The following is a 115343-nucleotide window of genomic DNA, read 5'->3' as shown; positions in this document are numbered from 1 at the left end:
AGGTTCTCATGGCCGTGGCACCGCCCCTCGTCCGCGCACGACTCACGATCGATGGACTCAAGACCTCGCTCGAGGTGAAGGAGCTCTCAGGCGCGGAGGCGATGTCGCAGCTCTACGCCTTCGACATCACCGTCGAGTGCGCCGACACCGACCTCGACCTCGACGCGCTCGTCGCCGAGTCGGCCGTGCTGACGCTCGATCACGGCGCCAGCGCCCGCCACCTGCACGGGATCGTCAGCGGGTTCGAGCAGGTCCACACCTCGGAGCACCGCGCCGCCTACCGCGCCACCCTGGTGCCGGAGGTCTGGCTCCTCGACCAGCGGTACGATTGCCGCATCTTCCAGGGCGTCACCACGGCCGAGGTCATCGAGCGCGTGCTCAAGCTCGGCGGCGTACGGCGTTACGAGATCGTGCTCCAGCGCAGCTACGAGGCGCGCGACGTCTGCGTCCAGTACCGCGAGTCGGACTGGGCGTTCCTCAGCCGCCTCATGGAGGAAGAGGGCATCTTCTATTACTTCGAGCACACCGACGCTGGCGCGACCCTGATGATCTCCGACACGGCGCAGGTCCACTCGCCCATCTCCCCGAAGGAGCTCCGGTATCGGCTGGTGACGGGGGCGCTCCATACCGGAGAAGGCGTCGATTCGTTCCGCTTCGCGCAGCGGGTCTGGCCGGGGAAGGTCACCACGCGCGACGTGCCGTTCGAGAACCCCGCCTCGGTCGTGGACACGGCGGCCGAGAAGGGGCGTCACACGGACCTCGCCGTGTTCGCGTATCCGGCCAGCCCCGCGGCGGAGGTCCGCCTCGACGCGCTCCAGGCGACCGCCGCCGTGGGACAGGGCGAGGCCTGCTCCGTGCGGCTCGCGCCCGGCGCGCGGTTCCGGCTCGAGGATCATCCGAGGGAGAGCTTCAACGCGGAGTACCTCGTCACCCGGCTCGAGCACGCGGCCCGGTTCGACAGCAAGGAGGGGTACCGCTGCACGTTCGAGTGCGTCCCTGCCGGCGTCGCCTTCCGGCCCCCGTGCAGGACGCCGAAGCCGCGCATCGCCGGCCCGCAGGCCGCGACCGTCGTCGGGACGCAGGGGGCCGAGATCGAGACGGACGGCGACCGGCGCGTGAGGGTCAGGCTGCACTGGGATCGCAACGGCAGCGCCTCGGAGAACGCGTGCTGGGTCCACGTCGCCCAGATGGCGTCGGGGGCCGGCTACGGGGCGATGCACATCCCGCGCGTCGGGAGCGCGGTGCTCGTCGAGTTCCTCGACGGCGATCCGGACCGGCCGATCGTGACCGGGCGGGTGTACACGGTCGTGAGCCCCTACCCGTACGCGCTCCCCGCCGAGAAGACCCGATCGGCCTTGCGGACGCAGAGCACCCCGGGAGGCGGCGGGTACAACGAGCTCCGCTTCGAGGACCAGTCAGGCCGGGAGGAGGTCTATCTCCGCGCCCAGCGCGACCTGAAGCTCGAGGCGCTGAACGACGCGCGCCGCAACGTCGGCGGCGACGATGCGCTCGCGGTGACGGGCGACCGCACGAAGACCGTCGGCGGCGCGGAGACGGTGACGGTCGCGGGCGCGCGCACCGTGACCGTGGGCGCGGCCGAGACCAGGACGGTGGCCGCGGATCAGACCACCTCGGTCGGCGCCGACAGCTGGCTCTCGGTCGCGGGCGATCACACGGCGAGCGTCGGCGGGGACCGCCGCGACATCGTCGCCGGGGACCGCAGCGCGTGCGTCGGCGGGGACGAGTCGGTCAAGGTGAGCGGCGATCGGACGGTCGTCGTCACCGGGGCGCACGCGATCTCGTCCCTGGACGACGAGTCGAGGCGTGTCACGGGCAACCTCACCCTCTCGGTCGGCGGCACGATGCAGCAGGTCGTCGACGGGCACTGCACGCTCAGCGCGGGCTCGCTCGAGTGGGCGGTGACCGACGGCGCGCTGGAGATGACGTGCGCCGGAGACGTGCGCGTCGAGTCGGAGCAGGAGGTCCAGATCGGCGGACCCGATCTCGCCCTGTTCGCCGACTCGACGATCCGGATCCGGGCCCAGAAGAAGATCGTCCTCGAGATCGGCAATTCGACAGACGCCGAGGGCAAGTCCGCGAAGATCGAGATCACCTCGGACGGGATCTACGTGACCAACGGGAGCGCCACGGAGAAGCTCGACGGCGGCACCGTGCGCCTGAACTGCTGAGCGCGGCGCCGCGGCGGAGAGGGCTCGATCCGTGAAGCTTCGCAACGAGACAAGGCACCCGGCGCAGCTCCTCAGGACGGCGTCGGCGCGCAGCGACGACCACATGCTGGGCTGCGCGATCGCGCGGCCCACCTTCCGGGTCGCCGGCGGCGCGCTCGTCGCCACGCCCGACGAGCCGTGGCCGATCTCGGGCGAGCCCGTCGCGACGGCGCTCGGCAAGATGCCCGGGGACAAGCCGTTCTACATGGGCGGGATCGACGTGCTGCTCGGCGGGAAGGTGCGCCAGCCCGGCGGCGCGGCGAGGCAGCGCCTCGACGTCGAGCTCGAGGTGGGCCGGACCTTCCGGCGGCGGATCGCCGTCTTCGGCGACCGCTCCTGGGTGCCCGGGGCCGGCGGCGCCCTGGTCCCGAGCGAGCCGGAGTCGTTCGTCTCGATGGAGCTCGACTACGGGCGCGCCTTCGGCGGGACGTGTCCAACCGACTACGGGCTCGACATGCCCTTCACGCCCAACCCGGCGGGGCGAGGGTTCTACCTCGACGCGAAGAGCGCGCTCGGGAAGCCGCTGCCCAACCTCGAGGACCCGAACCGGCTGCTCCGCTCGTTCGGCGACTCCCCCGATCCCGTCGGCCTGGGCTATTACCCCGCCGAGGGCGCGCTCCGCTTGAAGGCCGCGACGAGCGCCGCCGCGCCGGACCCGAGCCGGCTCACGCCTGACAGGGCGCCCGAATTCGAGGTGGGGCACAGGGACATCCTCCCCACGTTCTTCAACATGGGGCACCCGGGCATGATGATCGAGCCAGGCGGCGAGCCGAGGCCGGGCGACGGGATCCGGCTCACGCACGGCCTGCGCGGCGGGGACCTCGCCTTCGCGATGCCCGACCTGCGGATGCACATCCATGTGCAGCTCGAGGGGCGGGAGTATGTCTTTCCCATGCACCTCGATCAGATAGGGATCGTCGCGGGGGAAGGGCGGGTGTTCTTCTCCCTCCGCTGCGTGTTCGAGTACCACGTCCGCAAGGAGGAGCGGCGCACGGCGACGCTGTACGGCGGGCCGGCGCCGGCGCTGATCCCGGGGAGTTACCGGATCGCGCACGACCCGTGAGGCCGGCGCGCGCTCCCCTGCCGCCTAACCCCTGTCCAGGGCGAGAGGATGTTAACGTGAGATTGACGTTCTCGCGCCGAGGACCGGGCCCGTTCGGCACGCTGCGCGGTCGCGAGGGGCGCGGGCGCAGGCGCCAGGCCCCCGCTCAGTTCACGGCGGGCCATCGCAGGGTCCGGGGCCGAGGTGCACGGCGATCGCGGACATGGGCCATTTCGCCCCCATGCAACTTCGTTATTCGCCGGCTGCCTGCGGTCGGCGGCAGGGTCAGCGACGGAAGACGGAACGGCCCGCTTGCGGACGACGATGCACCGGGCTAGGATGCCCTCCTCACGACCGTCCCTGGCCCTCGATAACGACGCTTTCCCTCTTCCCTCACCCGTGAGGGAGATTGCAGCTCGCTCGGACGACTGGACGACGCACCGTGTGATCGCGCGGGAGTTCCGCGTCGCACGTCTCCGTTCGATCCGTCACGGCTTCGTCGGATGGCAGGCCGAGAGCGCCGCAGAGCGCACCAGGAAGCCGTAAAAGAGCAGGATGGCATGGGAAATCGTCTCTACGTAGGAAATCTTTCGTTCAACACCACCCGCGAGACCCTCGAGTCCGCGTTCGCCGCGGCCGGCGAGGTCCGTGAGATCGCGATGCCGACCGACCGCGAGACGGGGCAGCCGCGCGGCTTCGCGTTCGTGACCATGGGCACGGCCCAGGCCGCGAACAGCGCCATCTCGCAGCTGAACGGCGCCATGCTCGATGGCCGCGCGCTGAAGGTCAACGAAGCGCAGGAGCGTCCGGCGCGCGGCTTCGGCGGCGGCGGCGGTCGCGACCGGTACTGATCACGGGCGCGGCGTGGCGGCGCTCGTGCGCCGCCACGCCTGCGCTTTTAGGACGCACCATGAGGTGCTGAAGAACGCGCCCGGAGGCGCCGAAAGGCCGATTCCGCATGCAAAAGCAGGGAGCATTGAAGCGGCAAAAGGAACGCGAACGGCAAGAGAAGCAGCGCGAGAAAGACGCAAACCGTCTCGCGCGCCGCACGGGAAAGGGCTCCGCCGTCAGCGGGACCCCGGGAGAGGATCCGGACATCGCAGGGATCGTCCCGGGGCCTCAGCCTGCGGTCATCGAGTGAAGCCCGCAGCGCCGAGCCAGGGCGCCGAGCGCGCCCCGTCAGAGCCAGCAACCGACCAGGACGGCTCGGCGCAGGCGACCGTGCGGCAACGATTCATCGAGCAGAGCGCAAACGCGCTGGGCCAGGCGTGGGCCAGGCGTTGGCGTCAAGACCTCCATCGAGAAGGCCGCCCCGCCGCCGGCGGATGGCCCGGCACGCTGCGTGAAGCACGAACTCAGGTGGAGATCACCCTTCCCGGGGAGCTGTGCCATCGCAAGATGCCCGCCATCACCGGCGTGGAGCGCGAGCTCGCCGCCCGGACCGCCTACTCAAGCGCGCGGAACGAGTGGCGAAGGCACACCGACCCCGAAATCCCCTAGTCGGGGTAGCTGAGCCAGCGACGACGCCCTGCGAGGCCGGAAGAGTCCGCGATGGCGAGCGACAAGCCCGCTCCGAAACGCAAGCGGGACGGCAATCGCGCCATCGACAAACCGCGCCGAGCGGCTTCGTCGCACGTTGGCCATCGAGGTACCCCTCGTAATACTGCCGCTGGAGGTGCGTGGCCTTGATGTGACCCTGGCGCAACTACTCGACGGTCTTGAGCTCGAAGTCGAAGCCGACGATGGAGCTCGAGCGCACCTGGTCGAGCCCGAGATCCAGCCGGATTGAAAGACAAATGCGCGTGAGTAGAATTTGTTAGGCTGGTCGCATGATTCCAACGAAGAACAGTTGGCCAGTTTTCAGTCTCGTTGCGATCGTCGCGAGCTCGACGTTGGCGTGCACAATCGAGACCGCGTCGTCCACCGGTTCATCGGGCACCGCCGGCGGCGCGGGCACGTCCGGCAGCGCGGGCACCTCCGGCGGCGGGGGCGCTGGTCCGAGCGGCTCCTCACGACGGCGAGCTGGCTCGGCAACGGCAGCGGCTTTGTCTTCGTCGGAACCATCGATGTTCCGGCCAACGACACCACGGTAGCGACAAGCGCCCTCTTGGTCTACGACATGGCCACAGCCATGATATCCCCCCTCGTGCTCGCCGAGCCCGGCACCTACATAGATAGCGCGACGATCGCTCCCGACGCGACGTCCCTCGTCTACTGCCTGCGCCATGACGACGTGACGGATCTCCACGCCATCGACCTCACGCAGGCCGAGCCCGAGGACAGACCGATCACCACCGACGGCAAGAGCTGCTACCCGGCCTTCTGAATTTGCTTACGCGCCGGGATGCGGAAGGCGAATCCGCTCGTGCTCGGCGACGCGACGGGACCCGAGCCGACGTCGATGGAACCGTAGAAGGTGCCGGCGACCCAGAGCGTGCCGCCGGAGGTGAGCTTCAGGAGGAACGGGGACTCGCCATCCACCGCCCGTCTTCTAGCGATCTCCGGCGCTGTGGGTCACGTCGACGCCTCGCAGCGCCTGCTGAGCGATGCTCAGGAAATCGGTCTCGGTGATGATCCCGATGAGCTGCTCCTCGTCGCCGACCACGGGCAGACAGCCGATCTTGTGATCGAGGAGCATCTGGGCTGCGTCGGCGGCCGGGGTCGTCGCTCGCACGGTGCGGACACGCCGGGTCATGATCGACTCGATCGGGATGGGCTTGGCGTCGAGGCGGCTCACGTGGCGGAGCAAATCGCGATCGGAGACGATCCCGACGACGTGCCCCTTCGCGTCGACGACGGGAATATGCCGGATTTCCGCGAGCTTCATCTCGAGATTCGCGGCGCTGATCGTGTCGGCCTCCTTCAGCGTGATGACCGCGGTGCTCATGTAATCCTCGACCCTGCGATTCTTCTTGAGCTTCATCGAACAGACTCCTTGCGCTCTCGGCACGCATGAGCACGCCTGCCGTCGTTGCGAGCTCCGCTCTCCTGCGCCCGCTCGACGAGCATGCAAGAGGCCGACCAGTGCGCGCCCGCGCCCGGAGCCGGTGCGCCGCTACGCCGCCGCGACGCGGGCGCAAGGCCTGCGGACGCGATGAAATTGCTGCGCGTCGCGCCGCACCGGGCGACCGTCCGCCGAGGAGAAGGCGTAGGAGCCGCGCAGACGAGCGAGCTCGTCGTCGAACCCCTGGAAGCAGAGAGCGACGTCGAGCGAGGCCTGGTACTCGAGAAACAGCGCGCGGATCTGCTCTATCTGCTGGGCGCTGGTCGTATACCCGATCTCGATCATCGTCTCTCCCGCTGCCCAGGTGGAGGGGGCGCGGTGCCGCTCGAGGGACGAGAGATCGAAGCTCGTCGTGAGCGCGAGTTGAGCGAGCTGGTCGACGGGTCGCGTCTCGCTCGGCGCTGGGCTGGTCGGGGGCGCTCCTTGGAAAGGACTGTCAACACCGTCTGCTCGTCGAGCGCGGCCAGCGCGTGGTGGATCGGCAACTTCCTCGGTGACGATGTCGAGCCCCTCGCCGCGCGCGGTGGCGATGGCGATGACCGACATGAGCGCGCTCCCGAGCTCCGGGTGAACGCGCCACCACACGCCCGGCGCGGAGCTCTCCCGGTGAGGCCAGACGAGCCCGGCGTGCCCGTGGTGAGCGAGAGGACGCGACGCCTTCCTATACGTCTGACGTTCTAGCCATAGGTCGCGACGCCATTGGTGTAGGTGATCGTCCCTGTTTGCCCGAATTTGCGGCCATGGTTCGCGGCGTAGCCGGCGTGATCGTCCGTGATGGTCACCGTGATCGTGCGGCCGGCGGACTCGGCAAGAAAGCGCTTGTGGCAATTGTGGTGCCGTTCGCCCGTGCACGGCCAACCGTTCATTTCCACGACGAGGTTCGCTGAACGGCTGACGGAAGCGAGCATGATTTCTTCCGCATGGTAATGACCGTCGCTCTCGTACGTCTTCCCTTTGACTGTCACTGAGATCGGCATGGTACCCCTCCAAGATGCTTTCGCCCCGGAAACGATGCCCTTGTCCTGCGCCGTTTCGTGGCAGCGCAAAGCATCTCAGGCTGCTTTGCGAGCGTAAAGAGAATTCGACCCCTGGTCTGTGCGGTGCAAGACCCGTGCTCCGCCCCCCGGCGCCCGCTCGCCGCCCGGGCGGCTGCGCGACCCGGCCTATGCCGCGTCCACGATGCGAAGTCCGGCCGCGCTCGGGCGCTGGTTCCGGCCCGCTCGGTGTTGCCGACCACCGCCGTCGATGCCGACGGCGCAGCTGGATCCAGCTCTTTGAGGGTGGGGCCGCCGGCTTGCCGCAGAGCGGCATTGGCTATGTGTATCATGCCGCAAGGCGACGGTGTCCGGGCGGAAAAATCTGCTGCGGTGGAGCCGGGGGACCCAGGTCCATCCGGTCGTGCCCTCCGCTGCCGTCCATGAACCCGGCGCAGGGTCGGCGCTGCCGGGGACGGCGACGACGACAGCCACGCTGCCCTGAGGTGGCCTCAATGAGAGATATTGACGAAGACGTTCACGCTCCCGTCCTGCTGGACTGGGGTGGAGACGACGAGCACGTCCGGCCTCCGGTCGGCGTTCACGTCTCCGATAGCGACCGCCCTGGTGAAGAGGCTTTGGTACACGAGCGCTGCGTCGAACGTGCCGTCGCCCTTGCCGCGAAACACACCCACCGTGCCACCTCCGCCTTGCGCAAGGAAGATATCGGGCCGAGTATCGGAGTCGAAATCCGCCGTCGTGAGCGCTGTCTCGAGGGGCAAGTAGACCGGCGTGGTGATGGGCGCCGCGAACGTGCCCCCTGGCTGGCCAGGTACCACGCCGATGACGCTCGCGCTCCCCACCGTCGCGAACGCCATATCGAGCACGCCGTCGCCCGTGAAATCGGCGGGCGCGACGGTCCACGCGGAGTTCCCCACCGGGAGGCTCGTGGCCGCCGCGAACGTGCCGTCTCCGTTGCCGATCAAGACCCGAATATCGTCGCTGTCGTAGTTCGCCGTCGCCAGATCGATGTTTCCATCTCCATTGAAGTCGCGAGCCGTCACGTCCAGGATGTTCGCGCCCGCGGGATACGCGTTCGGCGGCAGGAACCCGCCGGCCTTGTCGTTGAGGAGCACCCGCAGCTCGCCGAAGGTGGTCGCGGCGATATCGACGGCGCCGTCTCCGTTCATGTCAGCGAGCGCGATCCTCCTCCCGCCCTCGTGGAGCGCCACGGGGTCGAACGAGCCTGCGCCGTCGCCGAGCAGCACACCGACCTTTCCCGCCTCGACGGTGCCGAACACGACGTCGAGGTGCCCATCACGATTCACGTCCCACGCGACGACCTGCTCCGGATCCACGCCGCCGGCAGGCATGGCCACGGACAACTCGAATGCGCCGCTGCCTCTTCCGACGAAGAGCGACAGCGACCGGCCGCCGGTATACGCGACGACCACATCGGCCTTGCCGTCTTCATTCCAATCGCCGAGCGCCGCGCCTCTCGCGCCCTTGCCCCCGAGGAGCGCCGGAGCTGCGTGGAACGTCCCATCTCCGCGACCTCGCGCGACCACGAGGCCGCTCATCGACATGACGAGATCTGCTTTGCCGTCCCCGTCGAGATCCCCCGACCGGACGCGTGAGCCACGGTCTCCAGTAGAGTACGTCACCCGGGGCTCGAGCCCCCCGAGCCCGTCACCCCGAAAAACGCTGAGGATCGAGTCGTCCATGCTTTGCACCGCGATGTCTTGCCTCCCGTCGCTGTCCCAGTCGCCGATGACGACGCCGCTCGGCGCGAGGCCCGCCGGGACGCGCCTGGTCGTCGAGAGCGCGCCCGACGGGCTACCCATCAAGAGGGTCATTCCCTTCGCATCGACGGCAGCGATATCGGGGTTGCCGTCGGCGTCGAGATCGCCGACCGCCAGATCAGCCGCGCTGCCGACCGGCACGCCGTCTCGCGCGGAGATCGTGTATTTCGTCACGGGGCCGAACACGCCGCCGGCCTGACCGAAGCGCACGCTGACGACCGGTGCGGAGAGCTCCGTGTCATAACCGACGATGTCCCGCACGCCGTCGCTGTCGAGGTCGGCCAGCGTGATGAATCGACAATTCGTGGTCCCGGTGATCGTCCTCGACGTCGTGAACGCGCCCGCGCCATCCCCCGCGAGGATCGTGATGTTCGTGCCATTGCTGCTCGCCACGACGTCGAGCTTCCCATCGCCGTTCACGTCCGCGAGGACGGGCGACATATAGTCCGCTCCCGGGCTCGAAATCGGGGCCTGGAACGTGCCGTCGCCGTTGCCGAGCAGGACGCGGACGCCGCCGCCGGCGCTCAGGAGCGTGACGACCAGATCCTGTTTCATGTCGCCGTTCACGTCGCCCACGGCGACGTCGTGCGCACCATTCACGACGTGTTCGGTCGAAGGAAGAAACCCACCCTTGCCGTCGGCGAGGAGCACCGACACTCTATTCGCGCTGCGTAGCGCCAGCGCGCCGTCGACCAGCCCATCGCCATTGAGGTCGGCGAGCGCGAATGGGGTGCCGACATAGCTCGAGCCGGTCGCATAAAATCTGACGACATCAAAATCGATCGTCTCCGCAGCCTGAGGCCCCTCCCCACCTGCGCCACCTTGGCCGCCGCTCCCGCCCGTGCCGCCTGCGCCGCCGCTCCCGCCCGTGCCGCCTGCGCCGCCGCCCCCGCCCGTGCCGCCTGCACCGCCGCTTCCGCCCGTGCCGCCTGCGCCGCCAGAGCCGCCGCCCCCGCCCATGCCGCCTGCGCCGTCCACACCGCCGCTCCCGCCCATGCCGCCTGCGCCGCCGCCCCCCACGCCGCCCGCGCCACCTTGACCGCCGAGCCCCCCGCCGCCCTGACCAACGGGGTGACCGGATGGAGCGTCACCGCAGGCACAGCTGAAGAAAATGACGAACGCCGACGGCAAAACTCCGCGATGTTTACGCATTTGAATATCACCTTACAATGAGCCTGGATGGGGAGGATAATCCGCGCAAAGCCAATCCGGAAGGTGGTCGGGTCGGCGCAGTCCGCCGCGAGCTCGCCAGGCCCCAAGCTCACCGGTTGGGCCTGGGTTGGGACCATGCCGTCCGAGCGGCTGCGGTCCGCCGCCACGCCTCCTCGAAACCCGGGGCGAACCGAGCGCGTCGCTCGGCGCGGAGCCCTCCTCCGCAGGCCATCCCTGCCCGCGCTGGTTCTCCGGGGGGAACAGGTGTCTCCTTCCGAGAGACAGGGTGCTCGGCAGCCCCGTGCTCTTCTCCCGGGATCAGGCGAGCGATGAGCCTCGTTTTCGGCGCGAACGCCGGGGCCCGTCGGCGGACGCGCGGCCCTCTCGCCGTGGCATGACGATTGCGAAACCTGCCGCCGTACGCCGCGCTTCTCGGCGGCAACGCCCCTTCGACCACCGAGCCATGCACGTCGTGCGTGGGCCGCTTCAACACAACGGAGATGAACATGACGTTCAATCGAACGATCGAGTCTGCTCGCGCCAAAGATCATGGGACCGGCAAATCGCTCCTCGTTTCTCGGCGCACGATCCTGGGTCTGCCGCTGCTGGCCGCGCCGGCGCTGCTCACAGGCTGCACGGCCGAGACGATCCTCAGCGCCGGCTTCAACCAGGACGCCGCATCCCAGCTGCCGAGCTCGCAGCAAACGGTCGGCACCGTCGCGACGGCGCTCGGCAACGGCAACGTGATGGTGGCCGCTTCGCCGGCTGGCGAGGCCAACGAGCAGTGGGTGCTCATTCAGCACCCGAGCTTCAACGACGTGACGTCGATCCAGGGTCGCTTCAGCGCCTTCCGCGGAGATGGTCAATACGTGGCGACCGCCAGGCTCTACATTCCAGGCGCGGACGGCGGCGTCCCGACGCTGCAGTTCGAGGGCTTCAACCAGCCGCTGAGCGACCTGAAGAGCTTCTTGCACCTCGACTTTCTCACGAACGGAACGGTGCGCGTCAACGACGACAGCAACCTGGTCTTTGGAACGTATCAACGCGGGCAGGTGTTCAGCGTACAGGTGACGTTCAACATCAGCGCGACCGCGGCGACGGCGAGCATCTCCCTCCTGGGAATGGCGTCGGGTAGCCTCGACGTCGCGATCCCGAGCTACTTCCTCAACCAGGCGCGGAACTTCGGCGCGGTCAGAGCCTGGATGGGCGCGAACTCCACGGGCTCCTTCTACGTGGATGATCTCTCGGTCATCTTCGTGACGCCGTAGGCGTGCTGTGACGCGCACGACAGCAGGACGAGGCGGTCAGGCTACCTGGACTCCTGGTGGGTGGAGCTATGCGCCGGACGTGGCGGCGTCGCTCACGATCCAGGCAAAGCGGTCGTCCACACCCGCGCTCCCGCCGCTCTCGTCGCTCTGATCGGACCACGAGAATCGCTCGCTCACGCGCGCCTTCGCGCTCGCGCTCGCGTCGCCCCTCCAGGCGAACCGATCGCCAACCACGGTCTTGCTGGTCTCGTCATCATCGTCGTCATCGCCCGTGCCCCCCACGGGGTCCCCGAGGTCGTCGTAGACGCCGCTCCTGCTCCCGAGCGCGAACGGCCCGAAGCTGTACCCGTCCGAGGCCGCGTCGAGATCCCCGGGGTCGTGGTACTGCGCGTCGATGGAGCTGGTGAGCTTCCCGCCGATCTTCTTCGAGTATTTGAACCCGTTCGCCAGGGCCGTGTACTTGAGGATGCTGCTCACCTTCCGCGACTTCAGGAGGTTCTCCTCGGTCACCTTCTTCCACGTCTTCACGGCGATGATCGTGTCCTTCGCCGACTTCGCCGCCGCGCCAAGGCTCTTCCCGAGCTTCTTCATGCGATCGGCGGCGCCCTCGCCGAGCTCCGCGGCGCCCTGCTTGAACGACTTCCACAGGCTGCCGTCCGCGGCCTCCGCGAGCTCCTCGAGCAGCTCGTCGCTCTGCGATCGCAGCCGGCTGAGCGAGTCCGAGAAGCTCTCGGCCGCCTGCTTGCCCACCTTCGACGCGACGTCGTCGGCCGCCTCCTCGGCGGACTCCTTGAGGATCTTCGTGAGCGTCTCCTCGGCGCTCTCCCGCGCGAGGGCCTTGCCGGCCCGCTTGAAGAACGGCTGCGCGAGATCCGCGCTCTTGGCGGCGGCCATCTTCGCGCCCTTCATCAGCCCCTTCCCGGCGGCCTTCGCGCCCTTCCACAGCTTGCCCGCGATCTGGCCGCCGGCCCTCGGCATCGCGCCGCGTCTGCTCCGCGATCCGCTCGATCAGCGCCGGCAGCCGGTCCACCTGCTCGGGCTCCGTCACGATCTCTGGTGCACGAGCTTCGTACGAGGGCTTCATCGCGGCGCGCTCGCGGGAGAGTCTCCCGCTTCCTGGATCGAAGAAGAGCGCACCCGGGCGCGCCGGGCAATCGCAATCTGAACGTCCCGGGTTGCGACCGCGGACACTACGGCGCAGGACTCTTCCACCGCCTTGCGGCTCCCGGCATGGTCAAACATTGACACGCAGCACATGGAGGATGGCGAAGGGTCGTTCGGCGCGGCGCATGTCCACGAGCCTGAAGAGCCCCTGCTGACGCCACGCTGTCAGCAGGCGCAAACTACATGGGATGCGCGTCAACTCCGCAGCCGCGGCTGCGCAAGGAGGCCGTCATGGATTTCGTCTCGATTCGCATCATCACCGACGCGACCAAACGTCTGGTCGCGTTCTACGAGCACGTCACGGGCGTCGCGGCGACCTGGTACACCGAAGACTTCGCCGAGCTGAAGACGCCTTCGTGCACCCTCGCCATCGCGCACCGGCGCACCATGGATCTCTTCGCGGCGGGAGCAGCGCACCCCGCCGACAACCACTCCGTCATCGTCGAGTTTCGCGTGAGCGACGTCGACGCGGAATATCGACGGCTGGCTCCTGTCATCGGTAAGGTCGTGCAGGAGCCGACGACCATGCCCTGGGGCAACCGTTCGCTCCTCTTCCGCGACCCGGACGGCAACCTCGTGAACTATTTCACCCCCGTCAGCCCGGAAGCGATCAAAAAGTTCGACAGGCAGCGCTGATCGCCCCGGCGCGAGCGCGCGAGGTGGGCCAGCGAAGCGCTCGTCACCCCGACGTCCGGCGGCTCCTTGGCGATCGGGGTCGCGACGCCTTCGTGGGACACGACGTCGAAGACCAGGTGCCCGTGCCCGCGATGACGGCCCGGACCGCCGCGGCTTCCAATTTGTCCAATACGGCGGCGCGCGCGGGCGACAGAATCCGCGCATGAAGATCATCCTCAAGATCATCCTCATGCTGGTCATCCTCTCCCTCGGAGGTTGCATCTCCCACAGCACGGAGTCGACTTCGCCCATGCAAAGCCCCAATGCCACCTCGGCCGTCGTCCGCTACCAGGTCACGGACGTCGATCGCGCCGTTCGCTTCTACACAGAGCGGCTCGGCTTCACGCTCGACCTGCAGGCCGGCACCGCGTTCGCAACGGTCTCCCGCGGTGACTTGCGCTTGCTCCTGAGCGGCCCCGGCAGCTCCGGCGCGCGCCCCATGCCCGATGGCCGCGCTCAGGTCGCCGGCGGCTGGAACCGCATCGTCCTCTACGTCGACGACCTCGCCGCGATCATCGAGCGACTCCGCGCGGCCGGCACGCCCTTCCGGAACGACATCGAAAGCGGCGTGGGGGGCGCGCAGATTCAACTCGAAGATCCCGACGGCAACCCGGTCGAGCTTCACGAGGCGCCGGAGGAATCGACCTCGGCAGCAGGAAACCCCGATGCCACCTCGGCAGTCGTCCGCTACCAGAACACGGACGTCGATCGCGCCGCTCGCTTCTACACCGAGCAACTGGGCTTCACGCTCGACCTGCGGTCCGGTACGGCGTTCGCGACGGTCTCCCGCGGTGACCTGCGCTTGCTCCTGAGCGGCCCCGGCAGCTCCGGCGCGCGCCCCATGCCCGACGGCCGCGCTCAGACAGCGGGCGGCTGGAACCGCATCGTCCTCTACGTCGACGACTTCGCCGCGATCATCGAGCGACTCCGCGCGGCCGGCACACCCTTCCGAAACGACATCGAGCGCGGCATGGGGGGCGCGCAGATTCAACTCGAAGATCCCGACGGCAACCCGATCGAGCTCCACGAGGCATCGGCGGGTTAGCTATGCGCCGGCCGCGCCGCGGCGCATCCCGACGCCGCGCCGCTCCTTCGCGGTCATCCAGTCAGGACGCCTCGGGTTCGCGCGTGTCGCCGGTCCCTTCCGCGCGCCCCATCCGGCGCGGCGATGGCGATGTGATGCAACTTGACGCGTTCGCGGGAGGACTGGGCGACGAGCGCGGTCGGCGAATTGCCGGAGAGGGCCACGAACTCGCGGATCAGGTGCGACTGATCGCAGAACCCTGACGTGGCAGCGAGCCGGGCCCAGTCCGGCTCGCGCTCCCCCTCGGCCCGCGAGAGCGCCTTCCGAAAGCGTGTGATCCGGGCGAAGGCCTTCGGCGCGAGGCCTGTCTCGGCGGTGAACACGTCGACAAGCCGACGGTGGCTGATGCCGAGCGTGGCCGCGACGTCCGCGACGCGCCTTTCGCCTCCATCGAGCGCCGCGATCGCGTGCGGCACCAGGGGATGACCGGGGCGCGCATCCGAAAGGCGGTCGAGCAGCGCGCGCTCGAGCAGCGCGAAGCGAGCGCGCGGCTCCGGCGCCGAGCACAGGCGTTCGCGGAGCTCCGCCGCTCGCAGCCCCCAGAGGTCCGCGAGGTCGACGTGCGTGTCGGTCAGCGCGCCGGGCGGAGCGCCGAGGAACGGCCACGCGCCACCGGGGCGGAAGTGGACCCCGACCATCGACGCGTGCTCGCGTGTATCGACGCCGAAGGAGGACTGGTACGCACCCGACACGACGGCACCGGAGTGGCGACGGAGGGTGGGGCCGTCGTAGATGCGAACCTCGTCCTCGTCGAGGTTGACGACCAGCTGGAGGGTACCGGAGGGCAGGATGCGCTCGGCGGCGTGAGGCGGAGCAGCCGAAAGGTACCAGAGCTCGGCGACGTGCGCCGAAAGCGGCGGACCCGGCACGTGGCGGACATACAACACGTGGACACTATGGCCGACGATGACCTCGCCGGCCACATCGCTGCGCGGCGCTCGCGAAGCCCGAGTGCTCCCGTCGCACCTTCCCCTAGGCTGGCGTGAAGCTCGCGAGGTCGGCAATCCCGAGCGCCGCCTCGAGCGCGGCGACCTCGGCGACCGCCTTCTCGAAGCCCTCGTCGCCGAGCATGCGGTGCTCCTTTTCCTCGAACTGCTCGCCGAGTTCGGCATACGCCTTGGCGCCGACGAGCGCCCGGAGCGCGGGAAAGAGCACCGTGTCCTCGCGCGCCGCGTGCGGCCGGTACATCCGATTGAACGCGCGCAGCCTGTCGGCGAGCTTGCGGCGGGCGGCTTGCTCGCGAAGCGGCTCCCTCGCGAGCGTGAGCACGTCGGCGGTCACGAGGCGCCCCGCCTGGTGCTGCCGCCGGAGCACCGCGACGAGATCGGTGTGCTTACCGGCCCTCTCGAAGCGGGGGAACAGGAAGTCTTCTTCGAGCTTCTCGTGATAGTCCTCGATCACCCGGCGCACGACGCCCGCAGCCGAGAGGAGCACGTCGCCCGGGACATCTTCGGGCCCATCCAGGCGCCGGATTGCCTCGTCGTACAGGAACATGACCCGGCGCAGGACCCCGTGCTCTCGCATCAGATCTTCGCCGGGGGTGACCTCGTCGCCTTCCCCGGCGCCGCCTTCCTGTTTCGGTTCGCGGGCCACCGCGTCGCGCGGACGCGCGCAGGCGCCGAGGACGGCGCTCATGCCGATGCCGCTGGTCGCGAGCACCAGCGTCCGCCGCAACAATCCGTCGTTGTTCATGGGCGTTACCTCCCTTCCGCACCGCGCCCCAGCTTGCTACCCGTGCTTCAGCCCCTCCACGCGCGTTGTGCGATCGAGCAGCCCATTCCCCTGGAGGCGCCGGTCACGAGCGCAGCGGCCGGCTCCATCCCGTGACCTGCGATGCGGGCGGTTTGAGCCATGGATCACGATACCAAGGAGCTCCCAGCCGGCCGATGCGGAGGCGCCGGGTTCGATTGTACGACCGAGCCGGAAGGCCGCAGGCCGCGTCCGTACGGCAGCGCGTCCAGGTTGACGAGATTACCAGGATGGTCTACGCGCTTCGAACCATGATCTCGACGGCGCATCGAGAGATCCGGGTGAGCCTCTGGAAGATCCACATCCACACTCCCTCGAGAAGGGCTGGAACGAAATGAGGAAACTCCTGCGCAAGATGCTCGATTCCGATGCGCCTGCGGCGACGCTCCTTGTCCGCCTCTCGGTCGGGGCCGTCTTCTTGTCCGAAGGGCTCCAGAAGTTCATCTATCCAGCGGAGCTCGGCGCCGGAAGGTTCGTCAAGATCGGCATCCCCTGGCCGGAGGCCATGGGACCTTTCGTAGGGGTGGTCGAGATCGTCTGCGGGGCGCTCGTGCTCGCGGGGCTCCTGACCCGGGTCGCCGCCGCTCTGCTCGTCATCGACATGGTCGTGGCGCTGGTCTCGACCAAGCTTCCGATCCTGCTCGGCCAAGACATCCTGGGCTTCCACGTGCGCAAGATGCCGCAATACGGCTTCTGGAGCATGGCCCACGAGGCGAGGACGGACTGGGCGATGCTGCTGGGCGCGCTCTTTCTCCTCGTCGTCGGCGCGGGGCGCCTGTCCGTCGACGCGCGCCTGGCGCGGCGCCGGAGCGCGCCGTGAATGAATCGACCACCTCTCCCACGTCGGTCCGGCGCTGGACGGGGGCCGATCTGCGCGAGCTCGCGTGGCTGTTCCTGCGCCTCGGCGTGACGGCGTTCGGGGGGCCTGCCGCGCACGTCGCGATGATGCAGGACGAGGTCGTGCGCCGGCGCAAGTGGCTCTCGGAGGAGCGCTTCCTCGACCTGCTCGGCGCGACGAACCTCATCCCCGGCCCCAACTCGACGGAGATGGCGATCCACATCGGCTACGACCGAGCGCGAGGACCAGGCCTCGCGGTGGCCGGCATCTGCTTCATCCTGCCCGCGATGCTCATCACGGGCGCCCTCGGCTGGGCCTACGTGCGCTTCGGAACGTTGCCGGCAGCCACGTGGCTGCTCTACGGCATCAAGCCAGTGATGATCGCGGTCGTGGTGCAGGCGATCGGCGCGCTCGCGCCGAAGGCCGCCCGCACCAGGTCGCTCAGGCTCCTCGGCGTGCTGGCAGCCGTCCTCGCGTGGCTCGGCGTGAACGAGCTCGCCGTGCTGTTCGGCGCGGGCGCTGCCAGCGTGGCGCTCGCCCGCCTCGGCAGGGGCCGCGGGGCGCCCTCCGCCCGCCCTCCGGCGCCGAGCGATGAAGATACAGGCGCCGGCAACAGAGCGGCGGCGCTGGCGCCGTGGCTACCCGGGTTTGCCGTCGCAGGGTCGGTCACGCTGCCAGGGCTCTTCTGGGTGTTCTTCAAGACCGGCGCGGTCCTCTTCGGCAGCGGCTATGTCTTGCTCGCGTTCCTGCGTGCGGATCTCGTGGAGCGGCTCGGCTGGATGACCGAGGCGCAGCTCCTGGACGCGATCGCGGTGGGGCAGGTCACGCCGGGGCCTGTGTTCACGACCGCGACGTTCGTGGGGTACGTGCTGGCCGGCCCTGCGGGCGCGCTCGTCGCGACCGTCGGCATCTTCTTGCCCGCGTTCTTCTTCGTCGCCGTGAGCGGCCCCTTGGTGCCGCGGCTGCGCCGCTCGCCGGTCGCGGGGGCGGTCCTCGATGGGGTGAACGTCGCTTCTCTCGCCCTCATGCTCGTCGTGACGTTGCAGCTCGGTCGCGCTTCGCTCATCGATCTGCCCACCGTGCTGCTGGCGGCCGCGAGCGCGCTCTTGCTCTTTCGCTTCAAGGTCAATTCGACCTGGCTCGTCGTCGGCGGCGGCGCGCTGGGCTGGGCCATCCACAGCGCAGGATTCGCGGGGTGAGGTAGGCGCCCGGCACGCGCGCCACCGGCAACGCCAGCGACGAGCCGCGCGATACGGCCCACGGCGCCGCACACCCCGGGGCGGCTCGGCGCCCATGGGTGGCCGCGGAGCGGAACGTCCCCGCCTCCAAATTGGTTGCGCACCGCAACCATCTGTGTTCTCCTCGGAGGGTGACCACGAGAGAGCTCCGCTCGGAGGTCCGCGCCTTCGTTCGCGGCTTCGGTCTCCTGGACGAGGAGCGGACACCGTGCGGTGTCCGGGTGGCGCCGCGCGAGGCCCACGCCCTGACGGTACTGGCGGACGCCGAGCGGGCGGGCGAGCATCTCTCCCAGAGCGACCTGCGGCGGGCGCTCGGCATCGACAAGAGCAATGTCACCCGGCTGATACAGCGCCTTCGTGACGATGGCCGGGTGGAGCAGGACGTCAGTGAGGAAGACGGACGGGTCCGCCGCCTGCGGCTCACCTCGGCCGGGCGCCGCATGGCGGGGCGGCTCGAGGAGCAAAGCCTGCTGCGGTTCCAGGCGATCGTGGACGCCATCCCCTGCGAGGAGCGCGCCGCCGTGGTGCGCGCGCTGTACGCCCTGAATCGTGCGCTCTCGCGCGTGACGCGCGCGACAGAGGAGCAACCCGATGCGAGCGATGCGAGCGACTCTCCATGACCTTCTTCTCGGGCTCCTCGGAGCTCTCCTGATGTCCCCGATCGCCTCCTGCACGCCTTCCAGCGAGACCGCTGCGGGACCCGCGCCGGGCGCTCCGGCGGTGGTGCAGGTCCGCTCGTTCGGCGCCCTGCGCGCGATCATGCACGAGGGGCAGACGGGGCCCGCCGTGCGCATCGGCGATGTGGTGCCGGGCCCGCGCGCGTTCGGGGTCGGGGCGCTCAGCGGGTTGCGCGGGGAGGTCACCGTCGTCGACGACGCGATCTGGACCTCCTATGCGCGCGACGACGGGACCCTCGACGTCCGCCCCGCCGGGGCGGAGGAGCAGGCGACGCTCTTCGTGGTGGCGAACGTCGCGCGGTGGCAGGAGGCGACGCTCGACGCCGACGTGCCTGACGGGCAAATCGACGCGCACATCGAGGCATTGCTGCGGGAGCGCGGCCTCGATACGGAGGGCGCCGTCCCGGTCCAGGTGCGCGGCGGCTTCCGCGATCTCCGGTGGCACGTCATCGACGGGAAAAAGCTCACCCCCGGCGGAGGCCACGCCGACCACGTCCGGGCGTCGGTGAGCGGAGCGCTCCCCGCCGTCGAGGGGGTGCTGGTGGGCTTCTTCTCGAAGCACCACCACGGCGTCTTCACGCACATGGGGTCAAACACGCACTTTCACGTCGTCCTGCCGGAGCGACCGCTGATGGGCCACGTGGACGGCGTGACGCTCGCTCGCGGCGCGCGGATCCTCCTGCCGGCGCCCTGAGGCTCGTTCCGGCAGGGCAGACGCCCTATCCCCGATGACGGGAGGCGTGCATCGCGACGGCGATCCCGTCCTGGAGCGTGCCCTTCGTGACGACCCCCTGCAGGGGTGCGTCGAGGTGTACGAGCGTCCGGGCCACCTCCGAGCCTATCCCGGTGATCACCGTGCGCGTCCCCAGGAGCCGCAGGCCGCTGGCCGCGGCGAGGAGCATGGTGGCGACGCTCTCGTCCACGCGTTTGAGGCCCGTGATATCCAGAATGACGAACTCTGCGCCTCGGCTGCTGGCGCCGTGGAGCATCGCATGGATGGCCTGCTGAGCCCGGTCGCTGTCCATCGTACCGATGAGCGGCATGACGAGGATGCGATCCGTGATGGGAATGAGCGGCGTGGAGAGCTCGAGGAGCCGGCTGCGCTGCACTGCGATGACCTGCTCGTGCAGCGCGGTTTTCTCCGCGTTCGCGCGGCCCTTCTCGACGAGCTCGCGCTCGAGCCCCTCCTTGGCCTCGCGCAGCTCGTCGGTGCGGGTCATGAGCTCGACGAGGAGCGCCTCGCGCGCGGCCTCGACGGCGACGCGCTGCCGAACCTCCGACTCCAGGCTCGCATTCTTCTCCTGCAACGCCCGCGTCATGCGCCGGACGGCGATGTGCGGGCGTATCCGCGCAAGGAGCTCCTCGGTATCGAAGGGCTTGCTTATGTAGTCGACGGCGCCCGCCTTCAACCCTTGCAGCCGGTGCTCCCGATTGTTCAAGGCGGTCATGAAGACGATCTGCGTGTCGGCGGTCTGCGGGTTGGCCTTCAGGCGCTTGCACACCCCGAAGCCATCGATATCTGGCAACATCACGTCGAGGAGGACGAGATCCGGCTGCTCGCGCTCGATCAAGCTGATCGCCATGTTGCCATCCGTGGCGACGGCGAGGTCCAGATGCTCGCTCGACAATGCGTCGAGGAGCGTGTCGAGGTTGGCGGGATTGTCGTCGACCGCGACCACGAAGCCATTGAATTGCGTCAAAATCGTCCCCCCAGCGCCTGAAAAACGCAGCTGGACGCTATCAAGGAGCGTGACGACTGTAAAGGGTCAAGCATGCAGCGTCGCCCCGGCAGCGCGGTTCCGAAGATCCCTGCGAAGCGCTCACACGACGCATCTGTAACATCCTTCACGTCGAGAACACCAGGACACATCAAACTGTGTGTGTGCCGACGTGTACGACTTTGCGCAACGTTGGTCACGATCTGGAAACGGCGCACGCGGGTGTGCCCCAGCACGTGCGTAGGGTGCGCGAATGTGGCAGTCGCGAAGCGTCTTTCAAATTTGCATTGACTTGTGTTGCCCTGCCCAGGCTAGTTTAGCGCACACTCGGCTATCGGGCCGGGGCGCAGATGGATGGGAGGGGCTCGGGCATGGAACTGACTGAGTATGCGCTGGGGGATATCGCGTACGAGGGAAGCGAGACGCGCGTCTGTCGCGCGGTGCATCTCCCCTCGGGCGCGCAGGTGGCGATCAAGTTTCCGCTCGCCGACGTACCCAACCCGCGCGTCATGGGGCGGCTGGTCCACGAGCATCAGGTGCTTCAGCAGCTCGCGGCGGTGCCAGGCGTGGCGCGCGTGCATGCGTTCGAGCAGCGGAACGGCACCGCGGCGCTGGTGCTCGAGAACCCTGGAGCGAGCTCGCTGGATCAGGTGCTCGCCAAGCACGGTCGTTTGCCGGTGGTGGCCGGGCTGCGGTTCGGGCAACGCCTTGCTCAGGTGCTCGAGGGCGTGCATGCCGCCGGCGTGATGCACAAGGACGTCAAACCGCAGAACCTGCTGGTGGACGACACGTACGAGCAGATCACCCTGCTCGACTTCGGCATCGCCTCGCTGCTGTCGCAGGAAGCGACCGAGGCGAGCATCCCCGAAGCGCTGGAAGGGACTTTGGCGTACATCTCGCCAGAGCAGACGGGGCGCACGGCGCGCGCGCTCGATACGCGCACGGATCTCTATTCGCTGGGCGTGACGCTCTTCGAGGTGCTCTCGGGGCGGCGGCCCTTCACGGACCGCGATCCGCTCTCGCTGGTGCACGCGCATCTGGCCAAGAGCCCGCCTCCGCTCGACACGATCGCGCCGGAGGTGCCGAGCGGCGTGTCGGCGATCATATCGAAGCTCCTGGCGAAGGATCCCGAGCGGCGGTACCAGACAGCCAGAGGCGCGGCCGAGGATCTCGAGGAGGCGCTCCGCGCGCTCCACCAGCGCGGTACGGCGGCGCCCTTCTCGCTTGGAAAGAAGGACTTCTCGCGGAAGCTGCGGTTGCCGCAGGTGCTCGTGGGGCGGGAGCGGGACGTCGAGCGGGTAGGCGAATCGTTCGCCCGCGCCGAGCGAGGCGCGGCGGAGCTCTTGCTCGTCGGCGGACCGTCGGGCATCGGCAAGACGGCCCTGGTGCGCACTGTCTACCACGACATCGCGAAGGCGGGGCGCGGCCTCCTGATCGCAGGCAAGCACGACCAGCTCGCGCGGTCGACGCCGTTCGCCGCGATAGCGCAGGCATTCGGGGGCCTGATGCGCCAATGGATTTCGAGCCCGAAGGCGGTCCTGGAGACCTGGCGAGATCGGATCCGGAACGAGGTCGGGGACAACGCGCGGCTCATCGCAGACGTGGTCCCGGAGCTCGACCTCGTCATGGGCAAGCTGCCGCCGGTGCCGCCGGCGGAGGGCGAGCAGGTGCTCAATCGGCAGAAGCTGACGTGGTTGAACTTCGTTCGAACCGTCACGGCGCCGAACCCGCCGCTCGTCATGTTCCTGGACGACATGCAGTGGGCAGACAGCGCCACGCTGATCATCCTGCAGACGCTGCTGACGGACGTGGAGCGAAGGTCGCTGCTGGTGATCGCGGCCTACCGTGACAACGAGACGCCGCCCGAGCATCCGCTGTGGAAGCTCGTCGAGGCAGTGGAGGCGAGCGAGGCCAAGGTATCGAGGCTGACGGTGGGCCCCCTGTCGGAAGAGCAGGTGCAAAAGTGGCTCTCGCGCACGCTCGAGAGCGAGCCGAAGCGCGTCGAGCCGCTCGCGCGTGTGCAGTGGCAAAAGACGCGCGGAAACCCGTTCTTCCTGGAGCAGCTGCTGTTCTCCCTGCACCGGCAGAAGCTCCTGGCGAGGGACGCCGAGAGCGGGGAATGGCGCTGGAATCAAGCGGACCTGGAGCGAGCGCAGATCACCGACAACGTCGTGTCGTTGCTGACAGACAAAGTGCGAGAAATGCCGGACGCGACACAGCAGCTCATGGGGCTCGCGGCGTGCGCGGGGCACACGTTCCACCTCCACGATCTGGAGCGATTGAGCGGGTGGGAGCCCGCCCGGGTGACAGGAGCGTTATGGCCGGCGCTGCAGGAGGAGCTGGTCGTGCCGGTCGACGGGGCGTATCGCCCCGCGCAGGCGCTCGGAGGGGTGGGCGACGGAGCGCTGGACGCTTCGTACCGGTTCTTGCACGACCGCGTGCAGCAGGCGAGCTACGAGCGGATCTCGCCGGAGCAGCGCGTCCTCGCGCACCTCGAGATCGGCCGGCGGCTCTGGGCGCGGTATCGCGCGGAAGGAGGCACGCCTCAGCAGCTCCTCGAGCTCGCGCGGCACATGAACCAGGGTTCGGCGCGGCTCACGTCCGTGGAGGAGCTCAATGACGTCGCGCGGATGAACCTGGAGGCCGCTCGCGTCGCGAAGGCCGCGAGCTCCCACCGCCTGATGGCCACCCTGCTGGAGAACGCGCAGGCGCTCCTCGGCGAGCGAGCCGCCAAGGAACAGCTGGCGCTGTCGGTGGAGATAGCGCTGGAGCAGCTGGAGGCGGCGTATCTGTTGCGAGATTTCGAGGACGTCGAGCGGCGTGCGCTCGACTTGCTCGCGAGGCCTGTCGGGGCGGCGGCCTGGCTGTCGGCGCAGGAGATCCGCGTCCGCTGCTGCCTGGCGACGGGCCGGTATGCGCGGGGGATCGGGCTTGGTATCGCGGCGCTCGCGGAGCGGGGCTTCGCCTTCCCCGAGACGGACGAAGCGTGTCAGCCGGCGCTCCTCGAGGAGTCCGCCGCGCTGGATCGATGGCTGGAGCAGGACCTCGGCGCGTTCGACCGAATGCCGCCCGAGCAGTCCCCGGAACACCGGCTCATCGACGCCCTGATGACGCAGACGCAGCTCTGCTCCATCTACGGCGGCCGGCCGATGCTCTACACGCTCATCATCGTTCGCCTGGTCTCCGAGGCGGTGCGACGGGGGGCCCTCACGCCAGCTGCCACCCTCATGCTCTGCAGCTTCGCCAATGTCTGGTCGGTGGCCACGGGCATGTACCGCCGCGTCTTGCGGTGGGTCGAGCCCGGGGTGCGCGCTGCAGAGCGCGTCGGGTCCCCGATGCTCCCCGAGTGCCTGGTGCTCCATGGTATCTACATGGTCTATTCCAGGCCTGTCGACGAGACGGCTGCCCTCTATGAGCGAGGCATGGCGGCCGGCCTGAAGCTCGGTTCGTTCCAGGGCACGAGCTGGGGCCTCCTCGCCGATCTGTTCTATTACCGCGTCTGGCGTGGCCTGCCGCTCGTCCAGGTCGACGCGCAGGTCAAGGCTCGCTGGGATCTCGTGCAGCGCGCGGGCGACGCGGTGGGAAGGCACCACTTCGAGGCGATCGCGTCCTATTGTGACGTGCTGATGACCGCCGAAGGCGCCCCGAAGCTCCTGAAGGACGAGCCGCTGTCGCGAGGCTCGCACTCCCTCCTGGCCGACGGGGACGGGTTCACGGGAGGGCTCGCTCGCACCCTGGAAGTCTATCTGTTCGGCGTCACCGGCAGGTGGGAGCGAGCGCTGTCGCGGGCGCGGGAGGCAGACCAGTCTCGAGCCGACATCCTCGGCATGCCGCCGGTCACGGATATCCCGTTCTTCCTCGCCCTCTCGGCGGCGAAGTGCTGGCAGGACGCCGCCGGCGCCGAGGAGCAGGCGCGGCTGCGGGAGCACATCGAGCACGGCCTCGAGCGGCTGCGGTACTTCGCGGAAGGTTGCGCGCCGAACTTCGTCCACAAGCTGCGCCTCGCCGAGGCCGAATACGCCCGCGTCCGCGGCGAGACCGAGGAGGCCATCGCCAGGTACGACGAGGCCATCGAGCTCGCGCGCGAGCACCGCTTCCTCCACATCGAGGCGCTCTCGATCCAGCTCGCCGCCGAGTTCCGGCTGCAAACGGGCAAGAGGCACATCGGGGCGATGTACCTGCGCGAGGCTCGCGACGCCTATGCGCGCTGGGGCGCGGTCAACGTGGTCGCCCACCTGAACGCAAAATACCCTGCCTTGCTCAAGGCGGCCATGCAGGGGGCGCCTGTCGAGCGCGCGATGACGGCGGCGGCGACCACGGCGACAACGGGCGCCTCCACGGGCGCGAGCCTCGACGCGAACACGGCAGTGCGCGCGGCGCAGGCGCTCTCGAGCGAGCTCGACCCGGAGCGCGTCGTGGGCCGGCTGATGGAGCTGCTGCTGGCGAACGCGGGGGCGCAGCGCGGCGCCCTCGTGCTCCGCGAAGGGGAGGCGCTCTCCGTCGTGGCGCGGCTGTCGGTGGAGGGGGCCCGCATCGAGACGGGGCTGTCGGAGCCGCTCGGGCAAAGCCACGACGTTCCGGCGACGATCGTGCAGTACGCGGCCCGCGCGGGCGAGCCGGTGGTGACAGGCGATGCGACGAGCGACGCGCGCTTCGCCATCGACCCTTACCTCGCGTCGCGCGTGGTGCTCTCGCTGCTGGCCCTGCCCTTGACACACAGGGGCCATCTCGTGGGCGTGCTGTACCTCGAGCACCGCGACGTGCCGTCGGCGTTCCCTCCTGCGCGCGTGGAGTTCCTGTCGGTGCTGGCCTCGCAGGCGGCCATTGCCGTCGAGAATGCCGTCCTGTACCGGGACCTGGAGTCCAAGATCAAGGAGCGCACGGCCGAGCTCCAGATCGCCAAGGAGGCGGCCGATCGGGCGAACCGGGCGAAGAGCGATTTCCTCTCGAGCATGAGCCACGAGCTGCGCACGCCGCTCAACGGCATCCTCGGTTATGCCCAGGTCCTCGCTCGCGCGCCCGAGCTCTCCCCGAAGAGCCGTGACGGGGTGCAAGTCATCAAGAAATCGGGCGAGCACCTCCTTTCCTTGCTGGAAGACGTGCTGGACCTCGCGAAGATCGAGGCCGGCAAGATGGATCTCGTCTCGAAGAAGTTCGATTTGCAGGCCCTGGTGCGCACGGTGGTCGATCTGTGTCGCGTGCGCGCGGACCAGAAGAGCATCGCGTTCACCCATGAGATACGCGGTGGGGCGACGTCCGCGTTCTACGGCGACGAGAAGCGCCTGACTCAGGTGCTGTTGAACCTTCTGAGCAACGCCATCAAGTTCACCGAGCGAGGGAGCATCGCCCTCGTCATCGACGAGCTGAAGCGCGGCCCCGATGAAGCAAGCACGTTGCGGCTCCGGGTCGAGGACACGGGCCCCGGGATCGCCGCGGAGCATGTCGCGCGCATCTTCGATCCCTTCGAGCAGCTCGGCGATCACAAGGCGAAGAGCGCCGGGACGGGGCTCGGCCTCGCCATCACGAAGAAGATCGTCGACCAGATGGGCGGCACGATCGAGGTCGAGAGCGAGCTCGGCCGAGGAAGCGCCTTCACGGTGACGCTCACGCTCGCGGCGGGGCCTGCCTCCGCGAGCGCCGACAGGGCCCTCGGATGGCATACGATCACCGGGTATCGCGGAGAGCGCCGCACGATCCTCGTCGTGGACGACAACCCGCACAACCGTGCCTTGATGAGCGATCTGCTGGCCCCGATCGGCTTCGAGGTCGTGGAGGCCGAGGACGGTGAGGCGGCGCTCCGGCTGGCCCTGGAGCGGAGGCCGGCGCTCATCTTGATGGACCTGGTCATGCCAGGCATGGACGGCCGTGAAGCCACGCGCCGCCTGCGGCAGATGCCCGAGCTCGGCGAGGTCGTCATCCTGATCTCGTCGGCGAACGTCTCCGGAGCCGAGCGGGAGGAGGGCATCAGCGCCGGTTGGAACGACGCCGTGCACAAGCCGGTGCAAGCGGGCGCGCTCTTCGACAAGATCCACCGCTTCCTCGGCGTGGAATGGATTCATGCGGAGGAGAAGGCCCCTGCCACGGCGGCGCGGCAGAGCGGCCCGCTGGTGCCGCCTTCGGCCGAGGAGCTTGCGTTCCTGTCGCGGCTGGTGGCGTCAGGGCGCGTCCGGAACGTGGTGGCAGAGGCGGCGCGGATGGAGGAAGCCGACCCGCGGCTCGGCCCGTGGCTCGAGCAGCTCAGGGGGCTCGTGCGGACGTACCAGATGCGAAAGCTGCAAGAGTTCGTCGATGGGTATGCCGCAGGCACGGCGCTGCCCAGCAAGAGCGCCTAGCGAGCTCCGACGCGCTCGAGCAGGAGGACGCCCGCCGCATCGACGCGCACGGTCGAAGAAGGTTCTGTCACCTGCGACGAGCGGCGCTCCTCCATTGCTATCGACTCGGCGCCACGTCAGGCGCTGGGCCGGGAGGACGCCGCCGCCCCTGCCGTAATGGACGCTGAAGCATCTGAAGACGGCCGGTTGGGCCTGGAATGCTCGCGCCGGCCGGACCGTCGCCTTGGGCCGCCGTGGTTGCCTCGCTCGCCGACATCCTGAGCCGCGTCGTCGTCCGCGGAGACGACATGGCAGCCCGGGTCGTTCACGAGGCGATCGGTCGGCAGCTCGGGATGCCGGTGGCACCGTAGGAGCGGCCAAGTTTGAGCTGATCATCGAGCCCGGCAACTGGTGGATTGTCTCCTGCGGACGTCTAAGCGATCCTCAGGGTATGGCACGCACTGCCCCGGTCCCGAACATCCCGGCCATTCCCGGCATGAACCCCGGCGTCTTCGTGATGGGCGGCGGCGGCGGCGGCGGGGGATCGGGAGGGCCCGGCGGCGGCGCCGGATCCGGCCGGCAGGGCGCAGGCGGCGGGAGCGGCGGGAACCAGGCGCGGGGCGGCGGCAAGGGCGCCCCGGATCCGCAGCGCTATCCGCTCTGCGGCACGAAGTCGCACCCGGTCGACGTCGCCACGGGGCGCGCGTTCACCCACCCCATCCTCATCGTCGAGCTACCCGGACCGTTGCCGCTCCAGCTGACGCGCAGCTACAGCGCCCACGCGCACTGCCGCGACATCGGATTGGGGTGGGGATGGGCCCACAGCCTCGGCTGGCGCGTCGAGGAGCGCCGCCGCTCCGTCGACGTCTGGACGGACCAGGGCACGCGTGTCTCCTTCCCGAAGTCGCTGCGCGTGGGCGACGACGTGGTCTCCTCGTTCGGCTTCCGCCTCCGCCGCGAGCCGTGGGGCTATGTCGTCGACCCGAACGACGGGCGACTCTACGCCTTCTCGGAGAAGCTCGGCGAGCACCTCTACCTGCTCACGGCGATCGAGGACAGGAACAAGAACCGCATCGCGCTCGTGTACGAGGAGGGCCAGCTCGCCGAGGTGACGGACAGCGCGGGCCGGAAGCTCCGCGTGCGCAGGGACGGCACCGGGCACATCGCCTCGATCGAGGTGAAGAACGCGCTGGAGCAGGGGCGGTGGGTCGCCCTGGAAAGATACGATTACGACGCGCGCGGACGGCTCGTCGGGGCAACCGACGCCGACGGATTCTCCGCGCGCTACGAGTACGACGACGAGGCGAGGCTCACTGCCGACGTCGATCGGACCGGCCTCTGCTTCCATTTCGTGTACGACGCCCAGGGGCGTTGCATCGAGTCCTGGGGCGACTACCTGTCCAGCCTCGATCCGAGCCTGGACCCGGACGTACCCTCGGTGCTTGCCTCGGGCCGCCACCCCGCCAGGGGCGTCCACCACTGCGTCTTCGAGTACCTCGACGAGGACTACACGCACGTCATCGACTCGACCCACGTCGGACATTTCGCCCACAACGCGCTCGGACTGATTACCATGGCGCACGACGCCGGGCCGTCGCCCGTGCGCGCCGTGTACGACGCGCGCGGGTTCCTCGCCGTCCTCGAGCATCCGGCCGGCGGCTTCGAGCGCTTCGAGCGCGACGGGCGCGGGAACGTGCTCGGCTACACGAACCAGCTCGGTGCCCGCACGTCGATCGTCCGGGATGAGGCGGGCTCCCCCGTCGAGATCACCGATCCGTTCGGCGGGAGGACCCAGATCTTCCGCGACTCGCGGGGCAACCCGGAGCATATCGCAAATCCGCTAAGGCAAACCACCACCTACCGCCACGACGAGCGGGGCTTGCTGCGCGAGCGGATCGATCCGAACGGCGCCAGGACATCGTACCAGTACGACGCGCAGGGGAACCTGACCGCGGTCGCGTCGCCGAACGGCGCGGTATGGCGCTTCCGGTACGACGCGCTCGGCCGGGTCACGGGACGCACCGATCCGGCGGGCGCAGAGACGCGCTTCGTCTACTCCGATCGCGGCGACCTGATCTCGGTGATCGATGCGCAAGGAGGCGTCTCGCGGTATCAGTATGATGGGGAGCGTCACCTCGTACGAGCCCAGAACCCGAGTGGGCATGTCACCGAGTGGGGATGGGGCGGGTATCACCGGCTCTGCTGGCGCAAGGACGCCAACGGCCATGTGGCCCGCCTGCTGTACAACCGCGAGGGCGAGCTCACCACGGTCGTGAACGAGCTCGGGGAGAAACACCAGTTCCTTTATGATATCTATGGTCGGTTGATCGAGGAGCGCACGTTCGACGGGCGCGTGCTACGTTATCGTCTCGACGCGGCGGGGCGCCCGACACGGATCACGACGGGCGAGTCGATCGCGGCCGAGGCGGCGGGGCCGGCGGTGCATACCGATCTCGCGTACGACCTGGCGGGGCGCCTCGTCCAGCGGACGACCACGGCGGGCGACGAGCATTTCGAGTACGATCCGCTCGGCAACCTGGTCGAGGCGCGTTGGCCCGGCGGATACATCGAGCTCGCTAGGGACCCGCTCGGCCAGATCGTCAAGGAGACCCAGGTCTTGGGGCGCGAGGCGCACGCAGTCGAGGCGCAATACGACGCGCTGGGTAACCGGATCTCGCGGCGCACGACGCTCGGGCACAGCGAGGCGATCGCCCGCGACGCGATGGGCTCGCGCGTGCGCACGGTGCTGGACAATGCGGCGCCGATCGAGCACGGGCTGGATCCGCTCGGACGCGAGGTCCTCCGGCGCCTCCCGGGCGGCGGCGCGATCGGGACCTCATACGACCCGCTGGGCCGCCTATCACAGCAGCGCGTCACGCGCCCCGCGGAGCGCCCGCCGACCGCGCCGGGCCACCCGGCGTGGGTGGGCGAGCTGCCCGACGCCGTCGTGGCGCTGATGAATTACCACCACGATCCGACCGGCGAGCTGGTGGCACGGAGCGGCGGCGCGCGCGGGGCGACGGAGTTCCGTTACGACCGCGTGGGCCAGCTGCTCGCGATGACGCCCGAGGTTGGGCGGCGCGAGGTGTTCCGCTACGATCCCGCGGGCAACCTGCACGAGGGCGATGGCGCTCCGGAGCGCAGGTACGGCAGGGGTGGGAAACTCCTCCGGAAGGGAAACACGGAGTACCGCTGGGACGCCGAGGGGCGGCTTGTCGAGCGGCGCGAGGACGCAGGAGGGGACAAGCCGCGCGTCTACCGCTACGGCTGGAGCGGGGCGGGGCTGCTCGAGCACGTTGAGGCGTCGGACGGCATTCGCGTCGAGTTCGAATACGATCCGCTGGCGAGGCGTGTCCGGAAGCGCGTTCTCGCGTGGGACGAGACGGCAAGCGCGCTGCGGCTCGCGCGCGAGACCCGGTTCGTGTGGGATGGAGACGTCCTGGTGCACGAGATCACGCGCTCTCCGGGGCAGAGCGCGGCCACGCCCGGGGGCGCCGCAGCCTCGGTGCGGACCTATTGCTTCATGGACGACTCGTTTGTCCCGGTGGCGCACCGCGAGGCCGACGGGCGATGGGTTCATTACGTCAACGATCCTGTCGGCACGCCGGAGCAGCTCCTCGACGACGCGGGTGCGATCGTGGGTTCGCTGGAGCGGCAGGCCTTCGGGCTCGAGTCGCCGCGCGACGGCGGCGCCAGCACTCCGCTGCGGTTCCCGGGCCAGTACGAAGACGCCGAGACCGGCCTCTACTACAACCGCTATCGCTACTACGACCCGGCCGATGGCATGTTCGTCTCCCCGGATCCGCTCGGCGTGGCCGGGGGGTCGGGGTACTACGGTTACGCGGTCAACCCGTTTGCGTGGATCGATCCTTTCGGCCTCGCGTCGCTTCGCGAGGCCGAGCGGCTGCTGGAGGACTCCGAGAACCGCAGCTTCGGGAACAACGTGGGGCACGCGCGTGCACACGTGCCGGGCCCGGGGCAGGATCCGTCCGCGCTCGCGACCTCGCGGCCGAGCAAGCAGACGAACACGGTCTTTCGCTCGCGCAACCAGGCGCTACGCTCGCTGCGGGACATCATGACCCGCGACGACGCGGCCCTCCGCTCCCTCGCGCCGGGCCAGGTGCACTCCGGCTCCTTCACGCCCAGGGAGACGCTCGAAGGACTGGAGTCCAATTCAGGGCAGCCGGCGCAGCGCGCGTGCGTGAATCGCGTCACCTACTCGATCGGCCGCCTTCCAAATGGTCAGCTCCACCTGCTACATTTCGCCCCCCGCCAGTCATGAACTCATCCAGCCATCGAACCCTCGTCATTCTCGACGAGCGCGGCGCCGCCGCGCGCCTCTCGTCGCAGATCGCGTCGCTCGTACAGGGGTACCGGATCATCCACCTCTCCGACACGCGCCACGCCCCCTACAGCACGCTGTCGCGGGTGTCGGCGGCCCGCCTCGTGCTCCTGTGCCTCGACCTGGTGCGGGGATACGGCATCTCCGCGGTGCTCCTGGCCAGCGCGGCGGCGTCCCGCGCGGCGCTCCCGGCCGTGCGGGTCGGGTGTGCGCGGGCGGGGATCGGGCTGCATGAGGGCGCCTCGCTGACCGCAAGGGAGGTGGTCCGCCGGCACCGCTTCGGCGATGTCGCGGTGCTTGGAGGCGAGATCGTGGACGAGCGCGCCGTTGCCGAGGCGCTCGCCGAGGCGGGGCTCTCGGCCCGCACACGGGCGGTTCCGCTCGAACTTGCTGCGTTGGGCGCGGTGGGCAAGGACGCACTGGGTCGGCTCGTGGAAGCGCAGCGCGCGCAGGTGGGGACGTACGTGCTCGGCTCGTCGGAGGCCGCGCGCGTCGCGGATCTGATCCGCCGGTCCGATCCGGACGCCGAGATTGTCGAGGCGGACGCGGCGCTCGCGGCGGAGGTCGCCGTGGCGCTGGAGGCCGAGCCGGCGGGGGGCGAGACGGCGTCCACGGTGATTCGCTGCGCGACCGAGGCGTCCGAGCACTGGCAAGAGCGCATCGCGGAGCTCGCCGGCGTCGCGCCCGACGCCGTGGCCGGCCGGTGGGTGATGCCGGCGGGGCCAAGCGCGGGGCCCTTCGCCGTCGCAATCGACGAGGACGGGGATCCGCTCGACTGAGCCGGCCACCCGACCCGGCCCGGGCTCAGCGACCTGAGATCGCGGAGCGGGACACGAGACGGCGCCTTCTGCGAAAGCGAACTCGTGCCCGCCGAAGAAGAAGCTTTCGAAGGCGACCGGCTGGGCCCGAGTTGGGCCGCAGCGGAGGAGAACCGAGCCGTACCTATCCCGTGAAACTGTTGAGCTCGTTGCGCTTTGCGTCTTCCGCTCCTCCGCACCAGCGACGAGGCCCAAGGTCGTCCCTGGTTCCGCGCCCACCGCCGACCCGGCGCTACCCGGCGCACACACGCAACCAACGAGGACCTTGCCCTCCGCAATCCTAGCACTCCGGCAAATTGACCCCCACCTCCACCGGCACCTCGAGCACGTTGACGGCGAGCCCCCCGCGCGCCGTCTCCTTGTACTTCGACTCCATGTCTGCCCCGGTGTCGCGCATCGTCTTGATCACCTTGTCGAGGCTCACGAAGTGCGCCCCGTCCCCGTGCAGCGCCATGCGCGCCGCGCTGATCGCCTTGATCGCGGCCATCGCGTTGCGCTCGATGCACGGCACCTGGACGAGCCCGCCCACCGGATCGCACGTCAATCCGAGGTTGTGCTCCATCGCGATCTCGGCCGCGTTCTCCGCCTGCGCGGGCGTGCCGCCCAGCCCCTCGGCCAGCGCGCCCGCGGCCATCGAGCACGCCGAGCCCACCTCGCCCTGACACCCCACCTCCGCGCCGCTGATCGACGCGTTCTCCTTGTAGAGGATGCCTATCGCGCCCGCCGTCAGCAGGAACCGGATGACCCCCTCGTCCGTCGACGTCGGCACGAAGCGCCGGTAATAGTGCAGGACCGCAGGGATGATCCCCGCCGCGCCGTTCGTCGGCGCCGTCACAACGCGGCCCCCGGCGGCGTTCTCCTCGCTCACAGCGAGCGCGTAGAGGCTCACCCAGTCCATCGCCGTCAGCGGATCCCGGAGCCCCGCCTCGGGGCTCTCGATGAGCTTGCGGTATAAGGCCGGCGCGCGGCGCACCACCTTGAGGCCGCCGGGCAACACGCCCTCCGCCCGGAAGCCGCGCCGCACGCACTCCTGCATCACCCCCCAGATCCGCAGGAGACCCGCCCGGGTCTCCGCCTCCGGGCGGAAGACCTTCTCGTTCTCCAGCATGACCTGGCTTACCGACAGGCCGCTCGCCGCGCACGCCGCGAGCAGCTCCGCGGCGCTGTGAAACGGGTACGGGAGCGGCGTCGTGTCCGCTTCGATCGGGTTCTCCCCCTTCGCCGCCGCCTCGTTCACCACGAAGCCGCCGCCCACCGAGTAATACACGCGCGCGCGCAGCGGCGCGCCCCCCTCGTCCAGCGCCGTGAAGCGCATGCCGTTCGGATGGAACGGCAGGCTCCGGTGCAGGAAGGCCAGGTGTCCTTTCACCTGGAAACCGATCTCGTGGCGCGAGAGCAGCGACAGCCGGCCGCTCTGCCGCACGCCCTCGACGATCGCGCCCGCCCGCTCGACGTCCACCCCGTCCGGCGTCTCGCCCATGAGCCCGAGGATCACGGCCTTGTCGCTGCCATGGCCGCGGCCGGTGGCGCCGAGCGACCCGAACAGCTCCACCGACACCGCCGCGGTGCGGGCGAGCAGGCCCGCCTCTTCGAGATCCACCGCGAACATGCGCGCCGCGCGCATCGGCCCGACCGTGTGCGAGCTGCTCGGCCCAATACCGATCTTGAAGAGGTCGAAAATGGTGACTGCCATGTGCCCTGGAACGCCGTTCAGCAGGATCTCCGGCGCCTTTGCCGGAGCGCGCTCGACGCTCCACGGTACACCCTACACCGGTGCAGGCCGGCGCGCAGGGCGGCTCGCACCGCGAACACACAGCGCGTCACCCCGCCGCTCCACCACGCGCGCCTTTTGGTATGCTCGGTGACGTCTTCCCGCATTTCCCTCACCCGCCAGAGATGGGGATCCCCATGCGCCATGCCTCGGCCGTGCTCCTCGCCGCCTCCCTGCTCATCCCCACCGCCGCGCGCGCCGACGGCCCCTCGCCCGCGCCCTCACCACCACGAAGCGCCCAGGCGAGGCCGCCCGCGCTCGAGGTGACGATCGACAGGTCCAAGGTGGACGTCAAGGGCCGCCAGATCGAGGTGAAGCTGTCGCGCGCCGCCGGCAAGGTGCGCATCAAGGTCCTCGGGCAGTCGGGCGCGGTCCTGGCCGAAGAGGAGAAGCCGTTCGGCGGGGCCGCCGCCGGCTCGCCGCTCGCCGTGACCTGGTCGCCCTCGAGCGACGAGCCCGTCGCGCGCATCGAGGTGTACGGCTACGACACCGAGGGTTACTGGGCGGGGATCGCGATCATCCCCTGGAACGTGAGCATCCCCCACGAAGAGGTGCAGTTCGAGACCAACTCCGACGTCATCCGCGCCCCCGAGGTGCCCAAGCTGGAGGCGAGCCTCCAGAAGATCTCGGAGGTCGTGGCGAAGACCAGCGAGCTCGGCAAGATCACGCTGTTCATCGTCGGCCACACGGACACGGTCGGCAGCGTGGAGCACAACCTCGCCCTGTCGCGGAAGCGCGCCCGCGCGATCGCCGCCTGGTTCAAGGGCCGCGGCGTGAAGCTCCCCATCGCCTTCGAGGGGCTCGGCGAGTCGGCGCCGCTCGTGAAGACCGCAGACCAGGTGGACGAGCCGCGCAACCGCCGGGTCGACTACATCCTGTCCGTCGAGCCGCCGCGGCTGCCTTCGGGCGACGCGTCCTGGAAGGCGCTCTGAGGCGAGGCGGCTCGTGAAGACCACCGTCCTCGCCCTGGGCAGCCGCGGCGACGTGCAGCCGGCGATCGCGCTCGGCAAGGCGCTCGCGGCCCGCGGCCACGCTGTCCGCGTCCTCGCCGGCAAGAGCTTCCTGCCCTGGATCGAGGCGCACGGGCTCGCCACCCTCCCGGCGAGCGTCGACTCCGTCGACATCATGGAGAGCGACCTCGGCAAAGAGTGGGTCTCGCGCGGCACGAACCCCATGGCCCAGTCGGGGATCCTGCAGCGGATCATCGACCGCTTCGGCGCGGAGATGGCCGACGACGCCCTGCGCGCCTGCGAGGGCGCCGAGCTCATCCTGAGCAGCTTCACCTCGGACACGTACGCGGCCTCCATCGCCGAGGCCTCCGGCGCAGTGCAGGTCAGCATGCCGCTCCAGCCCTCCATCCTGGCGACGCGCCACGGGCCGACCGCGCTCGCCGCCCCCGTCCCGCGCCGCGACAGCCTGCTCAACCTCCTGTTCGGAAAGCTCCTGATCGAGCCGACGGTGTGGCGCTGGTACCGCGGCGTGACGGCCCGCGTGCGGCAGAGGCTCGGCCTGCCGCCGCAGGATCGGCGGGCGTACATGGCCGCGCTGCGCCGCATGCTGGTCGTCCACGGCTACAGCGCCCACGTCGTCCCGCACCCGCCGGACTGGCCGCCCAGCTACCACACGACGGGCTACTGGTTCCTCGACGAGGGAGAAGAGTACCGGCCGCCCGAGGCCCTCGAGCGGTTCCTCGCGGCGGGCGAGCCGCCGATCGCCCTCGGCTTCGGCAGCATGACGTCCCACGATCCCGGCGCCACGACGAGGCTCCTCGTCGACGCTGTCGCGCGGAGCGGCCAGCGCGCCGTGCTGCTCTCCGGCTGGGCCGGGCTCGGCGACATGGCGCTTCCCGACACCATCCTCCGGATCGACGCCGCGCCGCACGACTGGCTCTATCCGCGGGTCGCCGCGGCCGTGATCCACGGGGGCGCCGGCACCGTGGCCGCGTGCCTGCGCGCCGGGCGGCCCGCGGTGGTCGTCCCGCACCTCGCGGACCAGCTCTTCTGGGGGCGCCGCGTCGAGGAGCTCCGCGTCGGCCCGCGCGCCATCCCGCGGCCGCGCCTCACCGCCGACGCGCTCGCGGCCGCGATCCGGACCGCCGCGACCGACGCCGGCATGAAAGAGCGCGCCGAGGAGCTCGGGCGCCGGATCCGCGGCGAGGACGGCGTGGCCACGGCGATAGGCCACATCGAGCGGCACCTCACGGCGCGCGCGATGAGGTGACAGCGCAGAAGGCCAGCATCGAGGACACTGGCCATCCGCCGCCCGTCCTCGTCATGACGCAGCCCTCGATCCATGGAACGTCTTCGAGCTCTCGTCCCGGATCAGCCCGAAGAGATCTTGATACAACGCCTGGTAGGTCGGATCGAGCCGCGCGCGCGGGCTGCGCGGCCGCGGCACGTCGACGTCCACGATCCGCCTGAGGCCGTTGGGCTTGACCCCCAGCACCACCACGCGATCGGCGAGGAAGATCGCTTCGTCGATGTCGTGGGTCACGAACACGACGGTGTGACGCCAACGCTCCCAGAGGCCGAGCAGCTGCTCCTGCATCAACGCGCGTGTTTGCGCGTCCAGCGCGCCGAACGGCTCGTCCATCAACAAGACGGCGGGCTCCACGGCGAGCGCCCGCGCGATACCCACGCGCTGCTGCATGCCACCCGACAGCTGCTCCGGGTAATGCTCGGCGAAATCCGACAAGCCCACGAGCGCCAGGTAGTGCCGCGCGCGCTCGCGCGCCGCCGCGTCGCCAGCCATCTTGAGGCCAAAGGCGACGTTGTCGAGCGCCGTCATCCACGGAAACAGCGAGTGCTGCTGGAACACCACCGGGCGGCGAGGGCTGGGCTCGGTCACGAGCTCGCCGTCGACCCGCACGGAGCCCGCCCGCGGTCGTTCGAACCCGGCGATCACGTTCAGCAGCGTCGATTTGCCGCAGCCGGACGGCCCGAGCACGGCCACGAACTGCCCCGGCTCGATCGTGAGGCTCACGCGCTGGAGCGCGGTGACCTCGCGCCCGGCCTTGCCGAACTGCACCGATATCTCCGCAAGCTCGATGGCGCCGCCCGCGCGCTTCGCCAGGGTGGCGCGCTCGCCCGCGGCTGCCAGAGCCCCATCGACCGCCGCCTGCGTCACAGCACGATGCCTGTGCCGTTGTAGCGACGCTTCACGGCGAAGTAGTCCTTCCACTTTCGAGGCGCGCGCTGGCCTGCGACGAACTCCTCGTCCCAGTCGAAGATGGGTTCCTCCGCGCCGAACGGGCGCGGCGCGGCATCGCGCGTCCACAGGCCGCGCCGGCGGCGCTCCTCGCGCTGATCCGCCAGCCAGTCGTTATAGCTCTCGTACACGATATGGCCCTCGGGCGCGTCGAGGGTCGCGGCGCGGATGCGGGCGTCGAGCTCCAGGAAGAGCGCCGCCTCCTCGTCCGAGACTGGCCGCGGGCTCACCCCGACCTCGTACCCCGCGCGCCCGAGCGCGTCGCCGGCGACCGCGGCGAACACGCCTTGCTCCTCCAGGCTCAAGTACTGCCGGTAGATGCCGACGTATTGCGTCGAGACCGGACCACCGAGGGCCCTGTGATCGCGCGTCTGCGCGCGCCGGCGCGCGATCTCCCCCCGGTGAAACTCGAAGACCTCGGGCTCGTGGTCCTCACCCAAGAACTCCGTCACCCGTTCGAGCACGCGCTCGGGCTCACGGGTGAGCTCCTCGTAGCGCACGTCCAGCCACTGCGATTTCGGAAGCGTGCGCGCCCAGTGCTCGGCGATGGCCTGCGAGCGGCGCCAGATCAGCGCGGCGGCGTAGACGTTGCGGGGGCCGAACGCCGAGCGGAGCTGTTCCACCGCGACATCGCGCCCGTCTCGCACGAGGTTCAAGAACTTCGCCTCGGGGAAGTCCTCGAGGATCTCGCGCACGTAGAACAAATTGTGCGGTGTCTTCTCGCCCCAGCGCGGCTTCTGCGCCGCGTCTGCGTAGCGCTCCAGGATGACACGATACGCTTCCCCGAACGTGTTTCGCCGGGTGCGAGCGATGAGCTCCTGCACGATCGTGCTCGGGTTCAGGTCCAGCCCGAAGAACGGCGTCTTCAGCCCGAAGATCATCTCGGAGACGAGCGTGCGAAAGCTCTCCGCCTGCTTCAGATCGCCGTACGTGTGCAGGTAGGGACGGAAGCGCGGGTAGTACCAGGCGACCTCGGGCACGGCGAGGCGGCTATGGTGCCCCAGGATCGCCATGAGCAGCGTTGTGCCGGAGCGCTCGTTACCTACGATGAAGAACGGGGCGTTGGAGCGGGCCATATGGACGCTCAGAGCATACCGGAGGACGCGCGCAACCGTCTATCTGGATCGTCTCGTGTTGTGTCGTTCTCCGGCTCGCGGCGACAGCGCGACCTCACCCGGCCTTGGATGATCCGGTGACCGGCGCTCGGCCCACGCCGCCTGTCTCTGGGTCTCCGTACTGCTGCCAGAGCAGCAATGCTGCTGATCCGCTGCTGCTATGGCAGCAGCGTCTCCCCACGGCGGCGGCAAAATCGCCGGTCGCATGCGATTTTTTGCCATTGGCACGTCCTGTGCAATCACCCGTCGATGCAGTGTTCGCGCGGCCGACGTTCGCGCCTGGCCGAGCGCGCGTGAGCGGCGCCGGTGGTGTGGGATTGCGTTGTCGGACTTCGTCTCACGATCGAAAACCACTTGATGTCCCTCGTCCTCATCTCAGCGCGCGCCCCGGCCGATCATGCCATGGATGTGCGCCCCCGCACTCCCATCCTCGTCAGGCTGATCCGGGACGCGAGATCGAAGACGCTCGATGACCCGAGGGTCGTGTCGTGACGAGCGACGCCGAGCCCAGCCCGCTCGCCGTGCCCGTTCCCAGGCGCCCGTTCCGCTGGGACGTGGCGCGCGCTTCGGGTCTTGCGCTGGCCGGCGTGGCCCTGCTGTTCGGCGGCTGGGGCGCCGCGTCGCTGTGGCTCGACAACGCGATCCTGCTGCCCTCGCCCTGGGCCATGCTGCGCGGCTTTCACGAGGTCGTGCAGGACGGCACGCTGCTCGTCGACGTCGCCGCCAGCTTGAAGCGGGTGCTGAGCGGCTTTTCGCTGGCGGCGTTCACGGCGGTGCCTCTGGCCTTGCTCGTGGTGTCGTTTCCCTCGCTGAGCCAGCTGCTCCTGCCGGTGCTCTCCCTTCTGCGCCCCATCCCGCCCATCGCCTGGGTCCCCATCGCCATCCTGTGGTTCGGCCTCGGCGATCATCCCAGCTATTTCGTCACCGCCGTCGCGGCCTTCTTCCCGATCTTCCTCAACGCCCTCGGCGGCGCTCGCGCGGTCGACTCGCAGCACCTGCGCGCGGCGCGCTGCCTGGGGGCGCGCCGGCTGTCGCTCCTGCGCTTCGTGTACCTGCCGTCGTCGCTGCCCCACGTGTGGACGGGCCTCAAGATCGGCCTCGGTCAGTCGTGGATGGCCGTGGTGACCGCGGAGCTGGTCGCCGCTCGCTCCGGGCTGGGGCACATGATCGAGCTGAACCGGCTCCAGCTCGAGACGCCGCGCGTGTTCGTCGGCATGTCGATGATCGCCATCATCGGAGCGTTGATGACGTTCGTGCTCGGCAGCCTGGAAGCCTGGATCTTCCCTTGGAAGAAGGCGGACTGAAGGTCCTTCGAACGAAGCGAGACGAAGAGAACATCATGAGTCGAGGAGTGAGGAGGTTCGGCTGGATCGCCGCGCTGACGGCGCTGACGGCCATCGCGCTGGCGGTCGCGTGGCCCCGGGTCCCGAGCGCCCAGCCGCTGGCCGTGCGCGTCGGTTATGCCACCGCGCTGCACGGCGAGATCGCGAAGGTCCTGGGCAAGACGGACATCGGCAAAGGGCACGGCATCGCGGTGCAGGCCGCCTTCTTCCAGTACGGGCCGCCGCAGATCGAGGCCCTGGTCTCCAGGAGCCTCGACGTCGCGTTCACGTCGCTCGTGCCCACGGCCACGTACCTGTCCAAGCAACCGGGCGCGGTGACGGTGATCGCCGCCGTGGGCGAGTCCGGCCACGGCCTGGTCGTGCCCGCCGACAGCCCGGCGCGTTCGCTCGCGGATCTGAGGGGAAAGACCATAGCCGTCGCCTTCGGCACGGACTCACAGGTCGATTTGCTCGCGGCGCTGCGGGAGGCCGGGCTGAACCCGGCGGCAGACGTCACGCTCGTCAACGTGCCGCCGAACGCGCAGCCCGCCACGCTCGAGCAGAGGCAGGCGGACGCGGTGCTGCTGCGCCAGCCTCAGCTGCTCAAGTTCAGCCAGAAGGGCGCGCGGGTGATCCAGCGCTGGCCGCATCACCTCTGGGCCATCGCACGCACGGAGTTCCTCGCGGAGCATCCCGGCGTGCGCGAGCGACTGGTGGCGGCGATCCAGGAAGCAGCGCAGTTCGTGGCGGCGAACCCCCAGCAGACGGCGGAGTGGTTCGCCGAGGATCTGCGCCTCGAGCCCTCGCTCGTGCAGCAGATCTCGGCCGAGAACCCGCTGTACGCCGCGGGCAAGCAGCTGTCGGTCGCTGTCTCGCCCGAGCTCAGGGCCTTCGCCGAGCGGCGCGCGCAGGAGCTCGTCGACTTCGGGCTGACGAAGAACCGCGCCGTGTTCGTGTACTGAGCCGTGGCGACCACCGTGATCGCCCCGGAGGGGCTCGAAGCGTATCTCGCGGGATTGCCGTTCCTCGGCTCGCTCAGCGCCTCGCACGTCGAAGTGCGCGCAGGGGCCGTCGAAGAGATCCTCCTTGTGTACGAGGTCGGCGCTTCGGGCATCGCCGACAGCGGCCGGCTGAAGATCACGTTCAAGTTCTACTCGGACTGGGGCGACCTGCAGACGCACGAGCCACGAGCGCGCGACTACGTGAGCGCGCGCTTCGTTCCGAGGGCGAGCTTCCCCGGCGAGAGCCCGGCGACGCTCCGGCGTCTCGCGGTCAAGTACGACACCAAGGGGCACGAGCGCCCGTACCAGAAGGCGGTCATCGTGGACCTCGTCGACGGCTTCGCGCGCCCCGGTGATCGCATCGAGGTGCGCCTCGGTGATCGCTCGCACGGCGGAGCCGGCACGCGCGTGCAGACGTTCGTGGAGGACGCATTCAGGTTCCGCGCGTACGTTGACGTGACAGGCACGTCGCGGCTGGCGGCGGTCCCCGGCGACATCGTGCTCCGCGTCGCTGCCGGGCCCCCGCACGCGCTGCGGGTGCTCACGCCGCGCGCGGCTCGGCCCGGCGTGAGCGTGCCTGTGGTGGTGCGGCTCGACGACGCCTGGGGCAACCCGTGCGCCCTCGCGGATGCCCGGGTGAGCTTCTCGCTCCGGGGCGGCGCGGCGGTGCGCGAGACGGTGAGCGAGTCGGCGACATGGCTGGCCGGCGCGCGCTCGCTTCGGCACGAGCTCCGGCCTTCGGAGGCGGGCGACCACCGGCTCGAGGTGCGCGTCGACAGCGGAGAGGAGACATGGGCTTCGTCCGTTCCGCTCTCGATTGGCGAGCTGCCCAGCGAGCGCCCGTACTTCGCCGACCTGCACGTGCACGCGCACGACACCGTCGGCACCAACTCCACCGCCTCCAACCTGAGCTTTGCGCGTGACCTCGCCGGGCTGGACGTGCTCGGCTACACGGTGAACGACTTCCAGATCACGGATCGCGACTGGAGCTCGGCGCTGGCGGACATCGCGCGCTTCCACGCGGACGGCCGCTTCGTGTGCTTCCCGGGCACCGAGTGGTGCGGCAACAGCGCCGTGGGAGGAGACCACAACGTCGTCTTCCTCTCCGACGAGGTGCGTTTCCCGAACGACGCGACCGGCAGGTCGTTGCGCTCGTTCGAGTGGCACGAGCACATGCGCGGGGCAGCGCCGGAGCCCGGCCGCTGGCCGCTCACAGCGCTTTACGCGGCGTATCAGGACGCGCCAGAGCGCTTTCTCTTGATCCCTCACGTGGGCGGTCGCCGCGCGAGCCTCGACTACCATCACACGGAGCTCGAGCGGCTGTGCGAGGTGGCGTCGTCCTGGGGGCACTTCGAGTGGCTGTTCTCGGAAGCGCTCGCGCGCGGCTACCGGCTCGGCGCCAGCGCCTCCGGCGACGAGCACCGCGGGCGACCGGGCGGGGGCGCCCCCGGCGCCTCGATCTTCGGCGTGCGCGGCGGCCTCACCGGCGTGCTCAGCCCGGCGCTCGATCGCGCCGCCATCGGCCTGGCCCTGCGCCAGCGCCGAACGTGGGCAACGACCGGCGAGCGCAACGTCGCGCTCTTGGGGTCGGGAGCGCACGTGCAGGGCGACGAGCTCGAGCACGGGGGGCCGCTGCCCGTGCGTTACCGGGTGCTCGGGCACTCGGGCTGGGAGTACGTCGCGCTCAAAGATCACCGAGGCGTGGTCTGGGAGCGCGACCTGCACAGCGAGCTCGGCTACGCCGCGAACCGGTTGCGCGTGCGCTGGGGCGGCGCGCGCGTGCGCGATCGCTATCGTTGGGCCAACTACGCGCTGTCGCTGCGAGTGAGCGGCACGGCCGTCGAAGACTGGACGGCGCGCGGCTTCGAGCACCCCGAGGAGAGCGTGCGTGCGCTGTCCGACGGGCGCTTCGAGGTTCGGAGCACCACCCACGGCGACGCGGACGAGCTCGATCTCCGGCTGGTCTCGCTGCGGGACGCCCGGCTCACGCTGGACGTGCGCGTGAGCGGCTTCGATGGCCAGCCCTGGGGAGAGGCGGCGCAGCTCGAAGTGCATGGAGGAGCGTTGCTCGACAACGGTCGGGTTCATTTCGATCTCGGCGGCGAGGGCCTCTTCGTCGCGGTCGAGCGCGTGACGGACGCGGTGCTGCCGCTGGAGCTCACGGGCGAGCTGACGCTGCCCTGGAGCGCTGCGCCGCCGGCGCGCGATGGGCGAGCGCCCGCTTATCCCGTGTACCTCTTCGGGCGCGAGATCGGTGACGCCAAGGTCTGGACGAGCCCGCTCTTCGTGCGCTGGGCTCGCTAGCTCCGCGCTCGCGAGGACGCTTTTCACAGGGTGTGAGGCTCCAGGCTGAGATAAGACGCATCGGAGCCGGAGCTCACCGGAGAGAGCGTGTCGAGGATCGACCATATGTCGTTATCGGACGCCGACGCATCCGGGATTCCGCCGCAGGAGCCCTCGGACGAGTACGCCCAGAAGGAGAATGGGAGCCACACCACGGCGGCCTCGAGCAGCGCCTCCACGCCGAACAGGTCGTAGGTCACGCCCAGCGCGTTCGCCTCCGTCTCCGCGCGATCGAGCATGGCGGGACGCCGGAGCAGCACTTCGCGCTGGAGCGCGGCGATGCGCTCGCGACAGCCCGCATCGCCGACCTGATTCAGGAAATCGACGTAACGCGGATCTTCTACGCCGTAGCTGAGCGGAGCCACGTAGGCGACCTTGTGGACCCGCCGTGTCCCGCGGGGGGATAGTCAGCCGTCCATCGAGCAAGATGTCGCAAAATGTTCCGTATCATCGTCTGTTTTTGTCGACCAGGAGATACGCTGCGAGCCGCCTCTGCTCGCGCGCTCGCGCCTGGGCCTCAGGGCGCCAGCCTGACGACAAAGCCGCTGCGGTTGGTCGGATTGGAGAGCGGGCCGTGGCCGAAGTCGATCGTGCCATCCACGAAGCCGGCGACGACCACATGCCCGGTCGCGTCGACAGCGACGCCCCCCGCCACCTGCGTCTGGCTCCTGTTCCCGTACGTCCGCTCCCATAGCAGCCCGCCCGCCGGGTCGAACTTCGCGATCAGCGCGTCACCAAAGTAATCGTACGGCGAGTCGCGCGGGTTCTTGACCTGGCCGGCGAGCAGCACGTTCCCGCTGGCGTCCACGGCCATGCTGCTCATCAGCCAATCGTACGGACCCACATAGCCCCGGCTCCACAGGTGCGCGCCCGCGAGGTCGAGCTTCGCGACGAAGCTGCTGGTCACGCCCGGGCTGCTGGACGGCGAGAGCGGACCGCCGCCGAGCTCGATGCTCCCCTTGAAGGAGCCCGAGATCACGACGTCGCCGGCCGCGTCGAGGGCGACGCCGATCAGGCTCTGCGCTCCGGCGTCGCCGTAGCGCGCGCCCCAGACCGGGTTGCCCGCCGCGTCGAGGCGGACGAGGAGAGCGTCTGCGTCCCCGGCGCTGGTCAGCGCGGTGGATCCGACCTCGATCGTGCCCAACAGGCTGCCCGCGACCAGGATCGAGCCTGCGTCGTCGACGGCCACCGCGGAGGCCCGCAGATCGTCGTAGCTGCCCAGGTCGCGGCTCCACAGCGCGACCCCGGCCGGGTCGAGCCTGGCCACGAAGACGTGTGGGTCATCGCGGCCGGTCGTGGTCATCGGACCGGCGCCGAGATCGACGGCCTCCCGGAACACGCCGGCGATGACCAGGTCCCCCGCCGGATCGAGGGCCAAAGCCGTGACGGTCGCGTACCCGGGGAAGACCTTCTGCCACTGCACGGTCCCCGCAGGATCGAGCCCGATCACCCGCGGACCGAGGCCGGCAAAGACGATGTTTCCCTCGCCATCGACGGCCACCACGGAGCAGTCATAGAAGCCTACAGGATCGTCGAAGCGGTGGGTCCAGAGATGCTCGCCGGCCGCGTCGAGCTTGGTGATGAAGCAATTCAGGTCGTACTCCGAGGTGGCGGAAACCTGCTCGCCGCAGACCTGGAAGGCGCCGGAGAAAACCCCGACGACGACGGTATTGCCGGCGGCGTCCACCACGACGGCATTGGGCACGAGGGCGGCAGGCATGACGCCCTCGCCCGAGTCCCACTCTCCCTGGCTGAGCAACAGACGGCTCCAACTCCCATCGCTCCCGTCTCCGCCCAGGCAAACCCCTTGCCCGCCGCCCTGCCCTCCGGCGCCGCCCTGCCCTCCGGCGCCGCCCTGCCCTCCGGCGCCGCCCTGCCCTCCGGCGCCGCCCTGCCCTCCGGCGCCCCCCGGCGATCCACCGGCCGCCTGTTCGCCGTTGCTGGAGCCTATCGAGAGGGAGGTGCACGCGGCGGGCATCAGCGAGGCGGCGATGCAAGCGAGGAAGAAGGCGTGGCGCATGTGGCTCAAGATAGCAGCGAAGGCGGCTGGCGAAAGAAGGCGCCGCGCCGTCGTGCTCCCGGGCGAAGGCCACCGTGCGGCCAGGATCGAGGACCCGTTCGATCACCCGTGGATCCTGTCGACGGTCATCGAGGATATCTCCGTGGAGGAGATGCAGCCACGAGACCGCCGTCCCCTCCGCGCTCGATGGCCGACGTCGTTCTCGTGGTCGGGCAGGCCCAGCTTGCCGGAGCGGCTCCCCTTGTAGGTCGTCGTGCCGTTCAGGGCGGCGGCGCGGCCAGCTCGGCACGCCGCCCGGCGCCGTCGCCCGCACCTCCTCGCAGGCTTGCTGCAGGCAGACAGCCACAGCGAGGCGCCCCGAGGGCCCGCATCAAAGCCGACCGAGCGGCGCGTGCGGAGCGCGTCCTTGCTCAGCCCATGGGAAACGCGATCTTGCCCAGCCGAGGAGCGACGTCGAGCAAGCTCGCCCGGCAGGCTCCGCCCTGATCGAGCGGCGCGCCGGCCAGGCCTGCGCGTCGGAGTTCCCTCTCCGCTCGCTCCGGAGGTCATGTACCCTGCCCTCCAGGAGGTCTGCAGCGATGGCCAAGGTGACCGCGCTGGGAATGGACACGATCACGGTGAAGTCGGGCCATCAGACGTAGCTCATGGCAGTGTGGCCCACAGTGCCTTCTCCGCCGCCGAACCAGGCTGACCTCGATCGCGTGCTCGATGAGGCCACGGCGGCGTGGCTCGTCTGCGACAAGCAGCGCTGGATCCGCGTCAGTCGCTCCGAGCTCGGCTCGCTCCGCCAGTTGCTCCGCCTCCGCAAGAGCGCGCGCGCTGGCCTCGCGGCCCGCGCACGCCGGGTGACCCTCACCTTCGAACGTGCCTGTCGGCCGTCTGGCACGCTCTGGATCGAAGGGAATTGCACCGTGCGGCTGCTCTCGTGGAGTGAGTTCGCCGATGTGGAGGAGCCTGCGATGCTCGCGGCGTGGCTCGCGGCGCACGGCGTCGACGCGCCGATGCGAGCGCTGGAGCGGAGCTGCGCTCCCGAGATCGCCTCTGTGCTGGGCACCTGGCGTGCCGCCGCGCCGCCGGAGCTCCGCCGGTACGTGGATGCGTTCTGGCAGGAGGGGCGCGCCGTGCTCGACGCCGAGGCGTATGGCGCGGCCCTGGAAGCTTTACGCGCAGCCCGAGGCGAGCCGGCGGAGATGGCCTGGGCGCTCGGTGCCTGGTACGGCGCGCGCCGGGGTCGCTGGGACGAGGCGTATGCCTTCGAGGCGGTGCCCGAGGCGATGCTCCGCAGCATCGATGCCCACGTGGTGTTCGAGGCAGCGCTCGCGGGTGTGCCCGCCGCGGCGCGCACAGGGATCACGAGGTTCTTGGTCGAACAGATCACCTGGCGCGCGCGATGGGGGATCGAGCAGCGTATGCCGCTGGAGGTGCGCGAGGCGCTCCTGGCCGCGGCTCGAGACTCCGGCGCTCAGGAGAACATCGTTCGCGCCAGGCGCCTGCTGTTCGGCGAGGGCGACCTCGCCCCGCCGGGAACCGAGCTCGTCGCGGCGTCGTCGGGGGGGCGATTCAATCGCCTTTGCACGGATGGCGCCGGCGCGTTCGGCATCGATGGTCATGAGCTCGCGCGGCTGGAGAGAGGCCATGGCACCGCCGAGCTGGCCAGGCTCCTCGCCCCCGGGAGCCCGCTCGCCGCTCGCGAGGGCAGCCTGTTCTTTCTCCGGCGCAGCGGCGTACACAGCATCTCGGTGGAAGGCGGAGAGATCCGCTCCCGCATCGGCCCACTCTTCAATTGGCCATCCGGCCGCCTGCGCCGCGTCCTCCGGCGCTTCACGGAGGCGCGCGACGCGGCGCTCGCCCGCCTCGTCCCGAACGACGCCGACCTGCTCCCGCTCGACCCCGGCCACGACGCCTGCGACGCCTACGAGGCGTTCGGCGGCCGGCTGCCGGCCGCCCTGCGGCTGCGCTCGTTCTGGGGCTGCGACGTTCCGCGCGGGCTCCTGCACGAGGTGCCGAAGCGCGGCTCTCCCCGGAACGTCGCGCTCGGCGGCCGCCCTGTCTGGCTGGGCGCGACCGAACCGGGTGTGCTCGTCGTCGTGGCGCGCGCTGACGACGAGGCGGCCGTGCTCGCGGTCGACGAGGGCGGCCCGGCCCGCTCGCTGGGCGCGTTCCGCGGCCGGGCGGACGACGTGCTCGCCGTGCTGCGCGTGGGCGGCGAGGCGTGGCTCCACCTCGCTGCGCCGCTCGGCGACATCGTCGTGGCGCTGGAGGGTGCCGCCGGCGCATGACACCACTGCAGGGGCACCTCTACCGCGGCACGGTCAGCGCCCCGCGCGCCGGCGACGATCGATGAGCGCGGTCACGATCGGGAACAGCGGCAGCGCCATCAGCACGTAGAACCCCGGCTCGTCGAACGCGGGCCCGCGCGGCCGGTAGATGCCGCCGCTGAGCAGACACGTCGCGAGGTACGCCACCAGGATGGCCGCCCCGCACAGGCTCCACAGCCGCAGATCGATCGGCGCTGGTGACGAGGCACGCGCGGCCCGCGGCGTGGCGTCCGGCGCGTCGAGGACGCCGCGCCACCGCTCGACGTCCCACAGCGCCAGCCCGACCAGGCCCGCGAACATCAGCGTGACGACCGTCGCCGTCGGGACGACCGCCGTGCTCCAGCACAACGCCAGGATCGCGCCCGTCACCGGCAGCGCCATGAATGCGCCGGCCGCCGCGAACCGCTGCGTCATGAGCAGCGTCGCGGCCACCAGCTGGACCACGCCCACGAACGTGTAGAAGTGCCCGGTCGCGTGGAACACGTGCAAGAACTCGTGGAACGGGCCGCGATTCCCCGGATCCGTGAACGGCTCGCCGAGGATCTTCTTCAGCCCCGCCGGCAGGAACGCGAAGCCGATCAGGATGCGCAGGTTCACCACGGCGAGGTGCGCCCACCGGCGCTGCCGGAACCAGGCGACCATCGCCTCGATGCGGTCCATCACGGAGTCCACGGGCCGCGCAGTGTAGCCGCCCCGCCGCGCAGTGCACGCCGCGGATCTGCTATCTCTGCCGAGCTGTCCTCGCGGTGGCCTCACCGCGCCTGCATGACGTTCTATCTGTGCCGATCGACATGACAAAAAGCCTTCCTTCGGACAGAAGAAAATCAAACGATTCGAAAATGTCAATTCGCAACTGGGCGCCAGGTTCGGGCGCGTCGCTGGTCGTGCCCGCGAGTCGGCTGGTCGAGAGCGAGCGGATCGAATCGTAGCGCGCGAGAGCCCCCGGCCGGGGCGAGGGATTGACGCGGGCCTGCGAACGACATCTCCTGAGAGCTCCGCTCTCCGTTGCCCCTGGAGGACCGTTCATGAACGGACGCCATCATGTACTCTCGCCATTCGTCGCTCTCCCGAGCGCGGCGCTGATCGCCGCCGGGCTCGCCGCCTGCTCCGAAGCGCCGGAGCCCCCGAGCCTGCTGGTGGGGACCGCTTCTGATCCCGCTTCAAGAGGCCAGGCCCACGCCGGCCAGCGCTTCTTCGATGAGCCACTCTCCGGGACCAACGGTCGCGCCTGCGCCACGTGTCACCCAGAGAGCGAGCACACCGCCCTGATCCCCGCGAGCGTCGCCGCGCGTCTCGCGCAAAACCCCGGCGATCCCCTGTTCGACGCGCTCGAAGCCGACGATCCCGGCGCCCCCACCCTCACGTTCGAGCACTTGAAGAGGGGGCTCGTCCGGATCACCCTCCCGCTGGCCGACAACATGGACCTCCTCGACAGCGCGGGGAATGTGATCACGCCGCCCGAGCGCACCGTCTCCGTGTGGCGGGGCGTGCCCTCCGTAGCAAACACGTCCTATACGGCCCCCTACCAGCTCGACGGGCGCGCTGCGACGCTGCAGGACCAGGCCATCGACGCACTCGAGGCCCACAGCCAGATCTCGCACGCCGTGGGCAACGGCAAGCTCGATCTGATGGCCGCTTTCGAGAGCTCGATCTTCACCTCCGAGCGCGCCGCCCAGGTGGCCGCCCAGATCGCGGCCGGCGTCCCCATCGCCAGCATCTCCAGCCCCGAGGACGGCATGCCCCTGACGGCCGAGCAAGCGCGCGGCCGGGCGGTCTTCCAGGCAGCTTGCACAGGGTGCCACGGCGAGGCGACCGGCAATGTCATCACCAACCCCGCGGCTCGGGACTCATTCTTCTTCGAGCTCGATCACAACGGCAATGTCGTCTACGAGGTCATCCCCGGCGTCGGCCCTGTGCCGGTCTCCAACACTCCGCCCGACAACGACTTCCTGGCCCTCGGCTTGACCGCCCTCACCTACCTTGGGCAGATCGGCGCCTTCCCGGGGCTGCTCACCAACGAGGTGGAGATGCCCCGCATCCGCCTGCGCTTCTACACGGACGGGACCCGGACCACCCAGGTCACCGACCTTCCGCCCATCCCGGTAACCGCCAGCGGCGAGCCGTTCGACCTCAACCCCGCCATCGATCCGGTGACCGGCGCGCCCATCACCGGCCCCGACTTCATTCCCCAGTGGTGGTCGACCGACCCGGGACGCTGCCTCAGCTCCGGCAGCCCCAGCGACTTCGAGTCGTTCGACATCCCCCAGCTCCGCGGCGTCGCCCACACCGCGCCTTATTTCCACGACAACAGCCATACCACCCTGGATCAGGTCGTCGACACCTACAGCCGCTTCGTCCTTCCCCTCGTCCCCGCGCTTGGCATGCCTCCCGTCCACCCGCCGGAGGCCTTGGGGCTGCCCGCCGAGGCCCTCTCTCCACGGCAGAAGGCCGACCTTCTGGCCTTCCTCGCCGTCTATTGAACTGCGAAGCGAACCGGTGATATTAGGCCCAGCGTTCGGCGGAAAGTAGACGAAAACTGGACTCTGCCTCGGCCGCGCCCACCTGCCGTACGTGCTTGCCGCCGTGAAAGCGCATGGATTGCGACGTTAGACCGAGCAGCCGCCTGCTACTATGGATGGGCCCATGACGATGGTGAACGTGTTCTTCTACCGTGAACAGCCCGATGCTCACGCGCGGCTACAAGGCTGGCGCAGCGAGAACCCGGATGGCTTCCTGCTGAACTGCCTCACGACGACATCGGGCAAGCTGCATCGCACAGAGTGTCAGCACCTCGGGGACTCCACCTGGGAGAGCGATGGCACCGGCGGCGACCTCGTTCGGAAGAGGAAGGCGTGCGCGCTCAACATCGACGCGCTTCGAGCGTGGGCCGTCAACCATGGAGTCACTGTGAACATCTGCCGTGACTGCCGCCCGGCGCAGGGCGAGGACCTGGTCGCCGCCGAGGCCACAGCAGTCGACGCGATCGGTGAGTTCGATCCCGCGGGAGTACAGGACGCCCGCGCGAAGACCATAAGCGCGATTGTTCGAAGACGGGGGCAGCCAGCATTTCGGCGGAAGCTGATTGAAGCGTACGACGGCTGCTGTGCCGTCACCGGATGTGCTCTCCTGGCGTTACTGGACGCGGCCCACATCATCGCCTACCAGGGCCCAGACACGAATCACCCTCAGAACGGACTCCTGTTGCGCACGGACATCCACAGTCTCTTTGACCTTGGCCTGCTTGCAGTCGACACGGAGAGCATGAGCGTGATCACAGCAAAGGCACTTACCGGCTCCAATTATGCATCTCTTGCTGGCACGCCACTCCGCCAGCCACGGGATCGAGCGCTTTCCCCAAGTAAGCCTGCGCTGGATCGTCATCGAGAGAAAACTGGTCTAATGAGGCAATGAACCCGACGCTCGTCCTCCCTCGCCTTCGACACGGTCGGTCGCACGCGGATTATCGCCAATCCGTTGGGCGGAGGAGTTAGAGAAGGCCGAAGTCCGCACGGAACCTGGATTTCAGCATCCCCGGTGCGGCGCTGCCCCTTGGTGAGAGCCTCGCTGCTCGCCCCGCCAGCCCCGGCCCCGGCTGGCTGGTTCGCGCCGGTCCTGATGGCTGCGGGAGCGTAGGCCAGGGCGCACGGCTCGCCGTACCGGCGTGCCGTGTGGTAGGCTCCGGGCATGCCGAGCGACCTCGAAGACGTGCTGGCTGCTGCGCTACGCCTGCCTGGCCACGCGCGGGCTGCTCTGGCAGCCGAACTGCTCCAGAGCCTGGACGAAGTCGACGCAGACGGCGATGATGTGGAGGAAGCCTGGACGGACGAGATCAAGCGCCGCCTGGACGAGGTCGATGCGGGAACGGTGACGCCTATCCCATGGCCAGAGGCCCGTCGCCGCCTCCTCGCGGCAGCGGGTGGCCGTGGCCAAGGCCGTTGAACTCCAGCCAGCCGCCCTCGCCGAAGCCGAGGAGGCCGCCGTGTGGTACGCTGACCGGGATCCGCGTGTGGCAGCCGCGTTCGTGGCGGAGCTCGAGGAGGCGCTGGAGCGGATCGCCGAGGCCCCGGGTCGCTGGCCCGCTCACCTGCACGGCACGCGGCGCGTACGCTTGACGCGGTTTCCGTACCTCGTCGTATTTCGCGATGAGCCACAGCGTGTTCTCGTCGTGGCTGTGGCGCACGCCAAGAGGAGACCAGGCTACTGGAGGAAGCGATGACTGGGCTCCTCGTGGCGCTGTATCACCCCAGGCGTCACTCTTGGCGTGAGCACTTCACGGTCGCGATTGAGGGTGTCATTCAAGGGCTGATGGCCGAGGGGCGCGCCACAGTCCAGCTTCTGGACATGAACGGTGAGGGCCGAGCTCGCCTGCGTACGTTACTATTGCGCCGAAAACGGTACCCGTGAGTCGTCGCGGCGGCGCATACTGAACACGCCGCGGGTGCCGACGGCGCTCCGCGCTGCGGCACACCGGCAAGACGTTGGGCGGAAAGAAGACAAACAGCTGGACACTGTCCCAGCAGTGGAGCCGGAGATTCTCATGACGACGCTGCAAAAGCTCCTTGGAATCGATTTCCCCATCATCCAGGCACCCATGGCCGGCGTGCAGGGCAGCGCGCTCGCGGTCGCCGTCTCCAACGCTGGTGGGCTCGGTTCGCTGCCCGGCGCCGTGCTGGGCCCGGACGCCCTGCGCAAGGAGCTGTCAGCCATCCGAGCGCAGACAACGAAGCCGTTCAACGTGAACTTCTTCTGTCACACGCGGCCCGAGCCCGATGCCGAGCGAGAAGCGAGCTGGCGTGCCCGGCTCTCGCCGTACTTCGCTGAGCTCGGCGTCGATGCGAGCGCCATCCCGACCGGCCCCGGCCGATTGCCCTTCAGCGATGAGGCCGCTGACGTGCTCGACGAGTTCAGGCCTGCTGTTGTGAGCTTTCACTTCGGCCTGCCCTCGGAGGCTCTGCTCTCGCGCGTGCGCCGCTGGAGCGCGAAGATCCTGTCCTCTGCGACGACGGTCGACGAGGCGCGCTGGCTGGAGGCCCGCGGCGTCGACGCGGTCATCGCCCAGGGCATCGAGGCGGGCGGTCATCGCGGCAGCTTCCTGTCCGACGATCTCAGCGTCCAGCTCGGCACCTTCGCGCTGGTGCCGCAGATCGTGGACGCAGTGAAGATCCCCGTCATCGCCGCGGGCGGCATCGCGGACGCGAGGGGTGTCGCGGCCGCCATGGCGCTCGGTGCGGCCGGCGTACAGATCGGGACGGCGTACCTGTTGTGCCCCGAGGCCACCACGAGCAGGGTGCATCGCGCGGCCCTCGAGAGCGACGCAGCCCGCACCACGGCGCTCACCAACCTGTTCACCGGGCGACCCGCTCGGGGCATCGTGAACCGCGTCATCAGGGAGCTTGGGCCGATGAGCGGCGCCGTGCCAGCTTTTCCCTTGGCGACGTCGGCCATCGCGCCCCTGCGCGCCAAGGCCGAAAGCCAGGGCAACGGCGACTTCTCGCCGCTCTGGGCGGGGCAAAACGCCAGCGGGTGTAAGGCAGTGCCAGCGGCCGATCTCACGCGACGACTCGCGGGTGCACTCCCGGGTGCACGCTGACGCCGCCCAACCTGCCGGTAGATCCGACGGGTGCCTGCGGCGCCGGCGGCTCATCGGCCGACGTTCGACAAATGGGCTCGGCGCTTGACGAGCTCTGCTCGATGACGCTGACAGGCATAAGCAACGGCTCCCCTAAGCCAGGGCTCCGCACCGCCGGCGCACGGGGTGGATCTGCTACGGGTCGTGCGCCGGGCCGTGCGGCCCTCGGGCGTGGAGCGGCTTCAGCCGCCCGAGGCGTGCGGAGCTTGAGGCGACGGCGGAGGGATGGCATGCTCTCCGTGCCGACGTCGGACGGAGAACCTCATGGAAAGGCGAACCCTCGAACAGCTTGAGGCGGCGCTCGATGCCGTCAGCAGAGACCTCGCCCCACGCGTCGAGGAGCTCGCTCGGAAGAGCACCGAAGGCGCGCTCACCCCGGAGGAGCAAACGGAGTACGCAGAGATCGTCCGCTTGAACGACAGGCTTAGCCTCCTCAAGCTCGAGGCCGAGGAGTTCTGGACGATGCGCGCGGCTTCGTGAAGCTCTCGAACGATGTGCGGGAGACGGTGCAGCGACGCGCCCAGGGCGCATGTGAGTACTGCCGGCTTCCTCAAGAAGCTTCAATCCTGCCCCATCAAGTCGACCACATCATCGGGAGGCAGCATCGTGGCTCCGACGATGTTGCCAATCTGTGCCTCTGCCGCATCCATTGCAATCTGAAGAAGGGGCCTAATTTCTACCCACCGAGGGGCCACCGTAACTCCACAGCCTGCGGGGCGCGGCGATGACCGGTGAACGTCGTCCGGCCGGAGAATGCCAACAGGTTCGAGACAGGCCGGACGAGAAGCCTATGCGTGGATCGCTCTGAGAGGCTCGTTCCGGCGCTGGGACGTGAGCGGCTGAGGCCGCGCCGCGGCTGTGGGCGTGGCGCCAGGTTCGGGCGCGCCGCTGGTCGTGCCCGTGAGCGGCGGCGCCGCGGCCTCGCGCCGCTCGCACCTCTCAGCGGAACTGCTCGAAGATCGGCCCGCAGCAGCGAAGGGCGAGGTCGCACGCCGGGCCGACGTCCTGACAGGCGCCCACCGTCGTGTAGTTGACGAGGCAATCGCAGCTGATGTCGGGGCCGCCTCTGACCGGCCCGCAGCTGACGGAGAGGTCCATGCCTGGGCACGAGCCCTGGCAACCGCAGCCCCTGTCGCCGCTGACTGGGCACTCGAGCACCCCCGCCCCGCAGGGAGGAGCGGACGCACACTCCAGGTACGGTTCCAGGACCAGCTCGCACGCGGGCGGGGGGAAATCGCAGCTCAATGTGAGCACCGCGCAATCGAAGAACTGGTCGAGCAGGTCGTTGCACGCGGACGCCGCGGAACGGTGCGCCTCACAGAAATCGCGGCAGCCGCGCGGTGCCACCCCGCACGTCAACTCGAAGAGCTCGCAGTGCTCAAAGCACGTCGACCTCAAGTCGCCGCCGCCCACCCCGGTGGAGCCCACCGCCGCCGAGATGGCCGTCGAGCCCGCGCTGGTCACGCCGACGCCGACCGCGCTGGTGCTGGTGCTTGTGCTTGTCGCGCCGGCGCCTCCTGACCCGTCGGGCATCTCGTCGACGACGACGTTTCCACCGCAGGCGCTCCCCCAGGCCGGGGCCGCGAGCACAGCGATGCGCATTCTAAGCAGCGTCATTCCCATGGCGCGAGACTAGCCCGACGCGGGCACGGGCACGAGCGCCGCGAGTGTCGACTCCCTCACGGGTCCGCCTCCGAGCTGAACATCGCGCGGTCCGCGCGGTCATTGCCCGATCTGCACCCTCGTGACGACCTTCGCGCCGTCGGTTAGAGTCGGCGCAATGCTCCCAGCCCCGCTCGTCCTGTTCCCGAGCAACCCGGTGCACCCGACCGCGCCGGACAGCGCCTTCGAGGAGGAAGCGCGGCATGCCGCCAGCGCAGGATTCGACATCGGCCTCATCGACATCGAGGTGTTCCTCGGCGGCGACGCGAAGCTCCGCCGGGTGCCGGAAGGCCCGGGCGAGGTGATCTACCGCGGCTGGCTCCTGGGCCTCGATGCTTATCGATGCATGAGCGAGGTCGTCGCCGCGCGTGGCCGACGGTTGATCACGGAGCCGGCGGCGTACCAGCACTGCTATCACCTGCCGGAGTGGTACGAGGCGATCGGCGGCGCCGAGCACACCGCACGATCGATCTGGATCCCGGGCTCCACGTTCGACCTCGAAGCCGTCGGCGTTCACGTGCGAGAGGCGTTCGGATCGGGCGCCGTGATCCTCAAGGACTATGTGAAGTCCCGAAAGCACGAGTGGTTCGACGCCTGCTTCATCCCGGCGGCGGACGACGAGGCCAACGTGCGGCGCGTCGTGGGGAACTTCCTTCGCCTCCAGGACGACCACGTCGTCGGTGGGCTCGTCTTCCGGGAGTTCGTCGAGCTGCGGCGCATCGGGCTGCACCCGAAGAGCAGGCTGCCGCTGGTCAACGAGCATCGCTTCTTCGTGCTCGACGGCCGGCCGTTCTACGCGGCACCGTACTGGGCCGACGGTGACTATCCGGGCGAACCGCCGAGCGCCGATGTCCTCGCGCCCATTCTCGGCCGCGTGCGCAGTCGTTTTTACGCGGCCGATGTCGCCGAGAAGGAAGGCGGCGGCTGGATGCTGGTGGAGCTGAACGATGGCGGGTCGGCGGGCATCCCCGAGGGTGGGGCCGCAAACGCGTTCTACCGGAGCCTGCACGCGGCGCTCGGCTGAGGAGCGTCTCATCGCTCGATCCGAGCAGTCCGCCGCGAGCTGCCGCCCAGCTCACGCCCTGAGCGGGCCGTAGCCAGAGGGGGCGCTCACGCGAGCTCCGGCGCGCGGCGGCTTGCCCGCGGGGCGCGGCGGCGCAATGGGTGTCGGCCATGGCGCGAGAGACAGCGTTCGCTCTGTGGCTCCTCCCCGGCGGAGCGCCGGCCGCGCGGCTCGAGGAGCTCATCGAGGCGCTCGCCCGGGAGACCGGGGGCCCGGCGTTCGCGCCTCACCTCACCCTGCTCGGCGGGCTGCGCGGCGACGCCGGTGCGCTGGCCGCGAAGCTCGGCAGGCTGCGCGGCGACGGCGGCGCGCTCCGCCCCGTCGCGCTCGAGGCGCGGGGCCCCGCCACCGGCAGCACCCGCCACCAGTGCGTGTTCCTCGACGTGGCGCCGTCCGAGCCGCTCACGGCGCTGCGCCGCGCGGCCGAGGCCGCGCTCGGCGGGAACGAGGCCCTCTTTCGGCCGCACGTGAGCCTCGTGTACGGCGAGCTGCCGGCGGCGCGCCGCCAGGAGCTCGCCGCGGATCCTCGGGTGCGTGCGCTCGCCCACGACACGTGGTGGGCCGACCGGCTGGAGCTGTGGACCGTGGAGGGGCAGACCGAGCGCTGGCGCTGCGTCGAGGGCGTCGCGCTGGAACGCCGGTGAGATCTCGCGGGCGCAGGTGTCATGCCTGCCCACAACGCGCCCGGACGCACGGTTCCGCCGCAGCGGAAGCCTCCGCGATGGTTTTCCGCCCTCCACGCAGAGCGCGGCTCGCCGAAGTATGTGATCTCGTGGATCTCGGCTAGCCTGGGGCGCATGGCGATGGCTCCCGTTGCTGTGGGCGACGTTCTCGCGGGCAAGTACCGCGTGGAGCAGATCGTTGGCGCCGGTGCGATGGGCACGATCGTCGCCGCGTGGCACCTGGAGCTCGAGCAGCGGGTCGCGATGAAGTTCCTGCACTCGGTGCGGCCGGACGGCGGCGACCCGACGGAGCGGTTCCGGCGCGAGGCGCGCGCGCTGGCCAGGATCAAGAGCGAGCACGTGGCGCGCGTCCTGGATGTCGGCTCGCTGGAGGGCGGGATGCCCTACATGGTGATGGAGTTCCTGGAGGGGAACGACCTCGCCCACGAGATACGCGCGCGCGGTCCGCTGCCCGTGGTGGAGGCCGTCGCGTACATGCTCCAGGCCCTCGACGCGATGGCCGAGGCGCACGCCGCGGGGATCGTTCACCGCGATCTCAAGCCGGCCAACCTGTTCCTCTCGCTGCGGCCCGACGGCGACCGGGTCATCAAGGTCCTCGACTTCGGTATCTCGAAGTCGCTGCTCGGCATATCGCGCGATCAGGTGGCGCTGACCCAGACAGCGTCGCTCCTCGGGTCGCCGCTCTACATGTCTCCCGAGCAGGTGCGCTCCGCGCGCGACGTCGATATGCGCGCGGATATCTGGTCTCTCGGCGTCATCCTGTACGAGATGCTGACCGGGCGGACTCCGTACGACGGCGACTCCGTCGCTCAGCTCTTCCACGCGCTGCTCTACGAGAACGCTGCCCCGGTCGCCCAGCTGCGCCCCGACGTCCCGCGCGAGCTGGACGCGGTGGTGATGCACTGCCTCGCCAAGGACCGCGACCAGCGGTGGAGGAACGTCGGCGATCTGGCCGCCGCGCTGCTCCCGTTCGGCCCCGCCACGGGCCACATGCACGTCGACAGGGCGCGCCGCGTGCTCGGCAGCTCGTCGGACATCGCACGGCCGTCGATCCTCCAGGCGGGCGTGCCGAGCGGGGGCGCTCAGGGCACCGGATCGCGCCCGTCGATACCGCACGGGGGCCCGCCGTTCGCGCCGGCCTCGCCGTCTTCGCCGTCCTTCGCGCCCGGCACGCCGTCCTCGCCGTCCTTCGCGCCCGGCACGCCGTCCTTCGCGCCCGGCACGCCGTCCTTCGCGCCCGGCACGCCGTCCTTCGTGCCGGCCTCCCCGACCGCGCCCAACGCGGAGACGGGGCCCACGGTCAACTCGTGGAGCAACTCCGGCCATCCGGTGCGAACGGTCCGCAACGGGGCGCGCGTCGCCCTGGCCATCGCCGCCGGCGCCTTGCTGGTGGGGGCCTCGCTCGGCGCCCTGTTCTTCCTGCGCTCCGGGCTCGCCACCGACCCGGGACAGCCCCCCGCAGCCGCGGCGCCCACCGCCGAGGCCACGGCAGCGCACACCTCCGAGGCCGCGGCGGCGCCCGCGCACGAGGCCACGGCGGCGCCGAGCGCCGAGGCCACGGCGAAGGGCGACGCGCACGAGGCTCCCGGCGCCGCCGGCGCCGCGCACGAGGCGGCCGGCGGTTCGCCAGCCCCGACCGCGCCGGCGGCCTCCTCCAGCGCGCCCGCGCCGCCGCCGGCGGCGTCCTCCAGCCCAGCGGCGCACCTTGCCTCACCGCCCGCGCAGCCGGGCGCTCCGCGGGCGACCGCCACGGCCCGGCCCGTCGAGCGCTCGCATCCGGGCGCGGGGGCGCGCCCGGAGCCGACGCAGGGCAACTCGATCAGCGACTTCGGCGGGCGGCGCTGAGCGTGGCGCTCGCGTCGATCCGGCGACGGCCCCCGGGGCCGCCGTGGCCAGCTTGGAGGAGAACACGGGACGTATGAGGCGGTTGAAACGTCGTCAGCGAAGCATCGCACACTGCGTCGGCCTGGGCCTGTGCGCGGCGTTGATCTCCGGGGGCCTCCCCGCGCGGGCGGAGCCGAGCGCCGCCGACAAGGCGGCGGCGGAGGCGCTCTTCGACGCGGCGCTCGACCTGATGAAGCAGGGGCGCAGCGCGGAGGCGTGCCCGAGGCTGGAGCAGAGCCAGCGCATCGATCCGGGCATCGGCACGCTCCTCTACCTGGCCGAGTGTTACGAGAACACCGGCCGCACGGCGAGCGCCTGGGCCACGTTCCGGCAGGCCATGTCGGAGTCGCAGGCCGCGGGGCAAGCCGATCGCGCCCGCAAGGCGCAGGCGAGGGCGGCCCGGCTGGAGCCGGGCCTGTCGAAGCTGAGCATCGGCGTCGCGGCCGAGAACCTCGCGATCGAGGGGTTCAAGGTGCGCTCCGCCGGAAAGGCCGTCGATCCTGCGGTCTTCGGCGTCGCGCTCCCCGTGGATCCGGGCGAGATCGCGATCGAGGCGAGCGCCCCGGGCCACGAGACCTGGACGACGACCGTGAAGCTCGGGGGCGACAACAAGGGCCCTGCGAGCGTCGATGTTCCGGCGCTCAAGCGGCTCGAGGGACCGCCGCCTGCGCCCCTCGCGTCGCCGCCCGCCCAGGGGACAGGCCCCGCGCCGGCCCGCGGCGCCCCTGCGCCGGCGCCGGCGCCGGCGGCGTCCGGGGGCAACACGACGCGCTTGATCGGCCTCGTCGTGGGCGGCGCGGGCGTCGTGGGGCTCGGCGTCGGGACGTTCTTCGGCGTGAAGGCCATCTCGAAGAACAGCGACGCGGAGGGCTACTGCAAGGGCGGCAGCACGTGCGAGGACGAGCGCGGCGTCACGCTGACCGAGGAGGCCAAGAGCGCCGCCACCGTGTCGAACGTCGCGTTCGGGCTCGGCGCGGCGGCGGCGATCGGCGGCGCCGTCCTCGTGTTCGTCGTCGCGCCGAGGCAGACCCCGCCCGTCCAGGTGGGGGCGTTCGTGGACGCGCGCAACGTCGGGTTGCGCGTGGGAGGTACGTTCGAATGAGACGCATGACAGGGCTCCTGTCGCTCGCCCTGCTCGCCCCGCTCTCGAGCCTCGCGTGGCTCGGCTGCCAGGCCATCGCCGGCATCGAGGACCGCACCTTCGACCCGGGCGGCGCGGACACGGGGGGCGGGCAGGCGCCCGTGAGCGAGCAGTGCGCGTCGTACTGCGCCGACGTGATGGCGAACTGCACGGGAGAGCACCAGGTCTATGCCACGCTGGCGACATGCCAGGGCGTGTGCGCGCTGCTCCCGGAGGGCGATCCCCTGGAGCCCGTGGACAACACGGTCGCGTGCCGCGCCCGCCAGGCGGAGCTGGCGGGGGCCACGGGCGAGGTCGAGGTGCACTGTCCAGCGGCCGGCCCGGGCGGCGGCGGCGAGTGCGGGAGCAACTGCGAGAGCTACTGCGCGCTGCGGGCCGCGGCGTGCACGCTCGAGGTCCCCACGGAGGAAGACTGCGTCGCCATGTGCGCGGGGCTCAAGGACGTGGACATGTTCGACGTCATCGAGAACCACGAAGGCGACACGCTGCAGTGCCGCCTCGTGCACGTGAGCTCCGCGACGGTGGATCCCGAGGAGCACTGCCCGCACGCGAGCCTGACGCCCGTGCAGCCCTGCGCCGATCCGGACGGGACCGAGCCGAGCTGCGAGGACTTCTGCCAGGTGGTCATGACGTCGTGCACGGGAGAATTGGCCGTCTACGAGTCGAGAGCTCAGTGCCTCGCGGTCTGCGCGGCGCTCCCTCCCGGCGGGGCGGAGGATCGGACCGAGAACACCGTGGGCTGCCGCAAGTACCACGCTTACAGCGCCATGCTGGCGCCGACGACCCACTGCCCGCACACGGGACCGGGCGGAGACGGCCATTGCGGGGTCGAGGAGCCGGGCTCGGGCGTGACAGGCAACTGCGTGTCGTACTGCACGCTGTTCGAGGCGGCCTGCAAGGAGGCCCTCGGCGAGGCGTACGAGGGCTGGGGCGCGGCGTGCCAGAGCGAGTGCAGCACGATGGCGGGAGCCGCCCATGACTCCCACTACTCCGTGGCGAGCGCCGAGGGCGGCGACACGGTCTCTTGCCGGTTGCTCCACGTGAGCCGCGCGTTCGAGAACCCGGACGAGTGCGCGGCGCTGGCCGACGGGAGTGCCTGCCCGTGATAGGGCGCGGTGGCCCCCTGCGTTCGGGAGGGAGTGCCGGCGGTTCCGGGGTATAAGGGTTAACCAAGCTCGTTCGGTCACGCTCAGGGCACGAAGCCCGCCCCTTCTCCTCGGCACCAACGATCACCAACGTGAACGTTTACGTGGTCGTGGTCGTGGTCGTTCACGGCTTACCGTTGACGACCACGACCACGACCACGACCACGACCACGACCACGTAAACGTTCGGATGTAGAAGAACGCGGCGCGAAGGCTGGTTAACGCAAATGGGGGTTCCGGGGGCGGGTCGAGCCACTCGATACGCCCCCGATGAGGCGACAGGGCAAGCCCCCGCGCCCCGCCGTGAGAACGTGCCGTGATCCTGCTACCCAGGACGAGCCCCCGCCACGCGTGCGCGCGATGGATTAGTGATCCCGACGGCAGGGGGCCATGGACGAAGGAGGGGCTGTCAGGCCATGAAGAGAGCGGAAGCGAGACGGTGGCTTGCCCTTGTCGTGCTCGTGCTGGCGGCGGCGGGGATCCTGGGCCTCTTCTTGTGGCTCCGCGCCGGAGAGGCGCCGGCGGAAGGCCCCGCACCTCCGGCGAGCGCCGCTTCGACGCGGGGAGCGCGGCGCCTCCGCGCGAGGGACGCGCCGCCCCCGCAGCTCGGGAGCATCGCGGGGCGGGTCGCGGATGCGGCCGGCTCGCCCGTCGCCGGAGCGTTGGTGTGCGCCAGCGCGAGCGGCGGCGCGGGCGGCCTGACACCGTTCGATCTGGGCGAGCCGACGTGCGCGCCCGCAGGAGAGGACGGCCGCTACCAGATCGCGGATCTCTCCCCCGCGCGCTGGACGATCTTCGCCTCGGCGCCGGGCCACCGCCCCGCGAGCTACACCTCCCCTGCCCCGGACCGCGCCGGCTGGCTCGATCTCCGCCAGGGAGAGGCGCGCACCGGCGTCGATCTGACGCTCGTCCGCGGCGGCGTCGAGGTCCGGGGCCACGTCAAGGACGTCAGCGGCGGGCCCATCGCCGGGGCGCTCGTCATGATTCATGGTTTCCTGGGGTCGCACCAGGGCGCCGCGGTGACCCGCTCCGACGCAGAGGGCTCCTTCTCCGCGTGGACCGAGGAGGGCTACTGCCTGGCGCGCGCCACCGCCGACGGGTACGCCGAGGGGTCGCAGCACGGCATGGCGCCGGGGCCGCCGCTCGAGATCTTGCTGACGCCCGGCTCGGTCATCGAGGGGCGGGTCGTCGAGGCAGGGTCGGGCGCGCCGATCGCCGGCGCGAAGATCAGTCCCGGCATGGAGCAGCGGTGGGGGCCCGGGGAGGTGAAACCCGCGTCGAGCGACGCGGAGGGGCGCTTCCGCATCCCAGGCCTGGCGCCCGGGCGGTACAAGCCCACGGCGCGCGCCGCGGGCGGCTATGGCCAGGCGCGCGCGAGCGTGGTGCTCGGGATCGGTCAGACCTCGAGCGAGGTGGTGATCGAGCTGCACCCCGCCAGCAGCGTGGCTGGCCGCGTGGAGGTCGCGCCCGGGGGCGGGCCCTGCACGAGCGGCTCCGTCACCCTGTTTCACGAAGGGAGCGGCTGGCTCCCCGCTGTCCTCGAGGCCGACGGTTCAGCGCGCTTCGAGGGGGTGCTGCCCGGCTCGTACCAGGTGATGGTGCTCTGCCAGGATCACGCGTCGGAGCCGACCTACCCCGCCGTGGAGGTCGGCGAGGCGGACGTCGAGGGCCTCGTGTGGACCGTCCGCGCCGGGCTGTCGCTCCGCGGCCGGGTGGTGGACCGCGAGGACAAGCCCGTGCGCGCCATGGTCCACGCGAGCCCGACCGACATGAGGGCGATGGTGCCCGGCGCCGTCGGGCAGAGCGATGACGACGGCCGCTTCGTGCTCCGGGGGCTCCTCCCCGGCAAGCACAGGGTCATGGCGCACTCGAACGATCACATTCCGCCCGAGCCGGTCGAGGTCGAGATCGTCGATGAGCGCGCTCCCGAGATCACCCTCGTGATGGATAACGGCGGCAGCGTCGAGGGCACCGTGACCGACGAGGACCGCCGCCCCGTTGCGGGCGCGGACGTCATGCTGAGCGCGCAGCAGCCCGGGTGGAACGGCCCTCCGAGAAAGTCCCTCGCGGACGGGACATTCGTGATCAAGGGGGTCGCGCCGGGCGCGTATCGGATCTGGGCCATGCAGGGGGGTATGCCCATGAGGGCGCCAGGTCAGGTCGGCGACGGCGACCCCGGGGTCGCCGTGAACGTGAAGGCAGGAGCGGCCGCGCGCGTGAGCCTGGTCGTGGAGCGCCAGAACGGCGAGATCCACGGGCGCGTCATCGACGGGAGCGGCAGGCCGGTGGCGGACGCGTTCGTCAATGTTCAGCGGGAGCCCGAGGGCGCGGGAGAGCGGGGCGCCCCGGCCCCTCCGCCCCCGCCGCTGGAGAGCATGGGGCCCTACGCGCCGGTGCTCACCGATCCCGACGGGGAGTTCGTGATCGGGAACCTGGGCCGGGGCACGTACACGGTCCAGGCGCAGCGCCGCGGAGGAGGCCGCGCCGCCGTCGAGCACGTCCATATCGGCGATACCGTGACGCTCACGATCCAGGAGACAGGCACCGTCTCCGGCGCCGTCTCCCGCCCCGGCGGCGCGCCGCCCGATCAGTTCACGATCCGCGTCACGGGCCGCGAAGCGCCGTTCTTCCGGAGCGAGTCCTTCTCGTTCACGGACGGGGCCTGGACGATAAGCGATCTGCAGGCGGGCAAGTACGATATCGCCGTCGACGCCCCGGAGGGGACGGCCACGGGCGAGGTGACGCTCGGGCAGGGGGAGCAGCGGAGCGGGGTGGTGCTGACCCTCGCCGGGCGCGTCGCAATCCGGGGTCAGGTGGTGTCCCTGGAGGACGGCGCGCCCATGGCCGGGGTGACCGTGCACGCGTACCCGCGCGCCGGCGGAATCGCGCCCTCTCCGGTGCAGCAACGCGAGGTCACGGACGGTGCGGGTCATTTTCACCTCGACCGTGTCCCCAGAGGTCCCCTCGTGCTCATGCTCATGCCCGCGGATCCGATGAGCTCGGCGTTCGACGCGGCGATGATCCCTGTCGATGTCGAGCCGGGCGCGGAGACCGACGTCGGGCGGTTGCTTATGGCGAAGCGCCGGGTGAAGCAGGACGAGCCTCCCGGCGATCTCGGGTTCACGGTCGAGCCGCCCCAGTCGCCGATGGAGATGGCCATGCGGCCGCACAAGGTCGTCGAGGTGCGCCGCGGCGGTCCGGCCGCGGCGGCGGGCCTGCAGGTGGGAGACGTGATCGTCTCGGTGGACGGCCACGATGTCACAGGCAAGCTGGGGTATCTGGTTGGGACGCTGATCCGCGTGCCCACGGGGACCCGGGTGACCCTCGGGCTCTCGCGCGGGGCGAGCGTGGCCCTCGTGGCCGCGGCGATGCCGCCACCCCCGGGCGTCGGGCCAGGCGGCATCGAAGCCGCGCCCGCGCCACCGTAGGCGCCGGCCGCTACCTCTTGACGGCAGGCGCATGGAAGAGCTCGCCGCTCGGGCTCTCGGCGGCGGGCGTCGGGGCGGCGCTGCCCTTCTTGCATGAACGCACCGCCGCTGCCGCGCCTGCGCGCCGTGGACCTGAACCTGCTCACGGTGCTGGACGTCGTGCTCACCGAGCGCAACGTGACGCGAGCGGCCGAGCGACTCGGCATGACGCAGCCGGCCGTGAGCAGCGCCCTCGGCCGGCTGCGGCTCCTGTTCAACGACGATCTCTTCGTGCGTCGCGGCAAGGAGATGGCCCCGACGCCGCGCGCCCTCGCGCTCGCCGGCCCGATCCGCAAGGCGCTCGACCTGATCCATGCCTCATTCGCCCACACGGGCGCCTTCGATTGCACGGCGAGCCACACCTTCAGGCTGGGGATCAGCGACCTCGGAGAGGCCATCCTCTTGCCTCGTTTTCTGCAGTGGCTCGAGCAGCTCGGCGCCCGCGTCCGGCTCGATATCTGCCGCGAGCCCGGGGCCTCGCTGCAGAACGAGATGCGGCTCGGCAAGGTCGAGCTCGTCCTGGATCACATCGTCATCCCGGGCGAGGAGTTCCGGCGAACGCGCGTGCTCGACGTCGAGCTCGTCTCGCTGGTGCGCCAGGATCATCCGACCGTGGGACACTCGCTGACCCTCGACGAGTACATGGCGCTCGAGCACCTCATCATCGAGCCGCGCGAGGGCCAGACCAACCTGGCAGAGCAAATTCAGGCCCTCGTCGGGCGATCGCGGTGCGTGCGGGCGCAGGTCCCCCGCTATCTCTCGATGCCGTTCATCCTCTCGCAGTCGAACCTCGTCTGCACGTTGCCGCTCCCCCTGGCGCGGCTGTTCGAGCAGCACTTCCCCGTGCGGGTGGTGAGCTGTCCGCTCCCGATCCAGCCGATCCCGCTGTTCATGATGTGGCATGCCTGTCAGGACGGCGACCCGGCCCACGAGTGGCTGCGGCGATCCCTCATCGAGCTCTGCAGCCGCATCTGACGCGTCCCAGGCGGGCGAGCTCGACCCGAAGGGAGACGGGCGGCCGTGGATTCGGCGGAATATTCACGCCGGCAATCTGCCTCATACCATTTCTTGATTGGGCTTTTCGGGGGGGCTGCCCCCATGAAGCCGCGTACGAGAGGGAAATATAACATCGTGAAGGCTATCTCATTCGGCGGTCGGGCGCGCGGTCGAGCCGGCACACTCCATGTCCTGGGCAGCGATCGCGCGGCCCGTATCGAGGCCGGGGAAACGCTGCTCAGCGCAGCCGTACGCGGGAACATTTCGTTTCCACACATGTGCAACGTGGGCGAGTGCGGCACCTGCAAGTGCCGCCTCATCAGAGGCCATATCCGCCTCAAGAGCGATATCTCGCGCCACGTCGCGCCCGAGGAGCTCTCTGCCGGCTTCGTCCTCGCCTGCCAGAGCCTGGCCGTGTCGGAGGACGTGGCGGTCGAGGTCTCGGGAATGGGCCGCGGGCGCTCGACGGGTCCAGCGCCGGTGCAGATCGACGCGAGCGTCGCGCGCGTGACGCCGCTCGCGCCCAGCGTCCTCGCGCTCGAGGTCGACCTCGCCGCGGAGGTCCGCTACGTGGCCGGGCAGGTTGCACAGCTCACGGTGCCCGGCGTCCCGGGGCTCGACGAGCCGCGCTGTTACTCGTTCGCCGAGGCGCCGGATCGGGCCTCGCCGCGCAGGGCGCTCTTTCATGTCCGCCACGTGCCGGGCGGGGCCTTCACCGAGTGGCTCTTCGGGGCGGATCGCACGGGCGCGCGCCTGTGCTTCTCGGGGCCACACGGCAGCTTCCGCTACCACGAGGCCGGGCGGCCGCTCCTCTGCGTGGCAGGAGGCACCGGGCTCGCGCCGATCAAGGCGATCCTCGAGCAAGCGATCTCGGACGGGCTTGGCCGCGACGTGACGCTGGTCGTCGGCGCGCGCACCCAGAAGGACCTTTACGCGCTCGACGCCATCGCCTCGATCAGGGAGCGATGGCGAGGGCGGTTTGCCTTCGTGCCTGTCCTCTCGCGAGAGCCCGAAGGCTCCCGTTGGACGGGGCGGGCGGGGCACGTCACCGACTACCTCCGCGAGGTCGCCGCGACCCTCGACGAGTGCGCGGCCTACCTGTGCGGCTCGCCCGGGATGATCGACGCCGCGCTCGACCTGCTGCGCGGCAGGATCCCTCCGGAGCACCTGCATTACGACAAATTTTTAAACCGTGGCTCGGTCGCTCTCGCCGCCTCTCGGGCGGTCTGAGCCGGGCCACGACGCACGAAAGGGGTTTTTACCATGCTCAAAAGCACGTTGATCATACTCGGCTTCATGGCCCTCTTTGCCGCCATGGAGTTCGCGTTCGGCCTGTACCGGCGCCCCGGCGTGCTCACCATGCCGGAGCTCGGCGCGAATCTCCTCTCCCTCGCCTCCTCCCTCCTGATACGCGGCGTATCCTCCGGCGCCGTGATCTGGGCGCTCGGCGCTCTTTGGCCGCGCTCCGAGGGCGCGCTCGCGGGCGTGAGCTTCTGGCTCGCCTTACCGCTCTACGTGCTCCTCGACGAATACGGGTCCTACTGGCTGCACCGCAAGAGCCATGAATGGCCGTGGCTCTGGCGTCTCCACAAGCCGCATCACGTGCCGCGCAACCTGAACATCTCCGTCACGTACCGGGAGAACTGGTTATTGTTTCTGCTGTTGCCGACCGCGTGGCTGGCCCCGGCCGTCGTCTGGCTCGGCCATCCTGCTGCCTTTGCGGCAGGATCGGCCTTCAGGACCCTGATCGGTATGATAGAGCACTGCGATCTCCGCTGGGATCTACCTCTCCAGCAGAACCGCTTCACGCGCCCTGTCATGCGGGTGCTCGAGCGCATCGTCTCGCTTCCCGACACGCACCAGGTCCACCACGGGGTCGGCCGCTACGGCAATGCCATGAAGAACTATGGCGCCGCCCTCGTCTGCTTCGATTGGCTCCATGGCACGCTGATGACCCCGCACGCGCGCCAGGAGGGCTTCGGGCTGCCCGAGGGCGCGCCGGTCGAGCCGTGGGCCGAGCAGATCTTCTGGCCGTTCGTGCGCTCGACGAAGAAGAAGGACGAGAGGGCGGATCGCCGCCGCCCGATCGAACAGACATCGCCGACAGCCGACCTCGCCATGGCGGAGGCGGTGATCACCACGGTCGATGGCCGCGCTGTCGTCGTGCGATGAGCCCTGCCAGGCCGCTCGCCCGCCGCGCGCCGCCTCACGGCAGCGCAGCGAGCGCCCTCACGGCGGCGTGACGAACGACGCCGGCCCCGCCACGGCGGGAGACGGGTCCTTCCTGTAGCGCTCCAGCGACTCGCGCCGGTCCGCCGTCCAGCCGTTCTTCGGCGACGCCGCCTGCACGAGCGCCTCCAGCGCGAGCCGGCGCAGCCGCGGATCGGGGCTCCCCCGCAGCTCCTGCTCGAGCTGCGACGGGTGGACGCAGCCGTGCACCGCGGACATCGCCGCGACCATCGCGTCGTGGTGCAAGAGGTCCCGCCGGCCGAGCTCCGCGAGCGCCTGCCCGAGCGCCTTCCACGGGAGCAGGCGCGCCGCGAGCCCGAGGTACTGGGGCACGGCCAGGGCGTCCGCCTTGAGCGCGGCGAGCAGCCCCTCGCCGACGGCGACGTGGTGCTTCGCGGCGTACGGGCCGAGCCGCGCCGTGAGCGCGGGCAGGAACGCCACGAGGTGCCGGCGCCTCGGCAAGAGCTCCGCGAGCCGCTGGACGACGGTCGCGACCTCCCCCGACTGCATCCTCGCGAGCGCCGCGGACAGCGCCTCCGCCGCCTCCTCGGGCGCGGGCGCGGCCATGTGATCGAGCAGCCGGCGAAAGAGCGACCGCGCGTCGTCCCGGAGCGGCAGGTGCGCGGCGCGCCGCAGCAGATCGAGCCGCGCCTCCGGCTCTGCCCGCCCGAGGATCGCGGCGAGCAGGTCCACCACGCGCCGCTCGGCCTCGGTCGACAGCCTGCCGAGCGGGATGTCCGCGAGCTTCGAGGCCACGATCCAGTCGGGATCCCGGGCTGCGCGGCCGAAGACGTCCCAGGTCTCGGGCTTGTCCAGGTGGTCCCAGAGCGCCCGGAGCAGCGCGATCCGCACGTCGCGGTGGGTCTTCGGGCCGTCCAGCCGGAGCAGGTCCCGGTAGGCGTCGTCGCCGCCCAGCTCGCCGAGCAGGCGCACGACCTCCTTGGCCACGGTCACCTTCGTTGTCGGCACCGCCCGGAGCTCGGCGAGCACCCGCTCCCGGGACATCTCCGCGAACGCCTTCCGGAGCGCGTAGATCGCCCAGCGCGCGCGATCGTCGCCCAGGCACTCGATCAGGACGGGGACGCCCTGGCCTGCGTCGAGCCACGGCAGTCCCCGGATGGCCATCTCGCGCAGGGGCGGCCTCGGATCCGACGCGAACGGGGTGACCGCCGAGGCGTCGACGTACGCGAGCCGGACCAGCGCGGAGATCGCGAACCGCAGCGTGGGGACGTCGCTGGTCTCGTCGCCGAGCAGCGCGCGGAGGCCGGCGGCGTAGCTCTCCTGCTGCCTCGCCGTCCAGCGGCCGTGGCCCCCGCCGAAATCGAGCACCCAGCGCGTCTTGCCCGTCGCGAACCTGCCGGTCATGGGCTGCGTCCGGTCGAGCAGGGGGCCGAGGAGATCCTGGCGCCTCTGGCTCACGTGCCGGGCGACGGCGCCGATCAGCACGAAGCTCCTGTCCTCGCCCAGCAGCGCGGGAACGAGCCGCGCGAACCGCGGCCTGTCGTGGGCGCGCAGGAGGCCGAGCGCGCCCGCGGCGACGCCGACGAACGGGAGCTCGCGGGACAGCCGCTCGAGCGCCTCGAGCAGCGGCGTGACCACCTTGAGGCGGATGCCGAGGCTCTGCGCGAGCGACAGCACCGCCCCTGCCCGCTCGCCGGTGCACCACGCGCCCGCGAGCTGCGCGAGCGCCGGGCTGAGCCGCTCGGCCTCCGCCCGGGTCAGCCCCTCTCCGAGCCCCGCCGTCGAGACCGAGCCGCGCACCGCGAGGATCTTCGCGATCCAGCGCGCCCCCCACGCGCCATCGATGCGGAACAGGCGGACCACGAGCCGCTCCACGGCCGAGGCCGTGGCGTGGGACAGGTCCGCGGCGTCGAGCGCGTCCTGCGCCACGGCGCCCGCGGCCTCCAGGTGCTCCTGCGCGAACCTGCCGATGGGCAGCGCGGCGAGGGCGCCGAGCATCGCCCGCCGCACCGGATCCTGCTCGAACTTGCGGGCGCGCACGTTCGCGAGGGCGTCCGCGAGCGCGCCCCGGTCGTGCAGGACGCTCGCGACGAGCAGCGCCTGCGCCTTGGCCCGCTCTTCGCCCTCCGGGTGTCCGAGGAGCGGCGCGAGCACCTCCTTGGCCTCGGCGAAGGAGAGGAGGCGCGCGTAGCTCATCCGCCGCTCCGGCTTCGAGACGAGCGACGGGCAGCTGGACAGGTGCCGCCTCGCCTCGCGCTCGCGCAGGTCGCGGGGCAGCGCGTCGAGCACCTCGGGCGCGATCGATCCGTCGGCGGCCTGCGCCGCGCAGGACCAGCGCTCGAAGGCCCGCTCCCGGAGCGCCTGCTCCTCGGCCGACTCGGCCTTCACGTAGCGGAAAAGGAAGGCGCCGAAGCCCCCTCGCCCTCCGAGCAGGAAGGCCCGCAGGACCGCCTTCTGGTCGTCGGGACGCAGCCGCAGGAACCACCGCGGGCCCCGCTTGCCGTCGCTCAGCGCGCCCCAGGCGTGGCGGATGAGGTACTCGAGGCGCTCGGCGCCGAGGGCGGGCGCGCCCTTGTCGAAGCGCACGACCTCGAAGGCGCCGGGCGGCCGCGCGGGCCGTCCGCTCTCGTGGCGCGCCTTGAGGAGGTCGAATGTGGCGGCCGGGCGCGATCGGGCCAGCAAGCGCAGCGGTCCCGCGAGGAACGAGGGCTCCTCACCGCGCTCGAAGAGGGCCTGGATCAGCGGGAGCGCCGCGTCGGGCGCGCGCCTGGCGAGCGGGACGAGCAGCGGCGCGAGGCGGTAGCGCTGGCGGACGTCGAGGGACGGGGAGCGGGCGATCGCCTCCCCGAACCAGCGCGCCGCGGCCGCGGGGTGCCTCACGCCGAGCCGATCGAGGCAGCTCGGGCCGCCCGCCTCGTCGATGGCGCGCCGGTGCGCCGACACGAGCGCCTCGGAGCCGAACGGGAGCAGATCCACGATCAGGGGATCGCGCCCCGCCTGCATGCGCGCGCCGAGGAAGGCGTCCACCGCGGCCTGGCGCTTCCGCCGCGCGAGCTGGGCGACGGTGCGCCGGAGGGTGCGCCGCTCGAGGAGGGCGCCGAGCGCCGCGAGCGCCTGCGCGTCGTCGCAGAAGCGGGCGATCATGCGGCTTGCGCGCCGCCGCACGGAGCGGGACGGGTCGGAGACGGCCGCGACGACGCGCGCGCCGTCGCCCGAGCCGTAGACGCTCATCAGCGCGAGGAGGCGCTCGTAGGGCTGAGCGCTCTTCCAGAGCGCGCCGAGGAGCGCGCTTGCGCCGGCGTCGCCGCGCGCGGCGGCGCGGCCCAGCTCCACCACGCGGCGGACACGGTCGTGGTGCGTTTGCGGCTCGAGATCGGCGAGAAAGGAAGCGACGTCCATGGAGGGCGATCATAGCGCCCCAGGGCCGGAGGCTCGCAAGGCCGAGCGCGGCGAAGCTCCGGAGCGTCGACACCCTCCGGTTTGAGTTTCACCTCTGCCGGGAGGCTGTCGACACCCTCCGGTTTGAGTTTCACCTCTCCCGGGAGGCTGTCGACACCCTCCGGTTTAAGCTTCACCTCTGCCGGGAGACTGTCGACACCCTCCGGTTTGAGATTCACGGTAGTGGCTAAGGTTGTGTGATTCTGGCCAAGTTTGGCCAGATGCGCGGACGTCGTCGCTAAGCTTCGGTCCCGAAGTAGGTGCGGCCCGCGGGTGTTACGAGCACCCCGGGCCGCGTGGCCGACACCTCACACGTAGCGCGAGGTCCCGACGATGCTGACCGTAGTCCCTCCCCCGTCCGGGGGACAAGGCGGAGGTGCGCCCGCGCGCCGCCGCCCCTGCGTTACCCGTTCCCTCTCCGACGTGGAGCGCATGCGGCTCCGCGCCGCCCTCCGCAACTTGCGCGCCTTGTACGGCACCTGGGCATGCCTTGCCGAGGTCATGGGCATGCCGACCCGCACGATCCGCGCGATCGCGTCGGGCCAGTTCGCCGGGTCGCCCGGCACCGCCATGCGCGCCGCACGCGCCGCTGGAACCACCATCGAGCGCCTCCTAGGCCGCCCCGTCGCAGCCGATAGATGCCCAGCATGCGGCGCGCGCCGAGGCGCCCCATGAGCCCCTGGGGCCATCAAGCCGGCCCCGCGCGCGTCCTGAGCATCGCCGAGATCGCCGAGCAGGCTCCGTTCATCCAGAGCGTCCTGCGTGGCCTCGGTGTGCCCGTCATCGACATCGACGATGTACTCCAGGACGTGATGCTCGGGGCATGGACGAGCTCGCAGGCCGGGCGCTACCGGCCCAGCTCCGCGCGCGAACCTCTGGACGCGCTGAGGCGGTGGCTCTTCGGAGTCTGCGCCTTCACCTGCACGCACTACCACGAGCGCGCCTTCCGACGCCGGGAGGTGCCGGTCGACGACCCATGGGCCGCCACGGGTGAAGAGCGCATGGACCCCGGGCACGTCGGCGAGCGCATCGACGCAGCCGAGGCGCTCATGGCGATCGCCGCGCTGCCAACCTGGGCTCGCGAGGTGCTGGTGCTCGCTGCGCTCGGGCACGGCGGCACCGAGATCGCTGAGCTGCTCCGCATCCCGCTCGGCACCGCGGGCAGCCGCCTGCGGCTCGCGCGGGCCCGTCTCGCTCGCAAGCTCCGAAGGCGGCGATGAGCCACCCCCTGACGAAGCAGTACGCCTAGCGAGCCGCTGCGCGAGGATGCCGTCATGGGGCGACGGCCGACGGCGACCGTAGCCCAAAGCGCCGACAAGCCCCTCGCGTTCGCGCGCCACAGAAACTCACATCTCCACACGGAGGCGCCATCGTGACCGACGACGCCTCCGCCTCGTTGTGCACTGCTCGCCTGTTCCAGATTGGACGTAAGTCCTCGCCCTGGCCCGTCCCCCGAGCGCATGAAATTCGTGTAATCGCGCGCGCGTGAGTGCCGCCCGCACATCGCTCACCCACGAGTACGCGTCCCCCTGTGGACGGGGGCACGTCACGTCGGTCATGAGCAGGCGCCGCACCGCCGCGTCGCGCGCGGATCCGCGCTGGGACGGCAACTCAACGACCCGTCAGATCTGCGACGTCCGATTTCTCCGCCGCCGCGGCGGCGAGCGCAGCATCGACGATCCCTTCGGTGTGATCGTCGAAGTCGTTCAGATCGAGCGTCCCCGCCGCGAGCATCGCCTTGACCTCGTGTGGCAGCGGCACGGTCTCGTGTCGAAGCCCCGCGCGTGTCGCGACGCGCAGGTAGAAGCGCGGCTCCAGGCCATTGAGCTTCGCACTCTCCACCAGGCTGTAGAACGTCGCCGCGACCTCGGTACCGCGCAGCGAATGTGAGCCGTAGTGATTCTTCCTGCCAACGACCGGCCCCCTCGCGGCGCGCTCCGTCCCGTTGTTGTCCAGCGGGATCGTGGGATCATTGAGAAACAGCACCAAGCCCGGCCACATGTTGACCATGTAGCCGATCGCCTTATGGAGCCCGCTCTCGGGCAGGCACTTCGGCGTGGTTCGGTAGACCCACGCCACGATCTCATCGATGAGCTGGCGCGACTCCGTGTCGCGCAGCACCTTGCGCTCCTCGTCGCCTTCGGGGCCCTGCGGACATCGACGCTCGACGAGGTAGAGCTTGCCGATGAGGTCGAGGGCCTCGCCGCACGGCTTCGGGAACGATTTTTCGATCTCGACAAACTCCCGTCGCACGTGCGCCCAGCAGTGCGCGAGCACCACGCGCGGATACGCGCGCGACAGCGACAAATACGCGGCGTAGCCGTCGCACATCAACACGCCCGCGAAGGTCATCAGCAGCGACTCCGCCGTCTTGAAGCTCCGGCCGCCTCGGATCGCGTAGTAGACGCCGCGCTCGACGCGCAGCACCCAGACGAACCAGCTCTTGCTCTGGCCGGGCTTCTTGCCGAACAGCTCCCAGCTCGTCTCATCCGCACCGACGACCGAGTGCTCGAGAACGAAGGCACGCAGCCGCGGCATCACCGACTCGACGAGCCACGCGAGCTGCTCGATCTGATCCCAGAGCGTCTGGCTCGTCACCACGAGCCCGTCGCGCGCCATCATCCGCACCTGCCGCTCGAGGGGCAGGTGATCGCAATACTTACTGATGGCCACGTAGATCGCGAAGGCGATCGAGTAGCGCCCTCTGGGGCAGAGCTTGTCCGGTCCCGGCGCGGTCTCGATGCACGCGCCGCAGCGGCACGTGTACTTCTGCCGACGGTGCCGCTTCCGGACGAAGCGCAGCGGGAGGACGTCGATCTCCTCGTGGTCCTCGTACTGGCCCTCCATCTCCTTGAGACCGCCGCCGCACTTCGGGCACGTCTTGTCGGCGTCGTCGAGCTTGTGCTTGACCTCGACGACGGGCAGCTTCGGTTGCTCCGTCGGGCCGTGCCCGGTCCTCTTCTTCTCGTTCTCGCCCTCGCTGCTCGCGTCCGCGGGCGCGTCGTCCGTGGTCCGCTGCTCCGAGCTCGGCCCGAACACCTGCTTCGTCAGCTTCGCGAGCTGCTTCTCCAGCGCCGCGAGACGAAGCTGCTGATAGGTGGAGTCGCCCTTGGCCTTGGTGAGCTCCGCCAGCAGCTCTTTGATCTTCTCGGTGAGCGCGCGGTTATGATTTTCGAGCAGCTCGATCGCCTTGTGGAGGACTTCCGGGTCCTTCTCTTGGGCGAGCCTCGACACGCGGGCGACATTGCGCACTCGATCGATCGTGTCAAGAGACGAGGGGACGAATTCGGCGGGCGGGAGCTTCAGGCGTGCGCGCCGTCGAGCATCGGTCGATACGGCGCAGGGCTCAGACGGACGCGCAGCGCGAGCTCGCTGCCCTCGAGCAGCAGCGCGAGCTCGCTCATCGTCAGCTCCATCGGCCCCTCTCCGGGCCGTTTCCACGGTGCTGCGAAGTGCCCGGTCTCCAAGCGCTTGCACAGCATGCACAGGCCCGTGCCATCGAAGTACAACGCCTTGGCTCTCTTCCGCGTCCGACCAATGAAGACGAAGACATCACCCGAGAGCAGCGTCTTCTTCATCGGACCTTCCACCAACGCCGCCAGCGTGTCGTAGGCCTTGCGCATGTCCACCGGCTCTCGGTAGACGAACACGCGCATGTGCCGCATCGAGCCGACGATCACGACAGCCTCCGCAGCAGCGCCACGAGGCTCTCGACGTCGAGGCCATCGATGACCAGGCCGCTCGGGGCGTGCGCCACACGGAGCGTGGGGACTGCGGGGTCCGACTCGGCTGTCGACGTCCGCGGCTTCGACCTGGCCTGGGGCGCAGCCAGCTCCACCACCCGAAACCCGGCATCGCGAGCGCCCGCCGCGCGCGAGTCCGAAGGGCGCCTTCGTCCGCCCGGCGCGGCCTGACGGTCTCGTTTCCAGCGGCTCAGTGTGGTCTCGTGCAGCCCCAGCGCCTCGGCGAGCGCGCGCGCTGTCACCCCGCTCCGACCGAGCTCCTGCACCAGCTCCAGCACCGCTTCGCGCACCTCTACCGGAGCTCCGCTCGGTGCCGCCGCTGTCCCCTCGATCTGCCCCTTGAGCTCAAGAACCCTCGCGTTCTGCTTCTCGGTCATCATCGTGAACCTCCTCGCGCGTGCGCGTGCGCGAAGGCTCGCTCCAACCGGGCTTCAGGTCAGGACGGGCAAGGGCGAGGACTTACGATTGGACTGGCACCAGCGTCCGGTATCGTCGCTCCATGCCTAAGGACATGGCGTTTACGCGCTTGCGTGACCCTGCGGCACCGACGTGCAGGTGCATCGATAGCACCACCAAGGAAGATACAGAGCGCGTCTTCTGCCGACGTATATGGGACGGTGACGCGAGTCTGTGCGACGGAGACTTTCTCTCCTGGTGGGAGCTCGGGAAGATCCCAAAGTACGCACCCCTCTGTGCCAACGTCGGTTGAGACAGGCTCCCCCTAGAAATCTGTGGTGAGAGGGCGGAGAATGGACCTGACTCGTGCCGAAGCCTTCCCATCTCCGATCCGTCGATCCTACCCCCGCCCCAGCGGCGCAGGGCGCTGCTCCCCGCCCGAGTGGCGTCGCCGTCGAGACCATGCCGAAGGCGGGCAAGAGGCGGAAGTTCTCGGCGGCGGAGAAGCTGCGCATCGTGCGCGAGGCGGCCGCGTGCACCCAGCGCGGGGACATCGAGGCGCTCCTGCGCCGTGAGGGCATCTACAGCTCCCTCCTGACGGCGTGGCGCAAGCAACTCGCCCTCCACGGCAGCGAGGCCCTCTCGGGGCGCAAGCCCGGCCGCAAGCCGAAGCAGGACGCGAAGGACCGGCGCATCGCCGAGCTCGAGAAGCGCTCGGCGCGGCTCGAGGAGAAGCTCGCGCTCGCTGAGAAGCTCATCGATCTTCAAAAAAAAGTCTCTTCCATTCTGGGCATCAACCTCACGAACGACGAAGAGCGCTGATGGACATCATCGAAGAGCTCGATGACCCGCACGTCTCCATCGCCCAGGCGTGTGCGGCACTCGGCGTCAGCCGCGCCACGCTCTACCGGCAGACCCAGCCCGCGAAGCTGCCCGCGCTGACCGGGCCCGCTCCGAGCCCACGCCGGCTCAGCGACCCCGAGCGGCAAGCCGTGCTCGACGTGCTGCACAGCGACGAGTTCGTCGACCAGCCCCCGCCGGAGGTCTACGCGACGCTGCTGTCGCGCGGCGTCTACCTCGCCTCCATCCGCACGATGTACCGCCTGCTCGCGGCGTCCCGCGAGAGCGGCGAGCGACGCGCGCAGCGTGGGCCGATGAAGCATGTCAAGCCGACCCTCACCGCCACGGCCCCCAACCAGATCTGGACGTGGGATATAACCAAGCTGCGCGGGCCGCTGCCCGGGGTCTTCTACTGCCTGTACGTCGTCCTCGACCTGTTCAGTCGCATGACCGTCGGCTGGCTGCTCGCTGAGCGCGAGAGCGCGGAGCTCGCCGAGCACCTCTTCGCAGAGACTGTCGCCCGCCACGGCGTCGAGCCCGGCTCGCTCACCGTGCACGCCGACCGCGGCTCCGCGATGAGGTCGGAGGGGCTCGCTCAGCTCCTCGGCTCGCTCGGCGTCGTTCGTAGCTTCAGCCGGCCTCACGTCAGCGATGACAACGCCTTCTCCGAGTCGCAGTTCAAGACGCTTAAATACCAGCCCGACTATCCGGACCGCTTTGCCTCGCTGGCTCATGCACGAGCGTGGTGCCAGGAGTTCTTCAGCTGGTATAACGACCTTCATCAGCATTCTGGCCTTGCGCTCTTCACACCTGCTGATGTATTCTACGGCCGCGTCGATGATATCGCGGCTCGGCGCCAGGTCGCCCTCGACACGGCCTACGCCGCGCATCCTGAACGCTTCCCGAACGGCCCGCCCGTCGTGCGCAGGCCGCCCGCTTCGGTAGCCATCAACCCGCTGTCCATCGACGACGACGCCTGCGCGGCCGCGGCGCCGCCGCACACGGGCACGACCAGCGACGCGCCCACCGCCGTGCCGCGGCCGCCCCGATCTCGACCGGTTGGGGCCCAGAGCCGGAACGCGCCCCTCGTCGCGATCCCCTCATAGGATTCTCGTCCGGCCTGTCTCAAACCCGTTGGCATTCTCCGCACCAAGCGATCCATCCTACTGCGGCACAGCGTGCTCGTATCGCGGAGTATCGATCAGGGACTACACGACACACGTCGAGTTGATCGAGCACCTCAAGACCACGAAGAGATTTAAGCCAAATCCTAAGGCTCCGCCGATGCCGCGGTACTACTGCAAGATCCGATTCACAGGCGGCGCCGGCAAGATCCGGCCGAGTCCATCCAGCGGCGACCCTCGTCATCACACTCTGTTCAAATCAGACGACTTTTGCGCGCGCGAACACGTGCAAGTGCTAGGGATCGGTGCTATAGACGAAGCGATCGAGGGCCTGTGACGTGTTCGCAATTAACGAGAAGCTGCTGTTTACGTCGATGCCGAACTTCCCGCTCATAGCGAGCGATTACGAAGTGCTGCATTTCGACGAAATGCCGATCCTGTTTACCGGAACAACGAAATACCAGGCGCGTGTCATTGCCTCGTCGGTAGAAGAGGACGAGGACACAGATCGCTTCTTTCATGTCATCGTAACCGCCGACGAGTACTCTTCATTCTTAAGAAGGCGCGTTACTTACCGAGAACTCTTGCTGCGCGCTGGTAGCGTGTTCGTGGTAGACAGGCGATCTGGCGGCCGTGTAGCGGTTTATCTCGTGCCCATTGCCGAGATCCCAGACGAGTATCTTCCGCTAGAAGATTCGTACTGCCCGGAAAGGGCTCTGAGACCGTCGCTGACGTTCGACGCGAGCATGCGCGGGAAGCGCGCCGATCTTCATCAGGCGTATCCGTCTGATATAAGAACTGTCGAGGCGTCTTTGTCCGGGATTGTTTCCGACGCGTTGGTTAGCGTCAGCGAGACAAAGAAGCCACCGCGGACGTTCCTGAGACCATACGGCGAAGGAAGCTTCAGATTGCGGTTTAGTGTGGAGGAGGAGGCACCTCCGCAACTCGGATTTGCGGCCCACCTACACCCAGAATACGCCAGGTTGTACATCGACTTTTGCCTAAACAGGTTTCAGGATGAAATCGGGGCAATTAGCGACGGAGACCTGTCGCTTGCCCCGTGTTTCACGCGGCTACTGAGAACCTACCTCAGAATTAATGAGTTTGGCGGCAACTTGCGCGACAGCGGTGCAGTGTCGGTGTCGTCCGCGGCAGACAAGCTTCTGCTTGCAGCTCGAAGGAGTGTCGAGCGCCTTGTCGACCTATCGGACATCATAGGTCAACATTTTACAAGCATCGAGGTCTTCAATGTGTACGAAGACAACGAGGAGGCGCTTATAGGGGCGATGGACGCTTCCTCTGCTGCACGCATCAATTCCTCCATCGAGGAATATGATGTGCGCATCGGAGGCCTGTTCGAAGATGCTCACTCAAAGGAATACGAAATACTCATCTACAACTTGAACACGGAGACGCGCAAAGGCAGTGCGTACCTTATACTTCGTGAGTCCATGCCGAGAGTTCGCGTGTCGATCGACGGGACTGGACCGCTGGAGGAAACGAGGTTCGCTGAAAGTCTTTATAAGAACAAGAGAATCTCGGTATTGGCAAGGGCCAGGGGTACGAAAGATAGGATTGTGAGCCTGAGCATAGAGTATGGGGGTTGAGGCACAGCCTCGCTCAGAGAGTGTGTATCGGTGATCACTCCGGCTCACCAAACAGGCTCAACTGCACCATCCTGCGCGGTCCCGGCACGGGCGGCGGCTCTGACGGCGGTTCCGGCGTAGGCGCCACCGGCGCAGCCGGAGCGGACCCGACCAGCCGGAGGAACCCGCGCCCGTTCGGCAGGGCCCGGTCGGCGTTCAGTGGGCGGATTGCTGAACGGGCAAGCAGGGTTACACCGTCGGGTGGATCAGTGACGGCAGACCAAGGTCGGCGCTGTCGCCCCATTTGAGCTCACCCGCGTCGCGCCACGGCTTGAGCAGGTCGCCCACCTTGCACATCGCCAGGAACAGCGCCTGGAACGGATCGGAGCCAATCGCGTAGTCGAGAACCGGAGCCTTGAACGACTCCTCAATCTCGATGTCAACGATCCATTCGTTCTCTCGATGAACGGGACTGTGTGGCCTGCTGAGCAGGATGCGAACCTTGCGCGTGAAGCTCCCATCATTCGGCGTGAAGTCCAGATGCCTTGAGGCTACCACGTTTCCGTCGTGCATGCCCGGTAGATAGGGCAGCGCCGGCGTCAGTGGAAGTTGTTGGTGCAGAAGTTCGTCCATTCCCGCCCGCCCTGATTCGCGGCGGACCAGCACTGCCTCTTGAGCCAACTTGGGCACGCGAAACGACAAAACATCTCGCGAGAACTCTGTCGCTTGCGGGCGAGCAAGCACACCTGCTTGAGGCGCGGCTCGGCTGCCGCATTAGCGTCTTCATCTGTCGGCTCTCCTGCCTCTTCCGGTTCCGTGATCTCGGCGACTGGCTGGACCACGCAGGACGACATGAACACGGCGGCGATGATCGTCGCGATCCTCATGGCCCTCCGCGAAAGCGAGCCGCGGGCCACGCGGCCGTGAGCGCTCGGGTGACATGAGCGCGCCCGCCACCTCGACCATTCACTGCGTATTCTAGCCTGGAATAATCGGCGATGAAGCGCCGAATCGTGACAGGAATGGACGTCGTCTGGGACGAGCCGACCGCCCGGGCGCCAGGCGGCCGGCGTCCTACTCCGCGCCGTCCGGCAGGCCGCCGAACAGGCTCAACTGCACGGGCGTCCGCGGCTTCGGCCGCCACGCGAACAGGTCGAGCTGACGGGAAGGCTCCGGCGCGGGTGCAGCTGGCTCGACAGCGGCCGACCTGGCGGGTGCTGCGGCGGGCGCGAGGGCCGGCGGAGGAGCCACCGGGGCGGGCGCCACGGGCGGCGGCTGCGGAGCGGAGGGAGCCGACGGAGCCGACCCACCCGAGACGAGGCGGAGCCATCCATTCCCGCCGGGCAGCTGCCGGACCGGCCCGGTCTGCGCCGGCAGGGTGAGCGCCTGCGGGACCGGCGGCGCGGCGGCTGGCTCCGCCAGCGCGGCCCGGATCAGATCCTCGACCGACCAGAACGCCGAGACGAGATCCCCGCGGCTTCGTTACACTGCCCGGGGGCGCGGACGGAGCATCCGGAGGGGAGCTGAGCCGCCGCGGGCGGCCAAGCCGGCGATCCCCCCTCCCGGCGTCTGGAAATCCGTGGCAGCGTTCGGCACATGCGCATGCTGTTCATCCCGGAGCACGAAGGCCACGCCTATCCGAGTTCGTCGACCTCCCGCGCATTCCTGCCGCAGGCGCTCGGGTCCAGGCTGACCTCGATCACCGAGTCGCTGGCCACGTTCGCTGCCGTGCGTATCAACCCGTGAAAGCCCCTCCCAGGTTCACCCCGCCATCGCCTCCAGCAGACGCACCGGCGCCGTTTCTCGTTATCGCCCTTGACGCGGCTCCGTTTGCGGCGGTCGACGGCGCTGGGCTGCTCGCATGCCTTAAGAAGGTTACTGGAGTAGAGCCATCGAAGAGCGATAGCGATTGGAATGCGTTCGCCAGGTCTCAGCATCTGACCATTGGCGGTCATCCGGTGCTCGCGTCACCTAACCACTGGTTCAGAACGGAGAGCCGCTGGTTCGCGGTTGCTATTACGGAAGCCAAGTCGGAGGCCCACCTGTTTTTCGGCTGGGTGGTGTCCAAGGGCGCAGCTGCGAAGTACACGCATATCGACCTAATTAAAGATTCCCACCGCTGGGCCTCCTCTCTGCCACGTGCCGCGACGCCGTGGTGGCGATTCCTATTCTGTCCTGTCAAATGTACCGGGTACGCCACCGTTGGCGGCTCGGAATCCGGCATCTCGCTCAAGGACAGGAAATCGATATTTCATACACTGACGGATAAGGATGCTGCCGCAACGTTTGCCACGTTACTTGTGCCGATAGTCGCCGCCGTCATCAAGGCCGGCGACTACTCCGCTCTCGTCATCGCCATCGCCGCGAGTGTACTTTTGGGCATTGTCGTCGCGCATGCAATAATAAGACACCTGTTTATCCTGCCTCGCCTCTCGTGGGGCGTGGATGGGCTGGAGAGATAAATGATCGCCGCCAATCCCAAAGAGTTCGAGCGCAGACTCATCAATGCCACGCGAAGACACTTTGGCGCGAGCGCGCAAGTTCTTGCGCATCAGTCGCTATGGGAATCTAGCGATGAGGCGGAGGCCTGGCAAGCGGATCTGATGTGCATACCGAACTCCGGACCGTATGCCGATCGCCCGCATATCGTCGAATTCAAGTACACTCGAAACAAGACAATCCCTTCGCCAATTATTATTGGTCTTTTCGATTTGTTTGAGCGCATCGACAAGGCAAATGCAGAAATGGGAACTCGGTTTGCTATTGTTACGAATGCGATCGTTAGTCGAAAGTTTCTTGGGATGCCAATTCCTGGCAACGTGAGCCTGTTTGAGGAAATCGTAGATGAGCAAGGTTGGGTGAAAGCCATGCGCCAATGGCTGGTAGCCGAGTAGCCCGGTTAGCACACTACATCCAGTACGCTCCGCGTCTGCCGCGCATCAAGAGCTCAGACGGCGCAACTTCACCCGCGCAATGCGGCCGCTCCGCTATGACATACCCCGTCCCGCCGGCATCTCTTCCCCGCCCTTGCCAGCGGTTTTCCTCCGCAAAACCGCTATAATCAGAGGACCTTAGACGAAAGCGCCCCGTCTCGGCTGGCACCAAGACGGGGCTGCGAAACGCCAGGCAGTCGCCTACCTCGCGCCCATCGCACCGCGAAGGGTACGGCCGTGCCTGGGGAGAGGCAAGGGTCCCGTGGCGAACGAGCTCCCACGCGAGCGGCGGCTTGCCGTGCTCGCGGCCTTAGTGGACGGCAACAGCGAGCGCGCGGTCGAGCGCATGACCGGCGTCAGTCGGCCGACGATCAACCGCTTCGCGCTCCGGGTCGGCGTCGCCGCGCAGAGCCTCCACAACACCATGGCGCGCGATCTGACCTGCTCGCTCATCGAGAGCGATGAAGTCTGGTCCTTCGTACAAAAGAAGCAGTCGCGCGTGACGCCAGCGGAGCACGCGGCCGGCCTCGGTGAGGCGTACGCCTTCACGGCGCTCGCGATGCCGAGCCGCTACGTGGTGACGTGGCACGTCGGCAAGCGCGACGAGACGAGCGCCGACGCGTTCATCAAGGACCTGCGCGCGCGGCTCGTCGTCCTGCCGTCGATCACCTCCGACGGCTTCGCCGCCTATCCTGGCGCGATCGGCGCCAGCTTCGGTCCTGGCGTCGACTTCGGCCAGGTCATCAAGAACTTCTCGCGGGGTGGCCAGCGCGACGACGATCACCGCTACGAGCCGCCCCGCAACCCGTGGCTGACCCGGCGCGTGGTGTTCGGCGCTCCGAACATCGACGCCGCGACGACCGCGCACGTCGAGCGGAACAACGCCACCTTACGGCACCACATCGGCCGCATGAGACGCCTGGTCTTGGCCTTCAGCAAAGACCCGGAGCACCACCGCGCAGCGGTCTCGCTCGGACTCACGCACTACAACCTGTGCCTGATCGTCAAGACGACGCGCGTCACGCCCGCGATGGCGGCCGGCGTCACCAGCCACATCTGGGAGCTCCCGGAGCTGCTCGACGCGCTGCTCTCCGTGCCCGAGACGCCAGCACCGAGCGCGAAGCCGCTCGCTCCCCGCAAGCCTGAAGGCACCGCCCGCGAGTTACCCGGCGGACGCGGCTTCCTGCGCGTGGTCCAGGGTGGGGCAGCCCCGAGCCCGCCCGCTGCTCCCGTGCCGCCTCCACCCGCTCCCGTGCCCGCCGCCGCGACCCCGAGCGCCCCGGCCTCCGTCGAGCCGACCGGCCAGCTCGACCTGCTCTCCTGGCGCCCGAAGCCCCGGAAGCCGGTGCAGATGTCGCTCTTCGGGGATCCGCCGGAGGAGGAGCAAACTTAGCCAGATCAAGGGCCTGGCCAAACTTGGCCACTACCAGATTCACCTCTGCCGGGAGGCTGTCGACACCCTCCGGTTTGAGATTCACCGGTACTGGTCAACTTTGACCCGAAGTGGTCAAAATAGCCTGATTCGCGTGGCGAACCTCGATCTCGGTCCGTAGCGTTCGGCCCAAGGAAGTCTCAGGATCCTACAGATCTCGCTTGATGTGTGTTGGGCGACGTGATCAAAGCTGCGGATGGGTTCACCTGCAGCAGAGCACGCAGCGGCACTCGCCGAGGAGATGAGCGACGCGCACTTCGGCGATGCGCGGCTTTCGAAGCGCCAGACCAAGCTGGTGCAGAAGCTGGCGCAGGCGCCGGACAAGAGCTTCCCCTCGCTGCTGTCCGACAGCGAGCTGGAGGCGGCGTACCGTTTTTTCGGCAACGACGCCGTCACGCCCGCGGCGATCCTGGCTCCGCATGTGCACGCCACCCTCGCGCGCATGGAGGCCGAGCCGGTGGTGCTCGCCATCCATGACACCACGACCCTCTCCTTCCGCTCGGACGGCCAGCGGCAGGGGCTCGGACGGCTGCGCTCCTCGGGGCAGACGTTCTTCGCCCACTTCACGCTGGCGGTCAGCGGCGATGGAACGCGCCGCCCGCTCGGCGTGCTCGATCTGAGCACGCACGTGCGCGACGACGGCACGATGGACAACGAGCACGACCGCTGGGGAGAGCAGGTGGAGCGCGTCGCGGCCTTGGGCGCAGCTCCGCACGACGTGGTGCATGTCATGGACCGCGAAGGCGACGACTACGGCCTGTTCGCGCAGCTGTTGAGCGCAGGGCATCGGTTCGTGATTCGGCTCGCGCACAATCGCCTCGTCGAGGCCGACGCCCTCGGAGAGCAGGCCAAGCTCGAGCAGGCGCTCGCGCATGTTCAAGCGGTGGCCGTACGCGAGGTAGAGCTTTCGCCGCGGCCGGCAGCCAATCGCAGCCCTCAACAGAAACGGCTGCATCCTCCGCGCGCAGGACGCTTGGCCAAGCTCGCCCTTGGAAGCACGCGCGTGACCCTGCGGCGACCGAGATCCCAGCCGCGCGAGCTGCCGGCGACGCTCTCGCTTCAGGTCGTGCGTGTCTGGGAGCTCGAGCCGCCGCCGGGCGAAGCGCCGGTCGAGTGGGTGCTGCTCACGAGCGAGCCGGTCGAGTCCGTCGAGCAGTTGACGCAGCTGGTTGACTGGTACCGGGCGCGGTGGATGGTGGAGGAGTTCTTCAAGGCCCTGAAGACCGGATGCGCCTACGAGAAGCGCCAGATTGAGGACCTGCACGGCTTGCGCAACGTGCTGGCGCTCTTCGCGCCCATCGCCTGGCAGCTATTGCTGCTGCGCAGCGAGGCTCGGCGCGCTCCGGAGCAGCCCGCGACCGCCGTGCTCACGCCCACCCAGCTCGCGGTGCTGCGGGTCTTCGCGCGCAAGCCCCTGCCCGAGAACGCCACGGCCCGCGATGCCTTCCTGGCCATCGCCGGGCTCGGCGGACACCTCCGGCGAAACGGCGAGCCCGGCTGGCAGACCTTGGGCCGTGGCTACGAGCAGCTCCTCACCCTCGTCCAGGGCTGGAGCGCCGCGAGGGAGGTGGGGAAATTATGATCAATCCTGAGAAGGAAGTGCAGCCCGCGACGGGGCCAACCGTCCGGGCTGCGTGGCCGAACCCCGCGCTAACGAGGTCCGACATGCTGACCGTAGTCCGTTCGCCTTCGAGCAAGAAGGCGAGCGTGCGCCCAAGCGCCGCCGACGCCTCTGCGTCACCCGTTCCCTCTCCGACGTGGAGCGCATGCGGCTCCGCGCTGCGCTCCGCAACCTGCGCGCCTTGTACGGCACGTGGGCATGTCTTGCCGAGGTCATGGGCATGCAGCCCCGAACGCTCCGTGCGATCGCCTCGGGCAAGTACGCCGGGTCGCCCGGCACCGCCATGCGCGCCGCGCGTGCGGCTGGAACCACCATCGAGCGGCTCCTGGGCCGCCCCATCGCAGCGGACCGCTGCCCACACTGCGGCCGGGGTGCCCCATGAGCGCGTGGGGCCATCAAGCCGGCCCCGCTCGCGTCCTGAACATCGCCGAGATCGTCGCGCAGGAGCCGTTCATCCGGACCGTCCTGCGTGGCCTCGGCGTGCCCGTCGTCGATCTCGGCGATGTGGTTCAGGATGTCGTGCTCGGGGCGTGGATGAGCTCGCAAGCGGGTCGCTACAGGCCCGACCGCACACGCGAACCGCTGGACGCGCTCAAGCGCTGGCTCTTCGGAGTGTGCCGCTTCCACTGCACCCACTACCACGAGCGCGCCTTCCGTCGCCGCGAGGTGCCTGTCGAAGACCCGTGGGCGACCACCGGGGAGGAGCGCGTTGACCCCTGGCAGGTCGGCGAGCGCATCGACGCGGCCAAGGCGCTCATGACGATCGCCGCGATGCCGCTCTGGGCTCGCGAGGTGCTGGTACTCGCAGCGCTCGGGCACGGCGGCACCGAGATCGCCAACATCCTCCGCATCCCGCTCGGCACGGCGGGCAGCCGCTTGCGGCTCGCGCGGGCTCGCCTTGCTCGGAAGCTGCGGCGGCGGCGGTAGGCGACCGAGCCTATAGCCTGCGCGCGGCGAGCGACGCGCCGCTGGCAGGGTCGCCAGCGGACGTTGACCGCCAAGGCCCCCGCCTCCGGCGCGGTGCGACTCGCCCGGTCAGCAACCAAGGCGAGCACAACTCGTCCCCCGCACCACGCCACGCGCAAGCGGCGCGTCCTCTCCTCCAGCCCAGGCGCGTCGTCCGCTCTTGACTCGGGAGCCACCGCGTTACAAAAGCGGCGTCCGACCCGTCCACGGCGCTTGCGCCGCGCGCAGGGTCCGGTCCGCCGCGCGAGTGCCGCGCGGAGACCACGCTGTTCCGCGCGAGCGGCACCGCACGGAGGCCATCACATGAAGTACAGGACCACGATCCGCGAAAGCCTTACCCGGAAGCTGCGGGAAAAGTCAGAGACAGGGGATTATCAGAAGTACCTCATGGAGATGACGCTCCACAGGCTCCGGGCCTTCCGCGACGCGCGGATCCGCTTCCGTTTCCCGGTGACCGCGGTGATCGGACCGAACGGCAGCGGGAAGTCGACTGTGCTGGGCGCCGCAGGCTTGATTTACAGCGACATGAAGCCCGGCAACTTCTTTGCCGTCTCGACAGCGGACGAGGAAGCGATGCAGGGTGTCAGGATCGCCTACAAGGTAATCGATCGCAAATTCAAGAAAGACGGTGACATCGAGCGCAGCGCCACCCGCCCCAAGAAGAAGTGGGAGCGGAAGACGCTCGACAGGAAGGTCCTGTACTTTGGATTCCGACGGACGGTCCCGGCGACCGAGCGCCCCGAGTTCACCAAGTTCCGCACCGGGGTAAAGGAGATCGACGGTGCTGGCTACGCCTCGCTGGGCCCCGACGTCATAGAACACGCTTCTCGCATCCTCAGTCTTGATGTTGCAAAGTACGAGAAGAGCACTCTCAAGACACCCATGATCGGATACGCCGGAGACGTGAAATATTCCGAGTTCCACTTCGGCACAGGCGTGTCGGTGATCATTGAGCTCGTCTGGAATCTTGAGAACCTAGACCCGAAGGAGCAGGCCCTTGTCCTCATCGAGGAGATAGAGAACACGCTGCATCCTTTCGCCGTGCGCAAGCTGGTAGAATACCTCGTATCTGTCGCAGACAGGAAGCGGTGTCAGGTCATATTCACGACGCACTCGGAGTATGCTCTCGACCCCCTCCCACGCGAGGCGATCTGGGCAGCCAAGGACGGTATACTCGTCAATGGCAAGCTCCGCGTCGCAGACATGTTAACATTCCGCGGAAATACCGACACGAAGCTGGCCGTCTTTTGCGAAGACGCAACAGCAATAGACTGGCTCCAGGGCATGCTGAGGGCGTCTGGCATGAGCGACGAACTCGGCATGATCGAATTCTACCCCGTTGGCAGTTTCGGGAGTGTTAGCGAGATGGTTGCGAGCCACAACAGAAACCCATCGCGCAGGTTCAACGCAGTTGGGTTCGTCGACGGTGATGCACCGGCAGACTTCAGGGCAGCGCCGGAGGTCTTCCGATTGCCTGGCACATACGCTCCAGAGGAAGTCATCATTGAGTCGGTGATCGACAAGTTTCACGCGAATTTAGCCGTTCTATCGATCGCACTGCAGCAGCGCTCGGAGGACCAGGAGCGCGTGCGCAAGACTATCACTGAGCAGTTTCGCGACGCCTCCGACATGCATCTCGTTTTTTCTCAGATTGGGGAGAGACTCGGGTACGTGCCTGAGCAGACCGTGCGACTCGCGCTGATCAAAGCGTATTGCGACGGCGCGAAGGAACAGGTTGCGGCTATATCCACTATAATTCATGAGCGGCTTGGTGCCGCGGACGCTGACGCGCGCAGCAGTTAACAATCGAAAAGACTCAGCTGCACCATCCGATTCGGCGCGGGCGGCGGCTCTGACGGCGGGGGCTCGGGTTCCGGCGAAGCCGCGAGGGGCGGTATAGGCGCCACGGAGGCGGCCGCTGCTTCACGGTTCACTGCCCGCAACTCTCGTTTCCACCAAAGTTCCAGCACGCTCCGTGTACTCCGGGCTCGCCCGCGCTCCCTCCCGGCGGCGCGCTACCGCCGTCGCCTGCCGTGCCTCCGGTGAAGTCCTGCAACGCGACCGCTGCATTCGGAGCCGTCGCATAGGCGATACCCACCGCGTGGCCACCTCGGCCGCCACCGCCCGGGCCGCCTATTCCACCCGCCCCGCCATCCCCGCCACGGCAACCAATCGAGCCACCAAGAGGCGAAGAACTCCCACCGGCGCTGCCACTGCCCCCAACTGCACCGCCTCTTGCGCCAGCGCCATCTCCCCCCTTGCCCGCCTTGCCCACCGCGACGGTCACCTCCGTCAGCACCAGCTTCGTCCCCAAGCTCACGATCCCGATGCTCGACCCGCCGGCCTTCCCACCACCACCGCCCTTACCGCCGCAGCCGCCGGCTCCGCCTCCGCCGCCGGCGGCGCCGGGGCCATCCACCGGGTTCGCTGCGGGCGCGCAGAACAGCCCTGCTTTCGCGCCTCCGCCGCCACCTCCCCCTTGACCACGCGTCCCAGTCATGCCGATGCCGCCGTCGCCGCCCTCGATTCCGGCCAGCGTCAGCGTCGTGTCGATGCCGGCCTCGCCGGCATCGCCAGCGGCGCCTGGCGCACCATCTTCCCCGCGCCTGCAGTCGCCCGAAGCGTCGGCTTGCCCAGCACCGCCTAACCCATACTCCTCGGGGTTCGGCTCCGGCAACGGCGCACCATCAGCACCCTTCTGCCCATTGCCCTCGTCGGTCCCCGTGATCCCCCCGGTCCCGCCGTCTCCCCCGCGCGTCTCGCCGTCCTCACACGTCGTCACGCCCGCGGTCCCGCCGATGACCAGGTTCGGCGCCGCGCACGCATTCGACGGCCGCGCCTGCTCCGTGTCTGGCGCGCTGGATCCCGCCTGCGGCGCCTGCGTCGGTGTCTCGCCGTTTGCACCGTCCATCGCATCGCCCGCCGTCACGTCCACCTGCGCAAGCTCCGCCTCGACGTCCGCCACCGCCACGCCGATCGACGACTCGCTCCGCTCCGTCGCGCTCGCCGCGTAAACCTTGAAGCCGCTGACCTTCGCGCCGCGCGCGGCCTCCGTCAGCGTCAGCGCGACCTGGTCTGCTGGTCCCGCGATCGTGCTTCGCGCCGTTTCGTCCCACGTCCACCCCGCCTCGCAGTCGAAGCCCCCTATCACCTCAATCCCAGCGTCGATTATGACGCGTTCGGCGAATACTCCTTTCGTGCACGCAAGCCCCCGCTTGCTCTTGGCATTAGCGACCGCCTCAGCAAGCGATGAATATGGATTGTCCCTTGTTCCGTCGCCTCCGGACGCCGCGTCCGCATTCGCGAATATTGCACACGAGTCGTCCAGTTCGCCAGGGGTCTCACTTGAGGTGCACGCGCCGCCCGCATCGCCTCCGCTGCTTTCTCCGCCACTGCCTCCAGTGCCCGCTACACCGCCAGCCCCCTGCCCATACTCGCCCCAATCCACGCCGATGATCTGCGAACAGCCGCCGGATGCAGCCGCAGCAGCGGCCCAGAGCCACACCGTCGCCTCCGCGAACCGTCTCTTGCCACTCATGACGGGGAGCGTCTTGCAACGTGCTCCGGGCGTCAATGCGCTCCCAGGGCCGGCGACGGGCAGTTGCTATCCCTTGGTCGGTTCGACGTCGGGTTCTCCGAAGAGCGACAGCTGCACCGGGGTCCGCGGCTTCGAACGCCAGGCGAACAGTTCGAGCTGGCGGTGCTGCTCCGCCGCCGGCACGGAGCGATCGACGTGACCCGGCGCAGCGACGGGCACGGGAGCGGGCGGAGGTGCCATCCCCGCAGCTGGCGCGCTGCCGACCAGCCGGAGGAACCCTCTCCCGTTCGGCAGGGCCCTGGCAGGCGCAGCAGGCGCCCCTGGGGGCGGCTGCGGGAGCATGAGCGCCTTGGGCGTCGGGGGCTCCCCCGGTGCCTCGGAGAGCGCCAGGCTGACGAGCTCCTCCACGCTCCACACGTGATCGGTCAGCCCGGCCTCCATGGCGGGCGTCACGCGCAGCGCATCATGCGGGCGGCAGAAGTTGTAGAACGCCATGTGCAACGCGACGGCCGCCTTGTGATGCGGGAGGCGCTTGGAGAAGCCGTTGCAGAGCCTCGTGAAGCGGCGGATGTGCATGCGGATCGTCAGGTTCTGCCGCTCGACGTGCAACGTGCTCGCGCGCTGCATGTCGGGCACGCCGAAGACGGGCGTCTTCGTGATGAAGGGGTCGCGGGGCGGCTCGTAGCGGTGGTCGTCGTCGCGCCGAGCCTTCCGGTTGTAGCGCTTCACCACCTGCGCGTAGTCGACCGAGCCAACGAGCGCGAACGCGCCACCGACCGCAGCGACGTAGGGCGCCCACCCGTCGCTGTAGAGCTGCGGGATGGTGACCAGCCGCGCGCGGAGGTCCTTGGTGAACGCAGCGGTGTTCGCCTCGTCGCGCTTCCCCACGCGATACGAGATCACGAGCTTGGAGGCGCTCGCCATGCCGACGAACACGTACGCCTCACCGAACTCCGGCGAGTCGCCCGGCAGGACGCGCGCCTGCTTCTTCTGCACGTAGCTCCCGATTTCGTCGACCTGCACCGTGCGGCAGTCGACGTCGCGAACGAGCCGGTTGTGGAGGCGCTCGCAGCCTTCACCGACGCGCAGCAGCAGCGACAGGATCGCAGGCTTGCTCACGTCCGTGAGCCGCGTCGTGGGGCGGATACCTGCCCCCTCGACGAGATGTGACACGACCTCGACGCGCTTCGCCATCGGCAGCACGTGTGCCATGCAGGGCCTTGCCTCTCCCCAGAGCGAGGCCCATGATGCGCGTGCGAGGTGCATCGGGCGGGCCACCGTCCGGTGTTGCGCAGCCCTGTCTCCGGGGACCAGCCGGGGGCAGGGCGCTTTGCTAAGTACCCTGCAAGATAGCAACGAAATGCCTATGTTTCCCGCGGTTTCCGCGTAGCTAGGACAGTGGTTGTCATGGCCGTAGTGGGCTTTTACAGCCTGTTTGACGTGGTTTCGCGCGATGGCCGGGGGCAATCCGCTAGGCCGCTACCCGCCCCTTCCTGCGCCGGCGCGCGTCACGGCTGAGCGCATCCAGAGGGCTCCTGCGCAGGAGAGCCCTCCACCACGTGAACACCCTCCTTTCCGCGCGCCTCTCATCCCGCTTGCGGCGCTTTTCCTGGCGCCTCTCCTCCGGTCGCATCCTCTTCGGGGGCTTCTGGTCGGACCGTTGCGCTTCGGGGTCAAAGGGGTCGTCGAGAAGAAGACCCCATGCAGTTGCACTAGTAGAGCAGTTGTTGGCCATGCGGACTGGTACACCAAGCTCGGTGTAGGTCCCGCCTGGATTCTGTGTACACCATCGGCCTTAGGAGACTACGGGAACGCCCGATGTTGCGACGCGCCTTGCGCACCTGGACCGCATGCGGGTGGCTGGGTGGGCTGTCGAGGAGGAGGCCGCGCTCGGGGCGTGGCTCATGCACCGGATCGACCGTCAAGAGCGCGATGGGCCCGTTGGTCAAAATTGACCACTACCGATTCACCTCTGCCGGGAGGCTGTCGACAGGTGCGGGCCGCGACGGGTCAACCCGGGCCGGGTCGCGGGCGTCTCACTTCCAGTTGACGGTGGCCCATCCGCGGGCAGGGACGCTGAACTGGAGCTTCTTGCCGGCCACGCTGAGGGTCGTCGTCTTCGCGGAGCTGCCGGAGTTATAGATGACCGTGACGATGGTGCCGTCAGGGTTCTTGAAGGCCAGCGCGTCCCCGCCGGTCGTGTTGACGCGCATCGCTCCAGGATCGACGTACTGGGAGACGTGGCGGAAGACGTAGTAGGCAGGGGTCAGTATCAGCTCCTTCGTGTCGGCCTTCACGTTGAGGAGCGCGTTCTGGGGCCACGGCCGCTGCGAGTCGATGTTCTTCCCCACCGGGTCCAGCACCATGTTCCAGGCGTTGTACGAGTTTACCCCCGCCTTGATCCAGTCGCGGATGAGCCCCCAGCTCTCCTGCCCGTAGGCGTGATCGTTCGCTGCAGTGTTCGGGTTGTACGGCGGCGCCCCCGCGGGGTTCCAGTTGTAGTTGCCGCACTGGTGCTCCGTTTGCACGATCGGCAGGTTGCGCGATTTCAGGCCGGCTGCGCTGCCCCGCATGTTCCACTGCAGCCCGAAGCCCTTGACGTACTTCATCGCGGTGGCATCGCCGGTCACGGCGCTGAGGATCCCCGGGTCTGCGGCATCGTTGGACATCGTGCCGAGGAAGATCTGAGCCTTGATCCCCCGTTCTTCGAACGTCGGCCCGAGGTAGGTGCCGATGAACTTGGCCATGAGCTGCCCCGTCCAGGCGCAGCTCGGATACCTCGTCTCGTAGGTCGGCTCGTTCTGGGGGTGGACCGCCTCGATGGTCATGCCCTCTGCGGCGTACGCCTCGACGAACTTGGCGAAGTACAGGGCATGTGCCTTCAGGGTGTTCGCGTCGTCCTTCATCTTGCCACCGTCGAAGGCGCCGTTGCTCTTCATCCAGGTGGGGGGCGTCCAGGGGCTGGCCCAGAGGTGGAGGCCGGGCCTCACGGCGAGCGCCGCCTTGATGTACGGGATCAATTTCTCCTTGTCCCGCGCGATGGAGAAGCTCTCCATCGTGAAATCATCCTTCTTCTCGTCGAGGCTATAGCGATCCATCGCATAGTCGCTGGCCCCCATGGGGATGCGCCCGTAAGCGAACCCTGCGCCCTCGTTCTTGTCGAAGAGAAGCCTGATGGCTCGCTGCCGCTCGGACTCGCTGAGCATCGAGAGCATGTTCCAGCCCATCTCGTTGAACGAGCCACCGAAGCCATCCCATCGCTGCTGCGTTGCCGCGTCATCGACGGTCACGTCGGCATTGCCGCTCGTCACTTCCGTCGGCGTCCCGATCTTCCAGTACTCGTTCGCGCCCGAGGTGATCAGCGTGGGCTCGACCACGTCGGGGTCACCGCCGGTCCCGGTGGACGAGCCGCCAGAACCCCCGTCTCCACCCGGATCGCCGCCGGTACCGCTCGAACCCGTCGCGCCACCCGTCCCTTCGCCGCTGCCTGTCGTCGCGCTCCCGTTGCCGCTCGTGCTCCCGGTGCCGCTCGTGCTCCCGTTGCCGCTCGTACTCCCGTTGCCGCCCGTGCTCCCGCTACTGCCCGCACCCGCACCCGGGCCGCCCGAGCTCTCGGGTTCTTCCGGGCCGCTCGAAGAACCGCAACCCACCAGGAGAAACGCGAGCAATATGCCGACGGTCGAAGCTCGTGCCCTGTTCATCACAAAAATCCTCCATCCCAGGAGTGCAACCCCTTGGCGGTGCCTGCAGCAGGCGTCAGAAAGTGGCGGTCCTATATGCCCAGAAGGCCCCACGGTGATCGGGCGGGTGGGATAAAAGGCGGCAAGCTTCACGTCGATGACCCGGCGCACGCACGCGCCATGCGCTCGCGTCACGCCTCCCGTACCGAAGGTCCCGCGTCGACGTCGCGGATGGCACGGCGGCACGCCTTCCAGATCGTGCACAGCGGATCCAACCCGGCCGTACGATTGCTGGGTTTCGATGCGCGTGTTAGCGTCGGCCCCCGATGCGAACCGCGGTTTTCGCCCTCGCCCTCCTGGCCGGTTGCGGGGGCGCATCCGGGGCGGCGCCCGGCGCGGCCCTCTCCCCCTCCTACGCGTCGAGCCTGGGCTCCACGTCGGCGAGCATGCCCAGCATGCTGCCCGCGCCGGCGTTGCCCAGTCGGGGGGCGGTCCAGGCCGATCTGGTCGTCCGCCCCGACGTGCTCGTCCTCAGCTTCGCGCTCCAGGAGACCGACGCCGATCCGCAGCGCGCCCTCACCGCGGCGAAGGCTTCGGTAGAGGACCTGGGGCGACAGCTCACGGAGGCGACCGCAGGCGCATCCACGGTGAAGATGCTTGGCGCATCGTTCACCGCGGTCTTCACCGACAAGGCGGAGAGCGATGGCGACGCCGTATCGGCCGCCGTCGACGGCGTGATCGAGGTGCGCCTCGCCCCCGAGCTCGACTTCTGGGCGAGGAGCCGGCTGGCCGCGGCCGTGGCGCAGGTCCGGCGCGACGTGAGCGCCGCGGTCCAGGCCGCGAAGGACGGGCGGCGCGGGGCCACCTTCGGGCAGCCTCGGGCCGAGGTGAAGGAGCCGGAGGGGCACCGCGCGCAGCTGACCGAGCAATGGGTCCGGAGGGCTCGGTCGTTCGCGGAGGCGGCGCAGGCGGCGTCGGCGCCGCTCTCGCTCGTGGACTGCGCGCCGCCGGGGGCCATCGAGCAGCGGCCCATCTCGCTCGTCGAGGTGGGGCTCTCGCTGTCGGTCGCGTGCCGCCTGGACGCGCTCTCCGCAGAACCGAAGCGCGACTGACGGACTGCGGCGGCTCACCCCCCGGACATCCGTCGTCGGGCAGGACGTCACCCGGCGATCAGCCGGAACACGGGGAGCTCTGGCCGACATGTGAACCGCACAGGCAGGACGCTCGTGCCGACACCGCGGCTCACGTACACCCTTCCATGGGCCGTTTCGTACATGCCCGAGCGAAATCGGCCCGATCCAGGCGGAACCCACACCGCCGTTCCGAGCGCTCGGATCTGCCCTCCATGCGTATGCCCCGCGAGGCCCAGGTCGAAGCGCGGCGCGCCGGGAGAGAGCGCCTCGAAGATGCCGGGCGCGTGCGTGAGAAAGAGCCGAGCCGGAGCGGATGGCACGTTCGTCAGGGCGGCGCGCAGGTCGTGGTTCCCGCTGCAGAAATCGTCCGTCGCGACGACGGAGAGGCCGCGCTTCAGCAGCACCGACTCGTTCCCGAGGAGCCTGGCTCCGGCGCGCGCGTACACCTCGCTCAGCCTTTGCAAGGGGACGTGCCCCCAGTGTTCCCAGTTGCCGACGGTGGCGAGGACCTCACGCCCCGGCGCGGCGAGCCTGCGGCAGAACTCCTCCAGCGCGCCGAGCGAGCCCTCGCCCTCGATCGAGTCGCCGGTCAGCACGACGAGATCGGGCGCCAGCCTGCGGATGGCGTCGATGGCCTTGTCGTGCACACCGCCGAGCGCGCGCAGGTGGATGTCGGAGAGGTGAGCGATCCGAAACCCCTGAAGCGCGGCCGGGAGCCGCGGAATCGGGACATCGTGCTCGGCGACATCGAGCCACGAAGGTTCGATGGCGATCCCATCGAAGGCGGCAATTCCAGCAGCGCAGCAGCTGGCGTGGAGGAAGGCTCGGCGGGTGACCGGTCGGACCATCCCGGAACCTTAGCAAACTCAGCGCGAGGGCCGCGGCTTGCGCGTGAGCTGGACCAGCCGCTCCGGGGAATCGAGCCCGGGATCGGGGCCGTCGAGATCCTCCAGCACGAGCTCGAACAGCCCATTGTCGAACGGCCTCCCCGCGGCCGGCTCGGCGGGCACGAGGCGCTCACGCTTGCCCTGCGCGGCCAGCGTGCGCGCGCGGAAGTGGCAGTACGGATTGTTCCCCGGCCGCCCGAAGAGCGCGTGCGCCGTGAAGCTGCACCCGCCCATGCACACCTCCGCGAACGCGCAGCTCCGGCAGAAGCCCCAGAGATCGTCGGCCGTGCGCGCCCTTGCGAACGCGAGGCGCGGCGCCTCGTCCCAGATCTCCTGGAGCGCGCGCCCGCGCAGGTTGCCGCCCACGTAGGTGTCGCTCTGGAGCGACGGGCAGCCCTTCACCGCGCCGTCGGACTCGATCCCCAGCACCAGCTTCCCGGCCTGACAGCCACGAAAATGGTCGCGGCCGCCCTCGCGCAGCGAGCGCAGGAGCGCCTCCTCAGGGCCGAAATAGCCCAGGTTGTTGCCGGGCATCACCGTGATCCCGTCCCGGAAGGCCCGCTGCTTCAGCGCGGCGATGCGCGGGAGCACGTCGAGCAGGTCGTAGGGCTGGAGCAGCATCGCCGGCCGGTCGGCCGCGCGCCCGAGCGCCGCGGTGATCTGCACCTGCCACGCCTTGATCCCCTGCTCCCGGAGCAGGTCGTAGAGCGCCTCCAGATCGCCCTGGTTCACCCGGTTGAGGTTGGTGTTGGCCGCGGTGAGCAGCCCCGCGCCCCGGAGGTGCCCGAGCGCCGAGAGCGCGCTCCGGTGGCTGCCCGGGGCCTTGCGGATGAGGTCGTGGGCGCGCTCCAGCCCGTCGACGCTGACCGAGACGCTGTGCAGGCCGGCCTCCTTCATCTGCGCCGCGATCTCCGCGGTGATCCCGCGCCCCCCGGTGGTCATCGTCGGCCGCACGCCCGCGGCCTCGAGCGCCGCGATGATCTCCAGAAAGCCGTCGTGCAGGTAGGCCTCGCCGCCGATGAGCACCACCTCGCGGGCGCCCATCGCCGCGAGCTGCCGCACCACGCCCAGCGCCTCCTCGGTGCCGAGCTCCGAGGGCCGCGCGGCCCCTGCCCGGGAGCCGCAGTGCCGACAGGGCTGATCGCAGCGGAGCGTCAGCTCCCAGACGACGTACGCCGGGAAATACTCGCCGGGAACCACATCGAGACGGCGCAGCGCCATGCCCGAGCCTACCGCGAAGTCCGCCGCCGGCTCCTGCGCTCCTGCGCCCTTTCGACGCGCGGGGGATGGTGACCTGCGCATGCGCACGCCGGGCCGCTGCGCCATTCCCCTCCATTTTCCTTGCGTGGCGCCGGGGCGCCTCGCCATAGAACGGGAGGGTTCGACCTCCCTGGCTCGGCCTTCCGACGTGCGCCAGGGCTCGGCCGCATGGCCCAAAGGCGGAGATCCTCATGCTCACCCTCGGCGCTTGTCCTTGCTGCGATGGCTTCGTTCCCCCGGGCGCTTCCGCCTGCCCGCATTGCGGCGCGACGGCCACGGCCGAGCGCGTCACCTGCGCGCAGGCGCGCCACGGGATGGCGAGCAGGCTGCTCGCGGTGGCGTCGGGCGGCATGATGGCTGTCACGCTGATGGCCTGCTACGGCATGCCCCCGTGCGACGAGCCCGCGACCGACAGCGACGGCGACGGCTACCAGGCGACATGCGAGGGCTACGGGCCCGAGGAGGACTGCGACGACGGCAATCCGGACATCCACCCCGGGGCGACGGACGTGGCAGGTGACAGCATCGATCAGGACTGCAGCGGCGACGACACCCCGCTCGGCACCGGCGGCGGAGGAGGCACGGGCGGCGGAGGCGGCGCAGGCGGCGCCTCCTGACAAATACGAGGAATTGAACAGGGAGACGGGGAGACAGGGAGATGAATGGGATTTTACTCCCCGCCTCGCCTCCTCCCTGTGAATTTTCACGAAAACGGAGCTGCCGCCCATTCGGACAACACACGGCTGACGCGCTCGAGATACCCCCCCTCGCGCACGATCTCCTGGTATCCCGGCACCGCGCCGACCCACTCCCGCATGCGCACGTTCGACACGTCGGTGAGATACATCGTGGGAAGCCCCATGAGCGCGGGCCCATCCATGCCTGCAGTCGTGACGCCGAGCTGACCGACGAGGTCGTGCGTGCGCTTCAAGTGCTCGAAGAACTGCAGCTGCGCCCTGCGCATGTCGAGCTGCCGGAAGGTGGGGTCCTTCCAGAAGAGCGTCATGTCGACCGCGCCGTCGGGGACCTGTGCGCCTCGAAGCGCGTCGCCGGTCAACACAGGCACGAGCCCTGCACGTTGAACGAGGTCCGTCAGCTCCAGGAGCTCGGCGAGCGTCGTGTTGCGGTGCGGGTGGTGGAGCCCCTCGCGGATCCAGAGCAGCACCTTCTTCCGGCGTGACTCTCCCGCGCGCGCTTCCGCGAGCCGGCGATCGACCCAGGCGATCACCGAGCCCGGAACCGGCGCGTCCCCGAGGAACGCCGCACGGAGCCTCCGCTGGGCGGACGACGGCTCGGCCTTGAAGGCGCGCGCGACGATCTCCGTCGTCTGCTTCACCGCGCGCGGGCGCGAGCGGTGCGCCTGAAGGCGATCGCTCAGGCCAGCATCGCGCAGAAACGCCTCGGCTTGCGGAGTCCCCGGCTTGCCTGGCTCGACCTGAATCGCCGTACCCGCGAGGACGGCGGCCGCGGCGACATACCACCCCTCGCCGAACGAGAAGCCGCTGTCCGTGTGGAACGTATACGCGTGGTTTCGCTCCTCGACGATCCTGCGCGCCGCGCGGGCGGCGACCGCGGCCTCATGAGCCGCCGCGCGCGCCGCGCGGGCGACCTTGGACCGCGGAGAGCCGCCCTCGAGCTCTGCGGCGCAGATCGCGGCCGCGCGGGCCGAGGCCTCTGCGCCGGCCACGATCGCCTCCACGCGCCGCCACCCGTCGTCGCACGCTTCGCGCGTCGGCGCGCGCTGCGCGCTCAACGAGAGCTGGCCCGCTCCGTGGAGCGCGTCTGCGGCCCGCGCCGCGTGAGCCCGCGCCAGCGTCGAACGGGCGCCCCTCGCCGTCGCGAGGAGTCGTTCCCTTCCAGCGTCGACCTCATGTCCCTGGAGGGCGGCGCGCTCCTGCTCGGCGGCGGCCAGCGCGCGATCCGCCTGCTCGATCGCGCGTTCGAGCAAACGCCGGTAGCGCTCCCGATGCCCCGGCGTGTGCAGCGTGGTCGCCAGCGCGAGCGCGGCGTCGAGGCTGCTTTCAGCCTCGCGCTCGATGTGCTGCGCGGCGAGCGCCTCGGCGACGACCACTTCCATGCACACCGGCTCGAGTCCCTCGAGCATCGTGACCTACGCCGGGCCGCCAGACCGGTCAAGCGCTATCGCCCGCTCGGTGTTCCGCGTCGATCAAGCCATCACGGATTTCCCAGAATACGTGCTCGCGCGCGGGGACGAGCCGCCGGGCGCTCGCAGCTGGAACGCCGGCGCGGTTGAGCACCGGCGGCCCGCGTCCAGCAAAGTTCAGTTAGGATATCCGGGGATGTTCACCTCCATCGCGTAGAGCGACGCGCCCGCCGTGATGTAAAGGGTCTTTCGATCGGCCCCGCCGAACGCGACGTTCGACACCTCGCCCATCCCCGTGATCGAGCCGAGCCTCGCGCCGCTCGGCGCGAGGACATCCATGCCGTCGCGCCACGCGATGTAGATATTGCCCGCGCAGTCGACGCCCATGCCGTCGGCCTTCGGCAGGTTCGCTGCGAAATCGGACGAGGCGCCGGGCGCTCCTTCGGCGCTCAGCGGATAACGACGGATCCGGCCGGGGGTGAACTCGGTCACGTACAGCGCGCGCTCGTCCGGCGAGAGCGCGACGCCGTTGGGGGTCTCCAGCGTGCCGATGAGGCTCACCTCGCCGGAGGGGGACACGCGGTAAGCCGCTGTCGGCAGCTCCGGCCTGCCGTTGAGCTGAAAATCGGGATCGGTGAAGTAGACGTTGCCGTCGCTGCGCGCGACGACATCGTTGGGGGAGCTGAACCGCTTGCCCATGTACGACCCGGCGACCTCGCGCCGCGCCTTCGTGCCGAGATCGAACACGGAGATGCTGCGTGTGTCGTGGGTACATGCGATGAGGTTCCCATCGCTGTGGAGGCCCAGCCCGTTCGTCCCGCTGTTCTCGAGGAACACCTCGATCGTGCCCGGAGGCGTGAGCTTCTGGATCTTCGCCTTCGGGCCGTTGAGGGGCGGAGCGTTCTGCGACTGCATGTTGATCTCCGAGAAGAACAGCGCCCCGAGCTCGGCGACCCAGACCGGGCCCTCGACGTACGTGAACCCCCCTCTCACCAGCTGCGGCCTGCCGTTCGCCGGCAGCGGATTGGCCGCGTACGGGCCGCCCGGGCAGACGGCCGACACGTCATCACCGCCGCCTGCTCCGGCGCCGCCTGCTCCGGCGCCGCCCGCCCCGGCGCCGCCGCCGCCGCTCCCCGTCGCAGCGCCGCCGCTGCCGCTCCCCGTCGTGGCGCCGCTCGCGCCCGCGCCCGTGCTGCCCGTGCTGCCCGCGCTGCCCGCGCTGGTGCCGCTCGAGGTCGTGGTGCCCACGCCGCCCGTAGCGCCGCCCGACCCGCCGGCCCCGGGATCGCTGGAGGATCCACCCCCGCCCTCCGACTGGAGCGGGTCATCGCCGCCGCCGCAGCCATTCGCCGCCACGAACACAATCCAAGAGACAACGAGCGAATACCTGGCCTTCATAAGCAAGCTCCTCCAAGCGCCCCGGATGGTGTGCCGATCGGGGGGCGCCCATCATCGTCAGCTCGCCTCGCGCCGCAAGGGCCGAGGTGACCGAACGGCACAGCGCGTCAATCGCGAGCTCCGCGCCTGGCCAGGAACGGGCTTGCCGCGGTGCGCCGCGAACGGCGGAGGCGAGCGAGGAGGCAACCGACGGTCCGCGACGATAGGATGCAGGCACATCATGAAAATTGCTGTCTACGGCTTCGGATCCATCGGCGGCTTGCTAGGCGCCCGGCTGGCAACGGCCAGCTGCGACGTCAGCGCCGTCGCGCGCGGAGAGAACCTCGCCGCCTTGCAGAGGCGCGGCTTGCTGCTGCAAGTCGATGGAGAAATCACCCGCGTGCCGATCCGCGCTGCAGAGGATCCGGCCGCGCTCGGCGCGCAGGACGTCGTGTTCGTCGCGGTCAAGGCCACCGCGCTTGCCGACGTCGCCGCGCGCATCGCGCCGCTGCTCCGCGAGGACACGATCGTCGTCCCCGCGATGAACGGCGTGCCGTGGTGGTTCTTCGCCCCCGAGAACGTGCCGTATGCCGGAGCTCGGCTCCAGTCGCTCGATCCCGGCGACGTCGTGCCGCGCGCCATCCGGCTCCGCCAGGTGATCGGCTGCGTCGTGCACCTGTCGGGTTCAAGCCCGGAGCCGGGGCTGGTGCGCGTCGGCCCCGGCAACCACCTGCTCCTCGGCGAGCCGGCCGGCGGACATTCGGACCGGGTGCGCGCGCTTGTCGAGCTGCTGCGGCGCGCCGGCTTCGAGGCCAAGGCCAGCGCCGACATCCGGACCGACATCTGGTACAAGCTGTGGGGCAACATGACGATGAACCCGGTGTCTGTGCTCACCGGAGCGACGTGCGATCGGATACTCGACGATCCGCTGGTGCGCGGCTTCTGTCTTCATGCGATGCAGGAAGCGGCGGCGATCGGCGAGAGGATCGGTTGCCCGATCCCGCAGAGCGGAGAAGACCGGATGGAGGTCACGCGCAGGCTCGGCGCGTTCAAGACATCGATGCTGCAGGACGCGGAAGCGGGCAAGTCGCTGGAGATCGATGCGCTGGTGACCGTGGTCCATGAGATAGGCAAGCTGACCGGCGTGCCGACGCCGACCATCGATAGCTTGCTCGGCCTCGTGCGCCTGTGTGGCCGCACGCGCGGCTTGTATGCCGGATGATCCAAACGTCGCTCAGGGCCGGGCTCCACCGCAGTCACCCGGACAATTGCAGTCGTTCTCACCCGCGCCGCAGGCGCCGTCGCCGCATCTCGCGCAGAGGTGCGCGTCGGGCGCCGTGGTCACGCACGCACCGTCGACGCGCTCCATGCTCTCGATGGGCGTGAGACCCGGGCAGCAGGTCGTGAACGATTTGCTCGACGCCATCCCTCCCTCGCCCGAGCAGTGAGACGCAAGCGCTGCGCACGAGCCGTCGGCTTGCTGGACATACCCGGGCAAGCAGTCGCACTGCGGCCTCCGGGGGCGCAGCACCGGCACCGTGCCGGCCGGGCCCCTCGGCCCGAGCTGAACGGTAGCCGCGGTCGGGGACCGCGCCGGCGCGGCGCCATCCGGGCTCGCCGGCGGCGGGGGGCTGGCTCCCTCCGGGGCCGTCGGCCCCGCGGGAGGCGTGGCGATCTTGCCGTCGGGCGTCTGGGACTCGATGGGGATCCAATCGACGATCTGGCCGTCCGGCGTGACCGTGGTGGCCACGACGTGCTTGCGGGGAGGCCGCGGCGTCCCCCCCGGCGCGCAGGGGTTGTCAGCGCCCGGGCGAGGGCGATCCGCCGGGTCGGGCTCCCTGGCGGCGCAGGCCGTGGCGAGGAGCAGCAGGGGGCACAGGAGCAGAGCAAGCGCGTGCATGGGCATGGAAACACGAAAGCCCACGGGATCTTACAGCGCCGCCGCTACCGCTACCGCCGCCGCTACCGCTACCGCCGCCGCGCGCCGCGCCACTAGCGCCGGAGCACACTCCCGCCCAGTACCATCCTTTTCCGTACTACCGAGTGCGTAGTACACTCGACGCTGAATGGCCGGCTCCCTGATCATCGTCGGCACCGGGATCCAGTGGGGAGGCCAGATGACGCTCGCTGCGCGGCGGGCGATCGAGCAGGCCGACCGGGTGCTCTTCGCGGTGGCCGATCCCTGGAATGCGCGCTGGATCCGCGGCCTGAACCCGGCGGCCGAGTCGCTGCCGTACGCGACCGGGAACGGCCCGTCGTGCTCTGCCAGATCGGGGTGATCGGCAACACCAGCTTCTTCGACGCCGCCGACGCCGGCCGCATCCAGCGCGGGCTCCGGGTGCTCGGCGCGGCGGGGGCGCCGTCATGCAGCGGCGCCATCCGTCGGTGGGACGCTGTCCGCCGCAGGCAGCGGCGGCGGCGTTCACAGGTGCCGGGTCTCTCCCGGCGGCGCGCCCCAGTTGTTGTTGCGTCCGTCGGCGTACCGGATCGGCGCGGAGACGAGCTCCGCGAGATCCACGTCGTCCAGCGAAGCGAGCTGGACCGCCACGTAGTCACCGCCGATCGCCTCGACATACCCGCGCCCGAACGAGCGCACGCCGCAGTGTCGACAGAACAGGTGGTGACCGGCCTTCATGCCGAACTGGTAGTCGCTCAGCGCGTCCTCTCCCGCGAGCAGCCGGAACGCGTCCGGCTTCAGGATCACGTTCCAGTTCCTCGTCTTGGTGCAGATAGAGCAGTTGCACTTGTTGGTTCCAGCGCTCAGGTCGAAGTCGGCCTCGAAGCGGACCGCACCGCAGTGGCAGCTCCCCGTGTATGTCTTCTTCATGTACAAACCTCCTGGCAGGACAGGCGTTCACGTTCGAACGCTCGACGGCCTGACGGTACCCGAATCCGCGCCGGCGGGAGCCCTCTTCGAAGCGCCGCCGCGCGGTCTGGAGACGCGCTGCGCCGGCGGCGCCGGGGCGTCCGTCGTCCGAGCCGCAAGCTCGTTGCCCTGACACACCTGTCATGCGCCGCTCGGCGGCACCTGGCACAAGGCGTCCGGAGAGCCAGCTGCTTGCGCCGCACGGGTGGCCTGCCCGTTGCTACGCCAGCGCGTCCATCGACGGCGGTTCCGCCGTAGAGAGGATGCCCCCCAATGTCCTTGTCTCTTTTTTCCCTCGTCCCGCTCGGCTCTTGCGCGCGCACGACCGCCGCGCTCGCCGCCGGATTCGTCATGGCCGCCGCCATGCCCGGCTGCATCATGAACCCGAAGGCATGCACCGAGATGGGCTGTAGCGACACCTTCACCATCACTGCCGCGACGGCGAACAAGAGCTGGGCAGCGGGAGAGTACACGCTGGAGCTCACGGTGGACGGCAACGCGGTGTCGTGCGCCTACAGCTGGACGAACACACCGAAGGTCGGCGGCGGCGGCGAGTTCGTCCAGTGCAGCCCGACCGTCAGTGTCTCGATCAATGCGGTGGCAATTTGCACGGAGACGAGGCACGGCGACGCCGTCTCCCAGAGCTGCATCCCGGCCCCCGGGCAGTTCACGCAGGTGCTCGCGATTCAGGGCACGCCGGCGCGCGTCGACGTCGTCATGCGGCGGAACGGCACCCTCCTCGGAGAGCAGACCTTCACCCCCGCGTACCGGACATCGTACCCGAACGGCAAAGACTGCGGGCCTGTGTGCCGACAGGACGCGCAGGACTGGGCGCTCCCGTAGCCGTCCGCGCCGAGGTGCTTCTCTTCACCGGTTTCCGCCCAGCGCTGCACCATGCAGAGCGGCGGTCACCCGCACAGGAGACGGGCCCACCTCGGCGTTTTCGGCGCGCAAGCGCACTCCGGTGCGCTGAGCACCGAAAACGCCGAGGTGGGCCCGTATCCGAAGCGGGTGACCGTCGCTCTACTCCCAGCGAGCGGAGAGGACGGCCCTCATCCGGTCGATCCGCAGCGCCCTCTCCAGGGCGCGCCCCTCGTAGGCGCTCAGGAGCGCGGGGAGCGCCTGCCGGGCCAGCGCCAGCAGCGCGCGGCGGCGGACCTCCGCATCCAGCCTGCCCTCGACGACGATCTGGCTGAAGGCCAGGGCGAGGATCGCCTCGTCGCGGGTGAGCAGGCCGTACTCGTCCTCCTCGCCGAGCGCCTCGACCTCGGCCGCGTCCACGGCGTCCCAGCCGCCATTGCCGACCTCCCAGCGCTCCAGGAGCGCGTCGAGGAGCTCGATCGGGCTCTTCTTCGGGTGCTCGTCGCGGAAGTCGCGGAAGGCGGTGAGGGTCTCGTGCGCTGTCTCGTTGCCGAACGGAGCGGTCTCGTCGGTGAGCGACCAGAAGAACGGGTCGGCGAGGGCAGCGGCGGCCCGGGGGTGGCAGTCGTCGGGGGAGAGGTCGGGGATCTCGGGCGCTTCGGTCATGGGAGAGGGCTTTCTCGAGGGAGGCGCGGGCGCGCCGCGCCGCCACCTTACCGCGTCGGCGCGCCCCGTCCGAGCGCGGCGCCCTCCTCCCCCGTCATTTCCAGTGCCACTTGCCCTTCCCCTTGCCCTTGTGCTTGTGCTTGTGGATGACGATCACCCGGCCGTCGTCGTCATCGTCGTCATGCACCACCACGGTCGGCTTGACGTCGACCTTCACGGCCCACGTGGTGGCCACCAGGATGCCGATCACGGGCGCGCTCGGGCCGACCACGATCACCGCGCCTGGACGGTAGCCGCAGAGGACCACGTGCGTGTGGCCGCCTTGCTTGAGCACCACCGTGATCTTGGTCGGATTGACCTTCACGTTGAGCTTGCCGGTGAAGTAGAGCCGATCGGGCCCGGGCGCGAGCACGATGACGTCCGGCCCCGACGGCGTCTGGATCGCGAGCTTGATCTCGCGCTCGCCGATCGGCACCGGCTTGAGGTTGAGATCGAGCACGTACACGCGCACATCGCCGCTCTCCTTGTCGGCGACGATCTCCACGACGTCGTCTCCGACCGGCTGGAGCACACCCCCGTTCGGCCCCTTGGTCCCGTCGAGCTGGGTCGTCTGGTGCTCCCTGGCGCTCTCCTGGAGCTCCCGGGTCCCGCCGCGCGGCACGTGCAGCACCCCGTTGAACGGCTCGCCCTTCACCTTGAGCTCGTAGCTGACCTCGGTCAGGTCATCCTCGAGCGGAGGGAGCTTGGCGAGCAGCACGCCCCCCGCCTTGGGCTCCGGAACGAGGGCCGCGCTCATGGGCGCTCCGCCCTTGCCAGGCACCTTGACCGAGACGCTGCCCGACACGTCCGCCGCGATGGGCTTGCCGTCGCGATCCTTCACGAGCGCCGTCACCTGCCCGTCCGGGGCCACCGTCATGACGACGGACCCGGGCTCGTGCTGCTCCGTCAGCGCCCAGTTGTCCTCGATGCTCTCCGCCGTGATCTGCGGCGATTTGCTGCAAGCCGGCGAGACGAGCGCCGCGGAGGCGACCCCGAGCGCGATGACCATGGATCGGAGACAACGTTGGATTGGCATACACCCCTCTTTGGTAACACCTTGAAGGCTCGATCGCCTCATACCTGCTTGCGCGTCACGGACCAGATGAAGCCGTCGTACCAGAAGTGCATCAGCGCGACTGTCTGCGTGATCGACCACAGCGCGCGGTCGTCCGCCGGCGCGAGCTCGGCCCAGGCCCCGTACACAAGGACGCCCCCGAGGAAGACCGCCACCGCGATCGGCGCTCCGGCCCGGAGCGCGTCGAGCCGCAGCCGGCGGCGGAGGCGCCCGCCCTCCGACCACCAGACGAGCGCCAGGTACTGCACGGCGTGGAACAGGTTCATGATGAAGAAGGCCTGTCCCCAGGGGTTGAAACCCCACGTATAGATCGAGCAGAGACCCGTGCTGACGAGCAGCCACACCTTGGGGAACGACACCCGGTAACCCCGCCGGAACATCGCGCGGTAAGCGAGCGCGTAATAGACCAGGTATGCCGTGCCCGCTGCGATGACGGCCCAGCTGATGGCGCGGTGGCTCGACGTCATCAGCGCAGGGACCGCGGTGAAGAAGGCGGGGCCCACGCCCTCGAAGGCGTCGAAGCTCTGGAAGTGGAGGAGCATCGTCGCGCCGCCCAGGATGGGGCCGGCATAGAGGACGAGGTTGAGCCACAGATCCAGCCGGCGGCCGAGCGCTGGCGCGTTCCCCGCGCGCGCGTCGTAGATGCGCCCGAGGCCGAACGTCTGGAGCGCCGAGTGGTAGACGTCCCAGAACACAACGAGGACCGACACGCAGGCGACGGCCCACATGGACAGCATCATCGCGGCGAACAGGGCGACCGGCGCCACGAGGAAGCGGAGCCGGTGCTGCCGGAAGATGTCCGCGTTGCCGTGGCTCCGGAGGAGCACCGCGGCGAGGTGGCCGTGGATGAGCGTGCCGATGAAGAGCCCCGCCCACGTGACCTTCTCCCCGTGAAGCCTGAACGTCGCGTCGGCGAACGGCGTCCCCGCGATCAGGGCGCCCGCGGCCAGCGCGATGAGCGGCGGGAGCAGGAAGAAGGCCCAATCGTACCAGGGGCCGACGATGTACGCGGCCCGGCTCCCACCGAGCGGCGCAGCGGACGCGGGCTCGGCCCGTGCGCTCATGTGGGACTCGGTGCCGCCGCGGGCCGCGGCTCTGGTGCTGCTTGCGAGAAGCCGATCGTCCACCCCTGCACGGCGAGGTGATCGACGAGCGCCAGCAGGAAGAGATTCACGCCGAGCATCTCCAGCGACTCCTCCACGAAGTCGATGAGCGCATAGATCAGGTTGTCGCTCCCGGCACGCTCGGTCCAGTACCCGAGCGGCAGCTCCAGGACGAGGGCGCCGGTGACGTAGATCCCGCCCGAGAGGAGGAATCGATTCCGCGTCTCTCGCGGGAGGTGCGAGAGGAACTTGAGGTATGCGACCGCGAACAGCGCCACCACGGCGGCCGCCGGGATCACCCAGCTGAAGTACAGGACGCCGCCCAGATCGAGCCAGGAGCTCGCCGCTTCATGGATCTCGACCACCTCGTCGAGCGAGATGTAGAGGAAAGCCGCGGAGAGCCCCCACCAGTGCTTCACGAACTCGCCCGTGCGGCGGGCGCCGACGGCAATGGCAGCGAGCGTGAGTGAGCACACGAACAGCAGGGACGAGGTGTACCAGGTGGGCACATTCTGCTCGTAGCTCAGCGAGAACAACGGGACGACGCCGCTCTGGCTCCTCAGGTGGAGAAGCGGCTTGAGCACCTCGACGGCGAGCCCGGCGCCCGCGATCACCGCCATCACGGCGAGCAGCGCGACCTGGAGCCGGGCCCTCGAGACGGTGATCTGCATCGAATGAGAAGAACTACGCCAGGACGCTGGACACGGTCAATGCGTAAAGCAGCGCACGCCGGCGCAGAGGGGCGGCGCAGCGCGGGCTGGCGAGCGCGAGCGGACTCGGGAGCGCTCGCCATGCGCTCTCGAGGCCACCCTCGGTGCAATGCGGTGAGGGCGAACGGATCCACCCGTCGCGTTCGCCCCTGCTGTCTTGATCCAGCAATCGCCGCCGGACGCGCGCTCAAGGGGCGCTATAGGACACGATCTCGCCTTCGAAGCGGTAGTCACCGCCGTTGGTCCAGAACACGTCCTGACCTTCCGGGGCGATGATGCGCCAGGCGAAGTGCTGCCCCAGCGCGAGCACGGTGGTCTTGTTCGTCACGAGATCGTGAGCCTGGACGCTGCGGTTCCGGCTCATGTCCGTCGAGAAGAGCGTCGAGCCCCTGAGGGCCAGCCCCCCCATCGAGCCACCCTGGTAGATCAGCGTCTTCGCCCCTCCGGCGATCGGCGCCTTGAACACGCCGCCGTCACCGGTGTTGGCCCAGTAGACGAACTGCGCGTCCACCGCGATCCCGGCCGGCTCGCCCTCGTTCTCGGCGATGACGGTCACGTCCCCGCCCGCTTTCGCCACCTTGTAGACCTTGTTCGTCGTGGCGCCGCCGGTCCAGTAGATATTCGCGGCGTCCTGCGCCAGGTGCTCGGCCATGCCGGCGTCGGCCGCGAGGACCGCGGGCACGCCGCCGTCGAGGGGCATCTTGTAGATGTTGTGTCCGTCGCCATCCCCGAAATAGACGGACGACTCGTCTCCGATGACGCTCAGCAGGTACCCGATCTCGACGAGCGTCTCCATCTCCAGGGTCGATTTGTCGACGCGCTTGAGCGCCGAGGGGATGACCGGATCGTTGTCTCCGCCGCTCGCCCAGTACACGTGGGAGGCGTTGACCCACAGCGCCTTGGGGTCGGGATCCGCTGCGGTCATCGCCTCCACCTTGGTGGTGCCCGGCTTGACGCGATAGATGTACCCGTCGTTCGAGTCCGCGGGCGCGGTGGCCTCGGTGCCGCCGCTCGCGAAGTAGAGGTAGGTCTCGTCGGCGGCGAGCGCCATCGGGTAGGCGTGCTGGCTCGCCATCGCCGCCGGCGGGACCATCCCGGCCTGGAAGCGGGAGAAATGCGGCGTCTCCGTGATGACGCCGGCAGGGGAAGCGTCATGACGCCCGAGCCGCGTGAAATCATCGGCGTCGGCCGGCGCGGTGAAGGCATAGGCATCGAGGAAGGTATTCTCCCCGAGCTCCGCCTCGAGCTCGACGGTGATCGGCAACGTGAGCGTGATCGGCTTGTCGAACGTCTGCCCCTCCGGGCCGAGGAGGTACATGGGCCCCACCCTGCCCTCCCGTGCGCCCTCGATGCGCTCGATGGTGATGTCCGTCGCCGCGCTGACCGCGCCCGGCGGCACTTCGATCTTGAACCCGTCGTCCGAGGTGAACACGCCGCCCTGAGCGTCGACCGAGAACTGCGGCTCGTTCCCCTGCGCGGCGCCGTCGTCCGCGTCCGCCCCCCCGCACGACACGCTGCCCAGCCCGCCCGCCGCGCACGCCAACACCATGAATGAGATTCTTTTCATCGACTTGCTTCTCCGCGGGCGGTCGCCGCCGCCCATGATCGACAGGGTTGCAAGCAGGGGCACGGCCGGAGTCTCCACGGTCGCGAGCCGATGAGGCGCGAACATGCCACAGCGGCGCCTCTCACGAGATGATCGTTGGAGTTGGGCTCGGGTGTTGTCGGATCAACTGCTTCCTGGTTCGATGGTCCGTCCCGGCGGCCAACGCGCGTGGTTCCGCCCCGGCCGACACGCGCTCGCCATGAAGACAAAGACACCGTGAGCGCGCTCCGCGCTGGCAGTGAAGACGATTGACTGCGCCGAGCTCGCAGCACGCGGCCCCGGCGCCGCCGTCGCGTCCGCACGACAAGCGGAGCCCCGGAGTCACCGGAAGCGAAGCCAAGCATGAGCATGTGGGACCACCCCCCTACCCTTCACGCTGGTCCCGGAGGAGCAGTTGCACCGCGGCTCATCGGCGGCTCACAAATCGGCGCGACGGGGCGACCTCGCGTTCGCCCCCGCTGTCATGCTGCCCGGCATCGCCGCCGGACGCGCGCGCTCAAGGAGCGCGGTAGGACACGATCTGGCCTTCGAAGCGGTAGTCACCGCCGTTGGTCCAGAACACGTCCTGACCTTCCGGGGCGAGGATGCGCCAGGCGAAGTGCTGGCCCAGCGCGAGCACGACGGTCGAATTGCTCGCGAGATCGTGGGCCTGGACGCTGCGGTTCCGGCTCATGTCCGTCGAGAAGAGCGTCGAGCCCCTGAGGGCCAGCCCCCCCATCGAGCCACCCTGGTAGATCAGCGTCTTCGCCCCTCCGGCGATCGGCGCCTTGAACACGCCGCCGTCACCGGTGTTGGCCCAGTAGACGAACTGCGCGTCCACCGCGATCCCGGCCGGCTCGCCCTCGTTCTCGGCGATGACGGTCACGTCCCCGCCCGCTTTCGCCACCTTGTAGACCTTGTTCGTCGTGGCGCCGCCGGTCCAGTAGATGTTCTCTGCGTCCTGCGCCAGGTACTCCGGAGCGCCCGCGTCGGCCGCGAGGACGACGGGCGCGCCGCCGTCGAGGGGCATCTTGTAGATGTTGTGTCCGTCGCCATCGCCGAAATAGACGGACGACTCGTCTCCGGTGACGCTCAGCACGTAGCCGATCTCGACGAGCGTCTCCATCTCCAGGGTCGATTTGTCGACGCGCTTGAGCGCCGAGGGGATGACCGGATCGTTGTCTCCGCCGCTCGCCCAGTACACGTGGGAGGCGTTGACCCACAGCGCCTTGGGGTCGGGATCCGCTGCGGTCATCGCCTCCACCTCGGTGGTGCCCGGCTTGACGCGATAGATGTACCCGTCGTTCGAGTCCGCGGGCGCGGTGGCCTCGGTGCCGCCGCTCGCGAAATAGAGGTAGGTCTCGTCGGCGGCGAGCGCCATCGGGTAGGCGTGCTGGCTCGCCATCACCCCCGCCGGGATCATCCCGGCGTAGAAGGTGCCAACGGAGGTGGTCTCCGTGATGAGCTCAGCGGCAGAGACCTCGTGACGCTCGAGCGGCGTGAAGAGGTCGGAGCCCGTCGGCGCGGAGAAGCCGTAGGCATCGAGGACGGTATTCTCCCCGAGCTCCGCCTCGAGCTCGACGGTGATCGGCAGCGTGAGTTTGATCGGCTTGGCGAACGTCTGCCCCTCCGGACCGAGGCGGTACGTGGGGCCTACCGCGCCCTCGCGGGCGTCCTCGATGCTCTCGATGGTGAGCTCCGTCGCCGCGCTGACCGCCCCCGGCGGCACTTCGATCTTGAAGCCATCATCCCCGGTGAAGACCCCGCCCTGAGCGTCGACGGAGAACTGGGGCTCAGTCTCCTGCGTGGCGTCGTCGCCCGCGTCCGCCTCCCCGCACGATACGCTGCCCAGCCCGCCCGCCACGCACGCCAACACCATGAATGAGGTTCTTTTCATCGACTTGCTCCTCCGCGGGCGGTCACCGCCGCCCACGATGGACAGGGTTGCAAGCAGCGGCACGACCGGAGTCTCCACGGTCGCGACCTGTTAAGATTCGAACATGCCACAGAGGCGCCTCTGTGCGAGTTATTCGTCGAAGTCCAGGGCATGTGTTCGAATCGAACACATCCTATATCGATGTTTCGTCCGACAGAGCCGTCCAGAACATGCAGTTGCGCCGCGGCTCCCCCGCGGCTCATGAATCGACGCGAACGGGACGAATCCGTCGACGCGATGGCGCGGCGCGCGCCGCGCCATCACGGGCAGCAGTGGAGAGCGTCGTGGGCCGGCGGAGGCTCGCTTGGCGGCGCTTCAGCGCCCGGAGAGCGGCGGCAGCCCGGCCTGCGCCGAGAGCCGGGCCATCGCGAGCTTCGCGGCGACGAGCGCCTCCTCCGGCGTGCGGCCCGTGGCGGAGAGGTGGCCCATCTTGCGGCCGGGGCGGGCGACCCGCTTGCCGTAGAGGTGGAGCCGGACGCCCGGGATCTCCAGCGCGGCCTCGAACGGCGGCGGCGCGCCGCCGAGCCAGACGTCGCCCAGCAGGTTGAGGATCGCTGCGGGGCGGACGATCTCGACCGAGCCGAGCGGCAGGTCGCACACGGCGCGGACCGCCTGCTCGAACTGGCTCGTCGCGCAGGCGACCTCGGACGCGTGATAACTGTTGTGGGGCCGCGGGGCGAGCTCGTTGATGAGCAGGCGGCCGTCCTTGAGCAGGAAGAGCTCGACGACGAGCAGGCCCTCGACGCGCAGGCCGACCGCGAGGTCGAGCGCTATCTGGACCGCCTGCCCCGTCACCGCGGCCGAGAGCGGGCCCGGCAGCAGCGACCAGTCGAGGATCTGGTCGACGTGGTGGTTCAGCGCCGGCGGGTAGACCGCGAGCTTGCCGCTCGGGCTCCGCGCGACGAGCACGGAGAGCTCGGCCTCGAGGTCGAGCGCCTGCTCGACCACGCAGCGCTGGCCGCCGAGCGACGCGAAGAGCGCCGCGGCCTCGCGCTCGAGGTCGCCGACGCCGCCAGCGCCGCCGTCGGCGCCATCGTTCGAGCGGGTGTTCCCCGAGAGCCGCAGCTGGCCCCGGCCGTCGTATCCGCCGACGCACGACTTCACGAAGCACGCCCCGCCCATGGCGCGCGTCGCCTCGAGGAGCTGCTCGCTCGTCGCGACCTCGCGGAAGGGCCCCACCGGGAAGCCGTTGCGCGACAGCCACCCCTTCTGGACGCCGCGGTCCTGCACCATGGCCAGCACGTCGGCCGACGGGCGCACCGGCGCGAACCGGGCGGCGGCCACGAGGCCGTCCGTGGCGACCTTCTCGATCTCGAGCGTCACCACGTCGCACTGCGACGCGAGCTCCGCCGCCTGCGCGACGTCGTCGAACGAGGCGACGATGCAGCGATCGAGCACCGAACGGGCCGGGCAGTCCGGGTCGGGGTCGAGGGCGTGGACCTTGTACCCGAGCGTGCGGGCGGCCAGCGCCGTCATGCGGCCGAGCTGGCCGCCACCGAGGATACCGAGCGTAGAGCCGGGAGCGATGGGCATTTCCGGAGGACCTGTACGAGGGGGAGGGAAAGGAGGCCTGACGAGGCCCGACGAGCTAGACGATGACCGAGTCGCGTAGCACCGCCGCCTCCTGGGCGCCGCGGAAGGCGGCGAGGCGCTCGCGGAGCTCCGGGTGCTTGCCCGACAGGACCGCCGCCGCGAACAGGGCCGCGTTGGCCGCCCCGGGCTTGCCGATCGCCATCGTGGCGACGGGGACGCCCTTCGGCATCTGGACGATCGAGAGCAGCGCGTCCATGCCGTTCAGCGCCGTGGCGGGGATGGGGACGCCGATGACGGGCAGCACCGTCTTCGCGGCGACCATCCCGGGCAGGTGGGCGGCGCCGCCGGCGGCGGCGATGATCACCTCGATCCCGCGCTCCGCGGCCGTGCTCGCGTACTCGAACATCCGGTCCGGCGTGCGGTGCGCCGAGACGACGCGCACCTCGTGCGGGATGCCGAGCTGCGTGAGCAGCTCGCTCGTGACGGCGAGGTGCTCGTAGTCGCTCTTGCCGCCCATGATCACGCCGACCCAGGGCTTCTCGGCCGAGCTCGCTCCCATTTCCGCCGGGGTCCGGCCCTCGCCGGCCCCTCCCTGCGCCATCGTGCTCATCGTTCCACCGCTCACCGGCTCCTCATCCATCGGTCATTGGCATCCGTCATCGGTCGACGCACCGCACGCCCCGCGCCCGCGTCAGCGCGTGAGCTGATCCAGCAGGCTCAGGCTCTCGCGCTCTTCCTCGCCGATCTCGCCGTCGGACGAGATCATCTCGCGCGCGGCGTCCAGGAAGAGCTGCCGGTGCGCGCGCGGGATCTTCATCGGATCCACGTCGTCGGCCGCGGGCGGCAGCTCGAGCCAGCCGCGCACCTGCTTGGTCTCCTCCGCGTCCAGGTGGAGCCGCAGGATCATCTTGCGCACGAACTCGCGCTCCTGGTCGCGCACCTGGAGGTCGGCCCAGGCGAACGAGCAGATGAACCGCATCAGCTGGAGGCGTTCTTCGCGAGAAAGCTTGTCGAGCATGGGCGGGGACTCTAGCCCGGATCCGCCAGCGTTTTGTGTGGAAATCAGCGAGCCGCGCGCCGCGTAAGGGGATTCCCGGTTCCTCGGTTCTTGCACCTTGTGCCTTCCGGCGCTCGCGTGGTCGCCCTGGTACGACTGCAGTGCTAGCCACCGCCCGGGCGCCCGCTCCTCGCCGCTCAGCGGTACGGGCGGGCGACGCGCGGGCCGCGCAGGAGCGCCGCCACGTGCAGCTGCGCGCCGAGCAGATCGCGCAGGGTCGCCGGGTCCTCCAGCGGGGCCGGCAGCGTGATCACGATGGCGTGCGGGGCGATCCGGAGCGCGCGCGTGCGGGCCTGGAGGCGCTTGACCGCCTCGCGCGCCCCGGGCGAGGCGGCGCGCAGCTGCTCGGGGTCGTCGGGGTCGAGCGCCGCGTCGAGGGGCGGATCCACCACCAGCGTGATCTCGGAGCGCTCGGGGTGGGGGCCTCGCTCGAAGCAGGTGTCGACGTGGAACGTGGCGCCGTCGACCTGCGCGTCCCGGATGCGCATCCGGCCCACCTCGAAGCGGCCGTGGACCTCGGCCGCGAACCGCTCCCAGGCCGCGCGCATCCCTGCCATCGGCGTGGGGGGCGGGATGCGCTCGTTCACGGCGCCGATCTCGGCCGCCAGCGCGGCGAGGTGCTCCAGGAACGCGCCGAGCCAGGGCTGATCGTGGCCCGGCGTCCGGGACCGGACCGACACGTGCTCGTCGTCCAGCCGGACGTCGTCGAAGGCGAGCAGCGCCCGGCGCAGCGGCCCCGCGACGACGGCGCGCACCTGGCCGGGATCGCGCCCGCGCACGCGGTAACGGCGGCCGAAGCCCTCGTCGTCCTCGGACGACAGCGCGAGCAGGAAGCGCTTCACGCCGACCTCCAGGTCGAGCCCCCACGACGGCCAGCGCAGCTCGCCCACGAGCGCGCCGCTCGACGAGGACCCCGCGTCGATCGACACCGACGCCGCGGCGCCGGAGAGCGTGCCCGAGAGGCGGAGCTCCAGCGCGTCGAGGGACAGGCCGTGGCGCGCGCCGACCGCCTCCCAGACGGCCCGCCACCGCCCGGAGCCGATCTGCCGCCGCATCGCGCCGAGGCCGGGCGGGGCGTCGAAGACGCCGAGCACGAGCGGCGTCGTGTGGACGACGCCGTCCGCGCGCGCGAGGTCGACGCGCACCTCGAGCCCCCAGACGAGGGCGACCCAGCCGGCGTCGAACGACGGCGCGACGGAGCGGGGGATCCGGAACCGGAAGGGCAGCTCCCGCCCCTCGTCGCGGCTGTCCGCGCGGCGGAAGGCGGTGAAGCGGTGCGCCTCGGTCGCGCGGTTCGGCGCGGAGCGGTCGGCGCTGAGGAGGCGCTCGACGCCGACCAGCGAGATCTCGATCCCGCGCACGCCGCGGCCCTGCACGTTGCCGAGGGCCACCGCCCCCGAGATCTCGTCGCCCGGCGCGAAGACGCGATCGTCGAGCGAGACCTCGACGAACGGGCTGTCGCCGCGCGCCGTGGTCCCCGCGGCCGGCGACCGGGCCGGGCGCGTGACGGGGCGGGGCGTGACGAGCACCTCGTAGGACTCCTGGACGTCGAGCCACCACGGGATCGCGATGGAGAGCGTGATGCCGTAGCGGATCTCGGCGCGCGTGCCGAGGTACGAGCAGGGCGCGTCGGCCGGGAGCGGGAAGCTCGCGCGGTAGCGCTGCTCGCCCTCCGGGAGCGTCGTCGCCCCCGAGACGCGGGCGACGAGCGAGAGGAAGTGGGGCGGCACGAGGACGCGCTCCTCGACGCGGGCGACCTGCATGCCCTCCAGGTGGAGCTCGACCGCGTCGATCGGCGTCCTCCCGCGGCAGCGGAGCACGAGCTCGACGAGGACGACGTCGCCCGGGTGCACGGTCCTGGACATCCGGAGCTCGACGTCGGGTCGGGTTCGCATGGTGTCCGGCTCAGCGCGGCGGGCGCGGGCTCACTTCACGAGCGGGGCCGGGACGGTCAGGCGGATCGGCCCCCGGGGAGCGCCGCGCTCGAACAGCTCTCCGCGCCGGTCCGCGACGCCGAGGCGCATGAGCCCGTCCGCGCGCAGAAGCGCGAAGGGCGCGCGCGGGGCCGGCGCGTCGCGGGCCGAGCCGCCCCGGCCCGCGTCGAACGGGACGACGAAGACCACGACGTCCTCGGCGGCGGCGGCCGGCGCGCGGGGCGGCGCGGGGCGGGCGCAGCGCCCGGCGACCGTGGCGTTCCTGTCCTCGGCGGCGCAGCGCGCGAGCGCGCGGCGATCGTCGTCGGCGCTGCTCCGCGCGAGGTGGTCGGCCGCCGCGAGGCGGACCGCCTCGGCGGGGTCGCGCGCGAGCAGGTCGCGGGCCGCGCCGCCGTCGCAGCGGGCGCCGGCCACGGTGAGGGCCGCGAGCGCGTTGGCCCGCACGTAGGGGCGCGCGTCGGGCAGCGCCGCGCAGAGCGCCGCGGCCGCGCGGGCCGGCTGCCCGGCGCGGCCCGCGGCGCGCCCGATCGCGCCCGCCGCGTTGCCCGCCACGGCGGCGTCGGGGTCCTTGAGGAGCGGCACGAGAAGCGGGAGCGCGTCCTTGTCCCCCGCCGCGCCCAGCGACCAGACCGCGTTGGCGCGGACGCCGGGATCCGGATCGCCCGCGAGCTTGCGGAGCGCGGCGGCGGCCTCCGGGTGCCCCGCGAGCGCCTCGGCGATCTTGCGGCGATCGTCGATGGGCGCCGCCGAGGCCATCCGCGCGAGCGCGGCGCCCGCGGCCTGCCCCGGCATGCGCCCGAGCCCCTCGATCAGCGCGTCGCGCGCGGCGTCCGGCGCGCTCGCGATCGCGGCCGCGACCTCGTGGACGAGGCCCTTGCC

Annotated in this window: 96 protein-coding genes and 1 pseudogene (1 of these 97 only partly in view); 54 read left to right on the top strand and 43 right to left on the bottom strand. The window is 69.7% G+C overall.

Translation table 11 applies throughout. The features are described from left to right. Positions 1 to 14: 14 nt before the first annotated feature. From WMF19_RS10820 to WMF19_RS10800, 5 genes are all read left to right on the top strand, one after another. Complete coding sequence (locus WMF19_RS10820) at positions 15 to 2189, top strand: type VI secretion system Vgr family protein (RefSeq protein WP_437899003.1); 2175 nt, start codon at positions 15 to 17, stop codon at positions 2187 to 2189. A 31-nt stretch (positions 2190 to 2220) separates the two neighbouring features. Next, complete coding sequence (locus WMF19_RS10815; RefSeq protein ID WP_437899002.1) at positions 2221 to 3291, top strand: DUF2169 domain-containing protein; 1071 nt, start codon at positions 2221 to 2223, stop codon at positions 3289 to 3291. A 539-nt stretch (positions 3292 to 3830) separates the two neighbouring features. After that, positions 3831 to 4121 (top strand): RNA recognition motif domain-containing protein, encoded by a 291-nt coding sequence (locus WMF19_RS10810; RefSeq protein ID WP_276597748.1) that lies wholly within the window; start codon positions 3831 to 3833, stop codon positions 4119 to 4121. 107 nt (positions 4122 to 4228) lie between these two features. Then, a complete protein-coding gene (locus tag WMF19_RS10805) occupies positions 4229 to 4411 on the top strand; it encodes a hypothetical protein (protein WP_272101567.1) in 183 nt (60 codons plus the stop codon). A gap of 756 nt (positions 4412 to 5167) precedes the next feature. Further along, on the top strand, positions 5168 to 5596 hold the full coding sequence (locus tag WMF19_RS10800) for a hypothetical protein (protein ID WP_437899001.1): 429 nt from the start codon (positions 5168 to 5170) through the stop codon (positions 5594 to 5596). Here the strand turns inward: WMF19_RS10800 and WMF19_RS10795 are convergent. From WMF19_RS10795 to WMF19_RS10775, 5 genes are all read right to left on the bottom strand, one after another. Then, positions 5581 to 5751 (bottom strand): hypothetical protein, encoded by a 171-nt coding sequence (locus WMF19_RS10795; protein ID WP_437899000.1) that lies wholly within the window; start codon positions 5749 to 5751, stop codon positions 5581 to 5583. The genes WMF19_RS10800 and WMF19_RS10795 overlap by 16 nt on opposite strands. Before the next feature lie 10 nt (positions 5752 to 5761). Further along, on the bottom strand, positions 5762 to 6193 hold the full coding sequence (locus WMF19_RS10790; protein WP_437898999.1) for a CBS domain-containing protein: 432 nt from the start codon (positions 6191 to 6193) through the stop codon (positions 5762 to 5764). Positions 6194 to 6325: 132 nt separating this feature from the next. After that, on the bottom strand, positions 6326 to 6820 hold the full coding sequence (locus WMF19_RS10785) for a hypothetical protein (protein ID WP_437898998.1): 495 nt from the start codon (positions 6818 to 6820) through the stop codon (positions 6326 to 6328). 131 nt (positions 6821 to 6951) lie between these two features. Then, positions 6952 to 7251, bottom strand: coding sequence for a hypothetical protein (locus WMF19_RS10780; RefSeq protein ID WP_437328617.1), 300 nt, complete (start codon positions 7249 to 7251; stop codon positions 6952 to 6954). A 509-nt stretch (positions 7252 to 7760) separates the two neighbouring features. After that, entirely contained in the window at positions 7761 to 10202 is a 2442-nt protein-coding gene (locus WMF19_RS10775) for an FG-GAP repeat domain-containing protein (RefSeq protein WP_437898997.1), read from the bottom strand. 506 nt (positions 10203 to 10708) lie between these two features. On the opposite strand from WMF19_RS10775, the gene WMF19_RS10770 reads away from it, so the two are divergent. Further along, on the top strand, positions 10709 to 11470 hold the full coding sequence (locus tag WMF19_RS10770) for a hypothetical protein (protein ID WP_437898996.1): 762 nt from the start codon (positions 10709 to 10711) through the stop codon (positions 11468 to 11470). A gap of 66 nt (positions 11471 to 11536) precedes the next feature. Here the strand turns inward: WMF19_RS10770 and WMF19_RS10765 are convergent, their stop codons facing one another. Beyond that, positions 11537 to 12448: a hypothetical protein gene (locus tag WMF19_RS10765; protein WP_437898995.1), complete on the bottom strand. Its 912-nt coding sequence runs from the start codon at positions 12446 to 12448 to the stop codon at positions 11537 to 11539. A 417-nt stretch (positions 12449 to 12865) separates the two neighbouring features. On the opposite strand from WMF19_RS10765, the gene WMF19_RS10760 reads away from it, so the two are divergent. Together WMF19_RS10760 and WMF19_RS10755 are read left to right on the top strand one after the other, a co-directional pair. Beyond that, positions 12866 to 13270 (top strand): VOC family protein, encoded by a 405-nt coding sequence (locus WMF19_RS10760; RefSeq protein WP_437898994.1) that lies wholly within the window; start codon positions 12866 to 12868, stop codon positions 13268 to 13270. A 202-nt stretch (positions 13271 to 13472) separates the two neighbouring features. Next, on the top strand, positions 13473 to 14354 hold the full coding sequence (locus tag WMF19_RS10755; RefSeq protein WP_437898993.1) for a VOC family protein: 882 nt from the start codon (positions 13473 to 13475) through the stop codon (positions 14352 to 14354). Positions 14355 to 14407: 53 nt separating this feature from the next. On the opposite strand, the gene WMF19_RS10750 is transcribed toward WMF19_RS10755, so the two are convergent. Further along, entirely contained in the window at positions 14408 to 15316 is a 909-nt protein-coding gene (locus tag WMF19_RS10750; RefSeq protein ID WP_437898992.1) for an AraC family transcriptional regulator, read from the bottom strand. Positions 15317 to 15365: 49 nt separating this feature from the next. Continuing rightward, positions 15366 to 16085 carry a hemerythrin domain-containing protein gene (locus WMF19_RS10745; protein ID WP_437898991.1) on the bottom strand — a complete coding sequence of 240 codons (720 nt, stop codon included), beginning with the start codon at positions 16083 to 16085 and terminating at the stop codon, positions 15366 to 15368. Between the two features lie 391 nt (positions 16086 to 16476). Here WMF19_RS10745 and WMF19_RS10740 point away from each other — a divergent pair, with 391 nt between their 5' ends. From WMF19_RS10740 to WMF19_RS10725, 4 genes are all read left to right on the top strand, one after another. Further along, positions 16477 to 16962: a DoxX family protein gene (locus tag WMF19_RS10740; RefSeq protein WP_437898990.1), complete on the top strand. Its 486-nt coding sequence runs from the start codon at positions 16477 to 16479 to the stop codon at positions 16960 to 16962. Continuing rightward, complete coding sequence (gene chrA / locus WMF19_RS10735; RefSeq protein ID WP_437898989.1) at positions 16959 to 18179, top strand: chromate efflux transporter; 1221 nt, start codon at positions 16959 to 16961, stop codon at positions 18177 to 18179. Before WMF19_RS10740 ends, chrA begins: the two co-directional genes overlap by 4 nt. Before the next feature lie 260 nt (positions 18180 to 18439). Then, positions 18440 to 18838 carry a MarR family winged helix-turn-helix transcriptional regulator gene (locus tag WMF19_RS10730; protein ID WP_437898988.1) on the top strand — a complete coding sequence of 133 codons (399 nt, stop codon included), beginning with the start codon at positions 18440 to 18442 and terminating at the stop codon, positions 18836 to 18838. 31 nt (positions 18839 to 18869) lie between these two features. Continuing rightward, positions 18870 to 19589 carry an acetolactate decarboxylase gene (locus tag WMF19_RS10725; protein WP_437898987.1) on the top strand — a complete coding sequence of 240 codons (720 nt, stop codon included), beginning with the start codon at positions 18870 to 18872 and terminating at the stop codon, positions 19587 to 19589. Positions 19590 to 19614: 25 nt separating this feature from the next. Here the strand turns inward: WMF19_RS10725 and WMF19_RS10720 are convergent, their stop codons facing one another. Beyond that, complete coding sequence (locus tag WMF19_RS10720) at positions 19615 to 20595, bottom strand: response regulator (protein ID WP_437898986.1); 981 nt, start codon at positions 20593 to 20595, stop codon at positions 19615 to 19617. A 389-nt stretch (positions 20596 to 20984) separates the two neighbouring features. Between WMF19_RS10720 and WMF19_RS10715 the strand changes: the two genes are divergently transcribed. From WMF19_RS10715 to WMF19_RS10705, 3 genes are all read left to right on the top strand, one after another. Beyond that, the gene (locus WMF19_RS10715) at positions 20985 to 26945 is read left to right on the top strand and encodes an AAA family ATPase (protein WP_437898985.1); all 5961 of its coding nucleotides are present in this window, start codon (positions 20985 to 20987) and stop codon (positions 26943 to 26945) included. Positions 26946 to 27375: 430 nt separating this feature from the next. Continuing rightward, entirely contained in the window at positions 27376 to 31206 is a 3831-nt protein-coding gene (locus WMF19_RS10710) for an RHS repeat-associated core domain-containing protein (RefSeq protein WP_437898984.1), read from the top strand. Continuing rightward, a complete protein-coding gene (locus WMF19_RS10705) occupies positions 31203 to 32045 on the top strand; it encodes a hypothetical protein (protein ID WP_437898983.1) in 843 nt (280 codons plus the stop codon). The genes WMF19_RS10710 and WMF19_RS10705 overlap by 4 nt, the downstream gene beginning before the upstream one ends. Before the next feature lie 319 nt (positions 32046 to 32364). Here the strand turns inward: WMF19_RS10705 and WMF19_RS10700 are convergent, their stop codons facing one another. Continuing rightward, positions 32365 to 33777, bottom strand: a complete 1413-nt coding sequence (locus WMF19_RS10700) for an L-serine ammonia-lyase (RefSeq protein ID WP_437898982.1) — start codon at positions 33775 to 33777, stop codon at positions 32365 to 32367. A gap of 215 nt (positions 33778 to 33992) precedes the next feature. On the opposite strand from WMF19_RS10700, the gene WMF19_RS10695 reads away from it, so the two are divergent. Further along, positions 33993 to 34787 carry an OmpA family protein gene (locus tag WMF19_RS10695; protein WP_437898981.1) on the top strand — a complete coding sequence of 265 codons (795 nt, stop codon included), beginning with the start codon at positions 33993 to 33995 and terminating at the stop codon, positions 34785 to 34787. A gap of 13 nt (positions 34788 to 34800) precedes the next feature. Continuing rightward, positions 34801 to 36075, top strand: a complete 1275-nt coding sequence (locus tag WMF19_RS10690; RefSeq protein WP_437898980.1) for a glycosyltransferase — start codon at positions 34801 to 34803, stop codon at positions 36073 to 36075. A 51-nt stretch (positions 36076 to 36126) separates the two neighbouring features. Here WMF19_RS10690 and WMF19_RS10685 read toward each other — a convergent pair whose 3' ends face one another. After that, positions 36127 to 36981, bottom strand: coding sequence for an ABC transporter ATP-binding protein (locus WMF19_RS10685; RefSeq protein ID WP_437898979.1), 855 nt, complete (start codon positions 36979 to 36981; stop codon positions 36127 to 36129). Beyond that, positions 36978 to 38138 (bottom strand): sulfotransferase family protein, encoded by a 1161-nt coding sequence (locus WMF19_RS10680; protein ID WP_437898978.1) that lies wholly within the window; start codon positions 38136 to 38138, stop codon positions 36978 to 36980. The genes WMF19_RS10685 and WMF19_RS10680 overlap by 4 nt, the downstream gene beginning before the upstream one ends. 527 nt (positions 38139 to 38665) lie before the next feature. On the opposite strand from WMF19_RS10680, the gene WMF19_RS10675 reads away from it, so the two are divergent. The 3 genes from WMF19_RS10675 to WMF19_RS10665 are packed head-to-tail and all read left to right on the top strand — an operon-like array spanning position 38666 to position 42804. Then, positions 38666 to 39481, top strand: a complete 816-nt coding sequence (locus WMF19_RS10675) for an ABC transporter permease (protein ID WP_437898977.1) — start codon at positions 38666 to 38668, stop codon at positions 39479 to 39481. Between the two features lie 35 nt (positions 39482 to 39516). Beyond that, positions 39517 to 40461, top strand: coding sequence for an ABC transporter substrate-binding protein (locus tag WMF19_RS10670; protein WP_437898976.1), 945 nt, complete (start codon positions 39517 to 39519; stop codon positions 40459 to 40461). A gap of 3 nt (positions 40462 to 40464) precedes the next feature. Continuing rightward, a complete protein-coding gene (locus WMF19_RS10665; protein WP_437898975.1) occupies positions 40465 to 42804 on the top strand; it encodes a hypothetical protein in 2340 nt (779 codons plus the stop codon). A gap of 23 nt (positions 42805 to 42827) precedes the next feature. On the opposite strand, the gene WMF19_RS10660 is transcribed toward WMF19_RS10665, so the two are convergent. Together WMF19_RS10660 and WMF19_RS10655 are read right to left on the bottom strand one after the other, a co-directional pair. Beyond that, on the bottom strand, positions 42828 to 43208 hold the full coding sequence (locus tag WMF19_RS10660) for a hypothetical protein (protein ID WP_437898974.1): 381 nt from the start codon (positions 43206 to 43208) through the stop codon (positions 42828 to 42830). Between the two features lie 152 nt (positions 43209 to 43360). Next, on the bottom strand, positions 43361 to 44863 hold the full coding sequence (locus tag WMF19_RS10655; RefSeq protein ID WP_437898973.1) for a hypothetical protein: 1503 nt from the start codon (positions 44861 to 44863) through the stop codon (positions 43361 to 43363). Between WMF19_RS10655 and WMF19_RS10650 the strand changes: the two genes are divergently transcribed. Together WMF19_RS10650 and WMF19_RS10645 are read left to right on the top strand one after the other, a co-directional pair. Next, entirely contained in the window at positions 44862 to 45110 is a 249-nt protein-coding gene (locus WMF19_RS10650; RefSeq protein ID WP_437898972.1) for a hypothetical protein, read from the top strand. The two genes, WMF19_RS10655 and WMF19_RS10650, sit on opposite strands and share 2 nt — an antisense overlap. Positions 45111 to 45507: 397 nt before the next feature. Next, positions 45508 to 47142 (top strand): hypothetical protein, encoded by a 1635-nt coding sequence (locus WMF19_RS10645; protein WP_437898971.1) that lies wholly within the window; start codon positions 45508 to 45510, stop codon positions 47140 to 47142. 33 nt (positions 47143 to 47175) lie between these two features. Here the strand turns inward: WMF19_RS10645 and WMF19_RS10640 are convergent, their stop codons facing one another. Continuing rightward, positions 47176 to 47841, bottom strand: a complete 666-nt coding sequence (locus tag WMF19_RS10640; RefSeq protein ID WP_437898970.1) for a hypothetical protein — start codon at positions 47839 to 47841, stop codon at positions 47176 to 47178. A gap of 365 nt (positions 47842 to 48206) precedes the next feature. Between WMF19_RS10640 and WMF19_RS10635 the strand changes: the two genes are divergently transcribed. The 7 genes from WMF19_RS10635 (at position 48207) to WMF19_RS10605 (ending at position 53538) form a co-directional block, all read left to right on the top strand. Next, positions 48207 to 49661: a cytochrome c peroxidase gene (locus WMF19_RS10635; RefSeq protein WP_437898969.1), complete on the top strand. Its 1455-nt coding sequence runs from the start codon at positions 48207 to 48209 to the stop codon at positions 49659 to 49661. A 163-nt stretch (positions 49662 to 49824) separates the two neighbouring features. Beyond that, positions 49825 to 50592 (top strand): HNH endonuclease, encoded by a 768-nt coding sequence (locus WMF19_RS10630; RefSeq protein WP_437898968.1) that lies wholly within the window; start codon positions 49825 to 49827, stop codon positions 50590 to 50592. Positions 50593 to 50865: 273 nt separating this feature from the next. After that, a complete protein-coding gene (locus tag WMF19_RS10625) occupies positions 50866 to 51120 on the top strand; it encodes an addiction module protein (protein ID WP_437898967.1) in 255 nt (84 codons plus the stop codon). After that, entirely contained in the window at positions 51104 to 51397 is a 294-nt protein-coding gene (locus WMF19_RS10620) for a type II toxin-antitoxin system RelE/ParE family toxin (protein ID WP_437898966.1), read from the top strand. Before WMF19_RS10625 ends, WMF19_RS10620 begins: the two co-directional genes overlap by 17 nt. 321 nt (positions 51398 to 51718) lie before the next feature. Beyond that, entirely contained in the window at positions 51719 to 52771 is a 1053-nt protein-coding gene (locus WMF19_RS10615) for an NAD(P)H-dependent flavin oxidoreductase (protein ID WP_437901611.1), read from the top strand. A 303-nt stretch (positions 52772 to 53074) separates the two neighbouring features. Further along, a complete protein-coding gene (locus WMF19_RS10610; protein WP_437898965.1) occupies positions 53075 to 53290 on the top strand; it encodes a hypothetical protein in 216 nt (71 codons plus the stop codon). Further along, positions 53287 to 53538 (top strand): HNH endonuclease, encoded by a 252-nt coding sequence (locus tag WMF19_RS10605; RefSeq protein ID WP_437898964.1) that lies wholly within the window; start codon positions 53287 to 53289, stop codon positions 53536 to 53538. Before WMF19_RS10610 ends, WMF19_RS10605 begins: the two co-directional genes overlap by 4 nt. 211 nt (positions 53539 to 53749) lie before the next feature. On the opposite strand, the gene WMF19_RS10600 is transcribed toward WMF19_RS10605, so the two are convergent. Continuing rightward, positions 53750 to 54412 (bottom strand): hypothetical protein, encoded by a 663-nt coding sequence (locus WMF19_RS10600; protein ID WP_437898963.1) that lies wholly within the window; start codon positions 54410 to 54412, stop codon positions 53750 to 53752. 142 nt (positions 54413 to 54554) lie between these two features. Here WMF19_RS10600 and WMF19_RS10595 point away from each other — a divergent pair, with 142 nt between their 5' ends. From WMF19_RS10595 to WMF19_RS10555, 9 genes are all read left to right on the top strand, one after another. Beyond that, positions 54555 to 55496, top strand: a complete 942-nt coding sequence (locus WMF19_RS10595; protein WP_437898962.1) for an ATP-grasp domain-containing protein — start codon at positions 54555 to 54557, stop codon at positions 55494 to 55496. A gap of 149 nt (positions 55497 to 55645) precedes the next feature. Beyond that, positions 55646 to 56179 carry a 2'-5' RNA ligase family protein gene (locus WMF19_RS10590; protein WP_437898961.1) on the top strand — a complete coding sequence of 178 codons (534 nt, stop codon included), beginning with the start codon at positions 55646 to 55648 and terminating at the stop codon, positions 56177 to 56179. A 174-nt stretch (positions 56180 to 56353) separates the two neighbouring features. Next, entirely contained in the window at positions 56354 to 58063 is a 1710-nt protein-coding gene (locus tag WMF19_RS10585) for a protein kinase domain-containing protein (protein ID WP_437898960.1), read from the top strand. 82 nt (positions 58064 to 58145) lie between these two features. Further along, a complete protein-coding gene (locus tag WMF19_RS10580) occupies positions 58146 to 59204 on the top strand; it encodes a tetratricopeptide repeat protein (RefSeq protein WP_437898959.1) in 1059 nt (352 codons plus the stop codon). Further along, positions 59201 to 60349, top strand: coding sequence for a hypothetical protein (locus tag WMF19_RS10575; RefSeq protein WP_437898957.1), 1149 nt, complete (start codon positions 59201 to 59203; stop codon positions 60347 to 60349). Before WMF19_RS10580 ends, WMF19_RS10575 begins: the two co-directional genes overlap by 4 nt. A gap of 455 nt (positions 60350 to 60804) precedes the next feature. Next, positions 60805 to 63816 carry a carboxypeptidase regulatory-like domain-containing protein gene (locus tag WMF19_RS10570; protein WP_437898956.1) on the top strand — a complete coding sequence of 1004 codons (3012 nt, stop codon included), beginning with the start codon at positions 60805 to 60807 and terminating at the stop codon, positions 63814 to 63816. Positions 63817 to 63909: 93 nt separating this feature from the next. Continuing rightward, on the top strand, positions 63910 to 64830 hold the full coding sequence (locus tag WMF19_RS10565) for a LysR family transcriptional regulator (RefSeq protein WP_437898954.1): 921 nt from the start codon (positions 63910 to 63912) through the stop codon (positions 64828 to 64830). Between the two features lie 156 nt (positions 64831 to 64986). After that, positions 64987 to 66081 carry a 2Fe-2S iron-sulfur cluster-binding protein gene (locus WMF19_RS10560; RefSeq protein ID WP_437898953.1) on the top strand — a complete coding sequence of 365 codons (1095 nt, stop codon included), beginning with the start codon at positions 64987 to 64989 and terminating at the stop codon, positions 66079 to 66081. Positions 66082 to 66147: 66 nt separating this feature from the next. Continuing rightward, positions 66148 to 67023, top strand: coding sequence for a sterol desaturase family protein (locus WMF19_RS10555; protein WP_437898952.1), 876 nt, complete (start codon positions 66148 to 66150; stop codon positions 67021 to 67023). Between the two features lie 57 nt (positions 67024 to 67080). On the opposite strand, the gene WMF19_RS10550 is transcribed toward WMF19_RS10555, so the two are convergent. Further along, on the bottom strand, positions 67081 to 70440 hold the full coding sequence (locus WMF19_RS10550; RefSeq protein WP_437898951.1) for a HEAT repeat domain-containing protein: 3360 nt from the start codon (positions 70438 to 70440) through the stop codon (positions 67081 to 67083). A 710-nt stretch (positions 70441 to 71150) separates the two neighbouring features. On the opposite strand from WMF19_RS10550, the gene WMF19_RS10545 reads away from it, so the two are divergent. Further along, the gene (locus tag WMF19_RS10545) at positions 71151 to 71699 is read left to right on the top strand and encodes an RNA polymerase sigma factor (RefSeq protein WP_437898950.1); all 549 of its coding nucleotides are present in this window, start codon (positions 71151 to 71153) and stop codon (positions 71697 to 71699) included. A gap of 391 nt (positions 71700 to 72090) precedes the next feature. On the opposite strand, the gene tnpC is transcribed toward WMF19_RS10545, so the two are convergent. From tnpC to WMF19_RS10530, 3 genes are all read right to left on the bottom strand, one after another. Beyond that, positions 72091 to 73713, bottom strand: coding sequence for an IS66 family transposase (gene tnpC / locus WMF19_RS10540; RefSeq protein WP_437898949.1), 1623 nt, complete (start codon positions 73711 to 73713; stop codon positions 72091 to 72093). A 68-nt stretch (positions 73714 to 73781) separates the two neighbouring features. Then, positions 73782 to 74159 (bottom strand): IS66 family insertion sequence element accessory protein TnpB, encoded by a 378-nt coding sequence (gene tnpB / locus WMF19_RS10535; RefSeq protein WP_437898948.1) that lies wholly within the window; start codon positions 74157 to 74159, stop codon positions 73782 to 73784. After that, entirely contained in the window at positions 74156 to 74602 is a 447-nt protein-coding gene (locus tag WMF19_RS10530) for a hypothetical protein (RefSeq protein ID WP_437898947.1), read from the bottom strand. The genes tnpB and WMF19_RS10530 overlap by 4 nt, the downstream gene beginning before the upstream one ends. Positions 74603 to 75080: 478 nt before the next feature. On the opposite strand from WMF19_RS10530, the gene WMF19_RS10525 reads away from it, so the two are divergent. The 3 genes from WMF19_RS10525 (at position 75081) to WMF19_RS10515 (ending at position 78189) form a co-directional block, all read left to right on the top strand. Then, positions 75081 to 75440 carry a transposase gene (locus WMF19_RS10525; RefSeq protein ID WP_437894792.1) on the top strand — a complete coding sequence of 120 codons (360 nt, stop codon included), beginning with the start codon at positions 75081 to 75083 and terminating at the stop codon, positions 75438 to 75440. After that, positions 75440 to 76564, top strand: coding sequence for an IS3 family transposase (locus WMF19_RS10520; protein WP_437894791.1), 1125 nt, complete (start codon positions 75440 to 75442; stop codon positions 76562 to 76564). The genes WMF19_RS10525 and WMF19_RS10520 overlap by 1 nt, the downstream gene beginning before the upstream one ends. A gap of 356 nt (positions 76565 to 76920) precedes the next feature. Further along, positions 76921 to 78189, top strand: a complete 1269-nt coding sequence (locus WMF19_RS10515; protein ID WP_437898946.1) for a hypothetical protein — start codon at positions 76921 to 76923, stop codon at positions 78187 to 78189. Positions 78190 to 78223: 34 nt separating this feature from the next. Here the strand turns inward: WMF19_RS10515 and WMF19_RS10510 are convergent. The 3 genes and pseudogenes from WMF19_RS10510 to WMF19_RS10500 form a co-directional block, all read right to left on the bottom strand. Then, positions 78224 to 78382, bottom strand: a pseudogene (locus WMF19_RS10510) (IS1 family transposase); the annotation flags it as partial. Between the two features lie 35 nt (positions 78383 to 78417). Further along, a complete protein-coding gene (locus tag WMF19_RS10505) occupies positions 78418 to 78801 on the bottom strand; it encodes a DUF6968 family protein (protein WP_437589598.1) in 384 nt (127 codons plus the stop codon). Beyond that, positions 78768 to 79055, bottom strand: a complete 288-nt coding sequence (locus WMF19_RS10500; protein ID WP_437898945.1) for a hypothetical protein — start codon at positions 79053 to 79055, stop codon at positions 78768 to 78770. Before WMF19_RS10500 ends, WMF19_RS10505 begins: the two co-directional genes overlap by 34 nt. A 709-nt stretch (positions 79056 to 79764) precedes the next feature. Here WMF19_RS10500 and WMF19_RS10495 point away from each other — a divergent pair. The 7 genes from WMF19_RS10495 to WMF19_RS10465 all read left to right on the top strand — a co-directional run bounded on the left by WMF19_RS10495 (position 79765) and on the right by WMF19_RS10465 (position 86923). After that, the gene (locus WMF19_RS10495; protein ID WP_437898944.1) at positions 79765 to 79914 is read left to right on the top strand and encodes a hypothetical protein; all 150 of its coding nucleotides are present in this window, start codon (positions 79765 to 79767) and stop codon (positions 79912 to 79914) included. Continuing rightward, positions 79911 to 80630 (top strand): hypothetical protein, encoded by a 720-nt coding sequence (locus WMF19_RS10490; RefSeq protein ID WP_437898943.1) that lies wholly within the window; start codon positions 79911 to 79913, stop codon positions 80628 to 80630. The genes WMF19_RS10495 and WMF19_RS10490 overlap by 4 nt, the downstream gene beginning before the upstream one ends. Next, a complete protein-coding gene (locus WMF19_RS10485; RefSeq protein WP_437898942.1) occupies positions 80631 to 81062 on the top strand; it encodes a hypothetical protein in 432 nt (143 codons plus the stop codon). Between the two features lie 301 nt (positions 81063 to 81363). After that, positions 81364 to 82494 carry an IS1 family transposase gene (locus tag WMF19_RS10480; protein WP_437898941.1) on the top strand — a complete coding sequence of 377 codons (1131 nt, stop codon included), beginning with the start codon at positions 81364 to 81366 and terminating at the stop codon, positions 82492 to 82494. Positions 82495 to 82774: 280 nt separating this feature from the next. Further along, entirely contained in the window at positions 82775 to 84115 is a 1341-nt protein-coding gene (locus WMF19_RS10475; protein WP_437893055.1) for an IS4 family transposase, read from the top strand. Between the two features lie 417 nt (positions 84116 to 84532). After that, positions 84533 to 85081, top strand: a complete 549-nt coding sequence (locus WMF19_RS10470; protein ID WP_437898940.1) for an RNA polymerase sigma factor — start codon at positions 84533 to 84535, stop codon at positions 85079 to 85081. A gap of 342 nt (positions 85082 to 85423) precedes the next feature. Beyond that, a complete protein-coding gene (locus WMF19_RS10465) occupies positions 85424 to 86923 on the top strand; it encodes an ATP-dependent nuclease (protein ID WP_437898938.1) in 1500 nt (499 codons plus the stop codon). A gap of 127 nt (positions 86924 to 87050) precedes the next feature. Here the strand turns inward: WMF19_RS10465 and WMF19_RS10460 are convergent, their stop codons facing one another. From WMF19_RS10460 to WMF19_RS10450, 3 genes are all read right to left on the bottom strand, one after another. Next, the gene (locus WMF19_RS10460) at positions 87051 to 88271 is read right to left on the bottom strand and encodes a hypothetical protein (protein WP_437898937.1); all 1221 of its coding nucleotides are present in this window, start codon (positions 88269 to 88271) and stop codon (positions 87051 to 87053) included. Between the two features lie 453 nt (positions 88272 to 88724). After that, positions 88725 to 89870 (bottom strand): IS1 family transposase, encoded by a 1146-nt coding sequence (locus tag WMF19_RS10455; RefSeq protein WP_437898936.1) that lies wholly within the window; start codon positions 89868 to 89870, stop codon positions 88725 to 88727. 824 nt (positions 89871 to 90694) lie between these two features. Next, the gene (locus WMF19_RS10450) at positions 90695 to 92359 is read right to left on the bottom strand and encodes a glycoside hydrolase family 30 protein (RefSeq protein ID WP_437898935.1); all 1665 of its coding nucleotides are present in this window, start codon (positions 92357 to 92359) and stop codon (positions 90695 to 90697) included. A 305-nt stretch (positions 92360 to 92664) separates the two neighbouring features. Between WMF19_RS10450 and WMF19_RS10445 the strand changes: the two genes are divergently transcribed. Beyond that, positions 92665 to 93450 (top strand): hypothetical protein, encoded by a 786-nt coding sequence (locus WMF19_RS10445; protein ID WP_437898934.1) that lies wholly within the window; start codon positions 92665 to 92667, stop codon positions 93448 to 93450. A gap of 47 nt (positions 93451 to 93497) precedes the next feature. Here WMF19_RS10445 and WMF19_RS10440 read toward each other — a convergent pair whose 3' ends face one another. Then, positions 93498 to 94319 carry a metallophosphoesterase gene (locus tag WMF19_RS10440; protein WP_437898933.1) on the bottom strand — a complete coding sequence of 274 codons (822 nt, stop codon included), beginning with the start codon at positions 94317 to 94319 and terminating at the stop codon, positions 93498 to 93500. An 18-nt stretch (positions 94320 to 94337) separates the two neighbouring features. Continuing rightward, positions 94338 to 95579, bottom strand: a complete 1242-nt coding sequence (locus WMF19_RS10435) for a radical SAM protein (protein WP_437898932.1) — start codon at positions 95577 to 95579, stop codon at positions 94338 to 94340. Between the two features lie 230 nt (positions 95580 to 95809). On the opposite strand from WMF19_RS10435, the gene WMF19_RS10430 reads away from it, so the two are divergent. Further along, positions 95810 to 96235 carry a putative metal-binding motif-containing protein gene (locus WMF19_RS10430; RefSeq protein ID WP_437898931.1) on the top strand — a complete coding sequence of 142 codons (426 nt, stop codon included), beginning with the start codon at positions 95810 to 95812 and terminating at the stop codon, positions 96233 to 96235. Between the two features lie 86 nt (positions 96236 to 96321). Here WMF19_RS10430 and WMF19_RS10425 read toward each other — a convergent pair whose 3' ends face one another. Continuing rightward, the gene (locus tag WMF19_RS10425; protein ID WP_437898930.1) at positions 96322 to 97722 is read right to left on the bottom strand and encodes a hypothetical protein; all 1401 of its coding nucleotides are present in this window, start codon (positions 97720 to 97722) and stop codon (positions 96322 to 96324) included. A gap of 177 nt (positions 97723 to 97899) precedes the next feature. After that, on the bottom strand, positions 97900 to 99120 hold the full coding sequence (locus WMF19_RS10420; RefSeq protein ID WP_437898929.1) for an SMP-30/gluconolactonase/LRE family protein: 1221 nt from the start codon (positions 99118 to 99120) through the stop codon (positions 97900 to 97902). Positions 99121 to 99340: 220 nt separating this feature from the next. Here WMF19_RS10420 and WMF19_RS10415 point away from each other — a divergent pair, with 220 nt between their 5' ends. Then, entirely contained in the window at positions 99341 to 100321 is a 981-nt protein-coding gene (locus tag WMF19_RS10415) for a 2-dehydropantoate 2-reductase (RefSeq protein WP_437898928.1), read from the top strand. Between the two features lie 12 nt (positions 100322 to 100333). On the opposite strand, the gene WMF19_RS10410 is transcribed toward WMF19_RS10415, so the two are convergent. After that, positions 100334 to 100999 carry a hypothetical protein gene (locus WMF19_RS10410; RefSeq protein ID WP_437898927.1) on the bottom strand — a complete coding sequence of 222 codons (666 nt, stop codon included), beginning with the start codon at positions 100997 to 100999 and terminating at the stop codon, positions 100334 to 100336. Between the two features lie 166 nt (positions 101000 to 101165). On the opposite strand from WMF19_RS10410, the gene WMF19_RS10405 reads away from it, so the two are divergent. Then, a complete protein-coding gene (locus tag WMF19_RS10405) occupies positions 101166 to 101378 on the top strand; it encodes a hypothetical protein (protein ID WP_437898926.1) in 213 nt (70 codons plus the stop codon). 143 nt (positions 101379 to 101521) lie between these two features. Here WMF19_RS10405 and WMF19_RS10400 read toward each other — a convergent pair whose 3' ends face one another. Then, a complete protein-coding gene (locus WMF19_RS10400; RefSeq protein ID WP_437898925.1) occupies positions 101522 to 101926 on the bottom strand; it encodes a GFA family protein in 405 nt (134 codons plus the stop codon). Positions 101927 to 102238: 312 nt separating this feature from the next. Between WMF19_RS10400 and WMF19_RS10395 the strand changes: the two genes are divergently transcribed. Beyond that, the gene (locus WMF19_RS10395) at positions 102239 to 102808 is read left to right on the top strand and encodes a hypothetical protein (RefSeq protein ID WP_437898924.1); all 570 of its coding nucleotides are present in this window, start codon (positions 102239 to 102241) and stop codon (positions 102806 to 102808) included. Between the two features lie 180 nt (positions 102809 to 102988). On the opposite strand, the gene WMF19_RS10390 is transcribed toward WMF19_RS10395, so the two are convergent. From WMF19_RS10390 to WMF19_RS10340, 11 genes are all read right to left on the bottom strand, one after another. Continuing rightward, a complete protein-coding gene (locus WMF19_RS10390; protein WP_437898923.1) occupies positions 102989 to 103492 on the bottom strand; it encodes a hypothetical protein in 504 nt (167 codons plus the stop codon). A 94-nt stretch (positions 103493 to 103586) separates the two neighbouring features. Further along, a complete protein-coding gene (locus tag WMF19_RS10385; RefSeq protein WP_437898922.1) occupies positions 103587 to 104567 on the bottom strand; it encodes a hypothetical protein in 981 nt (326 codons plus the stop codon). A 38-nt stretch (positions 104568 to 104605) separates the two neighbouring features. Next, positions 104606 to 105670, bottom strand: coding sequence for a hypothetical protein (locus WMF19_RS10380; protein ID WP_437898920.1), 1065 nt, complete (start codon positions 105668 to 105670; stop codon positions 104606 to 104608). Next, the gene (locus WMF19_RS10375; RefSeq protein WP_437898919.1) at positions 105667 to 106380 is read right to left on the bottom strand and encodes a hypothetical protein; all 714 of its coding nucleotides are present in this window, start codon (positions 106378 to 106380) and stop codon (positions 105667 to 105669) included. Before WMF19_RS10375 ends, WMF19_RS10380 begins: the two co-directional genes overlap by 4 nt. A gap of 226 nt (positions 106381 to 106606) precedes the next feature. Further along, on the bottom strand, positions 106607 to 107986 hold the full coding sequence (locus WMF19_RS10370) for a DUF5050 domain-containing protein (protein ID WP_437898918.1): 1380 nt from the start codon (positions 107984 to 107986) through the stop codon (positions 106607 to 106609). Positions 107987 to 108521: 535 nt separating this feature from the next. Beyond that, positions 108522 to 109901: a DUF5050 domain-containing protein gene (locus tag WMF19_RS10365; protein WP_437898917.1), complete on the bottom strand. Its 1380-nt coding sequence runs from the start codon at positions 109899 to 109901 to the stop codon at positions 108522 to 108524. A 354-nt stretch (positions 109902 to 110255) separates the two neighbouring features. Beyond that, positions 110256 to 111473, bottom strand: coding sequence for a 5-(carboxyamino)imidazole ribonucleotide synthase (gene purK / locus WMF19_RS10360; RefSeq protein WP_437898915.1), 1218 nt, complete (start codon positions 111471 to 111473; stop codon positions 110256 to 110258). A gap of 55 nt (positions 111474 to 111528) precedes the next feature. Then, entirely contained in the window at positions 111529 to 112032 is a 504-nt protein-coding gene (gene purE, locus WMF19_RS10355; RefSeq protein ID WP_173427451.1) for a 5-(carboxyamino)imidazole ribonucleotide mutase, read from the bottom strand. Positions 112033 to 112164: 132 nt separating this feature from the next. Beyond that, positions 112165 to 112491: a TerB family tellurite resistance protein gene (locus WMF19_RS10350; protein WP_272101485.1), complete on the bottom strand. Its 327-nt coding sequence runs from the start codon at positions 112489 to 112491 to the stop codon at positions 112165 to 112167. Between the two features lie 176 nt (positions 112492 to 112667). Further along, entirely contained in the window at positions 112668 to 114425 is a 1758-nt protein-coding gene (locus WMF19_RS10345; protein WP_437898914.1) for a hypothetical protein, read from the bottom strand. Between the two features lie 30 nt (positions 114426 to 114455). Beyond that, positions 114456 to 115343, bottom strand: the end of a protein-coding gene (locus WMF19_RS10340; RefSeq protein ID WP_437898913.1) for a HEAT repeat domain-containing protein. Its footprint extends 1758 nt past the window's final position; only the last 888 of its 2646 coding nucleotides appear in the window; its start codon lies off the right edge, out of view — the gene reads right to left on this strand; it ends in the stop codon at positions 114456 to 114458.

It is taken from the genome of Sorangium sp. So ce124 (assembly GCF_051525235.1).
Classification (GTDB): Bacteria; Myxococcota_A; Polyangia; order Polyangiales; family Polyangiaceae; genus Sorangium; species Sorangium atrum.
This window is presented reverse-complemented; position numbering and strand designations above follow the sequence as displayed.

What these genes read in the sequence shown, in the direction of transcription:
- WMF19_RS10810 (WP_276597748.1), top strand. Translation starts at nt 3,831, where the DNA reads ATGGGAAATCGTCTCTACGTAGGAAATCTTTCGTTCAACACCACCCGC.
- WMF19_RS10805 (WP_272101567.1), top strand. Translation starts at nt 4,229, where the DNA reads ATGCAAAAGCAGGGAGCATTGAAGCGGCAAAAGGAACGCGAACGGCAA.
- WMF19_RS10790 (WP_437898999.1), bottom strand. Translation starts at nt 6,193, where the DNA reads ATGAAGCTCAAGAAGAATCGCAGGGTCGAGGATTACATGAGCACCGCG.
- WMF19_RS10785 (WP_437898998.1), bottom strand. Translation starts at nt 6,820, where the DNA reads ATGTCGGTCATCGCCATCGCCACCGCGCGCGGCGAGGGGCTCGACATC.
- WMF19_RS10780 (WP_437328617.1), bottom strand. Translation starts at nt 7,251, where the DNA reads ATGCCGATCTCAGTGACAGTCAAAGGGAAGACGTACGAGAGCGACGGT.
- WMF19_RS10775 (WP_437898997.1), bottom strand. Translation starts at nt 10,202, where the DNA reads ATGCGTAAACATCGCGGAGTTTTGCCGTCGGCGTTCGTCATTTTCTTC.
- WMF19_RS10770 (WP_437898996.1), top strand. Translation starts at nt 10,709, where the DNA reads ATGACGTTCAATCGAACGATCGAGTCTGCTCGCGCCAAAGATCATGGG.
- WMF19_RS10765 (WP_437898995.1), bottom strand. Translation starts at nt 12,448, where the DNA reads ATGCCGAGGGCCGGCGGCCAGATCGCGGGCAAGCTGTGGAAGGGCGCG.
- WMF19_RS10760 (WP_437898994.1), top strand. Translation starts at nt 12,866, where the DNA reads ATGGATTTCGTCTCGATTCGCATCATCACCGACGCGACCAAACGTCTG.
- WMF19_RS10755 (WP_437898993.1), top strand. Translation starts at nt 13,473, where the DNA reads ATGAAGATCATCCTCAAGATCATCCTCATGCTGGTCATCCTCTCCCTC.
- WMF19_RS10745 (WP_437898991.1), bottom strand. Translation starts at nt 16,085, where the DNA reads ATGAACAACGACGGATTGTTGCGGCGGACGCTGGTGCTCGCGACCAGC.
- WMF19_RS10740 (WP_437898990.1), top strand. Translation starts at nt 16,477, where the DNA reads ATGAGGAAACTCCTGCGCAAGATGCTCGATTCCGATGCGCCTGCGGCG.
- WMF19_RS10725 (WP_437898987.1), top strand. Translation starts at nt 18,870, where the DNA reads ATGTCCCCGATCGCCTCCTGCACGCCTTCCAGCGAGACCGCTGCGGGA.
- WMF19_RS10715 (WP_437898985.1), top strand. Translation starts at nt 20,985, where the DNA reads ATGGAACTGACTGAGTATGCGCTGGGGGATATCGCGTACGAGGGAAGC.
- WMF19_RS10710 (WP_437898984.1), top strand. Translation starts at nt 27,376, where the DNA reads ATGGCACGCACTGCCCCGGTCCCGAACATCCCGGCCATTCCCGGCATG.
- WMF19_RS10705 (WP_437898983.1), top strand. Translation starts at nt 31,203, where the DNA reads ATGAACTCATCCAGCCATCGAACCCTCGTCATTCTCGACGAGCGCGGC.
- WMF19_RS10700 (WP_437898982.1), bottom strand. Translation starts at nt 33,777, where the DNA reads ATGGCAGTCACCATTTTCGACCTCTTCAAGATCGGTATTGGGCCGAGC.
- WMF19_RS10695 (WP_437898981.1), top strand. Translation starts at nt 33,993, where the DNA reads ATGCGCCATGCCTCGGCCGTGCTCCTCGCCGCCTCCCTGCTCATCCCC.
- WMF19_RS10680 (WP_437898978.1), bottom strand. Translation starts at nt 38,138, where the DNA reads ATGGCCCGCTCCAACGCCCCGTTCTTCATCGTAGGTAACGAGCGCTCC.
- WMF19_RS10670 (WP_437898976.1), top strand. Translation starts at nt 39,517, where the DNA reads ATGAGTCGAGGAGTGAGGAGGTTCGGCTGGATCGCCGCGCTGACGGCG.
- WMF19_RS10650 (WP_437898972.1), top strand. Translation starts at nt 44,862, where the DNA reads ATGTGGCTCAAGATAGCAGCGAAGGCGGCTGGCGAAAGAAGGCGCCGC.
- WMF19_RS10655 (WP_437898973.1), bottom strand. Translation starts at nt 44,863, where the DNA reads ATGCGCCACGCCTTCTTCCTCGCTTGCATCGCCGCCTCGCTGATGCCC.
- WMF19_RS10645 (WP_437898971.1), top strand. Translation starts at nt 45,508, where the DNA reads ATGGCAGTGTGGCCCACAGTGCCTTCTCCGCCGCCGAACCAGGCTGAC.
- WMF19_RS10640 (WP_437898970.1), bottom strand. Translation starts at nt 47,841, where the DNA reads ATGGACCGCATCGAGGCGATGGTCGCCTGGTTCCGGCAGCGCCGGTGG.
- WMF19_RS10635 (WP_437898969.1), top strand. Translation starts at nt 48,207, where the DNA reads ATGAACGGACGCCATCATGTACTCTCGCCATTCGTCGCTCTCCCGAGC.
- WMF19_RS10630 (WP_437898968.1), top strand. Translation starts at nt 49,825, where the DNA reads ATGACGATGGTGAACGTGTTCTTCTACCGTGAACAGCCCGATGCTCAC.
- WMF19_RS10625 (WP_437898967.1), top strand. Translation starts at nt 50,866, where the DNA reads ATGCCGAGCGACCTCGAAGACGTGCTGGCTGCTGCGCTACGCCTGCCT.
- WMF19_RS10615 (WP_437901611.1), top strand. Translation starts at nt 51,719, where the DNA reads ATGACGACGCTGCAAAAGCTCCTTGGAATCGATTTCCCCATCATCCAG.
- WMF19_RS10610 (WP_437898965.1), top strand. Translation starts at nt 53,075, where the DNA reads ATGGAAAGGCGAACCCTCGAACAGCTTGAGGCGGCGCTCGATGCCGTC.
- WMF19_RS10600 (WP_437898963.1), bottom strand. Translation starts at nt 54,412, where the DNA reads ATGCGCATCGCTGTGCTCGCGGCCCCGGCCTGGGGGAGCGCCTGCGGT.
- WMF19_RS10590 (WP_437898961.1), top strand. Translation starts at nt 55,646, where the DNA reads ATGGCGCGAGAGACAGCGTTCGCTCTGTGGCTCCTCCCCGGCGGAGCG.
- WMF19_RS10575 (WP_437898957.1), top strand. Translation starts at nt 59,201, where the DNA reads ATGAGACGCATGACAGGGCTCCTGTCGCTCGCCCTGCTCGCCCCGCTC.
- WMF19_RS10570 (WP_437898956.1), top strand. Translation starts at nt 60,805, where the DNA reads ATGAAGAGAGCGGAAGCGAGACGGTGGCTTGCCCTTGTCGTGCTCGTG.
- WMF19_RS10565 (WP_437898954.1), top strand. Translation starts at nt 63,910, where the DNA reads ATGAACGCACCGCCGCTGCCGCGCCTGCGCGCCGTGGACCTGAACCTG.
- WMF19_RS10555 (WP_437898952.1), top strand. Translation starts at nt 66,148, where the DNA reads ATGGCCCTCTTTGCCGCCATGGAGTTCGCGTTCGGCCTGTACCGGCGC.
- WMF19_RS10550 (WP_437898951.1), bottom strand. Translation starts at nt 70,440, where the DNA reads ATGGACGTCGCTTCCTTTCTCGCCGATCTCGAGCCGCAAACGCACCAC.
- WMF19_RS10545 (WP_437898950.1), top strand. Translation starts at nt 71,151, where the DNA reads ATGAGCCCCTGGGGCCATCAAGCCGGCCCCGCGCGCGTCCTGAGCATC.
- WMF19_RS10530 (WP_437898947.1), bottom strand. Translation starts at nt 74,602, where the DNA reads ATGATGACCGAGAAGCAGAACGCGAGGGTTCTTGAGCTCAAGGGGCAG.
- WMF19_RS10525 (WP_437894792.1), top strand. Translation starts at nt 75,081, where the DNA reads ATGCCGAAGGCGGGCAAGAGGCGGAAGTTCTCGGCGGCGGAGAAGCTG.
- WMF19_RS10520 (WP_437894791.1), top strand. Translation starts at nt 75,440, where the DNA reads ATGGACATCATCGAAGAGCTCGATGACCCGCACGTCTCCATCGCCCAG.
- WMF19_RS10505 (WP_437589598.1), bottom strand. Translation starts at nt 78,801, where the DNA reads ATGGACGAACTTCTGCACCAACAACTTCCACTGACGCCGGCGCTGCCC.
- WMF19_RS10500 (WP_437898945.1), bottom strand. Translation starts at nt 79,055, where the DNA reads ATGAGGATCGCGACGATCATCGCCGCCGTGTTCATGTCGTCCTGCGTG.
- WMF19_RS10495 (WP_437898944.1), top strand. Translation starts at nt 79,765, where the DNA reads ATGCGCATGCTGTTCATCCCGGAGCACGAAGGCCACGCCTATCCGAGT.
- WMF19_RS10485 (WP_437898942.1), top strand. Translation starts at nt 80,631, where the DNA reads ATGATCGCCGCCAATCCCAAAGAGTTCGAGCGCAGACTCATCAATGCC.
- WMF19_RS10475 (WP_437893055.1), top strand. Translation starts at nt 82,775, where the DNA reads ATGAGCGACGCGCACTTCGGCGATGCGCGGCTTTCGAAGCGCCAGACC.
- WMF19_RS10470 (WP_437898940.1), top strand. Translation starts at nt 84,533, where the DNA reads ATGAGCGCGTGGGGCCATCAAGCCGGCCCCGCTCGCGTCCTGAACATC.
- WMF19_RS10465 (WP_437898938.1), top strand. Translation starts at nt 85,424, where the DNA reads ATGAAGTACAGGACCACGATCCGCGAAAGCCTTACCCGGAAGCTGCGG.
- WMF19_RS10455 (WP_437898936.1), bottom strand. Translation starts at nt 89,870, where the DNA reads ATGGCACACGTGCTGCCGATGGCGAAGCGCGTCGAGGTCGTGTCACAT.
- WMF19_RS10450 (WP_437898935.1), bottom strand. Translation starts at nt 92,359, where the DNA reads ATGAACAGGGCACGAGCTTCGACCGTCGGCATATTGCTCGCGTTTCTC.
- WMF19_RS10445 (WP_437898934.1), top strand. Translation starts at nt 92,665, where the DNA reads ATGCGAACCGCGGTTTTCGCCCTCGCCCTCCTGGCCGGTTGCGGGGGC.
- WMF19_RS10440 (WP_437898933.1), bottom strand. Translation starts at nt 94,319, where the DNA reads ATGGTCCGACCGGTCACCCGCCGAGCCTTCCTCCACGCCAGCTGCTGC.
- WMF19_RS10435 (WP_437898932.1), bottom strand. Translation starts at nt 95,579, where the DNA reads ATGGCGCTGCGCCGTCTCGATGTGGTTCCCGGCGAGTATTTCCCGGCG.
- WMF19_RS10430 (WP_437898931.1), top strand. Translation starts at nt 95,810, where the DNA reads ATGCTCACCCTCGGCGCTTGTCCTTGCTGCGATGGCTTCGTTCCCCCG.
- WMF19_RS10425 (WP_437898930.1), bottom strand. Translation starts at nt 97,722, where the DNA reads ATGCTCGAGGGACTCGAGCCGGTGTGCATGGAAGTGGTCGTCGCCGAG.
- WMF19_RS10420 (WP_437898929.1), bottom strand. Translation starts at nt 99,120, where the DNA reads ATGAAGGCCAGGTATTCGCTCGTTGTCTCTTGGATTGTGTTCGTGGCG.
- WMF19_RS10415 (WP_437898928.1), top strand. Translation starts at nt 99,341, where the DNA reads ATGAAAATTGCTGTCTACGGCTTCGGATCCATCGGCGGCTTGCTAGGC.
- WMF19_RS10410 (WP_437898927.1), bottom strand. Translation starts at nt 100,999, where the DNA reads ATGCACGCGCTTGCTCTGCTCCTGTGCCCCCTGCTGCTCCTCGCCACG.
- WMF19_RS10405 (WP_437898926.1), top strand. Translation starts at nt 101,166, where the DNA reads ATGGCCGGCTCCCTGATCATCGTCGGCACCGGGATCCAGTGGGGAGGC.
- WMF19_RS10400 (WP_437898925.1), bottom strand. Translation starts at nt 101,926, where the DNA reads ATGAAGAAGACATACACGGGGAGCTGCCACTGCGGTGCGGTCCGCTTC.
- WMF19_RS10395 (WP_437898924.1), top strand. Translation starts at nt 102,239, where the DNA reads ATGTCCTTGTCTCTTTTTTCCCTCGTCCCGCTCGGCTCTTGCGCGCGC.
- WMF19_RS10390 (WP_437898923.1), bottom strand. Translation starts at nt 103,492, where the DNA reads ATGACCGAAGCGCCCGAGATCCCCGACCTCTCCCCCGACGACTGCCAC.
- WMF19_RS10385 (WP_437898922.1), bottom strand. Translation starts at nt 104,567, where the DNA reads ATGCCAATCCAACGTTGTCTCCGATCCATGGTCATCGCGCTCGGGGTC.
- WMF19_RS10380 (WP_437898920.1), bottom strand. Translation starts at nt 105,670, where the DNA reads ATGAGCGCACGGGCCGAGCCCGCGTCCGCTGCGCCGCTCGGTGGGAGC.
- WMF19_RS10375 (WP_437898919.1), bottom strand. Translation starts at nt 106,380, where the DNA reads ATGCAGATCACCGTCTCGAGGGCCCGGCTCCAGGTCGCGCTGCTCGCC.
- WMF19_RS10370 (WP_437898918.1), bottom strand. Translation starts at nt 107,986, where the DNA reads ATGAAAAGAATCTCATTCATGGTGTTGGCGTGCGCGGCGGGCGGGCTG.
- WMF19_RS10365 (WP_437898917.1), bottom strand. Translation starts at nt 109,901, where the DNA reads ATGAAAAGAACCTCATTCATGGTGTTGGCGTGCGTGGCGGGCGGGCTG.
- purK (WP_437898915.1), bottom strand. Translation starts at nt 111,473, where the DNA reads ATGCCCATCGCTCCCGGCTCTACGCTCGGTATCCTCGGTGGCGGCCAG.
- purE (WP_173427451.1), bottom strand. Translation starts at nt 112,032, where the DNA reads ATGGGAGCGAGCTCGGCCGAGAAGCCCTGGGTCGGCGTGATCATGGGC.
- WMF19_RS10350 (WP_272101485.1), bottom strand. Translation starts at nt 112,491, where the DNA reads ATGCTCGACAAGCTTTCTCGCGAAGAACGCCTCCAGCTGATGCGGTTC.
- WMF19_RS10345 (WP_437898914.1), bottom strand. Translation starts at nt 114,425, where the DNA reads ATGCGAACCCGACCCGACGTCGAGCTCCGGATGTCCAGGACCGTGCAC.